The 115343-nt window shown below is 40.4% G+C and carries 105 protein-coding genes (2 of these 105 cut by a window edge); 20 read left to right on the plus strand and 85 right to left on the minus strand.

The annotated features are described in order from the left end of the window. Window positions 1-244: the 3' portion of a hypothetical protein gene (locus J2S05_RS07985; protein ID WP_306981625.1), read on the plus strand. It extends 377 nt beyond the left edge of the window; the window shows 244 of its 621 coding nt (coding positions 378-621); its start codon lies beyond the left edge, outside the window; its stop codon occupies window positions 242-244. A 73-nt stretch (window positions 245-317) separates the two neighbouring features. On the opposite strand, the gene J2S05_RS07990 is transcribed toward J2S05_RS07985, so the two are convergent. From J2S05_RS07990 to J2S05_RS08055, 14 genes are all read right to left on the minus strand, one after another. Continuing rightward, window positions 318-983, minus strand: a complete 666-nt coding sequence (locus tag J2S05_RS07990) for a sunset domain-containing protein (protein WP_306981626.1) — start codon at window positions 981-983, stop codon at window positions 318-320. A 217-nt stretch (window positions 984-1200) separates the two neighbouring features. Continuing rightward, a complete protein-coding gene (locus J2S05_RS07995) occupies window positions 1201-2328 on the minus strand; it encodes a M20 family metallopeptidase (protein WP_306981628.1) in 1128 nt (375 codons plus the stop codon). 453 nt (window positions 2329-2781) lie between these two features. Further along, window positions 2782-3483, minus strand: coding sequence for a DUF977 family protein (locus J2S05_RS08000; protein ID WP_306981630.1), 702 nt, complete (start codon window positions 3481-3483; stop codon window positions 2782-2784). Window positions 3484-3507: 24 nt separating this feature from the next. After that, on the minus strand, window positions 3508-5088 hold the full coding sequence (locus tag J2S05_RS08005; RefSeq protein ID WP_306981632.1) for an ATP-binding protein: 1581 nt from the start codon (window positions 5086-5088) through the stop codon (window positions 3508-3510). Between the two features lie 538 nt (window positions 5089-5626). Beyond that, window positions 5627-6517 (minus strand): NYN domain-containing protein, encoded by an 891-nt coding sequence (locus tag J2S05_RS08010; protein ID WP_306981634.1) that lies wholly within the window; start codon window positions 6515-6517, stop codon window positions 5627-5629. A 188-nt stretch (window positions 6518-6705) separates the two neighbouring features. Beyond that, window positions 6706-7521, minus strand: coding sequence for an aldo/keto reductase (locus tag J2S05_RS08015; protein WP_306981636.1), 816 nt, complete (start codon window positions 7519-7521; stop codon window positions 6706-6708). Between the two features lie 152 nt (window positions 7522-7673). Beyond that, window positions 7674-9104, minus strand: coding sequence for a YfcC family protein (locus J2S05_RS08020; RefSeq protein ID WP_306981638.1), 1431 nt, complete (start codon window positions 9102-9104; stop codon window positions 7674-7676). A 287-nt stretch (window positions 9105-9391) separates the two neighbouring features. Then, window positions 9392-11092, minus strand: a complete 1701-nt coding sequence (locus J2S05_RS08025) for an adenine deaminase C-terminal domain-containing protein (RefSeq protein WP_306981640.1) — start codon at window positions 11090-11092, stop codon at window positions 9392-9394. Between the two features lie 21 nt (window positions 11093-11113). After that, entirely contained in the window at window positions 11114-12175 is a 1062-nt protein-coding gene (locus J2S05_RS08030; RefSeq protein ID WP_306981642.1) for an ABC transporter ATP-binding protein, read from the minus strand. Between the two features lie 16 nt (window positions 12176-12191). After that, complete coding sequence (locus J2S05_RS08035) at window positions 12192-12977, minus strand: ABC transporter permease (RefSeq protein WP_306981644.1); 786 nt, start codon at window positions 12975-12977, stop codon at window positions 12192-12194. A gap of 6 nt (window positions 12978-12983) precedes the next feature. Beyond that, window positions 12984-13805, minus strand: a complete 822-nt coding sequence (locus tag J2S05_RS08040) for an ABC transporter permease (protein ID WP_306981646.1) — start codon at window positions 13803-13805, stop codon at window positions 12984-12986. After that, window positions 13802-14749 carry a nucleoside hydrolase gene (locus J2S05_RS08045; protein WP_306981648.1) on the minus strand — a complete coding sequence of 316 codons (948 nt, stop codon included), beginning with the start codon at window positions 14747-14749 and terminating at the stop codon, window positions 13802-13804. The genes J2S05_RS08040 and J2S05_RS08045 overlap by 4 nt, the downstream gene beginning before the upstream one ends. 67 nt (window positions 14750-14816) lie before the next feature. Further along, window positions 14817-15869: an ABC transporter substrate-binding protein gene (locus J2S05_RS08050; protein ID WP_306981650.1), complete on the minus strand. Its 1053-nt coding sequence runs from the start codon at window positions 15867-15869 to the stop codon at window positions 14817-14819. Window positions 15870-16068: 199 nt separating this feature from the next. After that, window positions 16069-16404, minus strand: a complete 336-nt coding sequence (locus J2S05_RS08055) for a DUF2294 domain-containing protein (protein WP_306981652.1) — start codon at window positions 16402-16404, stop codon at window positions 16069-16071. A 302-nt stretch (window positions 16405-16706) separates the two neighbouring features. Here J2S05_RS08055 and J2S05_RS08060 point away from each other — a divergent pair, with 302 nt between their 5' ends. From J2S05_RS08060 to J2S05_RS08070, 3 genes are read left to right on the plus strand one after another with little or no spacing between them, the layout of a single operon-like run. Beyond that, window positions 16707-16919, plus strand: a complete 213-nt coding sequence (locus tag J2S05_RS08060; protein WP_306981654.1) for a helix-turn-helix transcriptional regulator — start codon at window positions 16707-16709, stop codon at window positions 16917-16919. Beyond that, entirely contained in the window at window positions 16912-17337 is a 426-nt protein-coding gene (locus tag J2S05_RS08065) for a hypothetical protein (protein ID WP_306981656.1), read from the plus strand. Before J2S05_RS08060 ends, J2S05_RS08065 begins: the two co-directional genes overlap by 8 nt. A gap of 23 nt (window positions 17338-17360) precedes the next feature. Continuing rightward, a complete protein-coding gene (locus tag J2S05_RS08070) occupies window positions 17361-17858 on the plus strand; it encodes a small multi-drug export protein (protein WP_306981658.1) in 498 nt (165 codons plus the stop codon). 255 nt (window positions 17859-18113) lie between these two features. Here J2S05_RS08070 and J2S05_RS08075 read toward each other — a convergent pair whose 3' ends face one another. The 3 genes from J2S05_RS08075 to J2S05_RS08085 form a co-directional block, all read right to left on the minus strand. Beyond that, the gene (locus J2S05_RS08075; protein WP_306981660.1) at window positions 18114-18878 is read right to left on the minus strand and encodes a tyrosine-protein phosphatase; all 765 of its coding nucleotides are present in this window, start codon (window positions 18876-18878) and stop codon (window positions 18114-18116) included. 211 nt (window positions 18879-19089) lie between these two features. Continuing rightward, on the minus strand, window positions 19090-20088 hold the full coding sequence (locus J2S05_RS08080) for an ABC transporter substrate-binding protein (protein ID WP_306981662.1): 999 nt from the start codon (window positions 20086-20088) through the stop codon (window positions 19090-19092). A 101-nt stretch (window positions 20089-20189) separates the two neighbouring features. After that, window positions 20190-21323 (minus strand): AraC family transcriptional regulator, encoded by a 1134-nt coding sequence (locus J2S05_RS08085; RefSeq protein WP_306981664.1) that lies wholly within the window; start codon window positions 21321-21323, stop codon window positions 20190-20192. A 124-nt stretch (window positions 21324-21447) separates the two neighbouring features. Here J2S05_RS08085 and J2S05_RS08090 point away from each other — a divergent pair, with 124 nt between their 5' ends. Beyond that, window positions 21448-22098, plus strand: a complete 651-nt coding sequence (locus J2S05_RS08090; protein WP_306981665.1) for a hypothetical protein — start codon at window positions 21448-21450, stop codon at window positions 22096-22098. A 24-nt stretch (window positions 22099-22122) separates the two neighbouring features. Here the strand turns inward: J2S05_RS08090 and J2S05_RS08095 are convergent, their stop codons facing one another. Further along, entirely contained in the window at window positions 22123-23625 is a 1503-nt protein-coding gene (locus tag J2S05_RS08095; RefSeq protein WP_306981668.1) for an MDR family MFS transporter, read from the minus strand. Between the two features lie 158 nt (window positions 23626-23783). Between J2S05_RS08095 and J2S05_RS08100 the strand changes: the two genes are divergently transcribed. After that, on the plus strand, window positions 23784-24680 hold the full coding sequence (locus tag J2S05_RS08100; protein ID WP_306981670.1) for a TetR/AcrR family transcriptional regulator: 897 nt from the start codon (window positions 23784-23786) through the stop codon (window positions 24678-24680). A 3-nt stretch (window positions 24681-24683) separates the two neighbouring features. On the opposite strand, the gene J2S05_RS08105 is transcribed toward J2S05_RS08100, so the two are convergent. Further along, window positions 24684-24905 carry a helix-turn-helix transcriptional regulator gene (locus J2S05_RS08105; protein ID WP_306981672.1) on the minus strand — a complete coding sequence of 74 codons (222 nt, stop codon included), beginning with the start codon at window positions 24903-24905 and terminating at the stop codon, window positions 24684-24686. A 263-nt stretch (window positions 24906-25168) separates the two neighbouring features. Then, a complete protein-coding gene (gene rbsK, locus J2S05_RS08110; protein ID WP_306982650.1) occupies window positions 25169-26092 on the minus strand; it encodes a ribokinase in 924 nt (307 codons plus the stop codon). Window positions 26093-26267: 175 nt separating this feature from the next. On the opposite strand from rbsK, the gene J2S05_RS08115 reads away from it, so the two are divergent. Continuing rightward, window positions 26268-26891: a TVP38/TMEM64 family protein gene (locus J2S05_RS08115; RefSeq protein WP_306981674.1), complete on the plus strand. Its 624-nt coding sequence runs from the start codon at window positions 26268-26270 to the stop codon at window positions 26889-26891. 46 nt (window positions 26892-26937) lie between these two features. Here J2S05_RS08115 and J2S05_RS08120 read toward each other — a convergent pair whose 3' ends face one another. The 7 genes from J2S05_RS08120 to J2S05_RS08150 all read right to left on the minus strand — a co-directional run bounded on the left by J2S05_RS08120 (window position 26938) and on the right by J2S05_RS08150 (window position 34349). Continuing rightward, window positions 26938-28152 (minus strand): Zn-dependent hydrolase, encoded by a 1215-nt coding sequence (locus J2S05_RS08120; RefSeq protein WP_306981675.1) that lies wholly within the window; start codon window positions 28150-28152, stop codon window positions 26938-26940. Further along, the gene (locus J2S05_RS08125) at window positions 28145-28864 is read right to left on the minus strand and encodes an L-2-amino-thiazoline-4-carboxylic acid hydrolase (RefSeq protein ID WP_306981677.1); all 720 of its coding nucleotides are present in this window, start codon (window positions 28862-28864) and stop codon (window positions 28145-28147) included. Before J2S05_RS08125 ends, J2S05_RS08120 begins: the two co-directional genes overlap by 8 nt. A 161-nt stretch (window positions 28865-29025) precedes the next feature. Continuing rightward, a complete protein-coding gene (locus J2S05_RS08130; RefSeq protein WP_306981679.1) occupies window positions 29026-30363 on the minus strand; it encodes an LLM class flavin-dependent oxidoreductase in 1338 nt (445 codons plus the stop codon). 1 nt (window position 30364) lies between these two features. Then, the gene (locus tag J2S05_RS08135; RefSeq protein ID WP_306981681.1) at window positions 30365-31195 is read right to left on the minus strand and encodes a MetQ/NlpA family ABC transporter substrate-binding protein; all 831 of its coding nucleotides are present in this window, start codon (window positions 31193-31195) and stop codon (window positions 30365-30367) included. Between the two features lie 18 nt (window positions 31196-31213). Beyond that, window positions 31214-32026, minus strand: coding sequence for a MetQ/NlpA family ABC transporter substrate-binding protein (locus tag J2S05_RS08140; RefSeq protein WP_306981683.1), 813 nt, complete (start codon window positions 32024-32026; stop codon window positions 31214-31216). Between the two features lie 17 nt (window positions 32027-32043). After that, window positions 32044-33048 carry an MsnO8 family LLM class oxidoreductase gene (locus J2S05_RS08145; RefSeq protein WP_306981684.1) on the minus strand — a complete coding sequence of 335 codons (1005 nt, stop codon included), beginning with the start codon at window positions 33046-33048 and terminating at the stop codon, window positions 32044-32046. Between the two features lie 281 nt (window positions 33049-33329). Next, window positions 33330-34349, minus strand: a complete 1020-nt coding sequence (locus J2S05_RS08150; RefSeq protein WP_306981687.1) for a homoserine dehydrogenase — start codon at window positions 34347-34349, stop codon at window positions 33330-33332. Window positions 34350-34535: 186 nt separating this feature from the next. On the opposite strand from J2S05_RS08150, the gene J2S05_RS08155 reads away from it, so the two are divergent. Continuing rightward, window positions 34536-35597 carry a tetraprenyl-beta-curcumene synthase family protein gene (locus tag J2S05_RS08155; protein WP_306981688.1) on the plus strand — a complete coding sequence of 354 codons (1062 nt, stop codon included), beginning with the start codon at window positions 34536-34538 and terminating at the stop codon, window positions 35595-35597. A 501-nt stretch (window positions 35598-36098) separates the two neighbouring features. Here J2S05_RS08155 and J2S05_RS08160 read toward each other — a convergent pair. From J2S05_RS08160 to J2S05_RS08175, 4 genes are all read right to left on the minus strand, one after another. Continuing rightward, window positions 36099-36515, minus strand: coding sequence for a Rok-like winged helix domain-containing protein (locus tag J2S05_RS08160; protein ID WP_306981690.1), 417 nt, complete (start codon window positions 36513-36515; stop codon window positions 36099-36101). A gap of 139 nt (window positions 36516-36654) precedes the next feature. Beyond that, window positions 36655-36843 (minus strand): YjfB family protein, encoded by a 189-nt coding sequence (locus tag J2S05_RS08165; RefSeq protein ID WP_306981692.1) that lies wholly within the window; start codon window positions 36841-36843, stop codon window positions 36655-36657. 29 nt (window positions 36844-36872) lie between these two features. Further along, on the minus strand, window positions 36873-37358 hold the full coding sequence (locus tag J2S05_RS08170; RefSeq protein ID WP_306981694.1) for a hypothetical protein: 486 nt from the start codon (window positions 37356-37358) through the stop codon (window positions 36873-36875). 189 nt (window positions 37359-37547) lie between these two features. After that, complete coding sequence (locus tag J2S05_RS08175) at window positions 37548-38021, minus strand: NUDIX domain-containing protein (RefSeq protein WP_306981695.1); 474 nt, start codon at window positions 38019-38021, stop codon at window positions 37548-37550. A 64-nt stretch (window positions 38022-38085) separates the two neighbouring features. On the opposite strand from J2S05_RS08175, the gene J2S05_RS08180 reads away from it, so the two are divergent. Both J2S05_RS08180 and J2S05_RS08185 read left to right on the plus strand, forming a co-directional pair. Continuing rightward, a complete protein-coding gene (locus tag J2S05_RS08180) occupies window positions 38086-38859 on the plus strand; it encodes an SDR family oxidoreductase (protein ID WP_306981698.1) in 774 nt (257 codons plus the stop codon). 15 nt (window positions 38860-38874) lie between these two features. Then, window positions 38875-39150 carry a hypothetical protein gene (locus J2S05_RS08185; RefSeq protein WP_306981699.1) on the plus strand — a complete coding sequence of 92 codons (276 nt, stop codon included), beginning with the start codon at window positions 38875-38877 and terminating at the stop codon, window positions 39148-39150. 135 nt (window positions 39151-39285) lie between these two features. Here the strand turns inward: J2S05_RS08185 and J2S05_RS08190 are convergent, their stop codons facing one another. The 3 genes from J2S05_RS08190 to J2S05_RS08200 form a co-directional block, all read right to left on the minus strand. Next, a complete protein-coding gene (locus tag J2S05_RS08190) occupies window positions 39286-40380 on the minus strand; it encodes a response regulator aspartate phosphatase (RefSeq protein WP_306981701.1) in 1095 nt (364 codons plus the stop codon). A 158-nt stretch (window positions 40381-40538) separates the two neighbouring features. Beyond that, window positions 40539-41198, minus strand: a complete 660-nt coding sequence (locus J2S05_RS08195; RefSeq protein WP_306981703.1) for an HAD family hydrolase — start codon at window positions 41196-41198, stop codon at window positions 40539-40541. 228 nt (window positions 41199-41426) lie between these two features. Next, a complete protein-coding gene (locus J2S05_RS08200) occupies window positions 41427-42302 on the minus strand; it encodes a ComEC/Rec2 family competence protein (protein ID WP_306981704.1) in 876 nt (291 codons plus the stop codon). A 212-nt stretch (window positions 42303-42514) separates the two neighbouring features. On the opposite strand from J2S05_RS08200, the gene J2S05_RS08205 reads away from it, so the two are divergent. Both J2S05_RS08205 and J2S05_RS08210 read left to right on the plus strand, forming a co-directional pair. Further along, window positions 42515-42991, plus strand: coding sequence for a MarR family winged helix-turn-helix transcriptional regulator (locus J2S05_RS08205; protein WP_306981706.1), 477 nt, complete (start codon window positions 42515-42517; stop codon window positions 42989-42991). Continuing rightward, window positions 42988-45618, plus strand: a complete 2631-nt coding sequence (locus tag J2S05_RS08210; protein ID WP_306981708.1) for an MMPL family transporter — start codon at window positions 42988-42990, stop codon at window positions 45616-45618. Before J2S05_RS08205 ends, J2S05_RS08210 begins: the two co-directional genes overlap by 4 nt. A 205-nt stretch (window positions 45619-45823) precedes the next feature. On the opposite strand, the gene J2S05_RS08215 is transcribed toward J2S05_RS08210, so the two are convergent. The 15 genes from J2S05_RS08215 to J2S05_RS08285 form a co-directional block, all read right to left on the minus strand. After that, entirely contained in the window at window positions 45824-46153 is a 330-nt protein-coding gene (locus J2S05_RS08215) for a hypothetical protein (protein WP_306981710.1), read from the minus strand. Between the two features lie 156 nt (window positions 46154-46309). Then, window positions 46310-47404, minus strand: coding sequence for a GntR family transcriptional regulator (locus tag J2S05_RS08220; protein WP_306981711.1), 1095 nt, complete (start codon window positions 47402-47404; stop codon window positions 46310-46312). Between the two features lie 71 nt (window positions 47405-47475). Then, window positions 47476-48954 (minus strand): L-arabinose isomerase, encoded by a 1479-nt coding sequence (araA, locus tag J2S05_RS08225; protein WP_306981713.1) that lies wholly within the window; start codon window positions 48952-48954, stop codon window positions 47476-47478. A gap of 17 nt (window positions 48955-48971) precedes the next feature. Next, on the minus strand, window positions 48972-50654 hold the full coding sequence (locus J2S05_RS08230; RefSeq protein ID WP_306981715.1) for a ribulokinase: 1683 nt from the start codon (window positions 50652-50654) through the stop codon (window positions 48972-48974). Between the two features lie 13 nt (window positions 50655-50667). Further along, window positions 50668-51360 carry an L-ribulose-5-phosphate 4-epimerase gene (gene araD, locus J2S05_RS08235; protein ID WP_306981717.1) on the minus strand — a complete coding sequence of 231 codons (693 nt, stop codon included), beginning with the start codon at window positions 51358-51360 and terminating at the stop codon, window positions 50668-50670. 52 nt (window positions 51361-51412) lie between these two features. After that, on the minus strand, window positions 51413-52525 hold the full coding sequence (gene mmsB, locus J2S05_RS08240; protein ID WP_370873633.1) for a multiple monosaccharide ABC transporter permease: 1113 nt from the start codon (window positions 52523-52525) through the stop codon (window positions 51413-51415). Between the two features lie 16 nt (window positions 52526-52541). After that, window positions 52542-54104, minus strand: a complete 1563-nt coding sequence (gene mmsA / locus J2S05_RS08245; RefSeq protein ID WP_306981721.1) for a multiple monosaccharide ABC transporter ATP-binding protein — start codon at window positions 54102-54104, stop codon at window positions 52542-52544. 70 nt (window positions 54105-54174) lie between these two features. Beyond that, a complete protein-coding gene (gene chvE / locus J2S05_RS08250) occupies window positions 54175-55251 on the minus strand; it encodes a multiple monosaccharide ABC transporter substrate-binding protein (RefSeq protein WP_306981723.1) in 1077 nt (358 codons plus the stop codon). A 334-nt stretch (window positions 55252-55585) separates the two neighbouring features. Then, a complete protein-coding gene (locus J2S05_RS08255) occupies window positions 55586-57085 on the minus strand; it encodes a tripartite tricarboxylate transporter permease (RefSeq protein ID WP_306981725.1) in 1500 nt (499 codons plus the stop codon). Between the two features lie 12 nt (window positions 57086-57097). Continuing rightward, on the minus strand, window positions 57098-57556 hold the full coding sequence (locus J2S05_RS08260) for a tripartite tricarboxylate transporter TctB family protein (protein WP_306981727.1): 459 nt from the start codon (window positions 57554-57556) through the stop codon (window positions 57098-57100). A gap of 15 nt (window positions 57557-57571) precedes the next feature. Beyond that, window positions 57572-58558 (minus strand): tripartite tricarboxylate transporter substrate binding protein, encoded by a 987-nt coding sequence (locus J2S05_RS08265; protein WP_306981729.1) that lies wholly within the window; start codon window positions 58556-58558, stop codon window positions 57572-57574. Between the two features lie 12 nt (window positions 58559-58570). After that, window positions 58571-59740, minus strand: coding sequence for a mandelate racemase/muconate lactonizing enzyme family protein (locus J2S05_RS08270; RefSeq protein ID WP_306981731.1), 1170 nt, complete (start codon window positions 59738-59740; stop codon window positions 58571-58573). 18 nt (window positions 59741-59758) lie between these two features. Beyond that, window positions 59759-61216 carry an alpha-ketoglutaric semialdehyde dehydrogenase GucD gene (gene gucD, locus J2S05_RS08275; RefSeq protein WP_306981732.1) on the minus strand — a complete coding sequence of 486 codons (1458 nt, stop codon included), beginning with the start codon at window positions 61214-61216 and terminating at the stop codon, window positions 59759-59761. A gap of 16 nt (window positions 61217-61232) precedes the next feature. Next, complete coding sequence (locus J2S05_RS08280; RefSeq protein ID WP_306981734.1) at window positions 61233-62150, minus strand: dihydrodipicolinate synthase family protein; 918 nt, start codon at window positions 62148-62150, stop codon at window positions 61233-61235. A gap of 61 nt (window positions 62151-62211) precedes the next feature. Next, entirely contained in the window at window positions 62212-62898 is a 687-nt protein-coding gene (locus J2S05_RS08285) for a GntR family transcriptional regulator (RefSeq protein ID WP_306981735.1), read from the minus strand. A gap of 254 nt (window positions 62899-63152) precedes the next feature. On the opposite strand from J2S05_RS08285, the gene J2S05_RS08290 reads away from it, so the two are divergent. After that, entirely contained in the window at window positions 63153-63338 is a 186-nt protein-coding gene (locus J2S05_RS08290) for a BshB3 potential contributor to bacillithiol synthesis (protein ID WP_306981738.1), read from the plus strand. Window positions 63339-63393: 55 nt separating this feature from the next. Here the strand turns inward: J2S05_RS08290 and J2S05_RS08295 are convergent, their stop codons facing one another. Beyond that, a complete protein-coding gene (locus tag J2S05_RS08295) occupies window positions 63394-64230 on the minus strand; it encodes a class II fructose-bisphosphate aldolase (RefSeq protein WP_306981740.1) in 837 nt (278 codons plus the stop codon). Window positions 64231-64387: 157 nt separating this feature from the next. On the opposite strand from J2S05_RS08295, the gene J2S05_RS08300 reads away from it, so the two are divergent. The 4 genes from J2S05_RS08300 to J2S05_RS08315 are packed head-to-tail and all read left to right on the plus strand — an operon-like array spanning window position 64388 to window position 69036. Beyond that, the gene (locus J2S05_RS08300; RefSeq protein WP_306981741.1) at window positions 64388-65233 is read left to right on the plus strand and encodes a MurR/RpiR family transcriptional regulator; all 846 of its coding nucleotides are present in this window, start codon (window positions 64388-64390) and stop codon (window positions 65231-65233) included. 59 nt (window positions 65234-65292) lie between these two features. Next, window positions 65293-66657: a GntP family permease gene (locus tag J2S05_RS08305; protein ID WP_306981742.1), complete on the plus strand. Its 1365-nt coding sequence runs from the start codon at window positions 65293-65295 to the stop codon at window positions 66655-66657. 46 nt (window positions 66658-66703) lie between these two features. Continuing rightward, on the plus strand, window positions 66704-67606 hold the full coding sequence (garR, locus tag J2S05_RS08310) for a 2-hydroxy-3-oxopropionate reductase (protein WP_306981744.1): 903 nt from the start codon (window positions 66704-66706) through the stop codon (window positions 67604-67606). Then, window positions 67606-69036 carry a four-carbon acid sugar kinase family protein gene (locus J2S05_RS08315; RefSeq protein ID WP_370873619.1) on the plus strand — a complete coding sequence of 477 codons (1431 nt, stop codon included), beginning with the start codon at window positions 67606-67608 and terminating at the stop codon, window positions 69034-69036. The genes garR and J2S05_RS08315 overlap by 1 nt, the downstream gene beginning before the upstream one ends. A 252-nt stretch (window positions 69037-69288) precedes the next feature. Here the strand turns inward: J2S05_RS08315 and J2S05_RS08320 are convergent, their stop codons facing one another. From J2S05_RS08320 to J2S05_RS08360, 9 genes are all read right to left on the minus strand, one after another. Beyond that, on the minus strand, window positions 69289-70107 hold the full coding sequence (locus J2S05_RS08320; RefSeq protein ID WP_306981746.1) for an SGNH/GDSL hydrolase family protein: 819 nt from the start codon (window positions 70105-70107) through the stop codon (window positions 69289-69291). Window positions 70108-70269: 162 nt separating this feature from the next. Continuing rightward, window positions 70270-71616: a D-serine ammonia-lyase gene (locus J2S05_RS08325; protein ID WP_306981749.1), complete on the minus strand. Its 1347-nt coding sequence runs from the start codon at window positions 71614-71616 to the stop codon at window positions 70270-70272. Window positions 71617-71789: 173 nt separating this feature from the next. Further along, complete coding sequence (locus J2S05_RS08330) at window positions 71790-73019, minus strand: L-lactate MFS transporter (RefSeq protein ID WP_306981751.1); 1230 nt, start codon at window positions 73017-73019, stop codon at window positions 71790-71792. A 120-nt stretch (window positions 73020-73139) separates the two neighbouring features. After that, the gene (locus tag J2S05_RS08335) at window positions 73140-73880 is read right to left on the minus strand and encodes a LytR/AlgR family response regulator transcription factor (RefSeq protein ID WP_306981753.1); all 741 of its coding nucleotides are present in this window, start codon (window positions 73878-73880) and stop codon (window positions 73140-73142) included. Further along, on the minus strand, window positions 73877-75547 hold the full coding sequence (locus J2S05_RS08340; RefSeq protein WP_306981754.1) for a sensor histidine kinase: 1671 nt from the start codon (window positions 75545-75547) through the stop codon (window positions 73877-73879). The genes J2S05_RS08335 and J2S05_RS08340 overlap by 4 nt, the downstream gene beginning before the upstream one ends. 183 nt (window positions 75548-75730) lie before the next feature. Beyond that, window positions 75731-76702 (minus strand): 4-hydroxythreonine-4-phosphate dehydrogenase PdxA, encoded by a 972-nt coding sequence (pdxA, locus tag J2S05_RS08345; RefSeq protein WP_306982654.1) that lies wholly within the window; start codon window positions 76700-76702, stop codon window positions 75731-75733. A 23-nt stretch (window positions 76703-76725) separates the two neighbouring features. Then, a complete protein-coding gene (locus tag J2S05_RS08350) occupies window positions 76726-78021 on the minus strand; it encodes a four-carbon acid sugar kinase family protein (protein ID WP_306981756.1) in 1296 nt (431 codons plus the stop codon). A 5-nt stretch (window positions 78022-78026) separates the two neighbouring features. Next, window positions 78027-79013 (minus strand): 2-keto-3-deoxygluconate permease, encoded by a 987-nt coding sequence (locus tag J2S05_RS08355; protein ID WP_306982656.1) that lies wholly within the window; start codon window positions 79011-79013, stop codon window positions 78027-78029. 136 nt (window positions 79014-79149) lie between these two features. After that, window positions 79150-80784 carry a sigma-54-dependent Fis family transcriptional regulator gene (locus tag J2S05_RS08360; protein ID WP_306981758.1) on the minus strand — a complete coding sequence of 545 codons (1635 nt, stop codon included), beginning with the start codon at window positions 80782-80784 and terminating at the stop codon, window positions 79150-79152. 158 nt (window positions 80785-80942) lie between these two features. On the opposite strand from J2S05_RS08360, the gene J2S05_RS08365 reads away from it, so the two are divergent. Together J2S05_RS08365 and J2S05_RS08370 are read left to right on the plus strand one after the other, a co-directional pair. Continuing rightward, entirely contained in the window at window positions 80943-81794 is an 852-nt protein-coding gene (locus tag J2S05_RS08365) for a MurR/RpiR family transcriptional regulator (RefSeq protein WP_306981760.1), read from the plus strand. 150 nt (window positions 81795-81944) lie between these two features. Continuing rightward, window positions 81945-82820 (plus strand): prephenate dehydrogenase/arogenate dehydrogenase family protein, encoded by an 876-nt coding sequence (locus J2S05_RS08370; protein ID WP_306981762.1) that lies wholly within the window; start codon window positions 81945-81947, stop codon window positions 82818-82820. Window positions 82821-82903: 83 nt separating this feature from the next. On the opposite strand, the gene J2S05_RS08375 is transcribed toward J2S05_RS08370, so the two are convergent. The 10 genes from J2S05_RS08375 to J2S05_RS08420 form a co-directional block, all read right to left on the minus strand. Continuing rightward, window positions 82904-83545, minus strand: a complete 642-nt coding sequence (locus J2S05_RS08375; RefSeq protein WP_306981764.1) for an RraA family protein — start codon at window positions 83543-83545, stop codon at window positions 82904-82906. Beyond that, window positions 83542-83787, minus strand: a complete 246-nt coding sequence (locus J2S05_RS08380; RefSeq protein WP_306981765.1) for a hypothetical protein — start codon at window positions 83785-83787, stop codon at window positions 83542-83544. The genes J2S05_RS08375 and J2S05_RS08380 overlap by 4 nt, the downstream gene beginning before the upstream one ends. 9 nt (window positions 83788-83796) lie before the next feature. After that, window positions 83797-85146: a TRAP transporter large permease subunit gene (locus J2S05_RS08385; protein ID WP_306981767.1), complete on the minus strand. Its 1350-nt coding sequence runs from the start codon at window positions 85144-85146 to the stop codon at window positions 83797-83799. A gap of 317 nt (window positions 85147-85463) precedes the next feature. Further along, window positions 85464-85736 (minus strand): hypothetical protein, encoded by a 273-nt coding sequence (locus tag J2S05_RS08390; protein ID WP_306981769.1) that lies wholly within the window; start codon window positions 85734-85736, stop codon window positions 85464-85466. A gap of 100 nt (window positions 85737-85836) precedes the next feature. Beyond that, the gene (locus tag J2S05_RS08395; protein WP_306981772.1) at window positions 85837-86274 is read right to left on the minus strand and encodes a YkvA family protein; all 438 of its coding nucleotides are present in this window, start codon (window positions 86272-86274) and stop codon (window positions 85837-85839) included. 51 nt (window positions 86275-86325) lie between these two features. Then, window positions 86326-87300, minus strand: coding sequence for a nuclease-related domain-containing protein (locus tag J2S05_RS08400; RefSeq protein WP_306981774.1), 975 nt, complete (start codon window positions 87298-87300; stop codon window positions 86326-86328). A 585-nt stretch (window positions 87301-87885) separates the two neighbouring features. Further along, the gene (locus J2S05_RS08405) at window positions 87886-89451 is read right to left on the minus strand and encodes a UDP-glucose--hexose-1-phosphate uridylyltransferase (protein WP_306982658.1); all 1566 of its coding nucleotides are present in this window, start codon (window positions 89449-89451) and stop codon (window positions 87886-87888) included. Next, window positions 89420-90586: a galactokinase gene (locus tag J2S05_RS08410; protein ID WP_306981777.1), complete on the minus strand. Its 1167-nt coding sequence runs from the start codon at window positions 90584-90586 to the stop codon at window positions 89420-89422. The genes J2S05_RS08405 and J2S05_RS08410 overlap by 32 nt, the downstream gene beginning before the upstream one ends. Before the next feature lie 68 nt (window positions 90587-90654). After that, window positions 90655-92712, minus strand: a complete 2058-nt coding sequence (locus J2S05_RS08415; RefSeq protein WP_306981778.1) for a beta-galactosidase — start codon at window positions 92710-92712, stop codon at window positions 90655-90657. Between the two features lie 201 nt (window positions 92713-92913). Next, window positions 92914-93921, minus strand: a complete 1008-nt coding sequence (locus J2S05_RS08420; RefSeq protein ID WP_306981781.1) for a LacI family DNA-binding transcriptional regulator — start codon at window positions 93919-93921, stop codon at window positions 92914-92916. Between the two features lie 577 nt (window positions 93922-94498). On the opposite strand from J2S05_RS08420, the gene J2S05_RS08425 reads away from it, so the two are divergent. Next, the gene (locus tag J2S05_RS08425) at window positions 94499-95893 is read left to right on the plus strand and encodes a hypothetical protein (RefSeq protein WP_306981783.1); all 1395 of its coding nucleotides are present in this window, start codon (window positions 94499-94501) and stop codon (window positions 95891-95893) included. A 540-nt stretch (window positions 95894-96433) separates the two neighbouring features. Here J2S05_RS08425 and J2S05_RS08430 read toward each other — a convergent pair. The 16 genes from J2S05_RS08430 to J2S05_RS08505 all read right to left on the minus strand — a co-directional run. Continuing rightward, window positions 96434-97696, minus strand: a complete 1263-nt coding sequence (locus tag J2S05_RS08430; RefSeq protein ID WP_306981785.1) for a cellulase family glycosylhydrolase — start codon at window positions 97694-97696, stop codon at window positions 96434-96436. Further along, a complete protein-coding gene (locus tag J2S05_RS08435) occupies window positions 97674-98996 on the minus strand; it encodes an O-antigen ligase family protein (RefSeq protein WP_306981787.1) in 1323 nt (440 codons plus the stop codon). The genes J2S05_RS08430 and J2S05_RS08435 overlap by 23 nt, the downstream gene beginning before the upstream one ends. Before the next feature lie 76 nt (window positions 98997-99072). After that, window positions 99073-100233 carry an NAD(P)-dependent oxidoreductase gene (locus J2S05_RS08440; protein ID WP_306981788.1) on the minus strand — a complete coding sequence of 387 codons (1161 nt, stop codon included), beginning with the start codon at window positions 100231-100233 and terminating at the stop codon, window positions 99073-99075. Between the two features lie 22 nt (window positions 100234-100255). Further along, window positions 100256-101656, minus strand: coding sequence for a lipopolysaccharide biosynthesis protein (locus J2S05_RS08445; RefSeq protein WP_306981790.1), 1401 nt, complete (start codon window positions 101654-101656; stop codon window positions 100256-100258). Next, on the minus strand, window positions 101634-102608 hold the full coding sequence (locus J2S05_RS08450; protein ID WP_306981793.1) for a glycosyltransferase family 2 protein: 975 nt from the start codon (window positions 102606-102608) through the stop codon (window positions 101634-101636). Before J2S05_RS08450 ends, J2S05_RS08445 begins: the two co-directional genes overlap by 23 nt. Window positions 102609-102614: 6 nt before the next feature. After that, window positions 102615-103580 carry a dTDP-glucose 4,6-dehydratase gene (gene rfbB, locus J2S05_RS08455; RefSeq protein ID WP_306981794.1) on the minus strand — a complete coding sequence of 322 codons (966 nt, stop codon included), beginning with the start codon at window positions 103578-103580 and terminating at the stop codon, window positions 102615-102617. Next, window positions 103577-104143, minus strand: coding sequence for a dTDP-4-dehydrorhamnose 3,5-epimerase (rfbC, locus tag J2S05_RS08460; RefSeq protein WP_306981796.1), 567 nt, complete (start codon window positions 104141-104143; stop codon window positions 103577-103579). The genes rfbB and rfbC overlap by 4 nt, the downstream gene beginning before the upstream one ends. A gap of 12 nt (window positions 104144-104155) precedes the next feature. Continuing rightward, complete coding sequence (locus J2S05_RS08465) at window positions 104156-104929, minus strand: sugar phosphate nucleotidyltransferase (protein WP_306981798.1); 774 nt, start codon at window positions 104927-104929, stop codon at window positions 104156-104158. Between the two features lie 75 nt (window positions 104930-105004). After that, complete coding sequence (locus J2S05_RS08470) at window positions 105005-106381, minus strand: sugar phosphate nucleotidyltransferase (protein WP_306981800.1); 1377 nt, start codon at window positions 106379-106381, stop codon at window positions 105005-105007. Window positions 106382-106392: 11 nt separating this feature from the next. After that, window positions 106393-107514 (minus strand): glycosyltransferase family 4 protein, encoded by a 1122-nt coding sequence (locus tag J2S05_RS08475; protein ID WP_306981801.1) that lies wholly within the window; start codon window positions 107512-107514, stop codon window positions 106393-106395. Beyond that, window positions 107511-108593: a glycosyltransferase family 4 protein gene (locus tag J2S05_RS08480; RefSeq protein WP_306981803.1), complete on the minus strand. Its 1083-nt coding sequence runs from the start codon at window positions 108591-108593 to the stop codon at window positions 107511-107513. Before J2S05_RS08480 ends, J2S05_RS08475 begins: the two co-directional genes overlap by 4 nt. 17 nt (window positions 108594-108610) lie before the next feature. Then, the gene (locus tag J2S05_RS08485) at window positions 108611-109246 is read right to left on the minus strand and encodes a sugar transferase (RefSeq protein WP_306982660.1); all 636 of its coding nucleotides are present in this window, start codon (window positions 109244-109246) and stop codon (window positions 108611-108613) included. Between the two features lie 676 nt (window positions 109247-109922). Next, window positions 109923-112712, minus strand: coding sequence for an N-acetylglucosaminidase (locus J2S05_RS08490; RefSeq protein ID WP_306981806.1), 2790 nt, complete (start codon window positions 112710-112712; stop codon window positions 109923-109925). A gap of 229 nt (window positions 112713-112941) precedes the next feature. Further along, window positions 112942-113475 carry a VanZ family protein gene (locus tag J2S05_RS08495; protein ID WP_306981808.1) on the minus strand — a complete coding sequence of 178 codons (534 nt, stop codon included), beginning with the start codon at window positions 113473-113475 and terminating at the stop codon, window positions 112942-112944. A gap of 69 nt (window positions 113476-113544) precedes the next feature. Then, window positions 113545-114567 (minus strand): hypothetical protein, encoded by a 1023-nt coding sequence (locus J2S05_RS08500; protein ID WP_306981810.1) that lies wholly within the window; start codon window positions 114565-114567, stop codon window positions 113545-113547. 514 nt (window positions 114568-115081) lie between these two features. Next, window positions 115082-115343: the 3' portion of a universal stress protein gene (locus J2S05_RS08505; RefSeq protein ID WP_306981812.1), read on the minus strand. The gene runs 158 nt beyond the window's last position; only the last 262 of its 420 coding nucleotides appear in the window; its start codon lies off the right edge, out of view — the gene reads right to left on this strand; the stop codon is at window positions 115082-115084.

Here is a 115343-nt window from a genome sequence, read left to right on the forward strand (position 1 = left end):
CGCTGCAGATGACAAAGTATCCATTCAAACGATTGGTTTGATTAACGATGATGAATCTGAAGTAGGTCGTGTTCATATCGGCATCCTATCTGTATTAGATGTAACAGAACATGCTCAAGTTAAAGTAAAAGAGACAGAGCAAATTGCTGGTTACTGGATGAGCCTAGAGCAGCTGAGTAACAAAGATAATTATGATCGTATGGAGACATGGTCTCAATATGTAGTGGATCTATTAAATAACTAATTGAAACCATCCGTAACTAGAAAAAGATCAGCTCATTGTAGAATGAGCTGATCTTTTTTGTTTATGTGAGACATTATCTTTTTGGAGCACGGTATCCTGCATTTTCAGCCTCAGATTCTGAACAAAAATATTGAACCACATTTTTTGTGCGGTCATAATACGTACTTCCAGGAACATGATAGATTCCACTCTCGCTACCCTTTATCTCACAGCTTCCTTGATCTTCTGAGTTATCTTGACTTGTTTGATCTGACGTATTAGATTCCTGCGCACTTGATTGTCCTTCTTCACGTTCAGATTTAACTGCCTGAACCTCTTCTATTAACTCTTTCTTTTCATCTTCAAGTGAAGCAACTTTTTTTGTTAGCTCTTCTTTATCTTTTGTTAATTCTTCATTCTCCTCGTTTAACTCATCATTACTTGTAGAAAGGCTAGCCATTTCTTCTTCATTCTTAGTCACTTTTTCTTCTAATTCTTCAATGGATTCCTGACTTATTAATTCTTCTTCAAGATCATTGATCTTCTCTTCTGCTTCCATCACTTCTGCTGTCAACTGTTCGTTATCTTCCTGCAAATTCGCTATCTGTTGCTCTTGTTCCTGTGCTATAGCTTGGACTTCCTCTAGGCTTGGTCCACCAGAAACTTCCGATGAGTTGCCACACCCACTTAATATGAACATCACACTTAGCATCGCAACGAGTAACGATTTCCATGTTGGCTTTATTCTAGTTGTATACATTTTTTCTTTTCCCCTTCTCCTATGTATTAATACTTTTCTATCATAATGTGCCGGTTATTATATTCCTATAGTTTCGACAAAAGCTATCAATGATCGAGTAGATTTTCATAGAGGTGGTACTATGGCTCAAGGAACTTTCATATAAAAAGGACCGAACAATGATGCGTCAGACGACGTCATTGTTCGGTCCTTTTTGTGATAATAAGATTTTTTATAACTAAGCTAAGCGTTTGATTACGGCACCAAGTAATTCTGCTCTCTCAACTAACGTATCAATCTCAAGGTACTCGTCTTCGTTATGTTGATTGCCTCCCTTTGGACCTAATCCATCAACTGTTGCTATGCCCATTGCCGAGGTAAATGAAGCATCAGATCCTCCCCCAGTAGAGATATCTGTAATTGATAGTCCGATTTCTTTTCCTACCCCTTTGATTGTTTCAAGGAGCTCAATTGTTTGTGTGTTTTTCTCCATTGGGGGACGGGTAATACTCCCTTCAAGAGTAATAGACGTCCCATCCACGTCTGCTGTCGCACAAATCTCTTTGATTGCCTCTGCATGGGTTTCTGCTTGTTCCATTTTAGAAATTCGGATATCTACTTCTGCGTAAGCCGAGGGAGCAACGGTGTTAACGGAAGATCCTCCACTAATTAACCCCACATTCACACTCACTCCATTTTCATGGTCAGATAAAGCATGAAGTTTGATCGTCTTGTGCGACAGCTCTTCAATCGCACTACGACCTTTTTCAGGTTCAATACCAGAATGAGCAGCCTTTCCTTTTACTTCGAGTGTATATCTTCCTCCGCCTCTTCTTGAAGACACAAGAGAACCGTCTACTCTTGCTGGCTCCATAACTAAGGCATGCTTCATTCCTTGTGCCTGTGTTTCAATAAACTCACGGCCGACAGGTGCTCCTATTTCTTCGTCACTTGTGAAAACAATTTTTATTGACTTTAGTGCATCTGAATCTTCTGCCAACAGAGCTTTCACTGCATGCAGGGTAGTCACATGACTACCTTTCATATCAACGACTCCTGGACCATATGCTGTGCCATTTTTTATGGTAAAAGGTCTCTCAGAAGCCGTTCCTTCTGGAAAGACGGTATCCATATGAAGAAGGAGTAATATTGTTGGATCGGCACCTTTATGCATCACAACAAGCTGATCACCATATTCCTCTACCTTATGAATCGATGAAACTAATCCAATCTCTTCAAATTCTTTTTGTAGAATTTGAGCAACCTTGTCGACACCCGCTTTGTTATACGAACCACTGTCCGTATTGACGAGTCTTTCTAATAGATTAAGCATATTTTCCTTTTGACTTTCTAAATAGTGTTTCATTTCGTCTACACCTCACAAAATAGTATGTCCTTCAACAAGTGGGTAATGACAGGCCACTTGATATGATTCACTGCGGGCAAGTCACAAGCGATAAAAATAAATATTTATTGAAACTCCTTTTGTCATTTTACCATTAAGTTTTAAAGATGCGACTCCAGACTCATTAAATGTGGAGAGGATGAGGGCCTTAATACTATACTAACTTTACAAACAAAAAACACTGGAACCGAATTGGTCCCAGTGTCTACCCTATAATAAACTTAATGTAATCTTGATCCATCCAAAAATTGCTACCCACAGAGGCATACTTAGCAACGTGCCCCAGATGACTCCTTCAAATAGGTTACCTTCGTGCTCCATTTCTGCTCTCCCCCTTTTATAAGGAGTTTAGACAATTATATGCACTTCTATTCATAAAGTATTCGCTTTCATTTGGTAATTACCTTTATTTTTTTACGTAGGTTTATATATTTTTTCTGGCCGCCCTACCACGCCGTAGGATACGTCGCTTTGAGCATCTCCTCTATCAACTAAGGCTGCTAGATACCTCCTTGCTGTCGAACGGCTAACTCCGAGGGCTTCAACAACCAACTCGGTTGTCGCCTCCCCTCGATCTTGGATAAACTCCAAAATCTTTTGATACGTAATTTGATCAATCCCTTTGGCATATGGTTCAGACTGAGTGTCTACTTGAGCGGGTACGTTAAATAAACGATCAATCGCCTCTTGATTGAGTTCCTTCTTGTTCGTTGACCAGTTCGTAATATCAGATCGGAATTTCTTATACCGAGAAAGCATATCTTTAAATCGCTGAAAAATTAATGGCTTCGTTAAATAATCAAATACTCCGTATCTAAGAGCCTCCACAATCATACCAACATCTTTCTCAGCACTGATCATAATTACATCAATATGGGAATAGGTTGCTTTTAATTCTGGGAGGAATTCTACTCCATTCATATCAGGAAGATAAATATCCAAAATCACAAGCTGAGGTTCAAGCATCTCAAGTAACGTATCAGTCTCTTCTCTAGAAGTGGCTATGCCTATGACCCTAAACCCATCTACTTTCTCAACAAATCGTCTATTTATCTCTGCTACTCTGACGTCATCTTCAACGATTAAGACATCAATTAGTTTTGCATCGTTAGCCATATCCAAACTCCTTTTTTAAAAATGCTACCTTTTAGATGGAATGGTCACCTGTATGTTAGTAACCGCGTCTAGGTCTTTAACAAGTTGAATAGACCCTTGCACTTCATCCAGCATATTCTGAATAATGGTCATACCATAGCCGTGGTTTGTTTGATTCTTTGTAGAATACCCTGTTTCAAACAGACTTTCAAATGGAATGCTTCCAAATCCAATGCCCCAATCTTTAACCGTCACACTTATTGATTCTTTTGTTTGTGTAAATGAGATAGCGATCTTTTTACTTTCCGCTTCGGGTTTAAGAACTGACTCCATCGCGTTGTCCAGGAGATTCCCTGTGATGGTGATGACGGGGCGCCTCTGATCATCACGAAGAGTGACCTCGTGATCTGGGAGTTCTATCAAACAATCAATGCCTTTCTCTTCTGCCTGATGTTGTTTTCCTATCAATAAGGATTGTAACCATGCATCGATGTGGTTGTACTTCAGTGTTTGTGTCCTATTTGTCTGTACTTGAGATTCTTCTTCAATATAATCGATGGCTTCTTGATATGATTCCAATTGAAGGAGTCCTGATAAGACATATAGCTTATTTGAAAATTCATGTGTTTGAGCGCGCAAGGCATCCGCATAATCCTTTGTTTGTCCGAGTCGCTCTGTCAATTCAATAAAATCAGATGTATCTCTAAGACTAATTACCGTTCCTAACCATTCATTTTCCGAGTTCCAGATCGGGACCTTATGAACAACTAACCCTTTAGCCATCAAAATAGTTGCTTGCTTCTGTTCAGAGGGTTCTACCTGCTCTAATAATTGATGAAGTACTAATGTATTGTCCTCATTAGGGAGATCCCTTCCTAAAAAGTCTGTCTCAGCCGGAAGCTTCAATAAACTTTTTGCACGTCCGTTCAGTAATGTAATATCTCCATTTTGGTTGAAGGCAACTAACCCTTCTCCAATGGATTCAACAATCGCTTGTTTCTCTTGATAAAGTCGACCAATTTCTTTTGGTTCCATTCCCAGGGTCGCGCGCTTTAAACTCCTCGTAATAAAAACGGTTCCAATTAATCCGATTCCTAGAGTGATTAACCCGATTAGAAGCACTGTCCTTTCATACGTCTGAGCTGTCGCCTCAATTCCTTCAGCAAGAAATCCGACCGACACAAAACCAATAATTTCTTCATTATCTCTAATAGGAACTTTGCCTCTTACTGAAAGACCCAGTGAACCTTCAGCTTTTGAAATGATCGAGCGACCCTCTTGCAATACAGGATCGTTATCGCCTCCTACTGAGGGCAAACCGACACGAGATGCATTAGGGTGATAGTATCGTATGCCATCTTGATCAGCAATCGTAATAAATTCTGCACCACTCGTATTAAAAATCGCCGATGCAGTTTGATTCATTGCTTCGGCAGGGTTGTCAGAGTTAAACGCATCAATAATTGTTTGATTCAGCGCAATCGTCTCTGCCATATCTACAGCTCTATGGCCAACTTCTTTTTCTAAAGCATCTTCTATAATTCTTTGAAAAGAGACACCTAATATAGAAATAATAGCAACTATTAAAAGAACAATGAAAAGCACTAATTTATATTGAAATTTCATATCTACTACTCTCCATTCAGAGGATAACCTATTCTATAAGTTTAACATTACAACACGAAAAAAAGGAGAGTACCCACTTGGTATGGGACTCTCCTTTTTCTAAACCATCCTGACCATTACATGGTCAACCGTGCATGAGCAGGTGGTTCATTTTGCTGCAGTGAACTGCAGCCATGTTAAGCCTTATACAATCAACTTTCATTGAACCACCTCCTTTCGATTACGTTTATTATACTGAAAGCAAGTCCACTTTGTAAAGTCTTATTTTTCAGAATTATTATATTAATTAAGATAAATTTAATTTAATGGTTTAGAATCCTACCATCGCGGGAAGTCTTTATAATAAGATCAAAAAGTAAGAAATAATCTTCTTTCTGATTTAAGCAAAATAAAAAAGACAAGGTATCGTCCCTGTCTTTGTAACGTATGAGCTTAACGTACTAAATGTTTAGCGAATCGTTTGTAACGAATAATTTACCTGTACCCCTATAATATGAAACTATCGGGGCGAAGTCAACTATTTATTCGAGAAGTTCTATCATTTTCTGACAGAACCAGCCTCACTCAAGGGCGTAACCATGTTACGTCCTTTTTCTGTTAATGCCAAGCTAGGCTTGACTTCTCCAGTACTTAGATCCTTATTAATCGTACCAATTAACTTTCTAACCTTTAATAAATCAATTAATTCACTAGCGGAATTTGCCGGAATAGAGAACTTAAGAGAGTATTGGTTTCTAAGCCAAGGTGCACCAAGATACAAATCGCTATCTCCGTATTTCTTCTCCCACTCATCAATAAATTGTAAAGACTGATCTACATATGCATCTAATTCATATTCTTGTTCTTCTAATTTCAAAAAGTCACCTAGATCTTCACTGTGATGAGAATAATTTGTAATATCTGTATGTTTTGGTGCTGCATCCGATAAGTAAAATAATTCTACTCTTTTTCCTTTATACATAAGGCGACTCATTATTGGTACCATATCGCTATCCGCGGTCACAAATACATAACAAGATATACTTTCATCTTTGAAGGTGCTTTCAATTGCATCTATACATAGTTCGATATCTGAAGAATTTTTTCTTGAATCCCCATCTTTATCATTTGAGTACACATGTTTAATTTGAATACGTTGTTTTTGCAAATCCGTCAGACTAGACCGAATTCGTTGAAAATCTGCATACGCACGGAATGTACGGACTCGATCCTGACCATATCTCTCCCATAAGCATTGAAATAGGTTCTTGCTCTTTTCCTCATGATTTGGATTATGGTTATATCTGTTCATTAACGTCCAATACACATTATCATAATCAACAAAAATGGCCACATTATCATCAGATAATTGTGAGTCATGTGTTGAATGAAGGAGTGCATCTAATTTTTGTATGAATTGCTCATTAATCTCTTCTTTCCTATGATCCATTAAAGATGCTCCCTTCTCTCTCTTTATTGTACGATACTTTTTAATTGAAACCTATTCAAACCCATCAGTCATACATCATTCCGTATAACTCGACTATTTCCGAGGAAATGAGCTCGATCATTATACTTTTAATTCTTGCCAACAAAGATAAAGTAGATACCTACAAGGATGGCATGGTGTCCACTTTATCAGCCATGAACGCCTCTATCTTCATTCAATTGAGAAATTCCCTTCATTTCATCCTCTGTTAATTCAAAATCAAAAATATCGGCATTTGACTCAATTCTTTCTTCTTTACTAGACTTAGGAATCGGAATGATGCCTCGTTGAATATTCCAACGCAAAATGATTTGAGCTGTATCTTTATTATAATGATCTGCCAGTTCTTGAAGGTATGGATGTTCAGTTAATCTTCCTCGCATAAGAGGAGACCAAGATTCCAAGACAATGTGATGCTTTTGACAATATTGTTGAAGTTTCTCTTGAGAGAGAATGGGGTGTAATTCAACTTGGTTCAGCACTGGTTTAATTGTAGCGGTCTTAAAAAGACGTTCGAGACCGTCCTGAGAGAAGTTACTTACTCCTAACGACTTTATTTTACCCTCTTCAACCAATTCTTCAAGCGCGCGCCAACTATCTGCATTTTCCTCTTCTGTTCCTGGCCAATGGATAAGGACTAAATTAATGGTGTTCAAACCTAACTTTGCATGGCTAGCAAGTACAGCCTGTCTCGTTTTCTCATAGCCAAGTTCTGTTTTCCATACTTTTGTTGTAATATAAATCTCTTCTTCTGGAATTCCTTGAACAACCATCTCACGAATTGCCTCTCCAACTGCTTCCTCATTTTCATACATTGCAGCTGTATCAATCAAGCGATACCCCAAACGGAGCGCTTTATGGACAGAAAGCGATGTTTCTTTGTCCGTCATCTTATATACTCCAAGCCCAAAGACAGGGATCTCAGTTTCGTCATTTAGTTTGATCGTTGATTGAAGTGATGTCATTATTTATGCCTCCTGATCTATATCTGTTACCCTTTACATACCCGATATTTCAAAACAGTAACTCAATTACCTACTATTCAATAAATAAAAGAAAATCCCTGCACAAAAAAGACACTAAGCGCTTTTCGCCTAACGTCTCGGAAAGTTATATATTACCCTGTCCAACCTGTTACCTGTGCGTAAATTAAGAACACTGTACCTACTAACATATAGATGACAAATAAGGGGATGAAAAAGCGTACCCACTTACTCCAACTAACACCCGCTACGACAAGAGCTGCCATAAAGTACCCCGATGTTGGGAAGAGGATATGCGCAAAGCCATCACCGAACTGAAAGGCTAAAATAGCCGTTTGGCGTGTCACACCTACAATATCAGCAAGAGGTGCCATAATTGGCATCGTCACTAATGCTTGCCCGCTTCCTGATGGAATAAAAAAGTTAATGACAAGCTGCACAACCATCATTCCTAATGCAGTCAGTGTACTTGGCAGTTGGCCTACGATTGAACCTAATCCAAATACAATTGAATCCATTATTTGTCCGTCCTCAAGAACGATCGCAACGGATCGGGCAATTCCGATAATGATTGCACCCATTAATACCTCTCGGAACCCTTCTGTAAATGCTTCGCAAATTTTCGTGATCGATAACCCTGCGATCATGCCAACGATCGTACCCATGAAGATAAACAATCCCGACATCTCCAACATAAACCATCCTAGCTGTGTGACACCATAAACCACAATTACAAAAAAGATAGGCAATGTGGAGATCGCAGCCATTTGCCTCTTATTCATTTGTTTAGCTGGTAGCTGCAATGCATCCTTAAAAGTAAGTCGTTTTTCTTCATCTTCTGTATACGTGAAGCTTTTCTCTGGATTTGCTTTTATGCGTCTTGCGTAACGCATAACATACAAACTTCCTATTAAAACAATGGTGATAAGAACAACAACTCTTAGTCCAAATCCTGAATACGTATCTAGTCCTGCAATTTGTTGTGAGATTCCAACTGTACCAGGATTCATGACTCCTGCTGTAAAACCTAATGCAGTAGAAATTAAAGCAATCGCTGTTGCTGTCATGGAATCATAGCCTAAGGAAACGCATAAAGGGATAAGAACAGGTATGTATACCAAAGCAAGCTCCGGAGTCCCAATGGTTGTCGCAACAGTCGCAAAAACAGTAATGAGAACAGGTATTATAAGAATACTCTGTTTTTTGAATTTGCGTGCAAGCCTATCGACTCCAATCTCGATAATCTCTGTGCGTCGCAACACCATAAACATGCCGCCAATAATAAAGGTAAAAAAGATAATTTCACTTGCATCTGACATCCCACGAGGAATAGCCAACATAAAATCCATGAAAGATAATGGAGTTGCTTCTATTTCGGTGAATGAGTCAGGATTGATTGACTCCCTTCCATTTGGACCTTCTACTCTTTCAAATGTACCTGCTGGAATGATATAAGTTAAAATCGCGGAAACACCACTTATTAGAAATAAGAGTACATAAATATGTGGCATGTTCCAGCCATTCTTCTTTTTTACTGTTGTTGAAACCTGCTTTTCTGGTTCCATCCTCACACCCCTTTACGCATAATAGGGTTCATTTTAGCGCAGGTCTTACGAATGTGCATTGTGCACTTTAACCAAAGGAAGAGGGTCAGATTAGCATTTAAATAAAATCACTACGTATAGCCCTAATAGGACCCTTAATACTTGCCAGATCACTCGTAAGGTAATATTACAAAGGAATATTCTAAAAGTAAGGTAAGGAATGATAGCCTACATCTCTTCGGTCTTAAAAAGAAAATGAATCGTACAAAAAAAGGAGCGGAATCATCCGCTCCTTTCTTATCCTTCTATTACTCCACTATTAATGGAACTACCTTACCTGCATTCACATCAATTAAACCGTGATCTGTAATTTTCAAAGCTGGACTTACCGGTAATGATAGTGTACTCAACGACATAATTGGATTATAGTGCTTATATCCAAGCTCTCGTAATGCTGCACATAACTTATTCACACGCTTAGCTAGTTCTTCAAGCGGCTCTTCGGTTAAGATACCACCTACTGGCAAAGGCACTTTCGCTTGTACCTTTCCTTCCCATACAACACAAATTCCACCCTGCATTGCAATTACTTCATTTGCAGCCTGTTTCATATCCTCTGTGTTTTCGCCTACAACAAGTAAGTTATGATTATCATGAGAGTAAGTGGTTGCCACTGCACCATGCTTAATGATGTCACCTGTGATCAAACCATGGGCACGTGTGCCACCTTTACCATATCGCTCAAATGTAGCAATCAATAAATGCTCCGTTTCCTGCCATTGCAAAGCACCCGAACGAACATTTATTGTTTCATGAACTTCAGCTGTGAACGTAGACCCATCCTGCACTTTCATGATTCGGGTCTTATAGCTACCATCTACTTTATCCACATTTACTTTAAAATCATTGTCAGTCAGTAAATCTAGCTTCACGCTTTGATAAAAGGACGCTGGAAATTGCTTGTTTTCAGCTACTGCTCCTGCGTCAGGTTTCATTAAGATACCTGTTTTATAAACAGCAGTTAGGTCAAACTGCTCTATATTAGAAAGCAAACAAAAGTCCGCTATTTTCCCTGGAGCAATGACACCTCTGTCATGCATACGCATCCGTTTTGCTGGTGTAAACGTACTTGCATAGATGACATCCTCTGGTTTCATCCCCATTCTCATCGCTTTTTTTACAATTTGGTTTAAGTGACCACGTTCTGCGAGTGTATCTGCCATTACATCGTCTGTGATAAAGCAGAAGTGCTCACTCACATCCTGCTCACTTAAATAGTTCATGATCTCAGGAGTCATGGATTTCTCTTGAATTTCAATAAACATTCCAGCTTCAATCCGAGCCTTAAGTCCTTCAATCGTCTGATGAGTGTGATCAGAATCAACACCCGCAAAGATCATTTGATGCAGGTCTGTATCAAGCAGCTTAGGGACATGTCCTTCAATAATGGTCTCAGGATAATGAGTTCTCATATGCTGAAGGATTTTTTTTGTTTTATTCTCTTCATCTGAGATGACATCAACATAATTCATAATTTCACCTAAGCAGATGATGTTCTCAGTAGCCATTAATTTGTCGATATCCTCAATCTCAATCGATCCACCCGTTGTTTCCATGGATGTAGCTGGTACAGAGCTAGGAATGGAATAGAACATGTCCACTTCACAGCTTTCACTTGCCCGAATCATTTCCGTTACTCCATCTACACCAAACACATTTGCCATCTCATGGGGTTCTGGAACAATGGTTGTCACGCCATTTTGAATTAATGCCTTTGAAAACGTTGCTGGTGTAACCATCGTACTTTCGATGTGTAGATGAATATCAATTAATCCTGGAACCATGTATAGTCCCTGACCATCCAATCGTTCCTGAGCGTCAAAGAAACGTGCATCCTGCTCACCAATATAGAGAAAGCGACCGTCTTTTATTGCGACATTTGCTTGCTTAAAGCTTTTCTCATAACTATTAAATACCTTTACTTGTTCAATCAGTGTATCTATCTGCATGATCGATAAGTCCCTCCAATATTAATCAACAAGCACAAGCTTTTCTTTAGGGAATTGAACCGTAACCTGTTCACCCGATGTAAAGACCTGTTCTGCACTCTGGTTAATCGTGAAATCACCAAGCGCTGTGTTGACAACATATTGATGGCTTCTTCCCAAGAATGTACTAACAGTGATACGACCGTTCACTTGGTTAGGGCTTAACAAGTCTCCTTTATGAGGTAGAATCGTTAGGTAATCAGGGCGAATCGCACCTGTCATACTTGTTTCGCTCGCAGCCTGCTTAGCATCAGCAACATGAAATTCCATTCCATCTACTGTCATCACATAGCCGCCTTCAGCTACTTTTTTATCTGTGAATGTAATGAAATTCTTAAATCCAATAAAGTCAGCAATAAAGCGTGTTTTTGGATACGAGTAAATGGTTGATGGCTGATCAAGCTGCTCGATCACACCCTTGTTCATAATTGCTACTTGATCAGAAATGGAGAAGCACTCCTCTTGATCATGTGATACATAAACGGTTGTAATACCCAACTCTTGCTGAATGCGGCGGATTTCAACACGCATACTTTCTCGTAAGTTTGCATCCAGGTTACTTAATGGCTCATCAAACAATAACAAATCTGGCTTAATGACAAGGGCTCTCGCAATCGCTACACGTTGCTTCTGTCCACCCGACAATTCTTGTGGAAAACGTTTCTCATACCCTGAAAGGTTCACAATTTCTAGCATTTCTTGAACGAGTTTTTTTGTTTCAGCCGATGTTTTTTTACGAAGTCTTAAGCCAAAAGCCACATTATCAAAAACAGACATGTGAGGAAATAAAGCATAGTTCTGAAACACAAACCCAAAGTTACGTTTGCTAACAGGAACACGGGTATAATCTTTGTCTTTGAATGTAAAGCGTCCTTCCTTTGCTTCAAGAAAACCTGCAATTAAACGTAACGTTGTTGTTTTTCCACAACCACTTGGTCCAAGCAAAGAAACTAACTTTCCTTCTTCTATATCAAGGTGGAAATCCTTCAGAATATCTTGCTTCTGATAGGCCACTGCAATTTGATCTAATGTAAGTAATGCCATTGTTAATAGCCTCCAATTATCGTTTAGTGAAGTACGCAATTCCCATCAATCGTTCAATTAAGAACATCATACCTGCCGTTAGGATCATAAGTAATACGGATACTGCGGCGATCGTAGGATCAAAATAGTTCTCAACGTAAGTTAGCATTTGAATAGGCAACGTACTGAAACCTGGTCCCGTCATAAAGACTGAGATATCTACATTGTTAAATGATTCAAGAAAGGCAATCAGCACAGCTGCAATAATTCCTGAACGAATATTTGGCAGTACTATTTTAAAGAACGTTTCAACATGCCCTGCTCCTAAACTTAACGCTGCCTCTTCAATAGAAAAATCAAAGTTAGAGAGACTAGATGCGATAACCCGAATGATAAATGGCAACATGATAATGGTATGCCCAATAAACAAACCGACGTAAACAGGGATGCCATACGCTACGATGATATAGCGCAAAAACGTAAAACCAAGAACAATTCCAGGAATCAGCACGGGCGAGATAAAAATCGCATTTAACAGCTGCTTCCCTTTAAAGTCATAGCGACTTAATGCATAAGCTGCCGGAATACCAAGCAACAATGCCATTAAGTTCCCAGCAAGCGAAACTAATATAGAGATCTTAAATGTTTCTAAAAACATTGCGACCTTAAAAATGTTTTCATACCAATTTAATGAGAAGCCCTCTGGTGGAAATTTCAGCACACTGCCTGGTTCAAAGGAAGTGATCGAGATAATCACCAGTGGTCCGATCAAAAATGTAAAAACTAGAAATGTAACAAGGGATAAGACCCAGTTTTTTTTCATCGCTCACTACCCCCTTGGATTTAATTTCAGTGCGACTTTATTAATCACCATGACAAAAATAACGGTAACAGCAATCATAATAACACTCACAATTGATGCCACATGCCAATCATTTAACGTCACTGCATTCTGATACAGGAACGTTGATATGACTCGCTGATTTCCTCCGAGTAAGGCAGGAGTCGTATAGGCTGTGAAGCTACCTACAAAAACGAGTGTACAGCCGATCATTAATCCAGGTACACATAATGGGAGAAGAATCTTGCGGAAGATCGTCACTTTAGGCGCACCTAAGCTCTCAGCCGCCTCTAAAAGATTTCGATCCACATTCTCGAGCACACCTACAAGCGTGACAATCATTAATGGAAGAAACAGGTGTACAAGTCCGATATTCACAGCGAGTGGCGTATACATAATTTCAAGGGGTTCAGACCTAAGCCCTACTCCCATTAACACTTGATTCAACAGTCCATTTCGCCCAAGAATAATCATCCAACTAAATGACCGAACAACCGGGCTCACTAATAGTGGAAACACAGCAAGCAAAAGCATAATAGCCTTTGTTCGAGCGCGTAACCCCGAGATAAAATAAGCCGCAGGAAAACCTAAGATAATACAAACCAGCGTAGTGATCAGGCTCACACGTATGGTGGTGAATAAAATTTCCATAAAGTATTCATTTTGAAAAAAGTTCAAATAACCTTGAAAAGAAAAGCTTCCTGAATCTGTGAAAGTCGCCGCAAATGTTAAGGCAAGCGGAACGATAATAAACAAAGTTAAAAATAAAACACCTGGTAATAACAGGATATAGATGTATTTCTTCTTCACAATGATCCCTCCTGCGGTACGCTAATCGTGTGAACAAAAAGCTTTAGAAATGCCTCTGCATCAACTTCTAGACTTACATGTATGTTTGGTGTCTTTTGTAGTCTGTTCTGAAAATCACAGACCGTTTGTCCATCACATAAACGACTACTTGTTTCAATATCTACAGAAAGCAATGTTGTTTGAACAAGATCAGGATTAATGGCCACTGCTACAGCGAGTGGATCATGCATTGCGCATGCTTTAACCCCATTCCGTTCGATATATCGCGTCATATAATCTGACGTACTTTGTCTAATATAGGCTCCATACTTCGTATCATCTAACTGTTGCAAATGGTCTTCTGTTAATAGTGCTTTTCTTGTTACATCCAATCCCACCTGGGTCAACTTCTTAAAGCCAGCTTCAAATACAACTCTAGCCGCTTCCGGGTCAACATACATGTTATACTCTGCAACGGGTGTCACATTACCTGGGTCAGCTACAACCCCGCCCATAAATACGACTTCATCAATATATGAAGGCAACTCCGGACATTTTTTAATAGCTTCTGCCAAATTGGTTAATGGACCTGTCATGATAAAGCTTAAAGGTTGCGATGACGATTTAGCTAACTCAATCATATAATCAGGCGCATAGACGTTCTCCGGTTTCTTTGTAGGGTGAACATCCGCCAGAGCACCGCCAATCCCATCTGCCCCATGAATACGATGTTCAAAGTAAGAGCTTCGCTCGAGTGGCTGATTAGCCCCTGGTATGATCGGAATGGATGATGCACCGGTCATCTCAACAATCTTACACGTATTTAAAGTTGCCGTTTCAAGTGATACATTCCCGTTAACCGTTGTTATGGCTACGACATCCAATTCTTTTGAATGGATGGCAAGTATAATGCCCAGTGCATCATCCACACCTGTATCTACATCCAACAATACCTTTCGACTCATCACTTTCACTCCTAACAAAATACAGGCGCCCGAGTCTAACTCATCCGGCGCCTCTATACCATTTTTATTATTGTGCGATTTCCTGGTTCCAACGCTCAATCCAAGTTGATGATTGCTCGTTCACGTATTCCATATCCAATTGATGAAGACTCTCTACCACATCTTGGCCGTACGTGATACCCTCTGCTTCTTCGTCTGTTAATTCAACAGTTGTATTGACAGGAGAATCAATTTTCGCCTTAGCGGTTGTTGCTTGAATGTCTTGGCTCAGTTGAAAATTAATAAATTCTTCAGCTAGTTCTTTGTTTTCGCTACCTTCAACAATGTTGACTGTATTCATAACCGCATATCCGCCCTCTTCAGGTGTTACAAATTCAGCAGAAGGGATCGCTTCTTTTAGATCGTTGAAGTACATCTCCATAAATGGTCCACCTACAACTTCACCCTGAGAAAACATATTAACGAAATCTGACGTTTTGTCATATTCCTTCACTACATTTGGAACAAGCTCAGCCATCTGTGCAAAAGCAGCATCCTCATTAAAAGTATCTTGACCAGATACTTTTGAAGCTGCATCTAAGAACATTGGTCCCGTAGTAGATGTGATACCTGGAATCGTTAGGTTTTTAGCAAGACTCTCATCCCAAAGATCTGCCCAAGATGTAATATCCTGATCGACTGCATCAGCATTATAAGCAATACCAAATTGACCAATTGTATAAGCAGGACCATATTCTTCACCAAGCGGGGCTTGGGCTACTTCATATATTTCTTCTATATTAGGAATGTTACTACGATCAATCTCTGCAAATAATCCATCATTAATTGCTTGTTGTGCATAGTAATCAGACAAATACACGAGATCTACGTTAGCGGTACCTTGACGAATTTTATTTAATCGTTCAGCATTGTTCCCTACATCTAATACAATCTCAACATTATGCTCTTCTTCAAAAGGTGCATACACTTCTGCTCTAAAGAAATCTTCTGAAAATCCCCAAGTTGAAATAACTAATTTAGTTGGTGAACCGTTTGAACCTTGTGAATCATCGGACCCTCCACAAGCCGTTAATGCGGCAGCTGATAAAGCAACAAGCGTTGTTCCTAGTAATTTTTTCATTTGATTCCCTCCAAAATGGTTTGTTATTTCTATAGGGTTCCCAGCAAAGGCTAAAAGTTCCCATAAAAAAAGAAAAAGACACTCTCGCAGAATAATTGTGCATTCTACAAGAGTCCCTTTTCCTTGTATACAAAGAATTGGTTACACCTGTTTATAAATATTACGGTTCAACATTCAGATAGATCCGAACAGAGAATCCTTATTTTAATATGATGTTCGTAAATGCCCATTGTGTTCTTGCATCAAAATCACGGAGCACAACATCAATCGAAAGTTCTGTTTGTTCCTGTAGCTTCTGAAGTAGTTTCTTCTTATATAGAAGAGATAATTGAAAATCAACTTCCTGTTTCAAACCGGGTACTTCGCCTTCAAGCGCCGTAGAACGAGGCGAGCGACGATGTTTAGCCTGAAACGTTATAATTTCATTCTCAATCGTTACCTTTAGAAGCGTTGTCCCTACTCCAAACATTTCTTTTGAGACCTCGTTATAAAGATGAGCTAGCAATTTCTTTGTTTCATTAGATTGTAAAATCACAACATCACCTATTAACAGGATAGTAAAAATCACTTGCAGGTTTATTATACATAAGATTATTAGAATGAGCAACATAATGTTCGGATTTATTCGGTAAAGATGACGTCCTACTAATAAAATGTAAGATTTTTTAACCAAAAGACGTAAATTGAATAGTGTATTCAATTCGATGTATCTACATCCCTTGTACGCAATTATCCTTTACATAATGACAAGTTTCATAAACATAATGACAATAATACTTTACATTTTGAACAGGATCTTTTACACTATAGCTATCATATAGAGAAAGGAACAACTTTATGCTACGAAATCGAGTGCGGGAATTACGCGCAAGAGATAACCTTACTCAAGCTGACTTAGCAAGCAAAATTGGGGCAACGCGACAAACTGTTGGCATGATTGAAAAGACAGATTATGCTCCCTCGGTGGCTTTAGCTCTCAGAATCTCAACAGTGTTCAATGTAGCTTTGGAAGAAGTTTTTTGGCTAGAAAGTGAGGAAAACAATGATTGAAAAAATAATACGCTCACCATTCACTCAACTAGTAGGAATCGGAATATTGATGAGTTGGTTTTATGTACTTAGCAAACCGTTGCCTTCGTATGAACTCCCTGTACTTTTGTGTCTTGTCTTATACTTTGTTCTATTTATCTCATTAATGCTTTTTCATAACAAACGTAACCCAGGTCGAAAAGTGCGTATCTTCTCAATCATTCCTTATGAACTACTTGAAGACGATGAGGGGCAACAGTGGGTAACAAATCGTGCCACACGCAAAGTGTACGTCATGTTTTGCTTTGCCATTCCAATACTCGGTGCATTAATGGTTTCTTTTCCGTATTTCCCTGAAGTTCCACTCATTCTCTTGTTCGTCTTGTCTGTTATTCAATATACGATTATGTGGTTAGAAACGAAACGCTATCTAGACTAAATCAACTAATTGGAGGAGTATTTATGGGGTATTTTATCGCCTACACACTTGTATTCTTATTCGGTGCTACACCATTTTTTGAAGGAGTTGCCATCATACCGATTGGTACTGTCGCTGGACTAGATCCATTTCTTACTGCGATCATTGCTCTGATAGGAAATGTGATCACCGTATTACTAATCATTGTGTTTATTGAACATATTAATGCGTGGTTAGATAGAAGACGCAAAAAAAAGGGAAAGCCAGAAAAAACGAAGAAAAACGAAAGAGCTCAACGTGTTTTCACCAAATACGGCCTGCCCGGTCTTTGTCTTATTGGTCCTACATTTGGTAGTCATCTAACTGCTTTAATAGGCATGTCACTCAGTGGTAGCAAATCACGTACCGCCTTCTGGATGATCCTCTCACTTACGCTTTGGTGTACCGCGATAGCCTTTTTATCTCTTTATGGAATAGGTTATTTAATAGAAGATAATGAAACGTCTAATATGATTAGAAATTTTATTGAAAGCTACAACTAATAAAAGATGCTGGGATACAACTGCTTTAGCTATCTAAAAAACCCGAATCATTATGCGAGTTAAACCGCATAGTAATTCGGGTTTTTTTCATTTATGAGAGTTGGGCTACCCGCTCCGGACATACACTCCGCACCCGCGCGCATCTGGTGAGCCTTTACTCCCAACGGAGTCTACGTGTATGTCCTACGCTGGTTTTTAAGCTCACTTTAATAGATAGGAGTTACTGACGAATGAGCGAATGCTCAAAAAAACTACTTAAAACAATCCCATATATCTTTTCTTCTTTACTCTAATAGGTGGGTCCACATATATATTGTAATCTTTAATTAATCGATCGGCATTCTGTTCAAAGAATTGAGCGTTTGAACCATCATTTTGTCTTTCTAATGTATGAAAGGCTTTTAAAAAGTCGCTACTACGTGATTTAGAGTTGAGCGAGGAGGACATTAAAAAGTGAACGAGCCGATTTTCGATAAGTTGTTCCGAGAACTTACGTGTATAGCCACTTACTCTTCCTGTAAAGCTTGATGCATTTAACTGCGCTAGTGCTCCTGCCTTTACTAACTTGTAAAGCATTTCAGGCTGCTCGATGATTTCTTTATGTCTTTCGGGATGGGCTAAAATAGGTCTCACTCCAACTAACTGGAGATTGTATAGGATATCTGAAATACGAGGATGGAGGGTTTCTCCGCCTAAAGCGATCAACATATACTGGGAGTCATTCAACGTTAGAATGTCACCTCTTTCATAGGCCTTGGCAAGATCATCATCTAAGTGAACCCTTTGTCCAGAAACAACTTGAATGGTTAGACTATGCTCTTTCGCAACAGCATTAAGTTCCTCAACACGGTCTTTAATCTCAGTTGGCAACACAGTGTCTTGAGATAATCGATAATCAGGTGCAGCGATAAGAGTTCGAACACCGCTCTCTTCTGACTTCTGTAATAATTTAACCGCTTCTGTAGTACTTGGAGATTGTTCATTAAAATCCGGTAAGATATTCACTAAATAATCAATCATGAACGTATACAATCCTCCTTCTTCACTCGTTTTAAAAAAATAGGATAAACGTCTATTCGAATACTTTGTATTTCATATTATAACGAACACTTAGTTCTCTATCAAGAACATTCGGACAAACCATACTAAATACCTAGTAGAATAATCATCAGAACTTGTTTTATCATAAAAAAAGCCTTAGAAAATGTGTCTCTAAGGCTTTCTCATTATTCTATTCAGTTAGAGCTTCAACCACATCATCTATTTTTAACTGATCAGCAATTGGTCCACTGCTTATCCAATGCTTAGGGTTAACTGAAAAAACTTGATCTTTCTGAACAGCTGGTAAGTCCTTCCACAAAGACGATTGCTCGATTTCTCCAAAGCTCTCTTGATCACGCGATACATCCTCCGATGTTCCGCCAGCACTTCCAGAGGCAACAAAGATAAAATCTGAGGAGAGTTCAGGAAGGATTTCCTGAGAGACCTCCGCTACTTGCCTCTCTGGTTCGGTTTGCTCCTGCAAATCAAGAACAATTGGGGCAGGGCTCAAACTAAGATCTTTATATAACATTCCCGCGTACCCTGCATATGTCTCTCCATTTTGTTCGAAGCCTGGAAAATTAATACGCAAATCAGTCGCTGTAGTTCTTAGAAAGATAACCTCATTGTCCGTTCCTACAGCTTTTTCAATTTTATTTTGCGCCTCTTCCAACTGATTATCTACTGTTTCAATCACAGCATTAGCTTTATCCTCGTAGCCTAGCTCTGAGCCCATTTGAATAATGGAGTCACGCCATTTTTCTCGGTCATATAATATAGTTGGCGCGATTTTTGTTAATTCATCATACGTATTTTCGTCAATCACATTAGAAGCAACAATTAAGTCTGGATTACTTTCAAGAATCGCTTCATAATTAAGCTCTTCCCCCCAAACAGATATTGGTGTATCGCCTAATTGGTCCTCCAGATAATAATCAGAACCAATTGCTGTTGCTAAAACAAGTGGTACCTCAAGCGAAACAAGCATATCCTCTAAATTAATGGAAGCAATCCGAGAGACATCTGCCGGTATAACCGTCTCTCCATAAGCATGCGTGTTGGTTACTTGCTGTTCCTCTTCGTTTGGTGAATTCACATCTTCTTGAGTCTCGCCCGATCCATTACAAGCACTTAAAACGACTACGAGTAACATAATTGCAAACATACTCCATCTATTTAATTGGTTCAATCTAACCCCTCCACACAATTGATATTAATTCTCAATTGTTATTGTATCTGTTTTAATCCTTTTAAAACATGGATTATTGTGTGGTATTCATTAAAAACTGATTACTTGCAAAGGGTCTCAACAGCCAGATCTACTACCTGCTCATGAGCATATGGGGAATAATCTAACCAAGGCATTTCCTTAAGGACTTGTACCTTTCCCATCTCGACAGCACGTAGCTTTTGCCAATCGGAACTTTGTTTAACCAATTGCCATGCCTGATAAGAGCTAACATCCCTGTCTACAACAACAAGAATCTGATCACCTAAAAACTCACTAAGTTCATGCTGTTCAATCACCTTGTATAAATCAATTTCTTCATAGTTATAAGCAGAGGTTAGTCCAAGGTCCTCATATAGAACAGCTCCTACATTTCGTTTCCCATAGATAACTAATTGTCCACCCATTACATGTAATAAAGAGACACTTCTGTTACCTAATTTTTCTTTTAACTGTTGGCGAGTCTTAGTTGTTTTAGCCTGATATCGTTTTAACCAAGCCACTGCTTCGCGCTTTTTCCCTGATAGTTCAGCTACCTCTTGTAAGTGCTCCCGCCAAGTTAACTCGAGCCAAGGCACAATGATAGTTGGTGCTATTTTCTCAATTTCACGTTTAATCTGGGCAGAAAATAGATCAGGGCATAAAATCAGCCCAGGCTCTGCTTCCCGAAGATGAGCCAGGTTCTCGTGCCATAGCTCTTTGGACATCTGTTTTGATCGTTTTAAATGAACTGGAATATGCAGAAGTTCTTCCTTCAAATGAAGATCTCTGGTTGAATCAACTGTTGCAACATGCGGAATCACACCTAACGAAAGCAGATGACCAGTGAATGGAAGTGCAAGGGCAGCCATCGCACTTCTTTTCTCTACTCGATATTGTCTCGGAGAAAGGTGCTCTGACTGTTTAAATTTCCGACTAAAATAAAACTCATCAGGATATCCAGCTCCTTCAGCGATCACTTGAATAGCAGAAGAAGAAAATAATAACTGTTTTTTGGCTGAGGCCATTCGAACATTTGTGACATATTCATTTGGGGTCACTCCGGTATACTCTTTAAATACCTTTGAAAAATACCAGATGCTAAGACCTGCAGATTGTGCCATTTCTTCTCGAGATATCGGACGGTGAAACTCACCATGTATAAATGTAAGGACTCGGTCCATTGCTAAGCTTAACTCGTGATGTATGTGTACCATAAACTTTACCCTCTCAGTTGATAACTTTTATCAACTGTATCATAAGAAGATACCGATTTGTGATACTTCTTACGAAGAATCATGGTAAAATTATCATATTAAGCAAAGAAAAAGGGGAAATAGAATGAAAAAGGTCAATTTCACGGCTCGACTCGTTTTTTGGACGGGCATCTGTTGTTTTGGTATTGGGTTAATTATTGCTATCATATCTGCATCTTATATTTCATCATTTGGGTATTTAATTGATTCTATCTCTTCAGGGTTTCTTCAGTTTATGTTTGTTGTCTCTCCCTTTGCACTGATTGGCATTATACTGCTTGGGCTTAGTGAGATGATTGAGCAGCAGTCCTTAACCAATCAGCTGTTGGCCAAATCATCGGGTATTGATGTTCGTGCTTATCACGAAGAGCTTTATCTTACATATGTAAAAGAAAAAGAAGCGTTAATCGAAAAACATAGACATAAACCTGCTGTCGAAACACCTGCACCAGCTATCGGATATCAAGTCACGACAAATCGGTTTGATGATGTGAACTGGTACATAAAAGACACGGATGTAAATTGGGTTTGTGACTCCATTGGACAATTAGGTGAGAAAGTACAAACGATTACAGCAATCCCTTGGCATTATTATTTTGTTGCTGAAACAAAAAACAATAAACACCTTGTAAAGATTGACCGTGATTTGACTAATACAGCTGAGGTTCTTGATTGGAACGACAATCCAAAGATTTTAACGTGGTGGGAGACATACGAAACCAAAAAAAATCAGTGAGAGTTTTATCTCACTGATTTTTTTCTAGGATTGTGTAGCTGGTTCGGTTAGTGAATCATCTTGTTCTTTCTTTACTTTAGCAGGCTCGTCACGAAAGTCTTCTCCAGGTTTTGAACGTTTCATGAAGAAGGAAAGAACAAGTGCAATAAGAGCTATAAATACAGTAAGAAGGAACGCATCATTAATCCCCTCAACTGTTGCTTGGTTAATTAAATCCTGCCCCATTAAACCAGATCCAGCAAGCTCCTCCACATGTGTGGTGGTTCGAGTCGACATAATGGTTACAAGAAGAGCTGACCCAATCGCTCCTGATACTTGCTGTAGCGTGTTATTCATAGCCGTACCATGAGGATTATAACGTGCGGGTAGCTGATTTAAACCATTTGTCATAACGGGCATCATTACCATAGACATCCCGAACATTCTTGCAGTATAAAGAAGCATTAATGTTGTGTATGTGGTTTCCATCGTTAAACGACTGAACATAAACGATGTTAGTATCGTAATCGATAAACCAGTTATCGCAAGAACTCTCGCCCCGTATTTATCAAATAACTTCCCTGTAATAGGTGACATTACACCCATTAGTAAAGCTCCCGGTAGCATCAATAATCCTGAGTCTAATGGAGAAATGCCTCGAATCGATTGAACATACATTGGTAGAAGAAGCATAGCTCCAAACATCGCCATCATTAACGTCACAGAGATCATAGACGATAGAGCGAACATTGGATAACGATAGATCCGGAATTCGAGCATTGGTACTTTTAATTTTAACTGACGAAGGATAAAGAGAACTAGCGAAATACCACCGACAATTAACGTAAGATAAACCTCCGGTGCGCTCCAGCCTTTGTCTCCCGCTGAACCAAATCCGTATAATAACCCTCCGAACCCAATACTTGATAAAACAACTGATAAGCCATCCAGTTTAATCGCAATAGATTCTTTCTTGTCGTGCAGTAAGAAGAATGCAGCGATTAGAATGACAACTGCTACTGGAAGTGTGACATAAAACAGCATTTTCCATGAGTAGTGCTCAATTAAAAAGCCTGAAAGAGTTGGACCAATCGCTGGTGCAAAAATCATAACTAGGCCAAATACGCCCATTGCCGCTCCACGTTTTTCTATCGGAAATCCAGTTAAGAGCACATTCATTAATAACGGCATCATAATCGCTGAACCAGACGCTTGAACGACACGAGCAGTTAACAATACAGGGAAATCCCAAGAAACGGCTGCCAAAATTGTCCCCAGTGTAAAGAGACTAATCGCCGTTAGAAATAACCCTCGTACCGAGAATTTTTGAATAAGGAATGCCGTAACTGGTATTAACACCCCGTTCACCAGCATATACCCTGTTGCTAACCACTGAACAGTCGAAGCTGTGATCTCGAACTCTCTCATAATAGATGGTAACGCTACATTTAATAGCGTTTCATTTAATATCGAAATAAAGGCTCCCGCAAGCAATATGGCAATGATGCCATAGGGAGGACGTTTGTTTTCTTCTATTGTAGTTGACATATTTACCCCTCCATAACACCTGTTCATTTTTTTATACCGGTGTTATACTGAACTTATATTACTCCTGTCATTTCGTATTTGCAACAGTATAATCTTGCTTTTCTAATGAAAAACTGTGAAAATTTTTGGTGTAGGAAATAAGCTTGGAGAGGTGTCAGATGAACAACCGAAGGCAAGACGTTATTGAAAGCGCTCATCAAGTTTTTTCAGAGAAAGGTTACCGAGCTGCTTCCATCCAAAATATACTTGACCGTAGTTCAATTTCTAAAGGTACCTTGTATAAATACTTCACATCGAAAAGTGATATCATTCTTGCCGTTTTCAAATGGCTTGCTGATGAGATAGAACAAGCAAGAGATGAAGTCTTACTTAATCGCGACCCAAAAGACTTGAATACACTCACAGAACAGATTAGTATCCAGATCGAAAAATTAGAGGAATTTAAGATGATTCCATTGTTCCAAGAGATTTTTTTCTCAGATGATGTCGAGCTTAAGCAGTATATTAAACAATATCAATTGTATGAATTAAAATGGTTGCACCGAAGACTTAAGGATATCTTTGAAGAAGAGACAATACCTCACTTATTAGATTGTGCTGTCATGTTGACCGGAATTCTCAATATGCATTTACGTTATTATGCCACCACCCCACCTAGACCAGGGATGGATAGTAAGGTTGTGGTTCAATACTGTATGAATAGGTTAGTAGAGCTTGTTCATCAAGTTACTAGTCGAAATGAGCAGCTTTTAGACCCTAATTTATTGGATGAATGGGCACCGGATGAAATGAAGAAAGATGACATGCGCAAAGAAAAACTAGAAGAGACGTTGTTTAATTTAAAACAACACATTTCAAAGCATACAACGGAGGACGAACGAAAAAAGCACAAGGAACGGCTGGATTTTCTCAATGATGAGCTTGTCCAACAAACCGAACCTCGTACCTTTTTAATTGATAGTATTATAGAATCTCTTTCGACTGATTCTAAACCTGCTTGGGAGCAGCAGCTTAATGAGTTTAAATTGACCGTCTCAGCTTTCCTTAAGGGTTGAGATTTACAAATCCCAGAAAGTATCAAAATCAACCTTATAATCCATATCCTGAAGTGTGATAATAATTCGTCTTGCACTACGGACACTCGGTTCTCTGTCTTCCTTGCAGAGTCTACGTACGGTTTCTCGACTAACTCCGCACATATTGGCCATTCGTTGCTGTGTAATCTCATGCTGAGACAAAAATTGTGCAAAAGGAGTCTCAAGTTCTGTTAACTGATACATCAATGCACCTCCGAGTAGTTTTCTGTCAGTGAATCTTTATACATTTATTATAACGTGCTTTAAAGCGCAGTTGTCAGGCTATCTGTTACTTTATAGTTGGGAAAAACCCGCTCCTCCCAACACACTTTTCTTACACTCTTATTAGAAATCGCTCGTTTCACATGACAAAAAAGGAAACTGGACTACCTTCGCTCCAGTTTCCTTAAACGTTTCTTCATTTTTATGAAATGAAAAATCATTTTCTCAATTGGGATAATATTTTTCTACTTTTGATTAGCCATAGTCTCTTTAACTTCTGTTAGTGTAGGCATACCCGATTGCGCACCAAACTTTGTCACTGAGAGGCCTGCTGCCGCATTTGCAAACTCTATAGATTGTGCTAGTTCAATTCCTTGAGCCAGACAATAAGAAAGTGCTCCGTTAAATGTATCCCCTGCACCTGTTGTATCTAGAACCTCTACATGTTGGCCCTTTACATACCTAGTCAGTAGATCCTCTTTTTGTTTAAAGCCTACCCCTTCACTACCAAGTGTCACAATGACGGTTGGAACAGACTCATTGAGAAGCAACTCATTCATCCCTAGCTCCACATTTGTTTGACCTGTCATTTCAGCGAGCTCCGTTTCATTTGGCGTAACATAGCTGATGTTCTGAAGTAACTTTTTACTTAGCGGTGCTGATGGTGCTGGTGCCGGATTCAGGATAACCTTTCCGCCAACAGCCGATGCTAGCTCTGCAGCATATTCAACAATATCTAGTGGGATCTCAAGCTGTAAGACAACAATGTCTGCTGACTGGATGACTTCTTTTGCGGCATCAATATGCTCTCTAGTTAGAGCATGGTTAGCACCTGGCACGATTATGATTTGATTATCCTGTTCAGAGACTGTAATTTGTGCCATACCTGTTGTGTTCTTCTTAAGTATCTGAACATACGATGTATCGATTTGCTCTTCATTCAGCTTCTTAATCATCGCTTGTCCTGTTGAATCATCGCCAACTGCTCCAACCATCGTCACCTTTGCGCCAAGTCTCGCTACAGCCACTGCCTGATTGGCTCCCTTTCCTCCTGGTAACTGGTGAAAGCTCTGCCCTGTGATCGTTTCACCTTTCTTTGGAAAACGATTTGACTTTGTTACCATATCCATATTTATACTACCAATAACAACGACATTGGGTTGGTTGATTGACATGTCTTTCCACCTGCTTTTTTAGAGTTTCCTGTGAATAGTCTTGTAAAGAATATCACATTCCTGAAATCCTGCCTATCCGCACTTGATTCATCGACCTGTCACATCTCACTACAGGCTTCTTGAAAATATCTGATACACTAGTCTAGATGCTTTTGTTATGAGGTGACGTATGAAACGAAAATTAGGGGTTCTTATTTTTTTCCTAGCGATAGGTATACTTGTTTATATAAATCGACTTGACTTAATGACATGGATTCAAAATTATGGACAACAATCTATTGTATTAACAACCATTGCTGCCACACTATTTGCGCTCTTTCCTGTCATTCCTTTTCCAGTTATTGGGGCTATCTTAGGAGTGATGTATGGACCAGCACTAGGTAGTTTGGTTACGTGGATAGGTTCTTCGGTTGCTTCCATCATTATGTTCATTGCCATTCGATTTGGATTTCAAGACTGGGGTCGCCGTGTGATCACACGTTATAAATCCTTGGATAAAATAACTACTTTGTTCGAAAGAAATGCATTTATGACCATCTTTATCAGTCGAATGGTTCCTGTCATTCCTTCCATTGTAGCCAATTCATACTTCGCTTTAAGTCGTGTGTCTCTAGGAGTTTATTCTTTGGCCTCTACAATCGGGAAAATCCCATCGATGATTTTGTTTGCAACAGTTGGTAGCACACTCATGAGTAATCCAGGAGATCTTTTATTTGTTGGTCTATATTATATTGGTTTTCTTATGGTGGTTTATAGCTGTTACCGCGTGTGGGCAAGAAGACCCGGTAAATGAATAAGTACGCACAAAACCCATCTGCAACTGCAGATGGGTTTTTGGTTTAGGTCTGATCCAATGTTAGAATCGTTTTGTAAAGAACCCTTGTGGAGACTTCGACATCTTCTTGTGTTGTCCACTCCTTTGGATTATGACTGATTCCATTAAGCGATCTAGCAAAAATCATACCCATCGGCCACTTCCCGATAAATTGCATGCCATCATGTCCAGCTCCACTTGGCAAGGTAACAGGCTTCACACCTTCTTCTTCAATACTTGTTTGGATGGCTTGTTGAATAGACTCTGAACATGGGGCAGGAGAGATCCGTTGCATTTCTCCAATCTCTAGATCAAGCTGACGTTCGGAAGCTACTTTCTTTGCAATAGCACGTATAGCTTTCTCCGCTTCATCTCGAACAGATTCTTGTACATGTCTGAGGTCAAGAGTCCATTCACTATACCCTGGGATGACATTTGTGCCGCCTGGTTTCACTGAAATTTGACCAACCGTTGCAACCAACTCAGGATATTGCTTGGCAATCCGTTCAATCTCAGCAATAATTAAGCTTGCTCCAACCAATGTGTCACGCCTCTGATTCATCGGCGTTGCACCAGCATGACCTGCTTCGCCCGTTAGTTTCATACGTAACCATACTGGTCCAGCTATACCACTGACAATTCCGGCAGCAGCCCCAGCTGTTTCAAGGACTTTTCCTTGTTCAATGTGAAGTTCAACATAGGCTTTTATATTCTCAAGCTTTGCTTCCGTCATTTTTTCAGGATCATATCCTTGGCTTTTCATAGCCTCATATATACTTATACCTTCCGCATCTTGCTTTTGTAGTTGTTCCGGAGTTAGGATTCCAGCAACCGCACGACTTCCAATCATGCCTAGACCGAATCGTGAACCTTCCTCATCTTTAAAAGCCATGACTTTTACAGGATGATTTAGTTCCTGTCCCTGTTCTTGAAGGGTTTGTAGAACTTCAATTCCAGCGATGACTCCTAGTGGACCATCGAAGTTTCCCCCATTCGGTACACTATCGACATGAGAGCCAACCAATATCGTTTCTTCTGTTTTCCCTTTGCTGATTCCATATAAATTCCCTATAGCATCATACCCTGTTGCAAGTCCTGCTTCTTCCATGTACGTTTTGACTTGTTCATTCGCTGCAGCTTCGAGATCCGTATACGAATATCTCGTCACCCCGCCATCTTCTGTCCGTCCAATAGCCGATAGCTCTTGAAGTCTTTTCCATATTCGTTCTACGTTAATCATCACTGAGCCCCTTCTTTCCATGTAACGAAAAATTAAAATGACATACGCCATCCTTAATGACGTATTGATCGTGCTCTACTTCAAAATCAGTGTTATACCCCTTCGCTACTGCTGGATCGATCATTTCACAATATAGGATTCCGTATTCGCCCATCCCGTCATCTACCCATTGCTGACCGAAGGGACATTTCGTAAAGGTTTGTTCAATGTTTTTTTCTGTAAACACATTTTCAAATTCAAACAATTCACTTCTACCCATATCATAATTCGAAAGGTAGTTTTCTAATGTGTTTGGCTGTCCCATATGATTAGCGCGGCTAGCAATACCCCTGCCCCGCTCTTGACCGAATGTTCGGACACCTTCACGTACAGCATCCTGGCCTGCCTCACCATATTTGTCGACGACTGCTTTTGTGATCTCCGCAAACAACTTGGCCATCCAGACATAAATCGATTGATGCTCTTGCTTCGCCTCTTTTGTCTCAATATCATCTGATAGATACGCTGAGAGGCAATGTACTTCACCTTCATCCGTTGCCTGGTCTGATACTAACCTAACTCGTGCCAAGCCAAATTGCATCATGCCTTGTCTTATACAGGTCCTTGCTTCTTCTCCTAATGCTACGATTATGGCATTCTCTAAATGTGTCACAAGTTTTGCTGTAATCGTGTACATCGATAGTGTTGGCAATGGCTCTCGTTTAGTTGACATCTATACTTCGCCTCCTTGCTGTATCGAACTCTTCCTTGTTTACAGTGTATCATGTCACCGGAGCAACATTAAAAAGAACCGCCTTCAGGTTAAGGCGGTTCTCCATTGATATGGACCACTATGTATGGACACTCAAAATAACAAGGTGCCCCATTTAGACATTACTTTAGTACACGGGTAAAACGATTCTCTGGTTTTACCAACCCAAGATGGTCTCTCAATGTTGTTCCATTATACTCCGTTCGAACCAGCCCTTTTTTCTGAAGAATAGGAACAACCTTCTCCACAAAGTCTTCTAACCCACTTGGCAACAGAGGCACTTGCAGCATAAATCCATCCGCTGCTTCTTCTTCCAACCAACGTTCCATTGCATCTGCTACCTGCTGTGCGGTGCCTACAAATTCATCGATACGTGCAGAGTTTGTTAGTCTTGCATATAATTCTCCAACCGTAAGCCCTTCAGTATCAATAATCTTTTTCATTTCATCAAACTGACTCTGTATTCCATTCACTTTTGGAAAGTCTATCTCACTAGCTGGTGTATCGTATGAATAAGCCTGAAAATCGATATTTCCCATATAGCCAGAGAGAAAACGAAGCCCGACATCAGTAGGGACAAGATCTTGTAATTCCTGATGTTTAGCTATGGCTTCTTCTTCTGTATCTCCAATAATCGGAGCTATGGCATGCAGAATCTGCAGATCATCCTGTTTTCGTCCAAACGCGGGTAACTGATCCTTTAACTCTTTGTAAAACTCTTTAGCTTTTTGTAGATTGTCTTTATGAGCAAACACAACCTCTGCTGTTCTCGCAGCTAGTCTTTGACCATCTTCAGACGAACCCGCTTGAATAATCACAGGCTGTCCTTGCTTCGAACGGGCAATGTTAAGAGGTCCTTTCACCTTAAAAAAGTCGCCTTGATAGTGAAGTTTATGAACCTTTTCCGGATCGTAAAATAGTCCTTTTTCTTTATCATAAGTGAAGGCATCATCTTCCCAAGAGTCCCAAAGTCCTTGAACGACATCAATAAATTCCTCAGCACGTTGGTATCGTTCACTATGAGTAAAATGCACGTCTCTACTGAAATTTTGACCCGTTTCACCCGTTGCATCTCCCGTAGTTACCACATTCCAACCGATTCGTCCTTTTGAGATCATATCCACTGAGGCTACTTGCCTTGCTAATTGATAAGGCTCACTGTACGAAGTAGATGCTGTTGCTCCTAACCCAATATGTGAGGTAGCCCCTGCCATCGCAGTAATGAGAATGAGTGGATCAAATCGATTTAGTATATTTGGATGCGAATCGTGATTTATAGCTAGGCTATCTGCGATAAAAGCTAGATCAAACCGTCCCTTTTCTGCAAGTTGTGCTAGCCTTTGGTAGTAGGTAACATCAATGCTTGCGTTCGGCTGTGCTGAGTGGTGTCTCCATGAAGCCACGTGCATACCAGTTCCGATTAAATAAGCTGCTAATTTCATTTGCTTTTGCTCACCCATTTTAATACGTCTCCTTATAGGTGCTTAATTCATCAAGCGTGATAAAGGTCGGTAGAAAATTCCCAGCATAGGTTTCATCAATAAATTGTGCCGTTTCCTCACTCTGATAAATATCAATAATGGTTTGAAAAGCCGGATGATCTTTATTTTCCTCAAGAGCTGCAATCACATTAATGTAGGGTTTCGCCGTCTCATCCTCATGAATAACCGCATCATCAAGCATAAGTCCAGCCTCAAGGGCCACCCCATTATTAATAATCGCTGCATCTAAATCTTGCATGACTCTTGGCGCACTAGCAGAATCAACTGGAACAAATTCCAAATTCATTGGATTTGATTTCACACGATCCTCTCCCCCATTGCCATCAAAATCATCAACTAGCTCAATTAATCCAGCGTCCTTAAGCAAAACTAATGCGCGTCCCCAATTTGAGCTATCATTCGGTAAAGCCACCTTATCTCCATCAGAGAGTTGTTCTATATCTGTAATTGTATCTGAGTATAAGCCGAGTGGTGCAATGATGGTTGTAGCAATTGGAACAATATCCGTCTCATTTGATTCATTAAATAAATCTAAGTACGCAATATGCTGAAACGCATTAAGATCAATGTCCCCCTCAGACAAAATTTGATTAGGATCAACCGTAGCATCTAGCTCTACTAATTCTATATCTACCCCTTGATCCTCTGCTTGATCTTTAATATACGTCCAGGTTCTTTCTTCCGAGTTTCGGATGCCCACTTTCACCGACTCGCTCTCAGCGTTACCTGAAGTTGAGCAACCACTTAGTACGATAACTAGTAGAATGATCGCTTTAAATGTACCTTTCAAAGTTATCCCTCCCCACCATTAGAAAACAGGTACAACTGCACCCTCATATTGATCCTCTATATAGGTTCTTACTTTATCCGATTGAAGCGCTTCGGCTAATTTTTGAATCGACTGACTTTCGGCTTTTTCCGGTGTCGCAACGACTATATTGACATAAGGTGAATCACTTCCCTCGATAATCAAAGCATCCTTCAAAGGCTCTAGCCCTGTTTCTAAAGCATAATTTGTATTAATCGCAACAAAATCCAAATCATCGAGAGCCCGAGGTAATAGTGGACCATCAAGTGGTTTAAATTGAAGGTTTAATTCGTTTGTCAAAATGTCTTCAACTGTAAAATCACTTGTTTTTTCCGTTGTATCTAACTCAATCATGTTGTTTGCTGCAAGTAGCTCTAACGCTCGAGACAAGTTAACGGGATCATTAGGAATCGCAACTTCAGTTCCCTCCTCCAGCTCGTCAATCGAATCGTACGTTTTCGAATAATAACCAAATGGTTCAATATGAATGCCTGCGACTTCGACTAAATCAAGACCAATATCATCATTTACTTGGTTAAGGTAAGGCGTATGTTGAAAGAAGTTCGCATCATACTCCCCATCTGCTGTTTGCCGATTGGTTTGGATTCCATCCGTACTAAGGTCTACTTCCAGTTGTATCCCCTCTTCTTCCAAGTCCTCTGCAATGAACTCAAGTAGCTCACCATGAGGCGTGGATGCAGCAGAAATCCGTAACACTTCCGGTTCCTCTCCATCAGCTGATTCGGCATTACTCCCGCAAGCTGATAACGTCAGGAGTCCTGTTACTATCATAAATGAACCTATCTTTTTCAAATCAATTCCTCCCTCAATTACACATTACTTACTTGCTGAAACAACGATAACTGCTTCAACTGATAGAGCGTCTGACGTTTCTCTTCAAATTGTGGTATAGGTACATGAACAATCAATTCATCAATATCTAAGCCATTTGTTAATTCCTCAAGTCTTGCTTCTACTGTTTGAATGGAGCCTGTTATCACACCAGATTCCTTTTTTTCTACCCAGTAGCTTTTCCCTGTAGACTCCCCGAAAGCAGCTGCGCGCTCATACGTTGTCACATTTAGAGTACGCCCATCATCCACATGTACTTTAAAGCTGTAGGGATATTTATTCAGAGCCCGAGCCTCTTCATCGGTATCAGCTACAATGATGCCAACAGCGACTATAAACTGTGGCTTTTGATTTTGACTACCTTGAAATGATTGGTTATACACTTCAAAAGCTGTACGAAGATCATTAAGATTTGAGTTGATAAAGCTTGCAAACACATACGTAATCCCGTGTATTGCCGCTAGTTCTGCACTCTTACTACTGCCTCCTAATAGAAACACGTCTGCGGGTTGCTCCGTAAAGGGTCTAGCTACTAGCTCAGCTTCTTCTTCTGTATGTCTTAGAAAATGAAGGAGGTCTGCTAACTTACTCTCAAACGCCTCCCCATCAGATCCCGTTCCTTGTAAGGCTTCTGTCGATTTATTTGTTCCACCTGGAGCTTTCCCAATTCCTAAATCAACTCGATTTGGTTCAAGTGACGCAAGGACATTAAATACCTCTGCCACTTTAAATGCTGGATAGTGTTGCAGCATAACACCACCCGAACCAATACGAATGCGATTTGTTTTAGCAAGTAAATATGGAATGATTGCTTCTGGGGCAGAGCCTGCAAGCTCTTTAAAATTATGGTGCTCAGATACCCAAAAGCGATGGAAATTTTCTTCATCTGCAAATTGAGCAAGTTGAACCGTTTTTTGAAACGCATGTATCGCAGTTTCCTGTTCAGCAATCGGACTTTGATCGAGTATACTTATTCGCATCATGTTCTCCCTCTCCTCAAAACATTAAATACTTATAAACTTAATCGGAATTAATAGTTTACTAAATATAGCATTGAGTTAGACTTTAATCAATCGTCTTACTGATAGGATTTTTTTATCGGTTTAAAACAATTCAAATAAAAGTTCGGACAGAATTCTTTTTAGCATTAAAAGGGCCGAACAATGACATCATTGTTCGGTCCTTTTACTTAGTTAATATTCCTGAAACATAATTCAGAACAAGGAGGGTTCAGAGGTTATCCCAGTCTTCAATGTTCGTATAATCAATCTTTCAATTTTGTGAGGTTAATTATGTCTTTAATTGCGGCACTGGCAGCTCCTACTGGACTAGAGGCACCGCCAGATACGAATAATTCACCTATCTCCTCTGTTGAAAAAAGAATTCCCTTGTTGGTTCCATGTACAGTTGATAAAGGGTGTGTGGTCGATAAATACTCTGGTTTAACTGATAGAGTCACTTGATCGTTTTCGACTTTTGCTCTAGCCACCAGCCTGACCTTTTGCCCTTTTCTCAAAGCCTCTGTTAAGTCGACACTTGTAAGATCTTCTATTCCTTTTAATGAAACATCTTGAAAAGAACTCGAAGTTTCAAGCAAACTATTCGCCAGAAGGGCCAACTTGTTAGCACTATCTATCCCTTCCACATCCAAAGAAGGATTCGTCTCTGCAATCCCTTTTTCTTGCGCTTGAAGAAGTATATCTGCAAAGCTTTTTCCCGTATCCATCATTTCAGAGAGAATATAATTACTTGTCCCATTCAGGATAGCTTCAAAACCGGATATCGTTGTGCCTGCCAAACAATACCTACCAACATCTAATGTTGGCAAGGCGGCTGCGACCGCACCACTATATTGAATGATTTGCCCATACTCATTAGCCATAGACATGAGTTCATTATAATGATGAACAAGAGCTCCTTTAGAGAGGGCCACGACATCTAATCCTTGTGTCAGAGCCTGTTTCATATAGCCATAACCTGGCTCCCCGTGCTCTTGATGTGTCGGTGCGGCTTCCACGAGAACATCCCCATGAAAGATATAATCCGTCTGAATCGATAAGCCTTCATTCATGGCATAAGCATGAATTCCTGCCGAGCCAGAATCATAGCGTAATAACGTTTCCAGATTTAAGCCGTTCTGATCTTCTAATAAACCGTGTCGACCAATCAGCCCAACAACCTTTAATTCCAATTGATACCTTCGTATGTAGTCTGTCTGTTTCTTGATGATTAACTCAATCATGGCACGACTGACCGAACCAAAACCACTAATATATATCTTCATAAACCCCTCCACGTATCGCTTTTTATCACTTTACCATACATGAAATTAATTTTTCTCTCCACACAAGTGTTCATTCCGATTAAACTAGATAGATAAAGGAAAAAGTAGTCGTATACATATTACTTGTGATTTGTTGACTCATCATAGATGATAGAAACGAGACCTATATAAAAGGAGTACTACACTATGAATACAACCGTGCCCTCTAATTCATTACAAATCCTTCTACGAGCATCAAAGGAAACCATCCCTAAAGCGAGGCAACACTTAAAAGACTGGAAACAAATTGGAGAACAAATTCCGGATGAAGAAATCCGTCAGCAAGCAACTTGGACAATCAGTGACAAAACGTTTCACTGCGAGGGCGGCAGTATACTCGGTCTATTGGCTGGAGATAATCAAGATGCGTATATTAAATTTATGGTGGCGTACCAAAGTATTTGTGATTACTTAGACACACTCTGCGATAAAAATGATGCGCACAACCAAGATGACTTCAGATCCATTCACCATGCTTTGCTGGACAGCTTAACCCCAGGTGAACCGTTTTATGACTATTATGAGCACCGCAAACCATTTGATGATGGCGGCTACCTCCAAAACTTAGTTACGACATGTAGACAAACCATCGAAACCTTCCCAGGATTTGCAAACATGCAAGAAGACATGAAGGAAGTTGCCCAATTCTACATTGATTTCCAAGTGTATAAACACGTTGAAAAAAGCCTAAGAGAACCCTTATTAATGCATTACTATGAAACCAACAAACACCTTGCACCAAGCATGCGTTGGTATGAATTTGCTTGCGGAACCGCATCAACACTCGGTCTCTATTGCCTTGCCGCCTATGCAGCAAAAAGCATCCGCACCAAAGAAGAATCAAAACAAATCAAAGAAGCCTACTTCCCTTGGTTACAAGGACTGCACATCATGCTCGATTACTTTATCGACCAAGAAGAAGACAGAGCCGAAGACGAAATGAACTTTACAAGCTATTACGAAAACAGAGAAGACCTCATCCAACGAGTGAACATTCTCGACAAAGAGGCCACAACAAAACTTAAAAAACTACCAGATGCATCCTTCCACCTCTTAATCAAACGTGGACTCTATGCCATCTATCTCGCAGACTCCAAAGTCAAAGCACACCCACAAATGCAAAAAGACGCCAAAGCACTTCTAAAACTCGGCGGAATGCCAGCCAAATTCTTTTACTATAACCGCTGGATGTTTAAACGTAAGACCTGATACACAGACGAGCAGCCCGATGAGGGTTGCTTTTTTTTGTGGGAGGGGAACGCTCAAAAGAGGTGTATGTGCTCAAATTAGGTGGAGTGTTGCGCGGAAATCTTGGGAATGCGCGGGTTTGATGCTGGTGTGCGCGGAAATTTTGTCTTTTTGCTCATAAAATTTGAAAATGCTCAAAAATGAGGCTTTCATGCTCAAAAAGGTGGAAAGTTGCGCGGAAATCCCAGGAATGCGCGGGTTTGATGCTATTGTGCTCGGAAATTTCATCTTCTTGCTCAAAAATTTATAAAATGCTCAAAAATGAGGCCTTCATGCTCAAAAAGGTGGAGTGTTGCGCGGAAATCCCCGGAATGCGCAATTATGATGCTGTTGTGCGCGGTTTTTTTATCTCTTGCTCAAAAATCTATAAAACGCTCAAAAAAGAAGCCTTCGTGCTCAAAAAGATCGAGCGCCCGCACAGAAATCAAAAAACCCGCCTAATTAGGCAGGGTTTACATACATTTATTCGTTTTCTTCTTGTTCTTCATACGCATAGCGCCCGCGATACGGCTTCGTAATATATTCGTTTTCTTCGACGATTTTATTTAACATGACATACAATGAGCTTTCATTATAGACAATGTTATTTCGCTCAAGCTCAGCACCAATTTCTTTTGCATTTAAAGAAAGGTCAGAGTTCTTTAACGTTTTTACAATAAATGGTTCAATGATATCTCGCTTAGCGCGGACGGGTCTTTGTTGTTCTTTAGCTTGGAAGTCCTGTTTCAATTCAGAATAGGAAGAGGACTCTGAGGTCCCATCACGTACATCTAATTCTCTTAAGCGAGAATAGATCACGTTAAATTCCTCAGCGCTTGCTTTTCGTTCTTCAAAGATTTGGTCCATACGTTGTTTGAGTGCGTCTCGTTCTGTATACAAAATTAGTTGGTCTCCTTTCTCAATACAACTATATTTATTTTACATAAGAAGCATAGCTTTCGTAAATATAAAAAAGTAGAATTAAAATAGAAATTTCATCCAATAAAAAGAAAAACAGAAGCATATGCCTCTGTTTCGTTTAATACTTTACATCCATTGTCTGGCCCGCATGTGGATGCTTTGCCAACGGTTGTGCTGAATCCATTAGCTTTAAGATGTCTTCACCTTGCTGCTCTGACGTTTCTTTTGCTTGTTTCATGACTGAAAGTGAAACCTGTTGCCCTACATTTGCTTGACTCATAGCCATTGAGAGAAGTGCGATATTCATACTACGTCCTCCTTTTATCAACTAGTCGTTTAGCTTGGCTCTTTCAACTCATCTTGTTTTAAATGATGAACATCAAGAGTTTTCCCTTTTTTTGAAACAGCCCACTCTACTGGTAATCCTGGTATAAAGGACTCCGTATACTGCTTCACGATCTGTACTTGTTCATTTTGAGAGAGATTTTCTGATTGCTCCACAACCTGTAAAATTTTTCGCAAAGCGACAAGGATAACATTTGCGTCAACTAGCAAAAGAACTTTATCTTCATCCATTAGCAGACTTTCTCTAATGTTAGAACGATATTGCTCGATACTTACACAAACATTTGAAAGATACTCTCGATACTCGCTAACTACGGATTGAATAAAAACAACGGGACTGTCAAATGCACGATCTGCTCTATAATAACGCCTCATCAAACTAGCAATCGTTTTGAGAAAATGAGTATGTCCTTTAGCCTCAGCTAGTGACTTTGTAATAGAGGAAGCAAAAGATAAAGCTTCTTCTTTCGTAATCATGATGAAAACCCCTTCTTGGTTATCTAACGTACACAAAAAGACCCCGATAGATTTCGTGGTCTCTATACAAGAACCTACATTGGCTCGAGAATGAAAAGATCAATCTCTTAAAGTGAGTAATCACTGTCTTTTATATCGTCCAAGAACCATTATCTATGAAGGGTATTCCCAATCTTTCTGATCACTTAACTAACTATATTGATCTAAATCTTGTTCTTTGATAAGAGGAATAGATGAACCACTTTTTGCATATTCCAATAGTTCCTTACTCAGATTCGGGTAAAATGTAACCCGATGCAATTGGTTTAAAGGGATCCATGAAACGCCTGACTGGTGTGGATCTGGCTCCATTGGCTGTTTTGGTGTTTGATTTTCAGCTAATCTACAATCAAACATCAATTGTAAGGATGCTACAACTCCATACCGATTATTGTTAAACTGAGGTAGATACTCATATACAAAAGCCAATTCACCAACACGTATATCCACACAAGCTTCTTCTCTCAATTCTCGCTTTACCGCTTGCTCCGCCGCTTCCCCCGGCTCAATTCCACCACCTGGTAAATTGTAATGCATACCATGTTGGTCACTATATTTAATTAATAATATACGTTCTCGTTCTATAATAATGGCTCCTGCTCGAACACGAATAACTTCGTTCATTTATATCACCTTTATCATTCAATTTATTTATTTTAAAATAGGTAGAAAGAAACGAGGGATTCCTATGGAGAAACCATTAGCGATTGTGACAGGTGTAAGTAGATCTCAAGGAATTGGTGCCGCTATTTGTCGTGAGCTAGCTGCTAGTGGAGTGGACGTACTTTTTACGTACTGGTCTCCATATGAACAGCTATCAGGTTTGGCTGAGGTAGAGGATTCAACCCTCCCGCTCAAACAGGAGCTCCAAAATCAGGGTATACTTTGTGAGAGAATAGAATTAGATCTATCTGTGCCATCCTCCAGTCATAGGCTGTTTGATTTAGCTAGTAAACGGTTTAACCGACATGCCAATGTGCTTGTGAATAATGCGGCAGTATCTATGAACGACAACATCCAATCCATTACAGCGGAGCGGCTTGATTTACATTACAAGATAAATATTCGAGCCACAACACTGTTGACTGCTGAATTCGTTAAACGCTTCACAGGAGTGAATGGACGAATTATCAATATCACAACCGGTTGGTCTCGTGGGCAAATGCCCGAGGAACTCTCATATGTACTAACCAAATCATCAATAGACACGTTAACGTACACCCTTGCATCTTCACTAGCAAAAAAACAAATTACGATTAATTCAGTAAATCCTGGTCCCACCGATTCTGGCTGGATGAATCAACAAGTAAAAGACACGTTATTACCTCGTTTTCCAGCTGGACGAATTGGCCAACCACGGGATGCTGCTAAACTTATCACATTCCTTGCAAGCCCAGATGCAGAATGGATAACAGGACAAATTATTCATTCAGAAGGTGGATTTCTTAATGCAGATGAATAGAAAGGACATCATAATATGAACAAAATCATCGGTACGAGCAGCACAGGTAAAAAAGCAGAGCTTATTCAAGAAGAAAGTAGAGACGATCTTCTTTTACTGAACGGTGCCCTATTCTGGCCCCAGAACTTCACTTGGGAAAAGGTTAACACACAGATGGTAGACGACATGGACCTAGAGTGCGCACAAGATAAAGATAAAAAAGACGCAGAAGAATTAATTCTGCGCAAAGTTTGGCGACTAGAGGATGGTTCACTTTTATTTGCTGAGGTGGCGGATCGTGGTGGGTATTAAATAAATTAACCGTTCCCTTTTAACCTACAATTACACCTTTATCGCTTTGGTGGAAATTTTCTGTATTATCGATTTGTCCAGCAATCGAAAAACTAGCTAGGCCAATAAAAAGGATAAACATCAATGTAGTTTTTTTCATAATAAATCCTCCAATAATTTTAGGTTATTAGGTGCTTGACGAGCTAATCTCAAATATTTTAAAGCTTCTTCAAATTGATTATTATCCTCTAAAAAATCTGCTACTTCTTCAGACATCTCAGAAAATTCGAAATATAATTCATTCTGTTTCAAAATTTCTAACCCATCATCAATCATATCCTGATTATAGCTTTCATATAAACCTCTTGTAATCACTGATTTAGCAATTTGTTCAATTAAATCATATTCCAATGACTTTTCTTCGGCTTCATCGAGTGTCTTTTTTGCTTCTTTATTTTCTCCTAATCTGTATAAGGTATTAGCTAGATTATATTTATTTTGTATTTCAGTTAATGTGTTTTTTGATGCGTCTATATCTAAACTACGGATTAAGAATTTTTTTGCATCTAAGAACTTCTTTTGTCTAATTCTGTTTAATGCGAGTCCTCTATATATGATACTTTGAGATAAGGGATAAGCCTCTGAAATTCCTAGAATCTCCTCATATATTAATTCTGCTTTATCATAATGGTTTAATTCAGTAGCGATATAAGCTTGGATAAGCTTACAGTTCATAGCTCTCTCTTCGTGTTTATCACTTAGATTCAAAATCTCTAAAGATTTTTTTGTATATTTAATAGCACTTGTATAGTCATCTAACCTATAATAACAAAAGCCTAATCTTTGATAGAATTCTCCTCTTTCATATATATCATTAACATTATCAAGGTATTTTTGAGCAATTTGAAACGTTCTAATGGCTGATTTGAATCTATGCTTATACATTTCGTACTGAGCAGTCATAAAATAGTATAAGTATTTTAGTCGATTATCTGAAGCATCTGCTTTTATCTTCATTTTCTCTAGCTCTTCAGGCGTTATTTCCATCTTAAGTTCCAAAAGCATAAATTGATGTCTAAGCTGAACTAATTTATAGTGAGTGTCGACTTTATCATGCTTTCTCATGTTTGAAATGAGTTCTTCTACAGTTTTTTTTGATTCCTCAGCTTGATCTACATCCCTCGCAACAATACAACTGTACCATTCAACTAACTTTGCTCCAACTATCTCAGGAGGATTTAACGTTTGCATATAGTCACCTTCCTTCCATCTTCTCCGACATTATAGCGAGTTAAGGTTGACAATAATATACTTTGCAGACGTTTCCCAATCTATGAGAAGGAAAAATTTATCATTTTCATGTGAATAGGATTCACTAATGAAATGACTCTGTTTTTCGTAATTATTGTCTATTTACTGATCCTTTCAATGGCTAATGGGACTTCTGATAAATGTAAGCAATTCGTATCAATATCAGGGTGTACTTGAGGTGGACCCATAAATATCGTCCGCATCCCTATGCTTTTGGCAGGTACGATATCCTTAGTTAGACTGTCTCCGACAAAAATTGACTGTTTCGGTGTGGCATGTAATTTTCCCAACCCGTATTTAAATATAGAAAGATCCGGCTTTTTCTTACCGAAACCTCCTGATGTCACGATATTATCCAGGTAAGGGAGAATTCCTAATTCTTTTATTTTCTCTCGTTGGAAGAAGTCTCGTCCATTTGTAATCAATCCAATTTTATAGTTTTGACTTTTTATGATTTTGAGCATTTCATGTAGGTGAGGAAATCCAACACTCGCAGCGGGAAAGTGTGCATCTAAGTCTTGGAGCATTTCATTTTGCAAGGAAGCGTTGATTGAAAACCTAATAGTTAGTTCTCTGTACACATCATTTTTTGGCATGACAATGTGATGTAGCCTAACAAATTCATTAATAAATCTTTTTCTGTCTGAAATAAACTCATCTAATGCAAATGTTTTGTACTGTTGATTAGCAAAGTTGATTAGGGACTGATGTTTGTCCAACAGTGTTTGGTCGAGGTCAAAAAAGATGGTATCTCGCATGTTCACGCCTCCCTACTTTTAATTAAGAAAACGGAATAGACAACCGTACACGTCTATTCCGTTTTTTGTATGATCGTATGTAGTTGGTTATGCTTGGTCTTGCTAAAACTTGCTCTTGCTCCATCTCTATCCTTCTTGTTCCAGTAATCATTCTTCTTATTAATTCTAACAAAATCTAATAATACTATTTTATCCTTCCAGCTCTTTCCATAGCTCTCACATCAATCATTAACGTTCTGTTTCTACTTCAAAACTTGTTCCATCGGTACGGATGGTGACTGTGCCGTCTTCTATCGTTCCAAATACTTCTGCTCCTACAGCTTCTACTCGGGAGAGTGCGTCAGCTCCAGGATGTCCGTAACTATTATTCTCACTTGCTGAATAGATGGCGACCTTTGGTTGAACAGCTTCCATAAAAAAGTCGTGGCTTGAGGTATTAGATCCGTGATGACCCATTTGATAGATATCTGCTGATAATGGCAGTCCTGTGTTTACCATGGCTTGTTCTGATGGTCTTTCTGCGTCTCCTGTAAATAAGAAGCTTGTGTCTCCGTAGTGCATTATGAAGCTAATTGAATCATTATTTAAATCACCTGTCAGTTCCTCGTTTGGGTTAAGAATATCAAATTGAAGCGTGCCTACTTGATAGCTTTCTCCGGCAATAGGTTCGGTTACGTCTGCATCAGACGCGAGCAAGGCATCTAGTAGACGTTCAAATACTTGGGAAGTCGTTTCGTTACCATCTATCCACACTTCATCTGGTTGGTACTGCTCTATGATTTCATCTCCATTACCAATATGATCTGCATGAGGATGAGTGAAGATTAACAAATCTAGTGAATCAACCTCAAGCTCTTCTAAATGATCAAATATAACTTGTTGGTCATGTCGTCCTGTATCAATGAGTACGGTCGCCTCTTCTGTTTGGACCAGTGTACTATCGCCTTGCCCAACGTCTAGATAGGAGACAACGGCTTCTCCCTCGACTTGTTTTTGTGCACCGTTAGCTGCTTCTACGTGTAACATTTCCTCTAATTCACTGCAGCCGCTCATGATGATGAGAATACTCGTCATGAACAGCAAACGTCCTACAATCTGTTTCATTATGTACCCTCCAGTTGATCTATGTTGTATAGAATTAAGCATACCAGAGCACAGCTCTGAAAGAAGAAGAAATCTTAAATTAAGGTCTTTTCCCAATGGTTGATCCTTACATACGTAATTTCATAATAAGAAATTTTAGTTTGTCCTTGCTTTTTATTTAGTATAGGGGGTAAACTACTTGCATAGATATTAGTTTAGGGGGTGAACTAGTTTTGAAAAAACACTTTTTAGATGCTATTTCTTTGTTCTGTGACGTTATGTTTTACGGTCAGCAGACTTTCTTTAAAGAGATGACATCTGAGAAATTGAAGGTTCTTTCATTTGAACAAATTGATTTACTTAATCTTTTATCTTCTCAGGGTCCACTTAGTTCAACTCAGATTGCCTCTTTTCAGGGGCTCCATAAGAGTGCTATCTCATCTCGGTTAAAGAAGTTGGAGCAGATTGGTTTAATTATCTTTCGTAAATCACCGGATGATTCCCGTGTAAAATATGCTGAATTAACGGAAGAAGGTATGGAAGAAATCAACAAGTGTCAAGAAATGATGCTTGAGTACTTCGGTAAGTTGTTCGGTGATTTTAAGGAAGAGGATTTAACTTACTTTATAACTATGCTAGGCAAGGTTCGAGAACGATTACTGACACAAACCCCATTACAAAATGACGATCGAAGCGAGGAAAACAAATGAAGACCATTCTACGGTTTAAATGGGGCGTTGCCTCTGCATTAATCTTATTAGCTGTATTGTTATTTGTTACAGCACCACCTTTAGCTGATTTAGTTGAAGAGAAAGGCTCTGTCCAACTTGCGGATACCTTTAGTTCAAGTAAGGCTGCATCGATTCTAGAGGATGCTGGTGAGAACGAACAAACCATTAGTGTTGTTGTAGAATTTGCTGACACATTAAGTGAAAATGAAGCTGCTGTTCAGTCTTTAATTGAAGAAATTGAGGCTGGCACATATCAGGCAGATATTGAAGTACTTTCTTTATTTGAATCAGATGAAATTCGCGAACAGGTTGTCTCTGACGATGAAAGTGTTGCATTAATCCCTATCACAGTGGACGGAACAGATGAGGATGCTGTGGCGATTGGTGAAGAATTGAAAGATCTCTCCATCGAAAATGCAGATGTCTATATTACAGGTGAAGCATTGCTTAACCATGATGTAGATGTCACTTCACAAGAGGGCCTAGCAAAAACAGAAATTATTACTGTGATCTTAATTTTTGTCTTACTACTCGTTGTATTTAGAGCCATTGTGACACCACTCGTTCCGCTGCTTTCAGTTGGACTGACGTATCTCATCAGCCAATCGATTGTTTCCTTTTTAGCTGATTGGTTTGATTTTCCTATTTCAAATTATACGCAAATCTTTTTAGTAGCTGTATTATTTGGGATTGGAACGGATTATTGTATTCTTCTACTTAGTCGTTATAAAGAAGAATTAGCCGCTGGCCATGATACACAGACAGCGATTTTAAACACCTACCGCACTGCAGGAAAAACACTTTTTTATAGTGGTTTAGCTGTATTTATTGGATTCGCCGCGATTGGGTTTGCAGATTTTAAAATCTATCAATCTGCAGTAGGTGTAGCCGTCGGTATTGCTGTTTTGCTACTTGTTTTATATACGTTCGTCCCATTTTTAATGGCGGTCTTGAAGCAAAAGCTTTTCTGGCCATCTAAAAAGGTCGGATCCCATGCTGACAACAAGCTTTGGGGCTTTCTCGGAAAAGTATCTATCTTTAGACCTGTTGTCTCTTTAATTATCGTAGCTATCATTACGGTACCGTTTCTATTTATCTATAATAATGATATTTCATTTAATAATGTTGATGAAATTAGTACAGACGCCGACTCAGTAAAAGGGCTACGGGTCATTGAAACAGGATTCGGCATTGGAAACGCACTTCCATTACAAGTTGTCATGGATAGTGATGAGGACGTTGTTACTCCAGAAATCCTTGCACATATCGAAGCATTATCGCGCTACATTGCCGGTATGGATCAAGTCGATAAAGTGATTGGAATTACTCGTCCAGCTGGAGAAGAACTTGACGATCTCTATGTCGATAATCAATTATCACAGCTTGGTGAAGGTTTGGATGAAGCGGTTGATGGAACCATTGAATTAGAAGATGGCCTAACCCAAATCTCTGATCAACTCCGTCAAATTAGTGATCAAGTATCGGGAAGTACATCTGGTGATTCTACAGGTTCTCTTGGAGAAGTAGCCGATGGCATCGATCAAATCAATGAACAATTAGGTGGAGTGTCTCAACAGCTTCAACAGACTCAGGATGTTCAAACAGCCGCTCAGCAGCTAGCCGGCATTCAACAGGGACTTACAGAAATTAGTGCTGGTCTATCAGAAGGCGCCGCTGAACTTGAAGGTGCTGAAGCACAGGTTGGGGAATTATCTGGTGGCCTTGGGCAGTTAGCTGATGGTGTAGATGAAGTCACAGCTGGCATTGGAGAGCTTCGAGATGGCATAACAGATGCGGCTGACTTCGCGAATGAAATAGCTGCTGCTGACTACGTGCGTGGCACAGGAGTCTATATCCCAGATGATCTACTAGATAACGATGACTTTCAAGATGTAATCGATCTGTACACCTTCACGGATCAGACTGGATTATCTCTAGATGTGAACTTAGTGGCTGATCCTTATTCTATAGAAGGCATTGATGCCACACGTGAAATCAAAACAGCTGTCACTCAGTTTGTTCAAGGAACACCTCTGCAAGATATGACGATTGAGTTTGCTGGAGTATCCAGTTTAAACAGTGATTTAGAAGAGATTTCTTCAGCTGATTTCACACGAACCGTCATGATTATATTAGCAGGACTCTTCATTACTTTAATGATTCTACTTCGGTCATGGACTCAACCAATTGTTATTATTGGTGGTCTGCTTCTTTCCTATTACACATCGTTAGGAATTGCTGAATTAGTCTTTGTTCATATCATGGGTTACCCTGGCTTAAGCTGGGCTGTTCCATTCTTTGGATTTGTGATGCTCATTGCACTTGGTGTCGATTATTCCATATTCCTTTTTGACCGATACCAGGAAGAAAAGAAATTGGGCGTACGTGAGGGCTTAATGAAATCCATGGTAAAAATGGGCTCTGTTATTATCACAGCCGCCATTATCCTTTCTGGAACATTTGGAGCCATGATGCCATCCGGTGTCTTATCGCTAATGCAAATTGGTACAGTTGTAGTTAGTGGTCTCATGCTATTTGGCCTTGTTATTCTTCCATTGTTTATCCCTGCTGTAATCAGTTTAGGGGAAGCAAAAGACAAAGATTAAAACTGCTAAGCAGAAAGAGGAGTGACCCGTTGTGGCACTCCTCTTTTTAACATTTAAAATAAGTTGATTCCTACAAACCACATATAAATAACCCCGTAAAGCAGATGTTACCCAAAGGGTTCAACATCTGCTTTACGGGGTTTTGTGTGAATTATTTCTTTCTCTTGAACTATAAAGATTAATAATAGCAAAAGACATTATTGTATTAATTTTGTGATTGAATATAAAAGTAAGCGACAACCACAAGCGCTGCTATAATAGCTAGGACTATGACTGTGCATCCGCAGCCTAGGCCTCCGCCTCGTCGGTTACCTCCGTAGTAAGTATCTCGGTTCCCTCTATAACCGCGGTTCCCACCAAAAAAACCACCGCCCGAACTCTTTTTGCTACCTCCAGAACTAATCCGCTGGCTTGTGCTTGAAGTCGGACGTTTGGAAGAAGGACGTCTACTTGCGCTTGAACTGCTAGATGAACGTCTGCTTGAACTACTACTGGATCCTCTACTTGGTCGATTTCCTGATGATCTTCTAGACATACTTCTCACCTCAACTAATCATATTTTTACATTTTCCTCACTTTTCTCTTATAGACTATTTTTTACTGTTTGAAACCTCTTTATCTACTATTCTGGTTTTTTCTACTTATTTCTACCAAAAAAAAGTCCGCAACTGGAGCCTGCGGACTTTTATACCTAAATTGATTTAGTCGACGTTCGTTCGATTAGTTTTGGCTCATAAATAATCGATTGGAATTCTTCTGGTTGTGGACCTTTTCTATTTTCAATGAGTCCAATAATCATTTCTGCCGCCTGCTCTCCCATCCGTTGTTTAGGATGATCTACTGTTGTCAGCTTCACTTCAGTTACTGTTGCAAGGGAGGAATTATCAAACCCTACAAGAGAGAGGTCTTCAGGCACATTGATCTTATACGTACGCAACACATCCAACAAATTAATAACCAATTGGTCGTTGTACGCTACGATCGCCGTTGGGTTGCGATCTGGATCTTGAAGGATGCTTTCTAGTTCTTGATTAGGCTTATGCTGTTTATCTTCGGAAACATAGTCAATGATGTTTTCCGGTTGAATAGGTAGCTGATAAGCTCGGTGTGCTTTAATGTAGCCTTTTTTTCGTTTGGCACCTTGTCTATCGTCTGTTTTGAAGAAGCCTAAGATGTTTGTGTGCCCTTGTTTAATTAAATGTTCAGTCTGCATGTAGCCGCCTTTTTCATCGTCCATGATTAGACAAAGTGGATCGAGTTCATCATAAAACGCATTAATCATGATATAAGGAATATTAGCGCGCTCCAAGCTAAAGTAGTAATTGATGTTTGGATTGTTGAGTGCACTTTTGGTTGGTTCAATGATAGCCGCATCTACTTCAAGTGACAAAATGCTTTCAAGAACCTTTTTTTCAGTCTCGACATTATTATTTGTACTATACAGACTAACCTGATATCCTTTTTCAGCCAAATACGGCTCGGCTCCACGGATGATTAAGGGAAAGATATAATCTGAAATATACGTTGTAATAATGGCGATGTTTTTGCGACGTTTTGTTTGTCCATTTACGGTTGAACGATCTGCACAATAGGTACCTGATCCTTGGGAACGATATAGCCAGCCGTCCTTGACCAAGTCTCCTATAGCAATGCGAACGGTATGACGGCTGACTCCAAATTCCTTCATAAACATGCTCTCAGAACCTATTTTTTTGTGAGGAATATAGGTTCCATCTAAAATACGTGATTTCACCACTTCAATAATTTTGCTGTATTTTGTCTGCATCTGGATAACCTCAATTCTCTGAACACTTATACGAATAGGCTACCACACTTTCATGAGCGGAACAATTCAGCTTAACGGCTTAGCTTATAGGCTAAGTCATTCCATTTCAGTTCTTTCTCAACATTCGCAATGGTAGTCTCATTATTTATAAGCACGGCTTCTATGCCAACCAGCTTAGCCCAATCTAACATTTGCTCTGGCTTTATCTTGTAAGAGAGAACCGTATGATGTGCGCCTCCAGCATGTATCCATGCTTCTGCAGAGGTCTCAAGAGATGGCTTTGGCTTCCATAAAACCTTTGCAACAGGTAAATGAGGAGTATGATGCTCAGCTTTAACAGCTGTAATCTCATTCATGACAAGGCGGAATCGATCTCCTAAATGAATAATAGAAGCCACTATAGCCTCCCCTTCGATACTATCAAATACCATTCGTGCCGGATCTGACTTGCCACCAATGGATAGTGGGTGCACTTCAATCTTTGGTTTGTCGGCTGAAATAGTTGGACAAACCTCCAGCATATGTGAGCCTAATATTAACTCATTTCCTTTTTCAAAGTGGTACGTATAATCCTCCATAAAGGATGTCTGTTCTCCATTTGCCATCATTTTCATTAGGCGCAACAGAGCAGCGGTTTTCCAGTCACCTTCCCCACCAAATCCGTATCCTTGCTGCATTAAACGCTGTACGGCTAATCCAGGAAGTTGATCTAGCCCATGTAACGTATCAAAGTTCGTTGTGAATGCACCAAACTTACCTTCTTCAAGGAAACGTTTTAGACCCAACTCAATTCGTGTTTGCTCAAGAATGGACTGCTTGTTGGCTTTAGAATCGATAGTATATTGATGCTCGTATTCCTCATATAGCTGTCGAACGTCTTGTTCGGATACGCCTTGAACAACTTCCACCAAGTCACCAATTCCATATCCTTGAGTAGACCAACCAAATTTAATTTGCGCCTCGACCTTATCCCCTTCAGTGACAGCCACTTCATTCATATTGTCACCAAAACGGGCAATACGAATCGATTGACCTTGGATTGTAGCAGCAGTTGTTTCCATCCACGTTCCAATACGCTCTTGAACATGTTCATCAGCCCAATACCCTGCCACTACTTTTCTTGGTATTTTCATTCTTGCACCAATGAAGCCAAACTCTCTGTCACCATGTGCAGATTGATTTAAATTCATAAAGTCCATATCAATTGAATCCCATGGAATCTCTCTATTAAATTGTGTGTGAAGGTGCAAGAGTGGTTTGTTTAAAAGACTTAATCCACCTATCCACATTTTAGCTGGCGAAAAGGTGTGCATCCAAGCGATTAATCCAGCACACTGTTCATCAGCATTTGCATCGGCACAAAGCCTTGTAATTCCATCTGGTGTGGTGGCTACTTCCTTTAACTGAATCGTGTACGAAATCGTTTCACTTTTATTTAAAGCTGCGACAATTTGACGTGAATGATCTTGAACCTGACGAATCGCTTCCTCTCCATATAATGGTTGCCCACCTGTCACAAACCAATATTCCACTGTTTTCTGCTGTTTCATTGTTGACCCCTCCATAATTAAGTTGTTTGTATGCTGGCTTTGCCTGCTTTTAAACGGCGCAGGCGCTTCATCACATCATTTTCACCGCGTCCAAAATAGTCGTGGAGCGTTGAATACTCTTCGTACAATTCTTTGTAGATTGCCACATTTTCCTGGATTGGTTTAAATGTCTCTTCCTGAATACGACTCATTGCTTGGGCTGCATCCGTTATCGAATCATACCCGCCATAACTTGATCCAGCTGCAACAGCTGCGAACATTGCTGCACCTAACGCAGGTGTTTGGGAAGCAGCACTCACCTTGATCTCAATATTGGTTACATCCGCATATATTTGCATAAGTAATCTATTTTTCTGTGGTAGACCGCCACAAGCATAGACTTCATCAATATGGATGCCATGATCGTTAAACGCATCAATGATCTTTTTTGTACCAAAGGCAGTAGCTTCTAGTAGAGCTCGGTATATTTCCTCTGGCTTTGAGTGGAGGGTTAGACCAAGAATGACCCCACTTAACTCAGTATCTACAAGCACTGAACGATTGCCGTTCCACCAATCAAGAGCAAGAAGTCCAGTTTCACCAGGATTATAGACTGCCGCTTTCTCCTCTAGATAGCTGTGGATGTTTAATTGAGCTTTTGCCGCCTCACTCTCCACCTGACTTGAAACGCCATGCTTCACAAACCAAGCAAATATATCTCCTACAGCTGACTGTCCGGCTTCGTACCCAAAGTAACCAGGGATGATGCCATCTTCAACCACACCACACATTCCCTCAACTTCGGTTTCTTTTTCACCAAGAACTACATGACAGATGGACGTGCCCATAGCCATCACTAGCTTGCCAGGTGTGACAACTCCTACTCCAGGTGCGGCTGCATGAGCATCCACGTTGCCTACCGCAACAGCCGTTCCAGGCATAAGTCCCATCTGCTTTGCCATTTCTTCGGTTAACCCACCGGCCTTTGTTCCAAGCGGTACGATGTCACCTCTGAGTTTCGTTGATGTCAGTTTCTCTAACCTTGGATCTAATGCTTTGAAAAATGCCTCACTTGGATAACCATCTTGTTTATGCCAAATGGATTTATATCCTGCTGTACAGCTATTCCGCAGGATTGTTCCAGTCATCTGTGCAATGACCCAGTCTGTTGCTTCCAAAAAAAGATCCGTACGTTCATACATGGCCGGATCTTCATTCAAAATCTGCCAGATCTTTGCAATCATCCACTCAGATGAAATCTTTCCACCATATCGTTTCAAAAATGCTTCGCCACGTTCTTCTGCAATTCGGTTAATTTCATTGGCTTCATCCTGTGCAGCGTGGTGTTTCCAGAGCTTTAACCAGCTATGTGGTTGGTCCTTCAGCTCTTCATTGAAGCAAAGCGGTGTACCTCGTTCATCTACCGGCAACATCGTGCATGCGGTAAAATCAATCGCTACCCCGATAACATCCTCCGCCTTCACACCAGACTGCTTTAACACCGCTGGAACAGATGTTGTTAACACCTCGATGTAATCCTGAGGATGCTGCAGTGCCCATTCCGCCTCAAGCTTTTGACCTGAATGCGGAAGGGTTTGATCTATGACACCATGCCTATAAGGTGTTACATGCTCACTAACCTCTGTACCATCTTTTATGTCAACTAGTACAGCTCGTCCCGACTCTGTTCCATAATCCAATCCAATCGTATACGTACTCATTTAATACCCTCCTTTATTTTTGCTGACCATAATAAGCATGCTTCCCGTGCTTCCGTAGAAAGTGCTTATCCAACAATTCCTGTTGCATACTGCCCGCTTGTGGATTAATGGCAATCGTAGACGTAGCCATTTTTGCCGTTTCTTCAAGCACGACTGCATTATGCAAAGCCTCCATTGCATCTTTGCCCCAAGCGAACGGTGCGTGAGCATAAACTAAGACACCTGGTACATGGTCATAACGATTTTCTTCAAACGTTTCTACTATGACGTGACCAGTCTCTGCCTCATAAGCTCCTTGAATCTCCTTTGCCGTCATTGGCCGTGTACACGGGATTTCCCCATAAAAATAATCAGCATGAGTGGTTCCGAAAGCCGGAATTCCTTTTCCTGCTTGAGCCCAGCTTGTTGCATGCGGAGAATGGGTATGCACAATGCCACCGATCTCAGGAAACGCTCGATAAAGGACTACATGAGTTGGCGTATCAGATGAAGGATTTAAATCACCCTCCACCACATTGCCTGATAAATCCACAACCACTAGATCCTCTTTCGTTAACACGTCATATTCAACACCACTCGGCTTAATGACAACCAGACCACTTTCACGGTCAATGCCACTGACATTGCCCCATGTGAAGGTCACCATACCGTGTTTAGGCAGTGCTAAGTTTGCTTCTAATACTTGTTCCTTTAATTCATTCAGCATATTTATCCTCCTTCACTTTGTTATACGTATAAGTTAGTGCAATAAGAAGCGATTAAGATCGCTTCTTATTCATAATGTCGAAAGCTACTGCGGCAAGCAGAACAAGTCCTTTGATCGCTTGCTGCCAATCAATACCTAAACCAAGAATAGACATTCCATTGTTCATTACTCCCATGACCAATCCACCTATAACAGCTCCAATAATGGAACCCACACCTCCATAAGCCGAAGCTCCACCTATGAAACTCGCTGCAATGGCATCGAGTTCAAATAGATTCCCTGCACGAGGAGTGGCAGCATTCAAACGAGCTGCAAAGATTAGGCCAGATAAAGCCGCTAGAACACCCATATTGACAAACACCATAAAGGTTACTCGTTTTGTTTTAATACCAGATAGGGAAGCTGCTTTTTCATTTCCCCCCACCGCATAAATGTGGCGTCCAATCACGGTCTTCTTCATCACAAATGAATAGAAAGCAATGAGGATAATAAGTAAGATCAGGATATTAGGAATACCACGGTAATCCGCTAGAATATACGTAAAAGCCCCGATTACAGCTACCATCCCTGCAATCTTTAAGAAGAATAGTGTCTTAGGAAGTGGGTCAAAACCATTTTTGATTTGTTTTCTTCTAGCTCGTAGTTCTAACAATACTAAACTGACAATAAGCACAATCCCAATGACTAGAGAAAACAAATGAATGGCGTCACCATTAAACACGTCTGGCAAAAATCCTGCGCTAAGTTGCTGAAAAGCTGGTGGAAATGGAGCAATAGACTGCCCTTGAAGCATAATCAGCGTAATACCCCGGAAGATCAGCATGCCAGCAAGTGTGACAATAAAGGCTGGGATCTTCACATACGCTACCCAAAAGCCTTGCCATGCCCCAACGATTGCTCCCATTAACAAACAAAGAACAACAGTGAAAAATGGATCCATATTCATCTGAATCATAAGAATGGCGGACAAGGCTCCAATAAAAGCCGCGATGGACCCTACCGATAAATCTATGTGCCCCGTAATAATCACTAGAACCATTCCAATAGCAAGGATCAGGATGTAACTATTCTGTAAAATGAGATTAGTAATATTAAGAGGCTGTAATAATACGCCATCTGTTAAGACTTGAAACAAGAGCATGATTAAAAGCAAAGCAAAGGTCATACTATACTGCCTAATATTATTTTGGACGATTGTAAGAAATGTCTTCACGAGTTGCCACCTCCTTCGTCATCAATCTCATTAAATCTTCTTGATTCAACGAGTCACCCTGTACCTCTCCTGTTATATGGCCTTTATTCATCGCGTACACACGGCTGCACATACCGATTAATTCGGGCAGCTCTGAAGAAATCATGATGATCCCTTTGCCTTTTTCCGCTAACTCTTGAATAATTGTGTAGATTTCATATTTTGCCCCTACATCAATTCCTCTGGTCGGTTCATCAAGAATTAAGACATCTGGATCTGAGAAAATCCACTTGCTCAAGACTACTTTTTGTTGATTTCCTCCACTTAAATTTCCCGTTTCCTGCTGAATTGTCGGCGTTTTTATTCTCATTTTCTTTCGAAATTCTTCTGCTACTTTTACTTCATCTACTTCACGGATAATTGATTGACTCGACAATTTATTTAAACTTGCTAAGGAGATATTTTCTTTCACATCGTTCATTAAAATTAGTCCATACGATTTTCGATCTTCCGTTGCATAAGCCAAACCTGATTTAATCGCATCACTGACGGATGAGAATGAGGTATCGTTACCATTCAAAGTGAGACTTCCACTTATCTTTGACCCATACGCACCACCAAACATACTCATTGCAAGCTCCGTACGCCCCGCTCCCATGAGTCCGGCAATCCCAACAATTTCACCTTTTTTCACGTGCAGTGCGGCATCATAAATAATCTGTCGGTCTCTTTGAATAGGATGATAGACATTCCAATTCTTGATTTGAAGAATCGTTTCGCCAGGCTTGGTCTCATAATCCGGGAATCGATTCGAAAGGCTGCGGCCAACCATTCCTTTAATAATTCTGTCTTCCGTGACCTCTTCTGCTTTAACATCTAATGTTTCAATGGTCTGTCCATCACGAATGATCGTGACTTCGTCCGCTACTTGTTTAATCTCATTTAGTTTATGAGAGATGATAATAGAGGTAATGCCTTCTTGCTTTAACTCAATTAGCAGGTTTAATAGGTTCTGACTGTCCGTTTCGTTTAAGGAAGCGGTCGGCTCATCAAGAATCAGAAGCTTTACATTTTTTGCAAGAGCTTTAGCAATTTCAACAAGTTGCTGTTTGCCGACACCAATATGCTTGATTTTTGACTGAACGGACTCGGACAGATTCACTTTTTTTAGGAGTCTCTCAGCTACCTTTGTTGTCTCATCCCAATCTACAATGCCAAAACGACCACGTTCATGACCGAGGAATATGTTTTCTGAGATCGTTAATTCCGGGATTAGCGCAAGCTCTTGATGGATTATAGCAATTCCTTTTTCCTCACTTTGCTTAACATCTTTAAACATACAGAGTTCCTGATGAAAATAGATTTCACCCTCATAGCTCCCGTACTCATATACTCCACTTAATACCTTCATAAGCGTTGATTTACCTGCTCCATTTTCACCACAAAGCGCATGAATTTCGCCTTGTTTCACTTGTAAATTGACACGATCGAGAGCTTTCACACCAGGAAACTGCTTTGTTATGTTCTTCATATCTAGAAGAATGTCTGCCATGGCCTTTCTCTCCCTTTTTAGAAGCACGGTCCATTTAGTCAGATGAAATGGACCGCTCTACGAGTTGATGTTAGTTAAGCTGATCTTCTGTGTAGTAACCACTATCAATAAGCAATTCTTCATAGTTATCAACATCAACAACAACAGGTGTTTCTAAAAAGGAAGGAACAACTTTGACATTATTATCGTATGTCTCGGTATCATTGACTTCCGGTTCTTCATCATTAAGCACAGATTCCGTCATTTCAACGGCCTTTTCAGCAAGAACTCTTGTATCCTTAAAGACTGTCATGGCTTGCTCTCCCGCAACGATGGCATTTACAGACGGAACATCTGCATCTTGACCTGTAATAATTGGCATATCCTCAGCCGTATAGCCTACGCTTTTTAAGGAAGCAAGCACACCAATACTCAATAGATCAGCTGGTGCAAGGACTGCATCTAACTCCTCGCCACCTCCATAATTCGAGCTTAATAGATTATCCATTCGGCTTTGTGCAGTGGCACCATCCCAACGAAGAATTGAAATTTGGTTAAAGTCTGTCTGTCCACTACCTACAACAAGCTTGCCTTCATCTAAATAAGGCTGCAGCACAGACATCGCACCATTAAAAAAGAAATGAGCATTGTTGTCGTCTGGCGAGCCGGCAAATAGCTCAATATTGAATGGGCCCTCTTCATTTTCTAGATCTAGTTGATCTATAATGTATTGTCCTTGCAAAACCCCTACTTCAAAATTATCGAACGTTGCGTAGTAATCGACATGTTCAGAATTCATGATTAAGCGATCATAAGAGATGACAGGAATCCCCTCTGCATTCGCACTTTCCAGCACACTGGTTAACGCTTCACCATCAACGGCTGCAATAACAAGTGCATCAACGCCCACTGTAATCATATTTTCAATTTGTGAGATCTGATTTTCTACAACATCCTCAGCATATTGAAGCTCCGCCTTATATCCCAGATCTTCAAAATAGGAGACCATATTATCCCCATCTGCAATCCATCGCTCTGATGATTGAGTAGGCATTGAGATACCAACTGTTGTCTCCTCTCCTCCTTCACCACCTGAACTTCCCTCTGAACATGCCACCAATACGACACCAGTAATCATAGCCATCCCTAACAATCCTAGCTTTTTCACAAACTCATCCCCCTCAAATGGCTGCCTAACAAATGATAGCGCTATCATTTATGCGGACATATTTACTTCCATCATTGAATGAATCGATTCATTACCAAACTAGTACGTACAACTAATATAAATCCATCAAACAAAAATTACAATAACGAAACATAAATAAATTTCGACAAAGCGATCCGGAAACAAGCTCTATCATCAGATATTATGTTTGTTTTAATGAACTTATACCGGCTTGTAAGCTCTATTTTTTCTGTTTGAATGTATCACTGGTTGGAAGGATCATCGCACTTCACTTTCCTACAACACTAAAAAAACAACCTCTGGCTAGAGGTTGTCATAGGTTCAGTGAGTGATCATCATTTCTAGTTTTCTTCTCTTTGATCTCACTTCTTAATGTAAATGCTACACAAGCCACCCCAGCTAGAATAAAGAGCGCTGAAATAGGATTTGTAAAGAAATCAACAGCGTTACCTGAGGTCATTAAGGCTCTACGCATATAGGTTTCAAGTAAGGGTCCAAGGATAAACCCTAATATCATTGGAGCAATAGGAAATCCATTCCGTACTAAAAAGAATCCAACGACCCCAAACAGAATCATAACCCAAATATCAAAAATTGAACTGTTTGTCGTATAGGCACCCACAACCGTCAACACAAAAATAACTGGAAATAGGTACTGCTTAGGAACAGTTAATACGCGTGTAAATAATTTCATACCAAATAATTGAAAAAGAAATACAAAGATCATAGCCACAAAGAAAGCGATAAATACGACATTCACAATATGAGGATTACTAGTAAAAAACAACGGACCTGGCTGAAGACCATGAACCATAAATCCACCTAAAAGGATAGCCGTAACCGTATCTCCTGGAATCCCTAATGATAACATTGGAATAAGTGACCCACCGACACTTGCTGTATTGGCAGACTCGGAAGCATAGATGCCTTCTGGAGCCCCTTTTCCAAACCGTTCTGATGATTTCGATGCCTGCTTCGCTTGAGCATAAGCTACTAAATTAGAGGTTCCACTGCCCAAGCCAGGCAAGATCCCGAAGGCAATTCCTATGAGGGAGGAGCGTAATAAGTTCCACCCATTCTTAATGATTTCCACTAGCGAGAAAGCAAATCCTTTTGCCTTCAGATCAATTTTTTGGCTCTTAGAATCCCCAAGAATTTCAATTAAGATCTGAGAGATAGCAAACAGCCCCATAATAAGCGGTAATAATTCAAATCCACCTTTTAACTCAAGAATACCTACTGTATAACGTTGCAATCCATCAATAGGTGCGAACCCTACTAAACCAGCAGCTAGTCCTAAAAAACCGGCCGTAATCCCTTTTAACATACTCCCCTTTGCTAAGACAGCAACAAGAGATAATGCAAAGAAAATCAGCGCAAAAAATTCAAATGGCCCCATTTGTACGGCAAGACGAGAGATTACAGGTGAAATGGTGACAAGCGCGATAAAGCTTAAAGCACCACCAACTAATGAGGCGATAACACCTATACCAAGTGCACGCAGCGGCTCCCCATTCTTTGACATAGGATAGGCATCAAATGTAGTGGCGATAGACGATGGTGTTCCGGGAATTCCAAGCAATGTCGACGCAACCAGACCACCTGAAACCCCTCCTAAATGCAAACAAATGAGAAAGGCAATTCCGGGTACAGGGTCCATACCAAAGGTAAAAGGAACAAATAAAGCCATCCCCATCGTTGCGGTTAATCCTGGTACAGTTCCAAATATCAATCCAACCAAAACGCCAAGCGCCATAAGTAGGATGACAAAAGGAGTTAATGCTTCATTTAAACTTTGTACTAAAACATCCATTTTGCCCCTCCTTTATAGAAGCCCAGCTGGTAAGATCACATTCAGTAGTTGTGAGAACACCACATAAATGATAGCGGTTACAACTATTCCATTGGTTACACTTTTCCAAATTGTAGCTTTGCTTTTCTGATCTGTAAGATACCATGTTAAAAAGCTTAGAAACAAAAAGGTACTAATCAAATACCCTAGAACGTTAAACAGCAGGGCATAAAGAACCAATGCAATGAAACTTACAACCATACGCTTGCTATTTTTGTTCAACGAGAATGTAACTGGTTTTGCGCCCTTACCTTTGTAGAAAACTAAGCCTAGTCCGCATGCCATTAAAGCAATGGAAACAACCCTTGGAAGCAAGGTAGGACCTGGATCATCGGCAAGCATCATAAAAGACATGGTTAACGTATTCAAAAACATCAGCAGACCGAGTATCGCAATCACGATTCCCATCACTCGTTCTTGTGTTACATTCATACCTATCCCGCCTTATCACTGGATATCAGAAAACAGTTCATCTGCAATAAGCTGAGCTTTCTCCATTTCTTCTTGTGAGAAAACAGTGGTTTCTTCAGCGTCCATTAACGTATGCTGTTGAAACGTTTTCTGTAATTCTTCATTATAAGCTTCATCCTCGGCAAGCTTTTCCGTTGCTTCATTCCACATTTGGACAATCTCTTCTGGCATGTCTGGAGGTCCATATAGAGAGTGAACAATAGGGAATTGAACATCATAACCTTGCTCAACTGTTGTCTCAAGCTCTGGAGCAAGCTCATCTCGTTCTTCGGATAGTACACCAAGCGCTTTAAAGTCACCAGATTCGATATAACTTAAAACATTTCCAACCCCAGTAACCGCCAAATCAATCTGACCACCTAATAGACCCGTCATACGATCTGACTCACTTCCTACATCCAAAATCTTGATATCTGTATCTGTTTCAATTCCTAATAGCTCACCCATAAAGTGAGTCGTCCCTCCAATTTGAGAGCCGTAAATCACTTCATTAGGATTCTCCTTAGCAAACTCCACTAAATCATCAAGTGTATCAAAGGGGGAATTTGCGCTTACTACAAAGACTTGATTTACAGAGGAGTAGGTGCCAATCGCGGTTAATTCATTTGTATTGTGCTCAAGCTGACGAACAGCGTGACCCGTATGAAGAGCTTGGTGATGAAAGAGTAAGTTATAGCCCGTTTTATCTGAAGAGCGAACATTTTCAAATGCTAATGCACCGCCGGCTGTAGCTTGATTTACGATGACAATATTGGCTCCGAGGTACTTAGGTAAGTGTTTGGCCATCACTCTTGCTGCTGTATCGGTCTGACCACCTGGGCTCGCTGGAACATAGATCTCTATCGTTTGATTTGGATAGGCTTCTATATCTGTGACAGTTGCCTGTTTCCCTTCTGAAGAGGAACAGGCAGCGAGAAATAGAAGAACCATCCCAACCGCTGCCATCTTCCCTTTCTTCCGCATGAGCTTCCCTCCCTATCCTCTCGTTTGGGACGTTCGATCCTGAAGCTGATGTACAGAAACATCTCCCCAGCTTAAGTCAGGTACACGGTATTTTTCGATCTTATTCCAATCAAGATCAACACCAATTCCAGCAATGTTGCGATCAGGTAATCTGAGGTAACCGTTTTCATAACTGATTTTTTGAGTCACGATATCATCAATGTACAGTTCTGGTCCAGTTGGATCGGATGTGTAATTTAAATGAGGCAAGGCGCTTCCAAAATGAGCCATGGCCGATGTCCCAATTGATAGTTCCTGAGTCGTTCCGATGAGCACACTTTTTCCAGCCACTTCTGCTGCATACGCGGCTTTTCTTGCTGCAGTAAGACCGCCGATGAAAACAGGAGCGATATTAAATATATCAACAGAGTCCTTTTTGATCATTTCATACTGCTGCCTTGGGCTCCAAACATGCTCACTAATCGGAAACTCACACTGCAAACGGAAATGGTTTAACCCTTCAAAGTCATTCCAATATGCTGGACTCTCAACCAATTCAAAACGATATTTAGCTAAACGTCTTGTTGCTCTAAGCGCATCCTTCCAATCTAGCAAGTGACTGAAATCCAACGATTTAATCGTCACCTTGTCACCAAATTCAGAATAAACTCGGTCTAAAAAGGCTTCATCTGCATCGACATTCTTTCCTACATACAAGCGGAACGTATCAAAGCCCTGTTCAAGTCTGCCTCTCACAACTTCGATATTTTCTTCTACTTCATCTATGAAACGATGGCGGAAGATCGGATAGCAGACTTTAAATTTCTCTCGTTGACGTCCGCCTAACAAATCAGACATAGAGACACCAAGGAATTTTGAGCACACATCATACAAAGCTGTGTCTACTCCATTCCGGATGAAGCTGCCTTTTTCATAATAATAAAGAGCTTGTGGAAAATTCAGATCCAATTCGCGATTGATATCGGCTGTATCAAACGGGTTCTTTCCAATAAGAATAGAATCAAGAGTCGCCTCTAGGTCCTTCATGTCTACTGAATAGCGTGGAAGATGTGAGAAATCGGACATTTCGCCGATTCCCACCGCTCCTTCATCCGTTTCAAGCTGGACAATAACATGCTTATTCACAAAACCAGTGTGTCGTGGAACACCTACTGCCGTTAACTTTACTTTTGAAATCTTCATCTCTTTTCCCCCTTATGATTATCCTTTGATAAAGACTGTTTTTACTTCTGTAAAGAACTCAATAGCAGCTGTTCCTTGTTCACGGGAATGCGAGCTAGACTGCTTCATTCCACCAAACGGTGCCTGTAATTCAACACCTGCGCTCTCAGCATTCACTCGAACTAATCCTGCATCCACTTCTTCTATAAAGGTCATCATACGCGCGATATTCTTAGTGAAAATGGACGCACTTAAACCAAATTTCGTATCATTTGCGACTTCAATCGCTTCCTCTAAACCATCTACCTTGATTAAAGCCAAGACTGGACCAAAGATTTCTTCCTGTGCAATGCTCATCTTGGTGTCAACCTCATCAAAGATTGCAGGCTCTACATAATAACCATCAGCCAATCCATCTTCTTCTAAGCGGCGGCCTCCAAAAATGAGTTTGGCTCCTTCTTCTTTTCCTTTGTTAATGTAAGAAAGAACGGTATCTAACTGACTTGCACTTACACTTGGTCCCATCCAGCTATCTGCATCAAGACCATCTCCTACCTTCAGCTCACTCACTTTAGACACAAGCTTTTCTTTAAACTCTTCATAGATAGCCTGATCAACAATGACGCGGCTTGTTGCTGTACATTTTTGCCCCGTCGATTTTAGTCCACCGCTAATTGTTGCTTCAACGGCCAAGTCTAAATCCGCATCGTCAGCCACAATGACCGGGTTTTTCCCACCCATCTCAAGTTGATATTTTCCACCTCGAGCGAGTACGGCTTGACCAACCTGTTGACCCACACCATCAGATCCTGTAAAGGTAATTCCATCAACATGTGTATGATCCGCCAACCCTTGACCTATAACCGAACCAGATCCAGTTATGAAGTTAACAACACCCTTTGGAAATCCAGCTTCAGCAAAACATTCGATTACTTTGGCAGCTGTTATAGACGCTTCGGACGCTGGCTTTAATACCACTGCATTTCCGTATATAAGTGCCGGTGCCATCTTCCAAATAGGAATAGCAACTGGAAAGTTCCAAGGTGTAATGACGCCAACCACACCAAGAGGTTTTCTTGTTGTATACATAAACGCACCTGGATCTGTTGAAGGAATAACATCTCCTGTTTTTCTTAAGCCTTCTCCCGCATAATACCTAAGAATAGCGACACCTCTAGCCGTTTCTCCTTTTGCTTCTGGAAGGGTTTTACCCATTTCCTTCGTCATCGTTGCCGCTACATCATCAATTCTTGATTCTAAGATATCAGCCACTTTATATAAGAAGCTCCCACGAGTAGCACCTGTTTCTTTGCGCCATAGCTTTTGTGCCTCTGTTGCGGCTTGGATAGCTGAATCTACATCTTGTGCTGTTGATTTCTGAAACGTCCCAACTACTTCTTTTGAATGTGCTGGATTCAGACTTTCTCCCACATCTCCTGAAGAACCATCTACCCACTCACCATTAATATAATTTCCGAATTTCACTGCATCTGCCATTCTCTACACCGTCCTTCTACAAGTTTTGTGTTGTTTTAAGTCCCCATGTTTCAAGTAAGGCTTCTACTTCTGCATGATCAGCTTCATTTAAAGCAGCTACAGGTTCACGTGTTTTACCTGCTGTTAAGCCAACAGCTTCCATCGCTTCCTTAATCACCACTACATTATTGCCATTGTTGTACTTGGCACGTAACTCTTCGAATGGTAGAACGTATTCCCACACATCCCACGAGGTCTTGTGATCGTTTGCTCGTAGGGCTTCAAGTAGCTCAAATGATTTACTCGGTAAGATATTCACTAGCCCGGATGTAAAACCTACTGCCCCTGCATTCCAATAATAAGGAGCCCATTTTTCTGCTGTTCCACAAATCCACGCAATGTTATGAGAAGTAGGAACTTCTCGTACAAGTTTGGTAAAACGCGGCAGATCATTAATGGCGTATTTAACACCTACCAATTTTTCTAAAGGAGCTAGTTCTTTCAAGACATCATCTGATACATTAGGATCTTTAAAATAAACAAGAGCTGGGAGGTCTACTTGCTCAATAATTGATTTGAAATACTGAGTAGCTCCGTTAGATGTAATATAAGGGTGAACCGGCATATGGATCATGACAGCATCTGCCCCTGCTTCTTTTGCATAGTTCCCAAGCTCTACAGCGGTTGGCACAGCATATCCAATCCCTGCGACAACAAGTGCTCTGCCATTTACATACTCTACAACTCTTCTAATCTCTTCTTTTGCTTCTTCAATAGATAAAGCATAGAATTCACTTGTGTTTCCACAAGGTACAACGACCTCTAGCTCATGCTCAATTAAGTAATTAATATTCTCTTTAACACCTTCCCAATTCACACTTAGGTCATCATGAAAAGCAGTAATAGGAATGGCCGATATTGTTTCTAACTTTTTTGCAAAAAGTTGATAATCCATCATTTTCCTCCTTTAATGAATGCGCTGTCATTTTCTTGTTGAGTAGAGGCGTGCACCTCTATCAATCCTTCTGTGTCGATAAAATAAATTCTGTCGTTCGCAAGATATGCTGTTTCATTAATTGTTCTGCTTGATCTGGATCTCTATTTTTTATTGCTTCAAAAATGGCTTCATGCTCTACGTAACCTTCAATGACTTCTTTATTAAATGAAAGAGCTCTTTTTCTGAAAGCATGGTCGAATGCCTTCACATTATCTAAAATATTCTTAATCATTGCATTCTCGGCATGTTGAACAATCATTTCGTGAAAGGCTGAATTTTGCTCTACCAATGCCTCTGTATTATTTTCTTCTTTTAGTAGTTGCATCTTTTCTACTTGTTTTTCTAATAATTCTAAATCCGACTCTGACATTTTCATTGCAGCTAATCGACAGCAAAGTCCTTCTATTGATGCTCGAAGTAATAGAATTTCTTCAATCGATGTATTGGCATATTCAGATACGTACGTCCCCTTACGTGCAACGGTTTTGACAAACCCTTCGTTGCCAAGAATACGGAATGCCTCTTTAATAGGTGTAGTACTAATACCCATAAGCTGTGAAAGCTCTCTTTCTTTTAAATGATCTCCAGGTAAGAAATATCCACTCACTATGGCTTCTTTGATCTTTTCTACGGCGATCTCACGTAAGGATTTTACACTTTCTATTCCAGAACTAAAAAAATCCTGTGCATGCGGTTGCTTTTTCATAGGTGCTCCTCCATAGATATCTGATATATCAAATACTATAGACGTAGCCTATCCCTGTCAACTTCGCACTTGCTGCATGTACTAAGAAAGCGAACCCCCTCTCAATCGATCTAATGAATCTGATATATCAGATATTATATTTATAATAATCGTAGTGAAGCGAATGTGTCAATACTTAAACAAAATAATTAAGCGCTTACAGAAAAGCTTTATTTCTATTATAGTTAACATAGTATGGTCACCAAGGAGGCATCATGGTTTTTCTACTCGTTTTTACTGGCTTCATTTGCTTAGCAGGCTTAGTGATTACCTTAATTTATATAAATGTTACGGATCACTCGTATAGTAGTGAAAAAAGCTTCACTAACCTTTCGTGGATGTATCTAGTTCTTGTGCCAATCGCCATTTTAATTGTGATTGTTTTAGCTTTTTTATTGTAGATCTATATAAAAAACGAAGCGGCTATCAAGCCACTTCGTTTTTTTTGTAACTCGTTCAATTGTTTTGATAGGTTCGAATGACCTTCTCCATATGTGAGACCATTTGCTTTTGGGCTTCTGTCATTACAGTACTTAAGTGTGCATTTGCATCTTTCTTGACTACATCCGCAATTGCTTGAACGGCTGTAAGTGAGATTTCTGTATTCACATTAATCTTTCTAATCCCACGATTAATTGCTTGAAGGACTTGGTCCTCTGGAGTTCCAGATCCGCCATGTAAAACGAGTGGAATTTCAATCTTCCTTGAAATCTCCTCTAGAAGCTCTAACTGAAGCTTCGGCTCCCCTTTGTACATACCATGAACCGTTCCGATTGAAGCGGCAAGAAAATCTACACCGGTTTCTTTTACAAACTGAACAGCTTCATCCGGATCAGTTAATCGACCATCCCCTTCTTCTTCATCAGAGAAGTCCCCTTTTTCCATTGAACCAATTTCGGCCTCAACATACACGCCCTTAGCATGAGCCAGCTCAACTACTTCTCTCGTAAGCCTAATGTTCTCTTCTAATGAATGGGGTGATCCATCAAACATAACAGACGAAAATCCAGCATCAATTGCTCGTTTAATTGTGTCAATTTCATAGCTGTGATCTAAGTGAAGAGCTACTGGAACACTTGCTAACTCAGCATATTTGATTGTAAATGCCGCAAACGCTTCCAAGTTCATGTAGTCTTTATACCGTTCTCCGTAAGCAATTAATACCCCTTGATTGACTCGTTCTGCTGCTTGTATAGCTGCTTGAACCGTTTCCGCATTGTAACAATTAAATGCTGCAATGGCTACGTTATCTTTTTCCGCTTGAGTTAATAAGTCCTTTGTTGAAACAAACATAAAACCCCTCCGTAAATGTAGTTTTATTACATTAATCACTATAATAACGCTATATTCGACAATTTTCAACCTGATTTATGTAGTAAAACAAATAAAAACTCTTGTGTAAGCGTTTGTCATGTAGTAATATTACTACGAACATGGAGGTGGTTAATCGTTGTCCAGTTTTCAGCAACGTATAGAACAGAAAAAAAATTCCATTACAGCATCTGAACAAAAGATTATTAATCAACTGAATCAACACGATAAACCTTTCTTACTGTCGATGAATGAGTTATCACTCTTAAGTCAGGTAAGCGAGCCGAGTGTTGTCAGGTTATATCGTAAGCTTGGGTACGCAAGCTATCAAGAATTAAAGGTTGCCCTAGCCCAAGAGCTAGCTGAGTCCAAATCAACCTCAACAGACAGCCATGACATTCAGATTGGAGACCAAGCCGATGTGGTTTTCGAAAAAATATCAGATCAGATTTCATCTGCGCTCTCAATGACAAAAGATACATTAAATGTAACGACCATAGAACAAGCAGTATTCGCGTTGCAAAAGGCTAAACGACTTTACTTCTTTGGTCAGGGACTTTCAGGAACGATTGCAGAGGATGGCGCGCATAAATTTATGCGTTTAGGTGAAACGATTCTTTCTGTTAAGGATCCACATTATCAAGCCATTTACGCAAGCCATATGAATGAACAAGATGTCGTCATTGCTATTTCTCACTCCGGTGAAACCGTTGACATTATTGATGTAATAGATATTGCCAAAAGCAATGGAGCACAGGTAATCGTCATTACATCTAATCGCAACACAACTCTAGCAAGCATGGCAAATTACTTGCTATTAACTCAAGCTGCCGAAACGAATCAACGCTCGGATGCGATGGTTTCACGTATTGTTCAGCTCGCTTTAATTGATACGTTATATACAAGGATCGTTTCCTTGGGAGGAGATCAGCTGATTAGCAAAGTGAATCAATCCAGATTAGCTGTTACTCGAATGAAGAAATAATGCTAGATATGAAAACGCTCTTACCACATAAATATGAACGTAACTTGAGGTGATGCATTATGCTAACAGGAACAGGATTGATCATAGGTTTTGTTGCCGCTTTAATTGTATTGTTTATCTTAATCATTAAATTCAAATGGGATGCTTTTATCTCTTTATTAGTTGTTGCGATTGGGATCGGGTTGATGTCTAACATTACGGTTAGAGATCTTCCTGGTGTGATTGCCGATGGGTTCGGAGGGACTCTAGCAGGTGTCGGAATCTTGATAGGTCTCGGCATAATCTTTGGACAATTTCTTGCTTCTTCTGGAGCAATTGAAAAAATTGCTTCATCTATGATTAAAGCTTTTGGTGTTAAACGTTCACCTCTTGCTCTATCAGCAACAGCAACAACAGTAGCCATTCCCGTATTTTTTGATGCTGCTTTTATCATCTTGAATAAATTGGTTCAAAGCTTATCAATTAAAACGAAAATTTCATTAGCTACATTTGTAGCCATTCTAGCGATCGGATTGATTGTGTCTCACAGCTTAATCATTCCAACACCAGGTCCACTCATTGTGGCCGATAATACAAATTCAGATATCGGTATCTTTTTCCTTTACGGATTACTTGTAGCCATTCCAGCTACATTAGTTGGTGGTGTACTTTACGGACGATTTATCGGGAAACGAATTCCTGATGGCGATCGTTTAAGTGATGTCACTGAGGATCTTGAAGAAGTGCAGCAAGACTCAACAAAAAAAGAAATTCCAACATGGATTGCCTATGCCATGTTAGCTTTACCCATTGTTTTAATTTTATCGAATACGTTGATGAACGTTGTGTTTATAAATAACCCAGAACATATCATCCCAACTTTCTTTGCCTTTATCGGGGATAAAAACACAGCCTTATTGATTAGTGTCATTGTTGCGCTATTTGTTTTCAAACCTTATATGAAAGAAGATTCAAAGACGATTATGACTCAAGCCTTTGAATCCTCCGGTATGATCCTTCTGATTACCGGTGCAGGTGGTGCGTTCGGGAAAGTCGTTCAAGAAACAGGAATTGGTGACTTGCTCATCAATATGATGCAAGGTGTGAATATGCCTGTTCTCCTACTAGCTTTCTTATTTGCACAGCTTCTTCGCGCAGCCTTAGGAAGTGCAACTGTAGCCCTTATTACCACATCAACAATTTTAGGACCAATGGCCGCTGAACTTGGCGCATCTCCTGTGTTACTTGGACTTGCGATTTGTGCAGGTGGTATAGGGTTATCCCTTCCAAACGATTCCGGATTCTGGGTTGTGAGTAAATTTGGTCGCTTATCCATGATGGAAACTTTACGCGTTTGGAGTTTAGGTGGATTAATTGCCGGACTTACAGCACTTGGTTTTATTTACTTCCTGACCATGTTCCAAAATTATTTACCAGGATTATAGAACACATTAGAGAGAAACTACATTTTCAAAAAGGATGGAGATCTATATGAACAAACGAGTTGGATTTATCGGATTAGGTATTATGGGAACACCAATGGCAAGAAACTTAATTCAAAAAGGGTTTTCTGTGACCGTATTTGACTTAAACACAGCAGCTGTTGATCAATTAGCCTCAGAGGGAGCACTATCCGCTTCATCAGGAAAAGAAGTTGCCCAGCAAAGTGATTGCGTCATTACAATGCTTCCTAAAGGAGAGCATGTACGAATGGCTGTGTTTGGAGAAAATGGGGTAATGGCAGGGTCCTCAGAAGGATTAGTCATTGTCGATATGAGCTCGGTCTCCCCTGTTGATTCGAGAGAAATGGCCATTTTAGCTGAAGCGAAAGGTGTTCATTTCCTTGATGCACCAGTAAGTGGTGGCGAGCCAAAAGCGATTGATGGCACACTTGCAATTATGGTCGGAGGTCCAGAAGCTCAATTTGAAAAAGTGAAACCCGTACTTGAGGCCATGGGTACAGATATTGTACTTGTTGGTGATAGTGGGTGCGGAACGACGGCAAAGCTCGCTAATCAAATCATCGTGAACCTGAATATTGCAGCTGTTTCAGAAGCGTTAGCACTCGCATCTAAAGCTGGCATTGATATTGAAAAGATGTACCAAGCCATTCGTGGAGGCTTAGCTGGTAGTACGGTTATGGATGCAAAAATTCCAATGATCCTTGACCGCAACTTTAAAGCAGGCGGACGAGTTGATATTAATATGAAAGACCTAACAAATGTGATGAACACGGCTCATGAATTATCTGTTCCGCTTCCGCTATCAAGTCAGCTTCTTGAAATTTTCCATTCATTAAAAGCCGATGGAAAAGAAGCTCTTGATCATGCAAGCATTGTGCAGCATTACGAAAAAATGGCTAACGTAGTTGTTGAGAGAAAGGAGCAAAACTAATGCAAACGCAAAACGCATCTGAGTTACTAGCCAACATCCCTTCTATAGATAGAGATATGGTTCAAACAAAACTTACGGATGAACTAACAAATTCACCTTACAAAATCGTTGTCCTTGATGATGATCCAACCGGTATCCAAACTGTTCATGGTGTCTCTGTGTATACGGACTGGACAACCAATTCAATCCAAGCGGGTTTTCGTGAAGAGAATAAGATTTTCTTTCTCCTAACAAACTCTCGTGGATTTACTTCCGCTGAGACCATCACAGCTCATACAGAAATTGCAGAACGCGTACAAGCTATTTCTGAAGAAGAAGGCGTTCCTTATGTGTTAATCAGCCGAGGTGATTCAACCCTTCGTGGCCATTACCCTTTAGAAACAGTTACATTAAAGAATGCGATTGAAGCAGCCTCTACTACAACTTTTGATGGAGAAGTGATCATGCCCTTCTTCAAAGAAGGTGGACGCTTAACGATTGAAAATGTTCATTATGTCCAATATGGAGAGAACCTTGTTCCAGCTGGAGAAACAGAATTCGCCAAAGACCGTACGTTTGGATTTCAAGCTTCTCACCTAGGTGAATGGGTAGAAGAAAAGACCAAAGGTGAGTTCAAGAAAGACGATTCTATTTACATCACGCTTGAAACGTTACGTGCAGGAGATGTTGAAGCGATTAAGAATCAACTCCTTTCTGCTAAAGGATTCCAAAAAATTATTGTAAATGCTGTAGACTACGTGGACGTTGAAGTTTTTGTTACGGCCTTCCTACAGACGTTAAAAGAAGGCAAACACTTCCTATGCAGAAGCGCTTCTGCATTAACGAAAGTCATTGGTGGTGTATCCGACAAAGCCCTTTTAACACGTGATGAATTAATTACAGAAGATACAGGACACGGTGGCCTCATCGTCGTCGGCTCACACGTACAAAAAACAACAGAGCAGTTGAATCATTTAATTGAGAGTCATTTAGTTGAAGCCATCGAATTTGACGTGCACCTTGTATTAAATGAAGAGAAATTTGTTCATGAAATCGAACGGGTCCGCACATCTATAGAAGAACTGATCTCTGCTGGAAAGTCCGTTGTTTATTATACAAGACGTGAGCGCCTCGACCTTGGTGAGAACCGCCAAGAAGAAGAGCTCCAGCTTGCTATTAAAATCTCGGATGCGGTAACAAGCATCGTCAGTGACTTAACCGTTCGCCCTAACTACATCATTGCAAAAGGTGGCATTACCTCAAGCAGCGTTGGTACAACTGGACTTTCAGTCAAACGTGCTGATGTCGCAGGACAAATCAAACCCGGTATACCTGTCTGGAAAACGGGAGCAGAGAGCAAGTTCCCAGGCTGCGCCTACATCGTATTCCCAGGAAACGTAGGACAAGCCGAAACGTTAAAAGAAGCGGTAGAAGTATTAGAAGGTAAGTAAATGTGAATTCGAAAAGCCGCAGGGGTAAACTCCTGCGGCTTTTTATTATAACTGAGAGCATTTTTGTAATACTCGTTTCAAAAAATCTTTTCGTTCAACCAATGAAGCGATTTCAAGGAACTCTCCTTCTTGATGAGCCTTGCCGCCAATGGGCCACCCAAAATTCTTGCCCGACTTCCTTTATACTTTCAATGGTACCAATGAAAAATAAATCAAAACCCACCGTTTCACAATTGAAACGGTGGGTTCATCTTATAAAGATCGATCCTTATTTAAATAAATCATAAGCTTATCTGCCCAGATCTGATAGCCCAAATCATTTGGGTGCAACCCGTCATCCAACGTCATGTCTAACGTAAGATCTTGCTCTTCGATCTCATCCATCATCGCCGTATAGATATCAACATAATTCCAGCCATGACTCAGGATATAATTCTCGGTGCTCTCCAAATATTCTTGGTAAACTAACCCGATCTCATTATAGTCCGTATCCAGCTTTATCGTTGCTGGATTAGGAGAAGATAACAAAATCTTACTCGTCGGCAAGGCTTCTTGAACAAGTTCTACTGCTGTTTTGATCGCTTGATTTGACTCATCTAACGTTTCATTTTTACGATGACTATTTAGAATAGAGCTCTCTATGATCACAAAGTCAGGCATATCCTTAATTAGTTGGTCAAACCTCCCATTTTGAAGTAAGTTATCAATCGTTGCCCCATTGACACCATAGTTTAAAACATGGCTGCTCAACAAATCTTCATCTGTTTGTTGAATGGAAGCAAGCATGAGACTCGGCCAATTTTTTGCTTCTACGGATGCGCCCTTTCCATTCGTTACACTACTGCCAATTACAGCAATGGTTACTTGATCATGGGTCAGAGCCCAGTGATGTAAGTAATCAACATAGCTTACATCTCCATTTTCAGGATTTAACCTATCTAATTTTGTAGCCAATTCTTCGTCATCGGCCGCTATAGCTTGTGTATCTTTTGCTCCAATATTTTGAAATACATTAAGTATCAAAAGGGATATGCCAAGAATAGCAAGCATCGTCAATACAATTCGTTTCAAACTGACGCCTCCATCACACATATTTTCACACAATCATACCACATTCATCCCATTTTGATTCGTCTAATTTACTGAAATTGTGTCAGTTTTTGTTCCAAACGATAGGACCCCCATGTAAATAAACGTTTGTTTAACAAAAAAAGGCGCCCGTAGACACCTTCTCTAAGCTTGATGATCTTCCCATATTCTTTTTCCGATTTCATAATCCTTATTCATCTGTTCTACGGGAACCATACTGCCCCCTGTTGCCCACACTATGTGAACAGCGTTCTCCATTTGATGCTTTGGGAGATACGTCTGTCCCACTGAATCTGACGTTACCTGCAAGACCCCCGCCAAACTGGCAGCAGCGGAAGGTTCCAGATGAATATTCTCTGAATCAATAAGTAGAGCCTGAAGTTTATACAGCTCTTCATCATGGACCGTTGCAATGCCTGAGAGGAGCGGGTCCATTACTCTACCTACAAACCCTGAGGCTCGCCCCACTGCCAATCCATCAGCAATGGTTCGATTATCTAATCCAAAATCCTGTACGGAAACACCATCATGCTCACCCGTCATCATACCGAGCAGCATACAAGGGGAATGGATCGGTTCCACAAAGAAGCAATGTGCATGTTCACCAAAAACTAGCTTTAAGCCAAATGCTATCCCACCAGGACCTCCGCCAACCCCACAAGGCAAATAAACAAACAAAGGATGATCCGCATCTACTTGAATTTCCTGCTCATCCAGTTGCTTTTTCAATCGTAAAGCAGCTACGGCGTAACCAAGAAAAAGCGTTTCTGAGTTCTCATCATCAACAAAATGTATCTTAGGATCAGATTCTGCCTGCTTACGCCCAGCTTCAACGGCCTTACTGTAATCTGAATCATATTCTATGACTTCTACTCCCCTACTTCTAAGCAAGTCTTTTTTCCACAGTTTTGCATCAGAAGACATATGAACAGTTACTTGAAAGCCTAGCTTCGCTCCCATCACACCAATGCTTAGACCAAGGTTTCCAGTCGAACCAACTGCTATTTTATAAGAAGAGAAAAACTGCTGAAACGATTCATTTGCAAGGATAGAGTAGTCGTCATCTTGAATGAGCAAACCGTGCTCCATGGCCAAACTCTCCGCATGCGTTAACACTTCATAAATGCCACCACGCGCCTTAATCGAGCCTGAGATTGGTAGCTCATGATCTGCTTTTAACCAAAGGTCACCTACGATTGAGCAGATATAACGACGCTCTATCTCGGCTTGACCCGCTTTTATTCTTATTAAAGGAGATTCTACAATCCCTTTAGTCTTTTGTGTATCAGGAAACACCTTTGCTAGATACGGGGCAAAACGAGTTAGTCGCTGTTCTGCATCTTTGACATCTCTCTCAGTAAGAGATGAATGGACCGGACTCCGTTTATACTTAGGATTTAGCCACAACACTGGGTTACGTTTCGTTATTTGTTCAAGTAACGGAAAAGAACGCTCCCAATCGAGAATCTTCATCTTTTTATGTTCACGCATAGGCAAAAGAACACTCCTTGTGATCCTTAAATTGAAACAAACATGAACATCTAGTGTGCTCACGTTGATGTCTTTATCACTCGTATTATAAACCTCTTTTTACCTTCATGCATGATTCAAAATCAAAAAAGCAGAAAGAGCTTAATCGCTCTTTCTGCTTCTTCACTTCCGTATTAGTTATCCATTGCTACATGGCCCGCATGCTTTTCTTCTTTTTCTTTAACTTCTAATGCTTTCAAGCGTGGATTGCGTATCAGCACTGCTAGGATAAACGAGATGATACACATTGCTGCGATGACCATAAATGTTGGGACAAAACCACCCATGATAGTAAAGATAATCGAACCAGCAAGTGCACCAAAACCAAACCCTTGATAGATTACGCCATAGTTACGGCTTTGATTTTTCATTCCAAAGTAGTCAGATACGATAGCCGGGAAGATAGTAATATTCCCTCCAAAGCTGAAGGCAATGATGGCTACACAAGCAAAGAATAAGCCAAAGTTTAGTTCAGCAAAGCTTAGTACAGCTACAGCAAGGGCTGTTGCGAACAATGTTGCGGCGATAATATGCATACGTTCCATTTTGTCTGAGAGTGCACCAAGCACGACTCGTCCTGTTGTATTAAAAATCGCCACTAATGCTACAGCATTCGCTGCCGTTTGAGCATCGAGTCCAGCAAGAGTTTCACCAGCATCTTTGACAATCCCAATTAGGTACAAGCCGCTCATACACGCTGTAAAGAAAATGACGAACAGCATATATGCTTGCTTCGTACGCAGCATTTCTTTGACGTTGTAATCCTTTAATTGTTGATTCGTTTCAACGGTTGCACTGACTTTCGCTTCACGTACAAGCAGAGCACCACCTGCGATTAAGACAAGTGCACTAATGCCCCAAAGTAAGAAGGTTTGAGTCACTCCAAACGACGAAAGAAAGTATCCATTGATATAACGGAATAACAAGCTACCCGTACCAAATGCCCCTACAGAAATCCCTGATATTAAACCTTTGCGTTCAGGAAACCATTTAATAAGGTTAGATAAGGACGACATGTATGCTGTACCGTTTGCAAAACCAACAACGGCTCCAGCAAGAAGATATAGCATCCAAAGTGACGTAACAAATGAACTCAGCATGAGCCCTATACCAAGAGCTATACCTGAAAATACGAGCAACTTACGTATACCGATCCATTCTTGAATCTTCCCTGAAAATAATGTAGCGAATGCTAACGCAAAGCTTGTGATTGAAAAAGTAACAGTTACTGCATTTAGATTCCAGCCATTTAATTCGGCTAATGGTTGATTAAATAAACTCCATGTGTAAATCGTTCCCAAACCCATTTGAACGAGAACGGTTCCAAAAACGATCCATAGTCGGTTAGTCTTTGTTGTATTCATTCTTATTCCCCTCTTCCCATCCGGCGATGGTGGTCTATTTCTATAAGTAAAGTCTAGCACCGGATGATCGAGGTGTACGCAGCTTGGAATGAACTGCATGACATTCGGAATGAATCGTTTCTATAGGCGCATCATCTGTCTGAATTCTTTAGCTTTCCCACGACTGACAGGGATTTCGGCATCCAGATTCTGCAAACGAAGCAGGTAGGTATTATGAAACCAAGGCACGATTTCATGGATCTTTGTAACGTTGACGATATAGGAACGATGACATCGATAAAACACATCTTCAGGAACCTGCGATTGAAAAATAGAGATGGTCGACAGGATCGTATAGACTTCATCTTTGGTATAGACTGTTGTCTGTTTTTCATTTGCTTCCGCATAATAAATATCATCTTCATCTATGACATAGATCTTCTCATCCTTCCAGACATTAATACGTCCAGTCAGACTAGGGTTTGCCTTCCCATTTAATATAGCGTCTTCTTGTTGGTTTCTAGAGAAATGCGCCTCTAGCTTAGTAAGCATCGCAGCCACTCTTTTTTCACTATACGGTTTTAAAATATAGTCAAAAGCCTCTAGTTCAAAGGCTTTGGCCGCATGTTCTTTATACGCTGTTGTGAAGATGATAGCTGGTTTTGTCTCGAATTTACGGATATGACTGGCAAGCATCATTCCATCTAGAGAAGGAACATTAATATCTAAAAAGATCGCATCGGGTTCATGGTCTTGAAGGTATTTTAGTACATCCAGTCCGTCATCAAAGCAGCCCACGACTTCAATGTGACTGTGCGTATCAATTAAATACTGAAGCTCTTTTTGAGCGGGCATCTCATCTTCTACAATAATGGCCTTCATCGTTCATCCGTCCTTTTTGCTACATCAAAATAAATTTCTGTACCTGGATCTAACCTGCGAATGACTAACCCTTCGCCATAGATCAACTTAACTCGCTGATGCACGTTGGTTAAGCCAATAGACTTTGAGGAAACTTGATCAGAGTAAAGTTGATCAATAATACTTTGGCTGATGCCTACCCCTGTATCTTTAACCGTAATGCGGACCGTTTCGTCCCGATCTTCTACACGAATGGTCACTGCTCCATTCTGCTTGCCTTTTTGCACACCATGATTGATCGCATTCTCCACTAAAGGTTGGATTAAAAGACTCGGAATCCGCACATCCACTGGGTCAATCTCATAGTAGACCTTTAATTTATCACCAAAGCGCGCCTTTTCAATTTCAACATAATCCTGTACCTGCTCTATTGCTTGCGAGATTTCAATTCTTTCGTTTGTCACCTCAAGATTATAGCGAAGATAACCGGATAGATTGATAATTAATTCACGCGCATGAACCGGATCTGTGCGTGTGGTTGAAGCGATCGCATTTAGCGCATTAAACAGAAAATGAGGATTAATTGTCGCTTGAAGCGCCTTTAATTCTGCCTTCTCAGCACCGGCTCTAATTTGTTCAATGCGAGAAATCTCCATAAGTGTGGAGATGATCTGCGCTAGTCCTATAGCCATCGTCTGCAAAGAATCCGTAATCTTGTCTGCTTTCTGATAATAGATCTTTAACGATCCTGTGATCTCATTATGCTCCTTAAAAGGAATGATTAACAGACATTGGATCTGTGGTGTATGGTGATCAGCTACTTGATTACGAATCGTAATTTCTCCACTTCGAATAGATTGCTTCGTCAACTCACTGTTAATCTTACTTCCCGCTGAATATCGTTCCTCACCAAACCCAACGTAAGCAAGGACGTTATGTGTGTCAGTGATGGCTACTGCATCAGCTTCAATATCAACCTTAATTATTTCGCAGATTGTATGGAGGGAATCCTGATTAATAGACCGAAAGTACGGCAAGGTTTTATTCGCTATTTCTAAAGCCATCTTGGACTGTGTTGCAGCTACTCTTTCCTTTTCTCCTTCAATTTTAAGCACCATAAGAATGATAAGCCCAATACTTACTTCTCCAAGAATCATCGGAACAGCGATAATGGAAACGATCTCCATTCCAAGTTCTACTGGTTCTGCTAAGAGGAGGATGAGGCCCATTGTGACTATTTCACAAAACATACCTACCGCAATTCCTACCGTCCACCAGTTTTCCTTTTTCACTTTAAAATGAACAATACCCGCCATCACACCTGCTGTGATACTCGTAATTAAACACGGAATCGCTGTTACACCACCAATGTCGATGACGTACCGGTGAATCCCTGAGATCACACCCGTAATCACTCCAACCCATGGCCCAAATAAAATACCTCCAGCTACAATAGCAATTGTCCGCACATTCACAAGCGAACCTTCAACCTCAATCCCAGAATATGTACCAAACAAAGCAAAAGCACAAAAGACCACCGTCACAACGGACAGCTCACGTTTAGATGTAAGCTTGTCCTTTTGAAGAATCTCTCTAAAGCCAGGTATTTTCGTTAAAAAATATAAACAGATTAATAATAGCGCTGCACGTTCAAGTAAATGAATGAACATTTCAAGGTATGTGTTCATGATCGTCTCCTCTAAACTAATTTATTCAGTTTATCAGACTTTACTCATGTAAACCTAATCATGAAAAAGGAGGACTGGACCTTCGCTTTATTTCACGGTTCCAATTCATTCACTCCTGACATAAATCTCTTATGAACACAAAAACGGCATAATATGAATGAATCATACTATGCCGCCTTTTATTTAGATGGTAGGAGCTAATTCTACAGCATCTTTATAAGCTGCAATTAGGCTGCGTTCATCAGCAATGTTTTTTCCTGCAATATCAAACGCTGTTCCGTGATCAACAGAGGTACGAATAATTCCGCCTTTTAATCCAACTGTGATGTTCACTCCAGCTTCAAGGCCCATAACCTTAATAGGAACATGCCCCTGATCGTGGTAGCAAGCAACAACCATATCAAAATCACCGCGAGCCGCTCTAAAGAATAGTGTATCGGCCGGATATGGCCCCTCTACGTTTATTCCTTCCTCACGTGCTTTTTGAATAGCTGGAATTAGCTTCTCTTCTTCTTCACCTTCACCAAAAAGTCCATTTTCACCAGCATGTGGATTAATACCACAAACGGCAATACGCGGGTTTTCAAATCCGGCATTTTTTAATGTCTCGTCAGCTAGCGTGATCACTTTATGTGTACGTTCAGGATTGATTGAATCAATCGCTTTACGTAAGCCAACATGTGTTGTTAGGTGAATAACCTTAAGATTAGGAGCTGAAAGCATCATTGAAAAGTCCTTCGTCTCGGTTAATTCAGCCAAAATTTCCGTATGGCCTGGATACATATGTCCTGCTTTTTGCATCGCTTCTTTATTAAGAGGCGCTGTGCAGATTGCATGAATTTTTGACTCTTTAGCTAACTCGATAGCCTTTTCGACATAACGGAAAGCTGCATCTCCTGCTAATTCACTTACCTGTCCAAACGGAAGATCCTCAGGAAGTAAGTTCATATCAAGTACTTCAATCGTACCTGGCTCAAATACACATTCCTCTACTTTTGTTACAGGAACCACATTTAGTTCCGTTTTCGTAATGTTTACTGCTCTTTCCATCATTGCATAATCACCAATAACAAGAGGACGTCCTAATTGAAATAGCTCAACAGATGCAAATGCTTTAGAGATAATTTCAGGTCCAACTCCTGCTGCGTCTCCCATGGTAATACCGATAATTGGGTTCTTCACTTTGTACCCTCCAGAAAAAATTCATATATTTTGCTAAATGTTTGCTCGTTACCGAATGCTCCAGCCTTCGTGATGGCATAGGTGCCAGAAAGCGGACCTGTAAATGTTGAAATTGGAATACCCGTTTCAAATTCATCTATTAGATCAAGCTGACTCACAGAAACTCTTCTGCAGAGCGCTTTAGCTGTATCTCCACCTGTCATTACAATGGCTTGAAACGAGTGACTTAAAATGAGGTTTTCTCCAACTGCTGCTAATAATGATACGATACGTTTGCTAACGACCGATAAAGAAATATTCTGTTCTTCAGCATAGGCATAAACCACATCAATCTCATGTCTCTCTGTTCCGGAATAAATGACAGGAATTTTTTGATCTTCGAGAAGAGAGTGGCACGCTTTACTCACACGTTCAAACTCACTTGCTCTCACAAATCCATCCTCATTTACAGCTTTTAGTGCGTCAATTTTGATACCAACAGCTCTCTCCTGTTTCAGCAATTGCTGAACTTGTTTACGGCTGATATCACTCATACTTCCAACTAAATATAAAACGGGCAGTGTAGGATTTAGTCTCTCTACTTGTGCCTTCACACCGCTACTTTTAATGTCCAACGCAGACGAAAGTCCTGCCGACCCTGCAAGTAGTATTTGATCTTGCGAAGTCTGTGCAAAGTGAGCAATGGCTTTGAGTGTCTGTGAACTTGTCGCATCACAGATGAATACACAACCATTCTCTGTTTGTTTTTGTTGCTTTAGCCAAGTGGTAATTTTCTCGTGATCCTTAATCCATAGCTCTTCAGGAACTTCTACTAGCTGTCCTTTAAACTGTCTTCCAATATGATCTGCGACACGTGAGTCTTTAACTGGATCTGCCTCATTAAGTGCAAATTCTGTATCACCAATTGGCGTACCATCTACATAAAGAATGCCTTTGTCTACTGTACGTTTATTTTCAGGAAAACTAGGAGTTAACAGCACGTAGTCAGGCTGGTCTGCTTGGATGATTGAATCAAGTTCAGCACCAACGTTGCCTCTTAAAGTAGAGTCGATCTTTTTAAACAAAATGTCTGGTTGATAGGAAGCCAATACGTCCATAGAAGCTTTTATCGCTTTTTTGGCATCTTCTTGATTCATGGCTCTACTATCTGTATCGATCACCACAGCCTCAAGAGGTTCATTTGTCGCTTGTTCATTGTTAAGCCAGACAGCGGTTTTCAGTCCGCTTTTTGCAAGCTGAACACCACTGTCATTAGCTCCTGTTATATCGTCCGCTATGATAGCGACCTTCATCAATCTCACTCCTCTGAAGTTACCAGATCTTGCTTACCATTCTTTTTCTCTAATCGTTTAGCCAAATAGCCAACAAACATAGGAAGAAGGATAGCAGTTGTTACAACACTTGCTGCCACTTGTACTGTTGCAAGCTCAACGTTATAAGCAAAAGCTGTACTTGCTGTAGCAATTGCAGCTGGTGTTGCCACTGCATTTCCTGCTGTCGAGCCTTCCGCTGCACCAATAAGTGGATTCCACTTAAAGAGTTTAAACGCCCAGTATCCGGTAATTCCTGTTACTAATACAACCAATACTCCTAGCATGATTCCAGGTAGTCCACCTTCAATGATAGAAGAGAAGCTTATGTTCATCCCTAAAGCAAAAGCAAAGAATGGAATCAGCACATCTGAACCTTTTCCAAGGAAGGTTCTCATGTCATCATCTACATTACCAAGAATAAAACCAATTAAGATCGGAAGAAGAACACCAATAAATGCAGTAATTTCAAAGAATCCACCTTGAAGCCCTACAGCTCCAAGAACAGATAGCGTTAACATTGTAAATAATGGTCCGTCGTTCATTGCTAGCACTGAATAAGCAGCTTTATCTTCACTTTTTCCATATTGTCCAGCTAAAGCGACATATAATCCGCCGTTAGAGTTGGTCATTGCAGCAATAACTGCAATTGGAGCTAGTCCTAGGAATAAGCCTTCTGCCCCACCGGCAAGTAGAAATACAAGAGCACCAACCGCTCCCCCAAAAATCCATTTAACCGTTAATAACGTGAATCCCTTACCAAAAGAAACACCAAAGCTTTTAATGTTAATTTGCGAGCCCGCACATAAAAGAAATAGGGCGATTAACGTGGAGGCACCGTTTACAAAAAGTGCTTCCGTAAAATTTCCAATCCTTAAAGCTTGAGGCATTACTGTATTAATAAGAGCTCCTAGCAATAAGGGAACAACCATCATTCCGCCTGGAATCTTTTCAATTGATTGCTTTAGTCTCATCATCTTACCAACTTCCTGTTTTATTTTGCAATACATTTGTTTTTAAAAACGTTTGTGCACACGTTTACACTACTAAATATACTGTTATTTTTAAAAAATACAATAAAAAAACTAAAATAAGTTGCTAAATGCAACGTTATTTTAGTTTCCTCCAAACGGTAGTCCGATTAATATTTAAGCGTTTAGCTGTTTTTGATTGATTAAACCCCTCATCCTCCAACACTTTTTGAATAATTTCAGTTTCCATCTCATCGAGTGTTTTTGTAAGGTCCAAATGAATATACCCTTCTTTTTCTTGCGCATTGTCTGAAACATGCAAAGAAATGTGCGAAGAGTCCGAGCACTCAATTTCACGAAAGATCAAGTCTCTAAATGAAACAAGAGAGTAATGATGAAAATGTTCCTTTAATTCAGATGTGCTATTTTTGATTCCGATCACTTGTTTCCCATAGAGACTATTAGATTTTGAGATAAAAGTACGAATAAAACTCATGTCCTTTTCCATCCGTCTTGAAAGAGATGGTAACTCCAACACTTTTCCTTCAAAATAATGCAGGACCGCTCTCGTTTTACAGAAAAAGACGACTGAGCTCACATAGCTTTTGGCTCGCGTCACTATCTCTCGTTGTTTCGCTTGCGATAAGTGATCCAGATTCAAAAGAAATAATGGCATTTGTGTGCTAAATAGTAAATCTAGATCGTTTTGTTTACTTACGTCACATTCAACGGTCCAACGATTAGCTAAGATGGACTCGGCAATACAGCGCTCTCCAGACCCCTCTTCTGAAACAATCAACATTGGACCTTCCTGTTCCACTATCTCATTAAACTGATTCTCCATTACTGAATCTACTCCTAAAACGAGCGGCAATGATAACCCATCTGTTAGGAACCAGTTGCAAAAACCAGGAATAATACTTTCTATTGAACGAATATAGACAATAGTATGATTGGACGTCCCTTTCAAAGGCTGTATATGAAATTGATAGGGTTTTCCATTACTATGTAGAATGTGTTTGACTTCCTGATTGTATTCATTACCCTTTTGCTCATACGACCTAAGCATTTCTTCTAGCTGCTCTTCTCTCTCAAGCTTTTTTAAAGCATCATTTTTAAAGAGAATCCGTTTATCTTTGACAAGTAAAAATGGATCAGCAATTTCTTGAGCAAGAACTTTATATAAATGAATATCTTCTACATGAAAATCATGCACATGACGAATGGTTTCAGCTTGCTCAAATGCTTGCTTTACGGATTCTTCACCTGAGGTAATAAGAATTCCTTCTACACCATGTCTTTGAGCAATTTGATTCGTTACAGTATCACCAATAATCACGCGACGCCCTAATTCTTTAGCTCGAATGACCGCTGGCTCTGCTTCATTTTCAGAGTTTATGATCGTTATAGGAACCTCAATTCCAAGGAGTTGAGAAATTTCATTAAAGTCACTTGAGATGTTCGCAAATGCAATAATCTCTGCTCCATCCTTTTCATCCTGGATGAGCAATAGTGTTCTAAGGATGTCATAACCTGATATTGGAATTTCCACTACCTGTTTGCTTGTATGAGCTCTTATGACATTAGCCGTACCTCCACGACTAATATATAAGTCCGTTTTCCCATCTACTTTATCAATGATTGGAATAGCTTCTTTTAAATCAGCTAGATATAACTCATACTTCAACTGTTTTCTCTGTTGTATGACTCGTTTGACTGTTTTTTGAAGTCCCTCATAAGGGGCAATAACCGTAATATGCATAGATTTCATCATTCATCAGCTCCCACTGTTCATAGTATAACGAATCTCTAAATAAAGGGTAAGATCCTACTCTTTTGTTAATCGCTCTCATTACTTTTAATATGCAATTGTATATGATTGACTTCTCTTGTATTGTTAATAGGATACCACTTTAAAGGGCGTGTATTTTTATGGATAAGGAACCACTGACCTTACTAAAAGATTCCGTTTTGGCATTACCTGATTCACAAAGGAAAGTAGCAAACTATATCATTAATCATCCGACTGACGTAGCGTTTATGACAGTTGATCAACTATCATCTAATGTAGGGACAAGTACAACGACTGTGATGAGATTAATGGCAAACATCGGTTATTCCGGATATTCTGAATTCCAGAAGAACCACCAGCAAATGTTACGAGAGCAAGCTTCTCCTCAAACAAGACTTGAAGCTAATCTCAAATCACATAATCAAAGTCAAAGCTGGACTCATTATATGGAACGTCAACTAGAGTCCATTCAACAAACAGCAACGCTCAACACTGAAGCGATGTTAAATCAAGCGATTGAATTTATTGTTTCTTCAAACCACATTTATACAACTAGCGTTCGAAGTGGTTTGCCTGTTGCTCAATATTTAGTACATAATTTAAATCGTTTAGTAGGCAATGCCAAGTTCAATTTAGCCGATTCAAGTGACTGGGTAGATGATGCTGTAGGGATGACTAAGGATGACCTATTAATTGTGGTCAGCTATTCGAGATATGGAAAGCGCATTATTGATTATGCAAGAGTGGCTAAGGAACAAGAAGCTAAAGTAATTGCTATCACAGACAGCTATTCTTCTCCAGTCGTACCTTACGCAGACCTTGTCCTACCGTGTCATTCATTAGGTATTGCTTCACATAATACGATTGTCCCAACTATGTTTATGGTTGACTATCTAATAAGCGCGATCGCTCTAAATTACCCTAACCTTACCAAGGATCGACTTAAAGATGTTAACTCTATTTTACTAAGTATGAATTATCATAAAGAATGAGCCGCACTGTAGCGGCTTCTTTCTTTGATCTTTATTTCCACAATCAAAAGAAAGCGTTTACTTCTTCTACCCACAAATGTAAAATGATCATATAGTAATAAATATTACTTTTTATAAAATAGAGGTAATTTATAATACGGAGGGATTTTCATGAGAATTGGATTTATTGGATATGGAGAAGCTGCCTATGAGTTATCTTCTGGTTTAGTAGAAGAAGGAGCTCAACATCTAACTGCCTTCGATGTGATGCAAACACATGAGAAATACGGTCAACAAATTAAAGAACGAGCAAAAAAAGCCGGGGTCAACCTACAGGAAAGTATGAAAGATGTTGTTAGTGGTGCTGATGTAGTCTTTGTGGCGGTCCCTGCAAACGTGAACTTAAAAGCAAGCAAAGAACTCGCTCCTCTTTTCTCTAAAAATACTTTATATGTGGATGTCTCTGCTTCATCACCAACAATTAAAGAAGAGATCCAACAAACGCTTGATCAAGCAGGGATCTTATATGTGGATGTAGCTTTGCTTGGACCTCTTCCTGTATTTAAGCATAAGGTTTCCATATCTGCTAGTGGAAGTGGCGTTCACCAATTAATCGAAAAAATGAAACCCTATCACATGAACATTACCGCAGTCAGTGATCGAGCCGGTGAAGCTTCAGCCGTAAAGCTCATTCGCAGTATTTTCATGAAAGGAATCGTTGGTCTTCATCTCGAAACCTTACAAGCTGCGAATAACTGGAACGTCTCAGAAGAAGTTTTACACTCAATAAGTGAAACAATGGACAGTCATTCGTTTCTCGACACCATGAATCGATTAGTGACCGGTAGCTCCATTCATGCACAACGTCGTGCATTTGAATTAGGTAGTTCAATCGAGATGCTACAGGATGCTAAATTAAATGCAGAAATGTCGATAGCTGCTAAACACAAACTAGAAGAGCTCGCAGACTTGAACATAAAGGAATTGTTTCATGGTTCGAAACCAGAATCCTGGGAAGAAGTCATCCGTGCCTACTCAAATAAATAATCATATCACTCAAAAAACGGAATGAACCAAAAGGTTCATTCCGTTTTTTAGATGTCTATCGAATCACTGTTTAAAGACTTTGATTATTTTAACCACTTAGGTCGTGTGCGGCCTTTTTTTATCTCATCTATTCGATCTTGTTCATATAATTCCTTCTTTTCCGCACGAGTTAATGCATCTTCAACCTGATCTCTTGGTATCACAATCACGCCATCTGCGTCTCCCATAATAAAATCACCAGGCCTCACCTTTTGACCACCACATGAAATCTCGCTATTTATAGTCCCCGGTCCGTCCTTCGTTGGCCCTGCTGGAATATAACCTCTACTGAAAATCGGAAAAGATGATCGGCTTAATGCACTAGCATCTCGAACTAGTCCATCAATAACAAACCCTTCAAAACCTATCACAATGGAGGCCTCCATCATGAGTTCGCCAATGATTGCTCGCTGTTCGTAGCCATGGGCATTTACTACAAGTACATACCCTTTCTTAGCTTGGTGCATGGCATAATGAACAGCTAAGTTGTCTCCTTGCGCTGTTTCTACAGTCAGCGCAGATCCTATCATTCGATGTGTTAGAACAGCAGGTTTAATCTTATAATCCATTTCAGGGGCATGCTCCAAGATATCACTTAACAACGTAGTACTTAATGCCTCTGCACGCTTCACCCACTCCTGGGGCAATAGCTCCGGTAAGGGGTGGCTCTTTATATTTTCATTCATTTTGAATCTTCCTTTCCACTATCAGTTGTTGGTGGTTTCTTAAAGTAATATAGTAAGTACCCGCTTAACCCTGCAATAGCGGTTAGTCCATAAACAAATTCTGCTAGATTCTCATTTAAGGCAATCATCCAAGAGCCTTGTAGGGCTAGTAATGAAACAAGCTGTCCTAGTACTAAAACGGATCCAAACACAGTGAATAAAATGACCGATATGATAAATATTGCAAAGATTAACTTTCTCATAGTAGCCTCCTAAATTGGTATTGGCAAAATCCCCATGCCTATCAACCAGCTTATAATCATCAATGGAATGGTGTAATACAGCAATAATGGAACGTACGTTTTTTCTGGACCAACCTTTGCCATACCCGTTGCCACATAAATTGGACCCGATGTAGGCGTGCTTCCTTCTGTTGCTCCAAACATCATAATGGTTACAACAGCTAATAACGGATCTACACCGACTGCCGTTAACGCACCAAATGTAGCCAAACCAATTGTAGCGACTGTTGCCGTTGTAGCTAACGGAGTGGCAACAAGCGTAATAATAATACCTACGAGGGCAATCATCAGCCATTTCGGAAGATCAAATGCAGTCATCAAGGCTTGTAATTCCTCTGTTAAACCAAGTTCATTTAAAACGGCACTAGTTGCAAATGTAAAGATTAAGACAGGACCAATAACAAAATAACTTGGCGCTGTTTTTTCAAAAAAGTCCTTCCAGCCAATTTTGGATTTTGGAAGATGGTTTCTTCCAACAAGTAATGTGAACAGAATCATAAAGACCGGTACCCAGACGATGAAGGAAATAGAGTCCATTGCTTCGGCCCCAACACTCTCAATAGAATTAAACCATGTAGCAAGCGGACCAAAATTTATAAGAATAGGAATCACAATACCTAAGAAGATAATTAACGAATGCCATCCTTCTTTGAAGGTTTTTGAAAAAGGTAAGATAAATTCCGCTGGTACAGGTTGAATCTTATATCGCTTAGTCATTAAGAACACAACAATAATGCGATGTAATAGGGCATATGCCCCTGCTACATATAAAGCAAGAAACAAATTATTAAAATCAACAGTTGCTGCTACGGGTGCAAACCCAAGCATGATGAACATGGTGGAGTTAGGTGGGATAATACTTCCAAAGCCAGAGTTCCCAGCAACAATTGAGGAAGCATGTTCCTTCTTCCAACCCGATTTCTCCATCCACGGGATTGTGATGGCACCAGTTGTAGCTGCGATCCCAGAGCCAGACCCTGCAACTAAAGCAAATAATCCAGAACCAATCGTATTAACATAAGCTGCTCCACCAGGAAGCCTACCAATTAATGAATTTAGAATTTGAATGATTCTACCTATTAATCCTGTGTAATTAATAAGCTGCGCCATAAAAATAAATGCCAAAGATGCGAAAACAACCGAATGAGTAAGCCCTTTCATTAAACTAGGTAAAAATAATTCCACCGCCCGCGTCCCTGAAAAAGCAAGTGTAATTAAGAAACCAATAATCATCGCTTCCGAGATATTACGCTTTGTGAATATGGCCCAAATAAGAATAACAATGATAAATACAATTAAAGCCCATACCGAAATGCCCATGCTGCTCCCCCTCTTGATCGTCTGACTTTCTTCAGGTATTTTTATTACACATATAAAACTAAATGTAATAAAAATTACTTAATATGCAGTCTATCATTCTTTTTGACATATGTAAACGCATTCATTATTATATTTTTGTTCAGTTTTTTCAATGCATCGTCAAAAGGTAAGGTGCGCTGACTTTTCAGAGTTAGCTAGTGAAGAGCTAATGAAAACATCGACGTAAGTAAGAACGACCGGTTTAACCTAAAATTGGCCGGTTTAAGTCCAGTATAATACCGAACTCAAACCAGCCAATTAGCGGGTATTCTTCTTCTCTACATCTCACGCTCTAGCTTTTCGACGTAGTTTTTCGCTTCAACTAAAGGTAGCGGGTGCACCGTTCGTAATTCCTTAATGGCCTTAATCTTGCTCCCCTCGCGTAAAAGCTGCCTTAATCGCGTATTAAGATCCGCATCCTCTGATAATTTCTCAGTTATGATCACAGCATCCGCAGCCGTTTTTCCAGCTAAGCGGGACTTCAACCCTGCGATAACCAGAAGTAAAATCACAACAAGAACACATAAAAAGATAATAATGAACATTTCCATCTATTCATCCAACCCTTCTCATCTAACAAGATCCACTTTATTTTATATCAGTGCGAGTGAGTTAGATACGAACCAATGTCCTATTTAGGTACAAGGTTTTTTATAATGATTCTTGCTTTTTTGCCAGTTTCGTATCAATAGGCTTAAGATCCTCTAACATGGACTCACCAAATAATTGTTCCACTTTCGCACGAGCCATCTCTTTCGACTGATCATCAATATACGCCGCGACCATCATTAGCGCCCCCATGAGTGCCACCATGTCATCGGTATAACCAATAAATGGAGTCAAGTCAGGAATAATATCGATTGGCATGACAAAATACCCTAGCGCACCAAGGATTGTCGTCCGAACCTTTAACGGAAGATCAGGTTTTCTAAATGTATAATAAAGCAAAAAGACAACGTATATACCCGTCCCTCCAACCTTTTTGCTATACTTTTTTATTTTATGCCAAAAAGACTTCTCATCATATTCTTCTTGATAAGCAGCTAAATGTGAAGGATCCTGTAAATCCACTTGTTCTTTTTTAGTCATAGGTAAACACCTCCACTTGTAATATACCCGGTTAAAAAGGAGTTAACCTATCTAGGCTTTACTTGTAGAGAGTGGACAAGACAGGGTGTAATAGGTGTATTTGTTGGAATTTGTTCTGGGGAGTGTAAGTTGATTTAATAAGTAATGAGATAATGAAGATGAGTGTATTTGGAGAAAATCACGTAGTTCCCTATTCGTAATCGTGGGTTTAATTAGGAGGAAATAGTCTTCTAAAGCTTGAATATGCGCATCTTTTGAGTAATGGTTGCAGTTGGCACAAAACCAGCTGCCTGTTCTTAGTACTCGTTCCATACCAATTCTCGAACACGCCGGACAAAGAACACCTTTTCTGATGTCTTTTGTTGTGATCTGATAGGGAAGTACTTCAGTCATGATTTCAGGGATGTGCGATTCAGCAAGCTGTTGCGCAATCAGTGGAACCTCCGATCTTTTTAGGGCAATCGTTTGATAAGAACGCTGCAGCTGAATCAACTTAGCTGGTATTTCTTCAGAGGGTACTAGTCGTTTGGAGCTGCTATCAATAAATGTTGATGGATTAGATAGTGCAACGAACTCTACAATAGGTAAGAGCGGCCAACCCTTTTTCAAGAACCAATCTGTTAACTGAATTCGTTGTCTCCTAACTTGAGAGAACGGGTTAGGTAATACCTGTTCGATATCATTTACCTTTCGAAACATCTGATTCGTAGACTCATTAAAAGAAATCCTTCCCGAGATATTCTTGGTTTCGATGATCGCTATATACTTATCACATACAACCACAGTATCCATTTGGAAATAGTCACCCTCAGTAGATCGCAGACGAAGATCCTTGACCAAATAAAACTGATCCTGCTCTAAAAACTTCATGTAATAATCCGTACTCACCTCTCCCCTATAGCCAACCTCCCGAAGAGCCAGGTCTTCCTTAATTTTAGGAAAACTGATATGGCTGGGGCTAACCCTTCTCTCCAATGCTTTAAATTGAAGTAGTTTTAACGGCTTGCTGCGCCTTCGAACAATCACCAAACCTATCTCCTCCTTCCAGTCTATAGAAGTACATTATTCTCATGATATAAGGAAATCCCTTCTATAAATTTCGTTTAAGGTTAACTTTTTTGAGTTTGATTGCGCTCTTTCCATGTTAGATCACCTTCTGCCCATGTTAGGCTCGTCCTTTCCACGTTAGATCTCCTTTTTCCCATGTTAAGCCCGCTCTTTCCACGTTAGATCCTCTTCTTCCCATGTTAAGCCCGCTCTTTCCATGTTAGATCCCCTTCTTCCCATGTTAGACCCGCTCTTTCCACGTTAGATCCTCTTCTTTCCATGTTAGACTTGGTCTTTCCACGTTAGTTCCCATTCTTCCCATGTTAAGCCCGTTCTTTCCATGTTAGTTCTCCTTCTTCCCATGTTAGGCGCGCTCTTTCAATGTTAAATCCCTTTCTTCCCACGTTACGCTCGTTCTTTCCACGTTAAATCCCCTTCTTCCCACGTTACAACCGCTCTCTCCACGTAAGATCCCGCTCTTCTCACGCAAATCCCTCCCATCCCATCCAATACAAAAAACCAATCCACACTCACCTCAAACAGGTGTATGAATTGGTTTCATCCTTATTCGTTCAGACTTGCAATAAATCGGTTAAATGCTTTGATTCCTGCGTTTGTTTGTTTGAAGACACCGCAGTGGCTTAATGCTGTGGAGAAAATATTGCCGACCTCTTCTTTTAATTGCACCAACGCCTCATCGCTTGTTACGGATGAATTGGTAGCTGTGAGAGCCTGCACCCATTCTGCATGTTTTTGAATGGCTTGGTTTTCTGCTATGGTTTGTGCTGATTGATTTTCTGACACGGCATCTGCCAGTTGTAAAAGCTCGCTTTTCAGGCGTCCGGGTAGAATGGCGAGACCCATGACTTCAATTAAGCCAATGTTCTCTTTCTTAATCGGATGAACTTCCTCGTGCGGGTGAAACAATCCAAACGGATGCTCATCGGTTGTGCGGTTATTCCGCAGGACGAGATCAAGTTCGAATTGCTTACCTCTTCGTCTAGCAATTGGCGTGATCGTGTTGTGTGGCTGATCTTCGGTTGAACTATAAATGTCTGCTTCTAAATCGGTGTAACGTCGCCACTGATCTAATATAAACGTTGCTGCCTCTTCAAGGCGATTGCGATCATCTGCGCGTAATCGGATAACAGACAACGGCCATTTTAGCAGGCTCGCTTCAATTTCAGAGTAATATGGCAATGCAAAGGTTGAAAGCTGCTCTGCACGCGCCATTGGAAACTCGTATTCTCCTGCCTGATAATGATCATGAGATAATATAGAACCCCCGACAATTGGCAAATCTGCGTTCGAGCCGATAAAATAGTGAGGGAATTTCTCAACAAATTCAAGTAAGCGACCAAACGTCTGACGCGTAATACGCATCGGTTGCTTCTCTCCTGATAAAACAATTGCATGCTGATGATAATAGACATATGGCGAGAACTGCATCAACCATTTTGCTCCACCAAGTTCCAATGGTATTTGGCGAAGGTTTTGTCTAGCCGGATGATTTAAACGTCCAGCATACCCTACATTTTCTTTATGAAGCAGCCCATTCGGATAAGAACTTGCCGTTACATTCCGCCCTTTGGCTATGTCCTTAGGGTCTAGCTCCGGCTTAGACAGGTTTATGGTTACCTCAAGCTCTCCGTACGCTTGTGTTGATATCCATGATTCATTCAGAGCCACTCGGTCCATGCGAATATAGTTTGTATTCTGTGCCAGTTCATAAAAACTTGCCGTTGCTGCTTCTGGGCCGTTTACCTTCGCCTGCTCGTAAAAGTGATGAGTCACCGTACTTGGCCACGGGGTAAGGCAGCCCATCAGCTTCGTATCCCATAAATCACGGTAGAGGATCGTATCTTCTGGAATGAGGCCTTTCTCTACTGACCAGTCCACAATGGGTTTAAGTAATGCAACAACTGTCCATTCTTCAGAGAATGTAGCTTCGCTGGGCATTCCTTCATCTAACTCCAATAGTTCTAATAAACGATTTCGTGCGTATTCAATATCTCCTTCACCAAGCAATTGCTTAGCCTTCCCAAATGCCAATAGCTGTTCAATCCGTTCATAAATCTTCAAAACAAACCCTCCCTTCTTAGTACAGTTCGTGCACGCCTGCTCCCGCATCACTAATATAGAAAGTTGGTTCATAGCCAATTACTTCTGCATATTCAGCCGTCACTTTGTCAAAAAATGCAGGCAAATCCGCTTCTTTCACTAGACTAACCGTGCATCCTCCAAAACCAGCCCCCGTCATTCTTGAACCAATACATCCAGGGCTTTGTCTCTGAACTTCTACTAAATGATCCAATTCTTTCCCAGTTACTTCATAGTCATGGGCAAGAGAATGATGGGACGCATCCATCAACAGCCCAAAGGCCTCTAGATCACCTTTCTTCAATACCTTTACCGCCTGCTCGACACGTTGGTTCTCAAGAATCACGTGTTGAACACGGTTATGAATGGTCGTGTCTTGAATCTGTTCTTTATGTGCTTGCCATTGCTCAGGTGTACATTCGCTCAGTGATTCAAGCTGCAGACCAAGATCTCTCAGCTGCTTTAATCCTTCTTCACATTCAGAACGGCGCTCATTGTATTTTGAATCAGCGAGTTCTCTTCTTTTGTTTGTGTTTGTGACAACTAGCTTATATTCACCTAAGTCTAAAGGAACTTTTTCATATGTGAGATTAGCCGTATCAATAAATAGCGCATGGTCTTTCTCACCTAAACCTACAGCAAACTGATCCATAATTCCGCTGTTCACACCCATAAATTGATTCTCAACCACTTGGCATAATTGAGCTAGTTCTACACGTGGAAGCTCAGCGTTCGTTAATTCAGAAAGCATAAAGGCTGTGACCATTTCAAGGGAAGCGGATGACGATAATCCCGCACCATTTGGAATCGTTCCCCAAACATATAGATCTGCCCCGTTAAGCTTTAACCCTTTTTGTGAGAAAGCTTGAAGAACCCCTTTGATATAATTCCCCCACGTATCTGATTCCTTATAATTAAGATCTTGCTGATTAAACTGCACACGACTTTCCATGTTTCCGCTGGCGAGGTTATATACCCCGTCTTCCCGCTGACGAATAGCCATATACGTTCCTAGTGTTAAGGCTGCCGGAAAAACAAAGCCGCCATTATAATCTGTATGCTCCCCGATTAAATTAACGCGTCCTGGCGCAAAAAAAACTCGGTCTGGCACCTGGCCGTCATACACCTCTTCAAACGCACGTATTACTTTTTCCTTTTCGCTCATTGTCCCTTGTCCCTTCTACTTTAAAATGAAGAAAGCAGGAGCGACCATCACTCCCGCAGACTCCTGTTCTATCTGGATAGAATTAGATATTTGTAAGGATCTAATGTTACAGCCCCGGTTTGTGTTTCATCCGTTAGTACATTTGTATAACTTGAGCCATCACTTAGATCAAGCTGCTTCGTCTCTTCACTGAAGTTCATCACAAAGACATAATCAGTCTCTCCGTCCGTTCGCATCTGAACGCTAACCCCTTCAGGAATTGTTGTCTGCAAGACTCTCGTTAGACCCAGCTCCTCTACTTGTCCTTGATAAAAATCATCATAAAAGGACTGCTCATTAGAAGAAGCGATATAATAGGCTTTTCCGGCACCTGCTTTATTGACTGTTACAGCCGGACGTTCTTTATAGCCTCCCGTCTCAAAACGAGCCAAAACCTCTGCGCCTTCTACATGTACACGCTCACAATATTCTGTAACCTTATACGTTTTACCAGCTGACGACAAGACTACATCATGGTCAGGATACAAACTATCAATCTCTTCTGCCCATACACCTAGTAGATTCTTCAACGGACCAGGAAATCCTCCTAAGAAACAAAGATCGTTCTCATCTACGACTCCGCTCCAATAAGTCGCGACAAACGTTCCGCCTGCTTCTACAAACGCTTCAATGCGTTCGGCTACGCCTGGCTTCACCATATAGAGCATCGGTCCAACTAGGATTTTATACTTAGAAAAGTCCTTCTCCATGCCAATGACGTCTACTGGTACGCCTTGCTTCCAGAAACTATGGTAATGAGCCTGACACTGTTCTGAATATTTTTTGTTCACATTGCTTAAGGCTTGAGCATCGTCAATAGCCCAGTGATTCTCCCAATCAAAAATAATGGCGACTTCAGGTGCAACGGATGTTCCCGCAATGGGTTCAATCTTATTCAGTTGATCTCCAAGCTCAGCTACTTCTTGAAATACTCGAGCTTTCTCAGAACCTGAATGATCGACAACAGCACCGTGGAATTTCTCAGATGCTCCACGTCCTTTTCTCCATTGGAAATAAAGAATGGAGTCAGCTCCGTGAGCAACAGCTTGTATGGCAGATAAAGCATGCACGCCTTCTTCCTTGGCTTTATTCGTATCATGCCAGTTAACCAAACTTGGCGTATTTTCCATAATTAAAAATGGCTGACCATCCTTTAATGAACGGAATACGTCGTGTACAAAACCAACGTCGGATGCAAGATGTGTAGTGCTTTGTTTATCATAATGCCATGCTGGATAGCTATCCCATGTCACAACATCCAATTCTTTCGCGAACTTCTCATAATCTAACCCTAGAAATGGTCTCATATGAGGGTAATTCCCCATAAAGTTTGTCGTCACTGGAATACTTGGGTCTACTTCACGTAACGGGACAATTTCCTGCTTATAGAAGTCTATCGTTTGATCATTCACAAACCTTCTCCAATCCAGGTTCATGCCGTGGACCATATTCTCTCCATGTGGTGCAGGTGATTCAATTTGCGACCAATCCGAATATGTATGGCTCCAAAAACCTGTCCACCATGCTTGATTAAGCATCTCTAGATCATTTTTGTACTTTTTCTTTAACCATGTGCGGAAAGCATCCTGGCAAAGATCGCAATGACATTCTCCACCATATTCATTAGAAAGATGCCACATTATTAATGCCGGGTGACTGGCATAACGCTCCGCCAACTTCTCATTCATGATTCGAACCTTTTCTCTATAAACAGGAGAAGTGAAGCAGTGATTATGTCTAAGTCCATGCAAATTACGTACTCGGTTCGCTTCTACTCTTAGTACTTCAGGATATGTTTGCGAAAGCCATGCTGGACGAGCTCCACTTGGAGTAGCGAGGATGACGTGGCAATTTTCTTCAGCCAAGCGATCCATGATGTCATCTAACCATCCAAACGTAAACTCTCCTTCTGTACGTTCAATCGCACTCCATCCGAATATATTTAGAGAAAACGTATTCGTATTTGCTAGTTTCATTAAACGATAGTCTTCTTCAATCACTTCTGGCATATGTAGCCATTGATCCGGATTATAGTCCCCACCATGCATAAAGCCTTTAACATTCTTATGTACTAATGGATAACGCATATAAACACTTCCTTTATATAAAGTAATGGTATTTGCCTATTTAGGATATATAAAACTACACAATAAAAGAAACCGCTTACTTATCATTAGAATATCAAGTTTCATTCCTTTAGTAAACATCTTTTATTAAATATTTTAAGTAAAATTTTTTACTTGTAGAACTTTAAAAAAAGCCACCCTATAGGAAGGTGGCTTCAATCCTTATTTAACGATCTCTTTTGTGCTTTTGCGATAGATTGGAGTAGAGGAAACATAAACCGTTTTCGATATCTTTCGTTTATCAACTAACCTCTCCATCATTAAATCTACTGCTGTTTCGCAAAGCAAGTTTGTATGAATCCGATAGGTCGTTAAAGGTGGAGACACATATTTTGAGACATGACTATCATTTATACTAAACACATTCACCCGACTCGGCAGATCAAAGCCTCGTTCATTCAAAGCCTGAAGACAGCCCAATGCCAATGTGTCACTTGCAACACAAAAGGCAGTAGGTAAGTTCTCCCCGTGCTCCTCAATAGCCCGCTGCATCATCTTATAACCTTCTTCAACGGAAAAACGCTCCGCAATATAAATGGCATTCTCCTTTAGAACATCTAACCTATTGGCATGTTGACGGAAAGCTGTTTCTCGAATATCAGTGAGTGTTTTACGATGATCTAAATCTAGATCCACTCCGCCAATAAACCCAATCGAGACATGCTGATTCCTCACATAAAACTCCACCATCTTCTCAATGATATGTTTTAAATTGGGCTTTACTGAATCAAATCGCTCTTCGTCTGGCGAAGAATCAATAAACACCACATTTTCTGTTATCGTATATAAGCGATCGAGTTCTTCCGTAGTAAAGCGTCCAATCGCAATAATTCCGTCCGCTTGAGGATCTACCGCGTCTAAACCATCTTCAATGGTATATACGCTTACATTTAGGCTGCGTGTCTCGGCTTGTTCGCTAATGCCCTCTCTAATATCTTGATAATACACATCCTCAAGTTCCTCTCGCTCAGTAAACCAGTACAAAAAAGCCACTTTTTTCAATGAGTGTTTAAAAGACTTCTTCTTATAACCTAATTGTTCTGCAGCTTCATAGATCTTTTCTCTTGTCTTATCAGTCACGGATAGATTTGGATCTCTATTTAGCACCCTTGAAACTGTCGCTATCGACATCCCTACTCGGTTCGCAATATCTTGTATCGTCACTGCCATCTAAACACCCCACTATCCGCTCATTTTTCTCCTCTCATTATAAACAAAATTGTCGTTTAGTAAAATATTTTATTTTTTATCACAGCTTACGCCTCTTTTTAATGTAGAAAAAACACCAAAAAAGAGTGGCAGATCATGTCTGCCACTCTGATTTTGCGGGCACAATTTCATAACTGCTGTGAAAAAGGCCCTGACCCATCGACTTGCTGTTTTTTATTCATTTATCAGATCCAAATACATCTTGTAAACATTAAACAAACGTTTATTTAAGCCTTCTCAGGTTATGAAACAACCCAATCAACGGTACCAATAATTAAAGCCCAAAGCGGGATGTTGATAAGGATGCCCCAAAAAAGCCCTCGAGCAAAACCTTTTTCGCGATTCATCATTAACGCCTCCTTGGTACTTATGAATATACCCCAAGAGAGACTGATCTGAGCCATTCTATTTGGATTTACATAGTTTTCGAGATCTCTTATGATGAATCCCATTATTTCGGTTGTTTACCCACACCACTTGTCCTACTAAGTCATACGATAAAAATATAAGCACTTCTTATCTTGAAAGGTGGGGTCCTATGTCAGATCAAAAAAAGCAGACCGTTGAACGTATTCAACAATTACTCGAGCAGGAGTTGCAACGCTTCTCTCATACCGTACAAAGTCGTCTAGAGGAAGACACCGCTCACTATCTAAGCCATATCAATCAAGTGATTGAAGCAATTGGAGAAGATGATGATGACGCGCATATAGTACTAGATGGTTCAGTAAATGCTAGTCAATACGGTGAAATCGGAATAGGTGGAGATGACACGGCTGCCCTTCAAAGCATGATTAATGACACTGTTAATAATGGCCATCTTCACTGCTTTTTACCTGCCAAAGTTTTAAAAATTACGGACACCCTTGTATTTCCACAATCCTTTCATAAACCAATGATTACCGGAAGAGGATTCAAATCAACGATCATTGATTTTAGTGACTTGCCTGAAGGAAAAGCTGTTTTTAAAGTAAAAGGTGGAAGTGGTCAGTTTTCTGGAGGCGTAATCGAACATATTGGATTTAGAGGAAATAACCTCGCTGTAGCCATAGAAGCAGCTGATGTCTGCGGCTTCCATATTAAGCACTGTCGATTCGAGCAGTGTCGAACGGGCGTTGTGTTTCATAACGAAACAGGGTTCACAGAATTTGTAATCGTAGAAAAATGTGATTTTGCTGAGAGCTGTGATGTAGCTATTGAATTTAAACAGACGAATGGGGTACGCAGTTTTCATGGATCAGGCATTAGCGATAGTACGATCAACAAACGACCAAGTGCAACCGATCCGGCAATTAAAATTGGTCCAGGGTGCTTTCCCTATAATTCACCATTATCCTGCCAGATTTGGACTAGAAGTGCTGCACCAATCATCGAAAATAGCGGAGAAGTAATCTCGAACTTTTCTGGAACAATCATGATTGAAGTAATGAACCCAAGTGATTACGATTCATTTGAGCTAGTTTCCTCTTCTGGCAATAGCCTTTATTTGCTAGGCAACTTCATGGTACACGATCATAACCGTCACGCCAAACTCGGAAAAGCTATCTATTGTGACAGGCTCCAGCTAAACCAAGATGGAAGCGCCACCAAGCAACGCAGTCCATATGTAATTGAGAAAACCCTCACTACAGGAAGTACTCAACTATTACGCGTAGACCATAATGTTGTAGGCATTATTAATCTAATCGTATTTGCCAATAACTATGAATATAGCTATACACTGAATCTCTATACAGACCCTCACTCTAATTCAGGATCTGTCAGCATTCTCGCGACAAATAAAGCCTTTAACAACGCAGGATTCGGTGCACCAACATTCACTGTATCAGGAGGACATTTGACAATACAAAACACAAAATTCCCAGCAACAGGCGTCACCTGCTACGCCACCGTGCAAGAACTAGGCGCACGCTTTCAATATCGATTAACTTAATCAAGCAAAGAACCTGAGAGTGATGTAACTCTTGGGTTCTTTTATTATTAGAAGGACCCGAGATATATCATTTTCACATTTTGGATAGGGGGTTTGGAGACTTAATAAGAGGATTATGCTACTTACCAAGATGTGTGGGGATTTAGCAAGGCGCAGACTGTCGCACCAAGACGAATGCCCTATGCATCAAGACCGCTCTATTTTTAGCAAGACACGATGCCCTTCTTCAAGAACTATCTTATATCTACCCAGATAGGTGCTATTAATATCAAGAAGAAGGCCCTGGGATCAAGACGCATGTGCATGTCATCCAGCTCCCCGCATGATTTACCGATAGAGGGCATGACTTTAGGCATAAAAATGTCCATTTCCATGCTCCAAATTGATGTTTTAGGTCTTATCAAGAGGCGCACGCTTCTTTTCAAGATCAGCAGAAATTCGTTAAGAACGCTCTATTTTTACCAAGAACCACAAATTCTCTCCACGAACAAACCTACATTCATCCAGACCCCTACTCACTTAACCAAGACGCACTCATCACTATTCCTCCACCATCAGGTATACTGGACTTCCGCTCACATCTAGATTGAATCCTTCTTCTGTCCATTCCACAGCCTCTTCCTGTCCGCTGATTGTCATGATTGTTCCAATTCCGGCTTCGAGTGGGAGGGTTAGTGATTGAGTTTGGTCGGAGGTTGTCCAGAGGGCATAGAGGCTTCCAGCGTTTGGATTTTTGAATTCCAGGGCGTACACCTCATCGTGGGTTTCCCACCTTTTTTGATATTGATAGTCAGTGAAAAGGTCTATAAATGTATTAAATGAGGTATAGGCGGGTTTTTGTTGGGATTGTGCGTCCATTAATCCGAAGTGGTGGAGTTCGTTTGTCCAGTCTGTGCCGTTGTCTCGAAGACCGTACCAGATACTGATTGGGATGTCATTCATTTCGTTCACGAGCATCATACGGACAAGGTAATTTGCTTGATGTTCGTTTACATCATCGGGTAATGAGGTGAGTGAGTAGCCCCATTCTCCAGAGAAAATCTCCACATCCTCACGTTCTGTATATTGATCAATAAGTTCTCGTAACATCTCATAGTCTCCTGAAACTGTTTCTGGAGGAGTGTGCCGATACGGGTGGACGGAAATGGCATCAAGATATTCTAAGACATCTCGTTTAAAGAGTTCTTCCATCCAAACAAGGGAGTCCCCATTTAGATTCAGCATAGCTGGACCGGCTACTGTAGCCGTAGGGTCTATGTCTTTTATAATAGGAGCTGCTTTATGTACAAGATCTGCGTAAGGTTCATAGGTCGGTTCGGTTAACCAATGTTCGTCATAATTTGGTTCGTTCCATATTTCCCATACGCCTCCCATTCCTTTGTATCGCTGGACTGTTTCTCTGACAAACGAAGCAAAATGGTCTTGTCCGGCACTTGTTTCTATGGATTGATCTCCACTATAGAGTGGGTTTCCGTAGCTTAAGATAAAGTAGGGTTGCATCCCGTTTGCTTCAATAGCTTCAGCTAGTTCGTCGTAGTTAGTTTCACTATATTCGTAGTCACCTGGCTCGGTTTCAATTCGTTCCCAGGTTAAATCAATTCGCACCCAGGTTACACCAAGCTCGGCAAGCAACTCAATTTCGTTTGCCGATACTTCATGAATATTAATACCTAATCCATCTGTCATTGAGATCCTTTCATACACCGTGCCTCTCTGCACCAAAATATAGATAACAATACCAATCAGAAGTGATAGCACAATAAGTGTAATTAATAGAAATTTAAGCGGTCTTTTTTGTTGCATCACCTGCTCCACCTCCACCTTTTGCTACGGCATAAATGGCACATAAACAAGCAATATGAAACCACAGATACGGGCGCAAGATATTTTGATTCAACTGTAGGATGAGAAGAAGACACATCAGAGCATACGTCATAGAACGTAACATGTCTTTTTGGGCAAGGTTTTGTATAAAAGCCGCTCTTCTAAATGGACGGTAGATGATCGTAAATATATACAGGGCAAACGGGATAAAGCCGATCACTCCGCTTGCAGCAAGCACTTCAACAAAAACAGCAAGGCCCTCGTATTCCTTGGCCATCTCTTGATCCGTTATATTAAGTCCGTATGTTGCTCCAATTGCAGGTGCCACTCCTCCTAAGCTCACACCATAGATTGGATTTTGTTTAATCACATTAATTGTATCCTCTAGATCTGTGCTTCTAATGTCAACTGAGTGTGCTGGAGTGCCACCAAGACCTGTACCAGCAAGTAATGTTGTATCTCCTGATAAGACAAGTCCCCCAACCAAACCAATGCCAAGAAAGGAGGCTACAGCAACAATAAGAAAGTGTTTAACATGGACTTTGTTTGTAATGATTCCCTTTATAAATAAGAGACCATATCGTCCAAACCATACTCCCATCACTAAAATACCCATTCTCGATGAACTTAGTAAAAGAGCCAGGGTCATAATGCTTAAAAAAACAAAAATGGTACGCTTCGAGAACACCCTTGACCTGGCATCAAACATAAGATAAAACACCATAACCCATCCGGTAATGAGGTACGTAGCGTAATATGAAGGTTCATAAGAAAAGCCGTTCACACGGGGAATACCATCCGTCCACCATTGCGTAATATAAGGCGCTGGTAACCCTACAATCGGCAACATAAATTGAATAATGCCAAATAACGAAACAGCCACAAAGGAGTACAGATACCACCTATAAAGGGTACGCGCCTTGTTTTCTGTATTCACAAAATAGACTACAGCAAAGATCAGCAAAATATTTAATATGAGCCAAAATGCATAACCCAAGCTTCTAGTTAGAAAGGTTGTATTCGGAATCGTAGCAAGTATAACGAGTGACCATAGAATTAGATACAAACCTCCAAGCGGAATCTTGATAACGCCTACCTGTAAGGTAGAACAGATCCACCATGCTGCTAGTATGATCGTGATTAGCTGTGGAAACCGAAGCGCAAAACCTCCCACATTAAAAACTAAGAATAAGTCAGAGGAAACCGTTAGTGCGATCATAATAATGAATAATAAGGAGGGAATGACGGTGTGTCTTCGATCTAAGGCTAATGTATTCATAACTGACCCCCTAGCTCTCTAAGTAATTATTCGTGTTGGATTGGCCATTCCCCTTTTTAAAAATTCATTTTCGCCTTTATACGGTTGCTTCGTTAGGATTACCTCCTACTGAAGCAAACCAGGCTCTTGTTGCAGCCGATTCCTCTAACTCTACATCATCCATCGTTAGAATTTTGCCTTCTTCTACTTGCCGTTTCAACACAGCATTCCGTAATAAACCAATTGGAATATGATCAGGTTCCTGATCTAAACATACAACCTCGCCTCTAACTTGAAAGCTACCAATACCTTTTGGAATGACCTCTTCTGGGTTTAAGTTACGTTTGCTTACAGCTGCCACTCCCACCCGAGGGGTCGCTCCATTATTCAATAAAACCGATTCTCCGCGATGAACCCGACGGATAGTTTTGAGAATCTCTAAATGACAAAGATGAAAAGGCTGCGTGAGGGTATAATATGGCCCTTGTCCCATTTTAAAATATTCTAGAGCAGCCGCTTGTTCAGACTGATGTGTACCTGTTAAAAAGACACCTGGAGGACCACTTGGACACAGAAGATAATCACTAATTGGCTGCCCATATTCAGTTGCCGCCTCTGCGAGTTGATTCGCACCAATTTCCAAAGAATCTGCCGCTATTCCTTTTAAGCCTCTCGTAACAATATCCGCACCCAATCCATTTGCCACTAATGCTTGTTCGATTTGAACTTTAGTTCCATCAGTAAAGGAAGTTACCATCTGTAGTGAAAGTCCGTTTCGTTTGGACCAATAACGCATCTCTTCAATTGATGGATTTAGATTTAGAAACCCTTTAATGTTTCCGTAAACAAGCGGGGAAAATCCCATCGCAACTGCATTTTCTGCCAAAGCCGCTAGACTTCCAGGTTGGTCTCCTTCCGCCTCCGTCAAGTAGCCGCACTGAGATAAATACGAGCCGGTTGTGACTTGGAGCTCCGCGTTCATGGTTACTACAGGAAGTGCTTTCGAGAAAGCTTCCAAAATAACCTCCGTTCCGTGATGAACATCTCCGCTACATTCGACCACCAAATCAGCACCTTGCAGAAACTCTGAGATCGAGTGCGTTAGATACTCAGCAGGAATCATTGATATATTTTCTAATTTTCGTCTTGTTAAAACCTTATGCACCATTAGATCAGGTGCTGCATTTATTGCTGCTACTAGACCACTTGCAATAAAACCAGTTCCTGTTATAGCAACCTTCACTTGTTTAGTTTCCACAATTCCTGCCTCCTTTTAGTATTTAGTTGGCTTTTTGTTGACTAGCCTTCAGATTAGGGTTACGTGATTTGATGAGATCATAAATAGCTTTAAAACTAGCATCCGTTCTTAGATTCATAGTAGAACCCACAACCTTCCACATCCATACCTGGCATATAACATTGGCTAACAGCGATCCTACCGCTACACCCACACCACCAAAAAATAAACCAAATACAATCGTGAAAATTAAAGCTAATATACCTGTGACAACAGAGATTTTCATTAGTTTCTTATGTTGATCAGCCATCATCATGATAATTCCACAGGCGCCATTCCACACAATGGCCAATTGCTTTAAGCTTAAAAGAACGAGAAATAGAGAAGCACCACCGTAGATTGAACCAAACGCAATCGACATAATCTGTTCAGCAAAGAAAAAGAACAATACCACAAGCATTAATGATGGCAGTGTGACTATGCCACCTACAAGCCTAAGTACGGGCTCAAGTTCGCGTAGTTTCCCTTGGCCATTTTTAGCAGCAACAATCGGCGCAATCACTGCATTTAACACTATGATTGGCATCATCACCACAGCCGTTAACTTTAAGGCTGCTCCGTATAACGCTACTGTATGAGCATTTTCTACGATCCCAACAATCCATAAGTCTGACTGCTGCAAGATAAAGCTACTAAGCGTGACACCAAGAATTGGCCAACCAGTTGAATATAGAACACGATTAGAAACAATCGTTGTATTCTGAACCGGTTGTTTTTTAACAGCTCTCAATTTCAGTAGAAGAATAATCCAGCCAAGCACAATGGAAAAAGCCAGTGAACTAATAGTTACTGACAGGACGTTCGTAATAAGGATAGGGCCTTGAGAAAACACTTGGAGTAACAACAAACCGAAAATTAATGTTAGATTAAAAAGAAATCCTCCAAATATGGAAGCAAGGCGAATGTCATGAAGCCCTCTAAAATACTCTGCTAGGAGTAAGTGAAAGACATTCCCTGCAATCCATAAAGCAATAAAAGCCGAAAGTCCTGTTATCTCTGAGTTTGGATACATTGGACCAAACAAAAAAACGGCTGCCAAATAATAGCAACCCCCTACAACAAGTGTGCCACACGCGACAAAAAAACTTGTCCTTCGAATGACAGATAGAACCTGTTTATACTTTTGATTCTCTAGCCCTTCTGCGATAAATTTCACAGAGGTTTGTTCCAATCCTAATAACCCAAAATATCCACCAAATAGAGCAATATTAAATCCAAGGAAATACAGTCCCGCATCAGCTGGTTCAAGTATTCTAGTAATTAAACCGTTCACAACTAATACCATGACTGCAGTAGATGCCTTACCAAGGAAAGCCCATATGCCACCAGATAGTAGTTTTTGTTTTAATACATTCATCCCATTAACTGGATTTTCTTGTGCCATAGGTTGTCCTCATTTTTGTTTTTTGTTGTACAAATTGACCAGTTTTCCCCTTCAAAGCATCACCAGCCGCAGCAAAAATTAACGCACTACGTCTTCGTTTATGATCCTGTTTACGTATAATGATCTTGAGATGATACCAGATAATATTACGACCCAGTCTTAAGCATGCCCTTACTTGAAAAGGTTTTTCATGAAATTTCACGGCCATAACATAGGCATTCCGAATGATATAATAGGTTGATAGAGCAGACAGTTCTGAGCTTTTGATTGATTGAGACACTTTGTGCCAAATGATGGAGGTCGGTATATATTGAATCCTCCATCCTTTTTCAAGTGCACGCAGATTCCAATCAACATCCTCATAATAGAGAAAATAGTCTTCCTCCAAAACACCAATTTCCTGAACAATTTCTGAGCGAATGAGCAAGCTACAGCCAACGATGTAGTTTACATCCTTTTTCTGATCGAATTGACCTTGATCTTTTTTTCTCATTCCGATATGTGCATGCGCTCCGTTACGTGCATTAATTTTGCCTCCAGCGAACCATATAACATCACTATTTGCAAAATAGATTTTAGATCCGGTAATACCTATCGTATGATCTACTAGCATGGGCTCAACTAGTGTTGAGAGAGATTGAGCTTCTACCTCCGTATCATTATTTAGTAACCATATAAAATCAAACCCTTCAATACTTGCTTGCTTAATCGCAATATTGTTCCCACCAGCAAACCCTAGATTTCTTGGGGAGGCAAGAAAGGTCCATTCAAAAGAATAAAGAGCCTCTTGATCGTCCTTTTTTAACCTTTCAGCTGATCCATCAGTTGAAGCATTATCAACCACATAGACGTGATAGGTAGCATAATCAAGGAGCTCTAGTGATTCCATACACTCCTTAGTGTCCTTATAGCTGTTCCAATTAAGCAGAATAATAGCAACTGACTGAGTCATTGGACTCTACCTTCCTAAAGGTTGATTCTGTATTTGATTAGCAAACCAGTCAATGGTTTCTTTTAACCCATCCTCAAATGAATAGGTTGGCGACCAACCTAAATTTTTCTTGATACTAGTGGCATCGATTGCATATCTCCTGTCGTGTCCTAATCGATCACGCACAGGGACAATTTGACTTGTAGGCATGTCGAGAATCGTAAAGATTTTTTTCAAAAGGTCCTCATTATTCCATTCATTATTTGCTCCAATATTATAGACAGAGCCTGGCTTGGCATGGTGAAGCACGGCATCAATTGCTGTGCAATGGTCATAGACGTGTAACCAATCGCGAACATTTTGTCCATCTCCATAAAGAGGTACCGGCAATCCTCGAAGCGCACGTTCAATACTTAAAGGAATGAGTTTTTCTGGATATTGATTGGGTCCATAATTATTCGAGCATCGTGTAATTCGCGTATCCATGCCATATGTTTCAAAATAGGATCTGACAAACAAATCAGAGCTCGCCTTGCTTGCTGCATATGGGCTATTAGGAGCAAGCGGTGTGTCCTCAGTAAAATAGCCCGTTGCACCAAGTGAACCATAGACCTCATCTGTTGAGATATGAATAAACGTTCCTACACCATGAAGTCTCGCACTCTCAAGCAAATTCTGCGTACCAAGAACATTCGTTTCAACAAATTTCCCCGGTGATGCAATACTACGGTCCACATGAGATTCTGCCGCAAAATGTACTACAGCATCCACACCAGTTTCGAAGAGCACCTGATCTAATTTGGTGCGGTCACAAATATCAGCGTGAACAAATGTGTACCGATCCGAATCAGCTACAGAGTTAAGGTTTGCTAAATTACCTGCATACGTTAGAGCGTCCACATTTACAACGTGGTAAGTAGGATATTCTTTTAGGATATAACGGACAAAGTGACTCCCAATAAAACCCGCTCCTCCAGTTATTAATAGTTTCATAAGATCCCTTCCTTTTCATATATCTCTAGTAAAACCGATTCTAAATTAGGCAGTTGCTCATCTTTTGTTGAGAGGATGGGCGTATTAACAGGCCATTTTATCCCTATTGCAGGATCAGACCAGTATATACCTCTCTCTTTTTCTCGATTATACAATTGATCGACCTTATAGAAAACCTGCGTATATGGCTCTAATGTACAAAATCCATGAGCAAAACCTTTTGGCACAAGTAGTTGTTTATGATCCTCCGAACGAATCGTTACAGCTACCCATTCAGTGAATGTTGGCGAGTCTGGCCTAATATCAACTACGACATCGTAAATAGACCCTGCAAGTACACGAACAAGCTTTGACTGCGCTGCATCACCAATTTGAAAGTGTAGGCCACGAATAACTCCCGTTTCCATTGAAAGTGAATGATTATCTTGGATGAATTCTTCCTCAATCCCTGCTTTCTTCCAAGCCGACCGCTGATAGCTCTCAGTAAAAAATCCACGAGAGTCCTGATAAACAACGGGCTCAATCAATTTTACTCCTTCGAGTGCAAGCTCTGTAATGTTCATGACTCGCCTCCTCTAACCATTTGTCAGCACTTTATGTGAGAGCAAACATTGCTTGTTACTAAAGATTTCATCTAGCTGAATATGCTTTGTTATCTCCTGTGCTCTTGCCAATGAATGGTGAGTACCCGCATCCACCCAATCTCCTTCTATATATTCATAGTCCAGCTGCGACATAGATAAGTAATTATTATTTACATCGGTAATTTCTAATTCTCCACGTCCGGATGGCTTAATCGTATCAATAATGGAGAAGACAGATGGACTATACATATATATACCGGTCACCGCATAATTTGACTGCGGCTTAACTGGCTTTTCCTCAATTGAGTGAATCCGTCCATCTTCAAATGAAGGAACGCCAAATCGAGATGGATCTTGCACTTCCTTCAAAAATACCTTTGCTCCAAGTTGTTGTTCTTCAAATCGACTAACGGCTTGTTTTAATGAATAGGTAAAAATGTTGTCTCCGAGTAAAACTGTTACGTTGTCTCCACCAGCAAACCCTTTGGCTAAACGCAGGGCATCTGCTATTCCACCGGATGTCTCTTGCACACGATAGGTTACTTGTAATCCGAGTTGCTCCCCACTTCCAAGCAATTCAAGCATAACTCCCGCATGTTGCTTACCAACTACAACTAAAACCTCCTTGATTCTCGCTTCTTTAAGTCGTGCCAATCCGTGCATGATCATTGGATATCGCCCAACTGGAAGTAAATGTTTGTTCATACACGCAGTCAATGGATAAAGCCGTGTCCCTGTTCCTCCTGCTAAGATAACACCTTTCATATACACCAGCCCCCTATTTCTACTTTATTGGTATGTGATCTTATCTTATGCAGTGATTACATGGGTGTTTATCACTTAAGAATGTGCTTTTGCAATCAACAGCTGCTCCACTTCTTCCCAGGTCATTCGAATCCTAACAATATCTTCTTCAATGAGCTCGGACCCTGTCTGCACCTCGATAAACTCTAAGTCCGAATTCGCTCTTATCGCGTGTTTAGCACCTAATGGAATCTGTAGAACATCGCCTGCTTTCACTGGAAATAACAGATCATTTAAGACGCATTCGCCCTCACCTTGGATGATGGTCCACACCTCGCTTCGTCGATGGTGAACCTGATAGCTGATGCTTTTCCCTGATGCGATCCCAATTCGTTTGGTCAGCACCTCATTACCGTCAGCTAGCTTGCTATAATCGATGACGCGATACCAACCCCAGCGCCGTTCCTCATACATCGGCCTACCTTCAAATGCGGCTGTTAACTCTTTAACTCCTGGACTCGCCTGTTTACTAGATACCAAGATACCGTCCGGACTCGCAGCAACTAACGTATCTTTCATTCCCATAACAGCTACAGGAATGTCGAGTTCATTAATAAGGTGAGTGTTGGCGCAATCGTCGCCAATAATGCCTTTTCCAACCAGAGATGAGCTCATCTCTTCTGTTAACGTATTCCATGTACCAAGATCCTTCCATGTGCCTTGGTAGGACAAGGTAATGACATTTTTTTCTTGTTCCAACACTGCATAGTCAAAACTAATTTTCTCAAGTTTAGTATAATTTAATGAGAGAGAGTCATAGGAAATTGGCAAGCCCGCTTCAGTCAACCATGTGATCATATAATCAAGCTTAAAAGCCACTACCCCACAATTCCACAGAGCATGCTCCTTTATAAGCTGACTTGCTTCTTTCTGTTTTGGTTTTTCCTTGAAATGGCTAACAACTGAATAGGAGTCACCAGTCAGCTTCTCCGGAACGATGTAGCCATATTTTTCAGAAGGGTACGTAGGTTTAACACCAAGCAAAGCAATATTAGCCTCACTATCGTTCAAGGCTGACTCCATTTCTTTAACCTTCTTAAAGAACCCATCCTCCACATACGAATCAACTGGTAACACGGCTACCACTTCATCTAATGAAACGCCACGAACTGAATACAAATAGACTGCAGCAAGTGCGATAGCAGGAAATGTATCTCTTCGCTCTGGTTCAACCACCACGTCAATTTCTCTTCCAAGTTGATTATCAATCATATCCACCTGTGACTTACCCGTTGCAATAACGGAGTGTTGATCTAATTTCACGTTTTTCAACTGTTTCCATACCCTCTGAACCATTGAGATCTGATGACCTTCTTCATCCTTTAAAACTTTGAGGAATTGCTTTGATCGTGTGTCATTGGATAAGGGCCAGAGTCGTTTTCCAGAACCGCCAGATAAAAGAACAATATTCAACCCGCTCACTCCTATCCAAATTTTTTGTATTCATCGACAACATACTGCTCAAATTGGCTTTTAAAGTTCTCAGGTGAAAATTGTAAGGCATGTTCTCTTGTTTGCTCTGGTTCAAATATTGAGCAGAGTTCCTCGAATGTGCGTACCGCTTTTTGAATGGAATCGGTGTCTTGCCTATCAAAAAAGATCCCTGTAGCTTTCTCTTGATCTAGACCTCTTACGGTTTCAAGTGCTCCACCTTTTCCGTACGCAATGACTGGTGTTCCACACGCTTGAGCCTCTACTGGCGTAATACCAAAGTCTTCTTCTGCCGCAAATACAAACGCTTTTGCCCTTTGCATATAATCAATTAATTTCTCAAACGATTGATACCCAAGCAACGTCACATTGGGAGTAACACTCTTTTTTATTTTCTCCATATCAGGACCATCACCTATTACAAACAGCTGCTTGTCTGGCATTCCAGCAAACGCCTGTACAATTAAGTCCATCTTCTTATAAGGGACCATTCGTGAAGCCGTAAGATAGAAGTTTTCTTTTTGTTTCTTTAATGCAAATGCAGACACATCTACAGGCGGATAGATCACTTTGGAGCTTCGCTGATACACTTTTTTGATTCGATTGCCAATAAATGAGGAGTTCGCAAGAAAATGATCGACGCTGTTAGACGTCCGATAATCCCACATCCTCATATAGTGAAGAATGGATTTTGCAACCATTCCTTTTAGCCCTTTGTTCAAATTTGATTCCTTAAGATACTGGTGCTGAAGATCCCATGCGTAACGAATAGGTGAATGGATATAGGAGATATGCAGCTGATCAGGACCTGTAATGACTCCCTTAGCTACAGCATGTGAGCTCGAAATCACCACATCATATTCGGATACGTCGAGCTGCTCAATAGCAAGTGGCATCAAAGGCAAATACTGACGATACTTCTTTTTAGAGAAAGGAAGCTTTTGAATAAAGGTTGTCTGCACCGGCTTATCTAGGATAAAGTCCCGCTTTCCTTTCTCCAAAAAATCTACCGTGCTAAACAAATCCGCATCCGGGTAGATACATAATAATGCCTCCAGTACTTTCTCTGAACCTGCATAACTCACCAACCAATCGTGAACAATCGCGACCTTCATGTTGCTATCAGCTCCTCAATGATTCTCAGATGTTCCTTTGCACTGCGACTCCATGTAAACTGTTGCACTTGTTCTTTCCCTCTTTTGACCATCTCTCGTTTCATCGATTCATCCTGTAATAACATCACTAACCGCTCACTTAACTCGCGGTCATCATGCGGGTTAAAGTAAACCGCTCCCTCTTCGCATACCTCTGGAATAGAAGCAGCCGTTGATACCAGTACGGGTGTCCCGCATGCCATTGCCTCTAAGGGCGGCAAGCCAAATCCCTCATATAAAGACGGGAAAACCAATACCTCCGCATGGTGAATATAACTCTTTAGAACTTCATCAGAGACATAACCGGTAAAAGAAATCCGTTCACCTAAAGCTTCCGACTGTTCCAAGAACTGATTATCACCTGACACAAACCCTTCCTTCTTTCCGACAATGACAAGGTTGTGTGGAATTTGATCTACGACTCTAGAGAATGCATTTAATAGAACGCGCAAGTTTTTATGCGGTTTTACATTGCCTACATACACAATGTATGGTTTCTTCTCATTAACCTCGGCAAACTCACTGGCAAACCAATCCTTAGCCACACCGTTATATATTGTTGAGACGTTCATATCTTCACCTAAATGCTGATGCAGCTCCTGTTTAGAAAAGTTTGATACGGTAATGACCCGGTCTGCTTTTTTCCCCACACGTTTAAACAAAAACCGAGAATACATTTTCTTTAAATGACCCTCTAATAGCTGTGGCATAGCCAAATGGAAGGCATCATGCACCGTAACAAGCAACCTTCCTTTGTAGGCAATGGGAATATTAAAATGTGGTACCCATAACAGATCAGATGAACTAGATATCCTGCCCGGAATGCGCAATTGCTCTCCAATGGAATAGATAGGCTCTGTTGTTGGCAACACGCTGACACCAGGGAACGAGTCCCACCCTAATCGCTTTATTTCTTCAGGATCTCCAAGTAACCTGACCACAAATGGAGATTCAAGAACATACGGAACAATATTTCGTATATATGTACCGATTCCTGAATGATGAATCATGCGTACATCAATCGTGATGGTTTTGCCCATAGCTCTCCCCCGCCTCATCAATAAGCTCCATTACGAAGCAAGACTTTCCAAACTGTTCTGAAAATGATCAAGGTATCAAGACTTATACTTCGATTCTTCACATAATAAAGTTCTACATTTACACGTTCAGGATAAACCACTTCACTTCGTCCACTTACTTGCCAGAAACCCGTTACTCCAGGTTTAACTGACAAAAATTCCTGTACTTTCTCTTGGTATTCTTTTAATTCATCCTGCACAACCGGCCTTGGACCAACCAAACTCATTTCACCCTTCAATACATTTATCAGTTGAGGTAACTCATCTAAGCTTGTCTTACGCAAAAACGATCCCATCCTTGTAACACGTGGATCCTCATGCGGTTCCAGCTTATAGTTATTTTCCACATATCTCTTATATAGCAATGGGTCTGCTAACAACTTCTCTTCTGCATCTAACACCATCGAACGAAATTTATAGATATAGAACAGCTTACCGTTCTTACCGACACGCATCTGTTTAAAAAAGATAGACCCCTTCTTTTCCTCAAAGAAATACGAAAGAGCTATGATTAAACAAAATGGCGATGTTAATATAATTCCCAGAAAGGCCCCCACAACGTCTATCATTCGCTTCAGTACTAAATACCCCCGGTGATCCATTTGTTGATCCATACTTACATTAGAAGTACCTACAGTTGTCCCTTTAGATACGCTCATATCTCTCCTCCAATGAATCAGTTTAGAAAGGTTCGTTCTTTAATAAGAACGATAAAACAAAAAAATAGACCGATCCCACACTTGGGCTTGCCCTTTAACTAAGCTGACACGTCTAAGATCACCTCATCTCTTTAATCACTTGCAAATGGATAAGCAGACTCTCACCTTCGAAAGCCCCTGCTTACCCATTCGAATCCATATTCATGAGGTTTCCCTCTGAGGCATTTAACCTCCCCTCACAATGCTCCACTGGCGACTTGCGCCTAAGGCCAAAACCCACAGAACAATCGAGTTCTTCCGACGATAACGGGTCAGGAAGAGATGACCGAAACTAAAATAAAGAAATTAAGGTTTTTTCGTTCTTTACTAAGAACTTACTTCCGTTCATTATAAAGCACGATTTTTGAATGTACAACTAAAATCAGAAAATAAATTCATTATAACGAACAAAAATGTGACTTTTTTATCATTATTTTTTATTTAGACGTTTTATAACGCAACCAAAGTACGGATATGAGGGCGGGACTTATCAACAACGCACTGTTTGTCAAAGGGGTACCCTTCAAAAAATGCTAGTTTGTTAATTCAATAAAAAAACTCCGACTAGTTAGTCGGAGTTTGAAAGTATTATCTATCTGTAAACCGGAATATCCAGGCTCAACGTGTACGAGCCAATTCCTTGATAGAGATTGTACATGCTATGCACTTGTTTAGATGCCCAGCCAATATCGGTTGCATATTGGTGAGTGGCACGTCCATTTCGAACCATTCCATCTGGATTCCAGCGCATTTTGTAAAGTGAATTTTGTCCTGATTTGACGTAGCTATTCCCAATAAACGCCGCTCCACCAACAATGGATTTGTATGGTGTTGTCCAGCCTTGTTCATATGCATACTGTGAACCACATTCAATTGGACAATGATCTCTTGCACCAATTCCGTACATGTTATAGACAGTGACTCCTTTGTAATTAACACCTCTAGCAAGAGTAGAGCCACCATTTCCTGTCTCTAGCAACGCATGAGAGAGAAGGTAAATTTCATTAATACCGTGAATACGTCCTGCATCAATAAATGCTTTACCTTGTCCTGATAACGTTCCTTTACCTCGTAAGTAGTTGTTCAGAGCTGTCTCAGTCACACCACTTGTTTTGGCTAGATCAAGGAATTGGAACTGTTGAACCTTATCATTGATAAAGTTATTAGGATCCAAATAGTAGATAATATCTTTCTTTGTTGCATTTACCCAGAACAATTGATACCAGTCACCAGTCAAACGGCGAATAGATAGTCTTTGTCCATTATTTAATGTGTCCACAACTGCATAGTTTGTTCCTGGACCACTACGTACATTTAATGTACTCGCATTAACAACGTAGTTATTTCCACTTCTACGGACAAAATCTTTATGAACGTATTGAGTGTAACGATCTGTTTGAGCATTTGCTCCATACTGCATGTTTGCTGCTTGGTCTAGTGTTAAGTTGTAGTTTGTTTTTGTGTCTATATTACTAGATAGATCACTTTCAATAATCCAAACCGTACGATTATTTAAAGTCCCACGGTACCAAGTGTCGTTTCCAACCTTCTCAGTTAAATGCGTTTTAAATGCTTGGTTTCGATAGTTAGATAAATTATACACGAGGTCTCTAGAGCCACCCCATGCTTTTGTTAAAGCTCTGCCAGTCCCATTCACATAAAACGTTTGTTGTTTCTTATCCGTTGTAGTGTGAGCATAAGAGCGTATATCTGAGCTTTTTACCCATCCAACTGTTCCATTTGTAGCACTTGGTTGCGTACTAATTAAGTAATACGTACTTCCAATATACGATGCTTCTCGTTTGATATAGTATACTGTATCAAGCAAAGGAGCTAAGTTTAAGGTACTACCACCTAAATCTTTGTATACCGTTGCCCCTCTATAAAGATGTCCTAATTGACTTGTAGACTTCTCAGTGATAACTGGTTTACTATCTACGTCAGTACTTTTGATAAATACAGTACGATTATTTAATGTTCCACGGTACCATACATCATTTCCTACATTTTCAGTAAGGTGAACGTTAAATTGATGACCCTTTTGGCTTGAAAGATTACTATGCACTTCATCCTTCGAGCCACCCCACGCTTTAGTATAGGCCTTACCTGACCCTTTTACATAAAACGTTTTGCTTTTCTTGTCCGCAGTAGTATGAGCATAAGAGCGTATATCTGAGCTCTTCACCCATCCAACTGTTCCATTTGTAGCACTTGGTTGCGTACTAATTAAGTAATACGTACTTCCAATATACGATGCTTCTCGTTTGATATAGTATACTGTATCAAGCAAAGGAGCTAAGTTTAAGGTACTACCACCTAAATCTTTGTATACCGTTGCCCCTCTATAAAGATGTCCTAATTGACTTGTAGACTTCTCAGTGATAACTGGTTTACTATCTACGTCAGTACTTTTGATAAATACAGTACGATTATTTAATGTTCCACGGTACCATACATCATTTCCTACATTTTCAGTAAGGTGAACGTTAAATTGCTGACCCTTTTGGCTTGAAAGATTACTATGCACTTCATCCTTCGAGCCACCCCACGCTTTAGTGTAGGCCTTACCTGACTCTTTTACATAAAACGTTTTGCTTTTTTTGTCCGCAGTAGTATGAGCATAAGAGCGTATATCCGAGCTCTTCACCCATCCAACTGTTCCATTTGTAGCACTTGGTTGCGTACTAATTAAGTAGTACGTGCTTCCATCATAAGCAGCTTCTTGTTTAATGTAATACACAGTATCAAGTAAAGAAGATAAATTTAAGGTTGTAGAATCTCCTAAATTTTTATATACTGTTGCACTTCTATATAAGTGTCCAAGTCTACTCGTTGATTTCATTACTGGCGTATTAGTTGCTTTCATAGAAAACAGACTAAACATTTGAACGTCTTCTGCTTCTTCTTCAGTCACAGCTTCTTCCACTGCTTCTTCTTCAGTCACAGCTTCTTCCACTGCTTCCTCTTCAGTCACAGCTTCTTCCACTGCTTCTTCTTCAGTCACAGCTTCTTCCACTGCTTCCTCTTCAGTCACAGCTTCTTCCACTGCTTCCTCTTCAGTCACCATTTCTTCGTTTGCTGATTCCTCATCTAATAAAAGTAAGGAAATACAATCTTTAAAGGTGCCTTCTTCTTCTTCAGTTAAGCCAAGAAGATCAAAGTCAAAATCTTCTAGATCCGCTTCATCCAGCTCTTCTCGATCCAGAAGATCTACTAAACAAGAATTTACATGTTCAAGCTCATATGTATCATCTTCAATAGTTAATGGCTCTTCAAATTCTACAGGGGCATTTGACCCTGCAGATTCCGCAAGCGCAGCATATGGTGACAAAAGGTTGAACAATAGAAAAAAGACAACAAATATACTGACAATCTTTTTCATACAAAACTCCTCTTTTTATTATAGTCAAAAAGTTTTATTTCTTTAAACCCAGTTCTATTATACTATATAAAACTAAACTGTTCAGTTTAAATATGAAAAAATAACAAATTTAATTATAGTTTTTTCACATTTTTGTAAAATGTACTGTCTCACATTACATCGGTGTACTTTTTATAGTTATTTAGATTTTCAGGGAACCTTTTCAAAAAAAAAAAAAACAGCACCTTTTTCAGGCACTGTGTTTCCTTTTCTTACGCTTCTTCCTCTTTAACCACAAAACCATGGCTATGATACCGATTGTTCCTCCAACAGTGTCGATGATAACATCTCCGATCAACCCCTGGCGTCCTGCACTGAAATATTGACGCGTTTCATCAATACACGCATAAATGAGAACGGTAAAAAAAGTAATAAGAGCCGCTGTCCGGACGCGAACATAAAAGGCAAGTAATCGGGTAGCTAGGAAACCGACGACAGCAAAAATACTGAGGTGCGAGGCTTTCCGGATAAAGAATTCAAGAAACCCAGCCACTCCGTTCGCCTCAATGCTACGAACTTGATACCCATACGTAAAGGAAATATCATTAACGAATGTGTTCTCAAGCCAATAAATAGGCATCTTGTTTAACACCGGACGAATGTCCTGATTCGAATAAGGTTGTGACGTCGAGTAAAAAATAAGACCAATGATCCCTACAAGTAGGGCAGCAGTAATATAGAGCTTGGTTTTCTCTTGCAAGGAACCACCGTTCTTTCTATTCATTTTGTTCACTATGTTACATAGCTTCGGATATTCATAGAATTGTAGCATTATTATCCATTTTGGGCAATGTCAGATTCCCTCTGACTCTAGAGCAATAGACTCTTTGGTGGTGTCTATGAGTTGTTCCATTTCTTGTTGCTTATCCCCGATTGATCCCCAAATATCAGCAAGCTTATTCAGCGCTTCTTGAACAAGCAACTCATTTCTCACTTCCACAGCATTAACCATTAATACATTCACATCTCGAAACTCTGCCACTTCATTATCAAAAAAGGAATGAAGATCTTCCGCGCTTTCAGGATAAGGCTCATTCAAGAAGGCTTCCACAAGAACCCTTTGATTTTGTAGACTCTCTGATAACTCTTGGATCTCTGACTCTGTAAGATCTTCCAATCCTACTTCCTCCATATGAGATAAAGAATCTGTAAAGCGAACCTGTTCCTCTTTAAACTGGTGCACATAGCCTTGGAAAACATTCATGTATTCATCAATCTGCAAACCGAGCATTCGCCCTGTCACATCACTTATTGTATAGTCCTTCTCATCGAACCGTTGCTCATATGTTTGTAGGCCCGTTGTCAGATCTCCTTCTAACGCCTTATCTTCATACTGCGCCAATTGATGATCATACACTTGAACCCTCTGATCAAATTCCTTAACAAAAGTCACAAACTCCTCTTCAGCAATAGGGATTTCATTAAAGGACGTAACCTGTTCATGATTTCTTTTTAAATTGAGTAAATTTATATGTAACTCAAGATACGGTTCAGGCACCCCTTCTGAAGTGGTTTGATCTAAATACTGAACCATCTGCCTATCAAGCTGTTCCTGCTTTTCTTTTATATGTATCAAGGCATTCACATAATGCCCATTTTCCATCAGCCCATCAAGAAACTGAAACACGGCCTCCTGCACTTGTTTCAGATCCCTTTCCACAAGAACGAGAGACTCTACATAACGCTGCTCGCTATCTTCCTCCTGATCATTTTCCTCTTGAGGGTCAATCGGCTCCTCCACCGCATTATTACAGCCCGCTATTAAAAACAAAGTCGTAAACACCGAAACAGCCACCCACAATCCTAATTGCTTCAAATGAACCACACCTTTCTATGCACACACCTTCACACTAAGTCCTGTTTATTGTATCAAGAATTGCATAGTTTTGGTTGGCCATTCCTTAAATAATTGGAGGAGAGTGTGATGGTGGAGGTACTTCTATCTCATGGTAGAGCTGTTTTTGTATGGTAGATGCACTGTTTTTTCTTGTTAGCACTGTTCTTCGCACGTTAGATGCTCTTTTTCCCATGTTAGCGTTGCTCTTCATACGTTAGATGCTCTTTTTCCCATATTAGAGCTGTTCTTCACACGTTAAATCTTCTTTTTCTCATGTTAGCGCTGTTCTTCACACGTTAGATCTCCTTTTTCCCATGTTAGCGCTGCTCTTCACACGTTAGACCTTCTTTTTCCCATGTTAGCGCTGTTCTTCACACGTTAGGTCTCCTTTTTCCCATGTTAACGTCGCTCTTCGCTCGCAAGAAGATTCCTCGCACTCATAATATTCATCCCATCAAAAAAGAACCTCGCCACTAAGGTGAGGTCCTCCTCTCTACCGTACAATCAGCACCGGTACTTTTGCATGCTTAGCAAGTTTATGGCTGACGCTACCAAGTACAAGCGTTTGCAACTCATTTCGCCCACGGCTACCAACCACTAAGCAGTCATACTCATGTTCTTTTAAATGAAGTAAAACCATTCGAGAGGGTTCACCGCGCAAATAAAAGCTGCCAACTGAGATTCCTTCCGATTTAAGGTATTCCGTATTTTCAGAGAGCATTCTTTTAGCTAAAGCATCCGCCTCTGTGTTATCG

The sequence above is a fragment of the Alkalicoccobacillus murimartini genome (assembly GCF_030813245.1).
Taxonomy (GTDB): Bacteria; Bacillota; Bacilli; order Bacillales; family Bacillaceae_D; genus Alkalicoccobacillus; species Alkalicoccobacillus murimartini.

Coding starts and splice junctions, on each gene's coding strand:
- J2S05_RS07990 (WP_306981626.1), bottom strand. CDS start 983: ATGTATACAACTAGAATAAAGCCAACATGGAAATCGTTACTCGTTGCG.
- J2S05_RS07995 (WP_306981628.1), bottom strand. CDS start 2,328: ATGAAACACTATTTAGAAAGTCAAAAGGAAAATATGCTTAATCTATTA.
- J2S05_RS08000 (WP_306981630.1), bottom strand. CDS start 3,483: ATGGCTAACGATGCAAAACTAATTGATGTCTTAATCGTTGAAGATGAC.
- J2S05_RS08005 (WP_306981632.1), bottom strand. CDS start 5,088: ATGAAATTTCAATATAAATTAGTGCTTTTCATTGTTCTTTTAATAGTT.
- J2S05_RS08010 (WP_306981634.1), bottom strand. CDS start 6,517: ATGGATCATAGGAAAGAAGAGATTAATGAGCAATTCATACAAAAATTA.
- J2S05_RS08015 (WP_306981636.1), bottom strand. CDS start 7,521: ATGACATCACTTCAATCAACGATCAAACTAAATGACGAAACTGAGATC.
- J2S05_RS08020 (WP_306981638.1), bottom strand. CDS start 9,104: ATGGAACCAGAAAAGCAGGTTTCAACAACAGTAAAAAAGAAGAATGGC.
- J2S05_RS08025 (WP_306981640.1), bottom strand. CDS start 11,092: ATGCAGATAGATACACTGATTGAACAAGTAAAGGTATTTAATAGTTAT.
- J2S05_RS08030 (WP_306981642.1), bottom strand. CDS start 12,175: ATGGCATTACTTACATTAGATCAAATTGCAGTGGCCTATCAGAAGCAA.
- J2S05_RS08035 (WP_306981644.1), bottom strand. CDS start 12,977: ATGAAAAAAAACTGGGTCTTATCCCTTGTTACATTTCTAGTTTTTACA.
- J2S05_RS08045 (WP_306981648.1), bottom strand. CDS start 14,749: ATGAGTCGAAAGGTATTGTTGGATGTAGATACAGGTGTGGATGATGCA.
- J2S05_RS08050 (WP_306981650.1), bottom strand. CDS start 15,869: ATGAAAAAATTACTAGGAACAACGCTTGTTGCTTTATCAGCTGCCGCA.
- J2S05_RS08060 (WP_306981654.1), top strand. CDS start 16,707: ATGCTACGAAATCGAGTGCGGGAATTACGCGCAAGAGATAACCTTACT.
- J2S05_RS08065 (WP_306981656.1), top strand. CDS start 16,912: ATGATTGAAAAAATAATACGCTCACCATTCACTCAACTAGTAGGAATC.
- J2S05_RS08070 (WP_306981658.1), top strand. CDS start 17,361: ATGGGGTATTTTATCGCCTACACACTTGTATTCTTATTCGGTGCTACA.
- J2S05_RS08075 (WP_306981660.1), bottom strand. CDS start 18,878: ATGATTGATTATTTAGTGAATATCTTACCGGATTTTAATGAACAATCT.
- J2S05_RS08085 (WP_306981664.1), bottom strand. CDS start 21,323: ATGGTACACATACATCACGAGTTAAGCTTAGCAATGGACCGAGTCCTT.
- J2S05_RS08090 (WP_306981665.1), top strand. CDS start 21,448: ATGAAAAAGGTCAATTTCACGGCTCGACTCGTTTTTTGGACGGGCATC.
- J2S05_RS08095 (WP_306981668.1), bottom strand. CDS start 23,625: ATGTCAACTACAATAGAAGAAAACAAACGTCCTCCCTATGGCATCATT.
- J2S05_RS08100 (WP_306981670.1), top strand. CDS start 23,784: ATGAACAACCGAAGGCAAGACGTTATTGAAAGCGCTCATCAAGTTTTT.
- J2S05_RS08105 (WP_306981672.1), bottom strand. CDS start 24,905: ATGTATCAGTTAACAGAACTTGAGACTCCTTTTGCACAATTTTTGTCT.
- J2S05_RS08115 (WP_306981674.1), top strand. CDS start 26,268: ATGAAACGAAAATTAGGGGTTCTTATTTTTTTCCTAGCGATAGGTATA.
- J2S05_RS08120 (WP_306981675.1), bottom strand. CDS start 28,152: ATGATTAACGTAGAACGAATATGGAAAAGACTTCAAGAGCTATCGGCT.
- J2S05_RS08125 (WP_306981677.1), bottom strand. CDS start 28,864: ATGTCAACTAAACGAGAGCCATTGCCAACACTATCGATGTACACGATT.
- J2S05_RS08130 (WP_306981679.1), bottom strand. CDS start 30,363: ATGGGTGAGCAAAAGCAAATGAAATTAGCAGCTTATTTAATCGGAACT.
- J2S05_RS08145 (WP_306981684.1), bottom strand. CDS start 33,048: ATGATGCGAATAAGTATACTCGATCAAAGTCCGATTGCTGAACAGGAA.
- J2S05_RS08150 (WP_306981687.1), bottom strand. CDS start 34,349: ATGAAGATATATATTAGTGGTTTTGGTTCGGTCAGTCGTGCCATGATT.
- J2S05_RS08155 (WP_306981688.1), top strand. CDS start 34,536: ATGAATACAACCGTGCCCTCTAATTCATTACAAATCCTTCTACGAGCA.
- J2S05_RS08165 (WP_306981692.1), bottom strand. CDS start 36,843: ATGAATATCGCACTTCTCTCAATGGCTATGAGTCAAGCAAATGTAGGG.
- J2S05_RS08170 (WP_306981694.1), bottom strand. CDS start 37,358: ATGATTACGAAAGAAGAAGCTTTATCTTTTGCTTCCTCTATTACAAAG.
- J2S05_RS08175 (WP_306981695.1), bottom strand. CDS start 38,021: ATGAACGAAGTTATTCGTGTTCGAGCAGGAGCCATTATTATAGAACGA.
- J2S05_RS08180 (WP_306981698.1), top strand. CDS start 38,086: ATGGAGAAACCATTAGCGATTGTGACAGGTGTAAGTAGATCTCAAGGA.
- J2S05_RS08185 (WP_306981699.1), top strand. CDS start 38,875: ATGAACAAAATCATCGGTACGAGCAGCACAGGTAAAAAAGCAGAGCTT.
- J2S05_RS08190 (WP_306981701.1), bottom strand. CDS start 40,380: ATGCAAACGTTAAATCCTCCTGAGATAGTTGGAGCAAAGTTAGTTGAA.
- J2S05_RS08195 (WP_306981703.1), bottom strand. CDS start 41,198: ATGCGAGATACCATCTTTTTTGACCTCGACCAAACACTGTTGGACAAA.
- J2S05_RS08200 (WP_306981704.1), bottom strand. CDS start 42,302: ATGAAACAGATTGTAGGACGTTTGCTGTTCATGACGAGTATTCTCATC.
- J2S05_RS08210 (WP_306981708.1), top strand. CDS start 42,988: ATGAAGACCATTCTACGGTTTAAATGGGGCGTTGCCTCTGCATTAATC.
- J2S05_RS08215 (WP_306981710.1), bottom strand. CDS start 46,153: ATGTCTAGAAGATCATCAGGAAATCGACCAAGTAGAGGATCCAGTAGT.
- J2S05_RS08220 (WP_306981711.1), bottom strand. CDS start 47,404: ATGCAGACAAAATACAGCAAAATTATTGAAGTGGTGAAATCACGTATT.
- araA (WP_306981713.1), bottom strand. CDS start 48,954: ATGAAACAGCAGAAAACAGTGGAATATTGGTTTGTGACAGGTGGGCAA.
- J2S05_RS08230 (WP_306981715.1), bottom strand. CDS start 50,654: ATGAGTACGTATACGATTGGATTGGATTATGGAACAGAGTCGGGACGA.
- araD (WP_306981717.1), bottom strand. CDS start 51,360: ATGCTGAATGAATTAAAGGAACAAGTATTAGAAGCAAACTTAGCACTG.
- mmsB (WP_370873633.1), bottom strand. CDS start 52,525: ATGACCTTTGCTTTGCTTTTAATCATGCTCTTGTTTCAAGTCTTAACA.
- mmsA (WP_306981721.1), bottom strand. CDS start 54,104: ATGGCAGACATTCTTCTAGATATGAAGAACATAACAAAGCAGTTTCCT.
- J2S05_RS08255 (WP_306981725.1), bottom strand. CDS start 57,085: ATGGATGTTTTAGTACAAAGTTTAAATGAAGCATTAACTCCTTTTGTC.
- J2S05_RS08260 (WP_306981727.1), bottom strand. CDS start 57,556: ATGAATGTAACACAAGAACGAGTGATGGGAATCGTGATTGCGATACTC.
- J2S05_RS08265 (WP_306981729.1), bottom strand. CDS start 58,558: ATGCGGAAGAAAGGGAAGATGGCAGCGGTTGGGATGGTTCTTCTATTT.
- J2S05_RS08270 (WP_306981731.1), bottom strand. CDS start 59,740: ATGAAGATTTCAAAAGTAAAGTTAACGGCAGTAGGTGTTCCACGACAC.
- gucD (WP_306981732.1), bottom strand. CDS start 61,216: ATGGCAGATGCAGTGAAATTCGGAAATTATATTAATGGTGAGTGGGTA.
- J2S05_RS08280 (WP_306981734.1), bottom strand. CDS start 62,150: ATGGATTATCAACTTTTTGCAAAAAAGTTAGAAACAATATCGGCCATT.
- J2S05_RS08285 (WP_306981735.1), bottom strand. CDS start 62,898: ATGAAAAAGCAACCGCATGCACAGGATTTTTTTAGTTCTGGAATAGAA.
- J2S05_RS08290 (WP_306981738.1), top strand. CDS start 63,153: ATGGTTTTTCTACTCGTTTTTACTGGCTTCATTTGCTTAGCAGGCTTA.
- J2S05_RS08295 (WP_306981740.1), bottom strand. CDS start 64,230: ATGTTTGTTTCAACAAAGGACTTATTAACTCAAGCGGAAAAAGATAAC.
- J2S05_RS08305 (WP_306981742.1), top strand. CDS start 65,293: ATGCTAACAGGAACAGGATTGATCATAGGTTTTGTTGCCGCTTTAATT.
- garR (WP_306981744.1), top strand. CDS start 66,704: ATGAACAAACGAGTTGGATTTATCGGATTAGGTATTATGGGAACACCA.
- J2S05_RS08315 (WP_370873619.1), top strand. CDS start 67,606: ATGCAAACGCAAAACGCATCTGAGTTACTAGCCAACATCCCTTCTATA.
- J2S05_RS08325 (WP_306981749.1), bottom strand. CDS start 71,616: ATGCGTGAACATAAAAAGATGAAGATTCTCGATTGGGAGCGTTCTTTT.
- J2S05_RS08330 (WP_306981751.1), bottom strand. CDS start 73,019: ATGAATACAACAAAGACTAACCGACTATGGATCGTTTTTGGAACCGTT.
- J2S05_RS08335 (WP_306981753.1), bottom strand. CDS start 73,880: ATGAAGGCCATTATTGTAGAAGATGAGATGCCCGCTCAAAAAGAGCTT.
- J2S05_RS08340 (WP_306981754.1), bottom strand. CDS start 75,547: ATGAACACATACCTTGAAATGTTCATTCATTTACTTGAACGTGCAGCG.
- pdxA (WP_306982654.1), bottom strand. CDS start 76,702: ATGGGAGACGCAGCAGGAGTTGGACCTGAAATTATCTCTAAAGCATTT.
- J2S05_RS08350 (WP_306981756.1), bottom strand. CDS start 78,021: ATGAAGGTCGCTATCATAGCGGACGATATAACAGGAGCTAATGACAGT.
- J2S05_RS08355 (WP_306982656.1), bottom strand. CDS start 79,013: ATGAGACTAAAGCAATCAATTGAAAAGATTCCAGGCGGAATGATGGTT.
- J2S05_RS08360 (WP_306981758.1), bottom strand. CDS start 80,784: ATGATGAAATCTATGCATATTACGGTTATTGCCCCTTATGAGGGACTT.
- J2S05_RS08365 (WP_306981760.1), top strand. CDS start 80,943: ATGGATAAGGAACCACTGACCTTACTAAAAGATTCCGTTTTGGCATTA.
- J2S05_RS08370 (WP_306981762.1), top strand. CDS start 81,945: ATGAGAATTGGATTTATTGGATATGGAGAAGCTGCCTATGAGTTATCT.
- J2S05_RS08375 (WP_306981764.1), bottom strand. CDS start 83,545: ATGAATGAAAATATAAAGAGCCACCCCTTACCGGAGCTATTGCCCCAG.
- J2S05_RS08380 (WP_306981765.1), bottom strand. CDS start 83,787: ATGAGAAAGTTAATCTTTGCAATATTTATCATATCGGTCATTTTATTC.
- J2S05_RS08385 (WP_306981767.1), bottom strand. CDS start 85,146: ATGGGCATTTCGGTATGGGCTTTAATTGTATTTATCATTGTTATTCTT.
- J2S05_RS08390 (WP_306981769.1), bottom strand. CDS start 85,736: ATGGAAATGTTCATTATTATCTTTTTATGTGTTCTTGTTGTGATTTTA.
- J2S05_RS08395 (WP_306981772.1), bottom strand. CDS start 86,274: ATGACTAAAAAAGAACAAGTGGATTTACAGGATCCTTCACATTTAGCT.
- J2S05_RS08405 (WP_306982658.1), bottom strand. CDS start 89,451: ATGCGGGAGCAGGCGTGCACGAACTGTACTAAGAAGGGAGGGTTTGTT.
- J2S05_RS08410 (WP_306981777.1), bottom strand. CDS start 90,586: ATGAGCGAAAAGGAAAAAGTAATACGTGCGTTTGAAGAGGTGTATGAC.
- J2S05_RS08415 (WP_306981778.1), bottom strand. CDS start 92,712: ATGCGTTATCCATTAGTACATAAGAATGTTAAAGGCTTTATGCATGGT.
- J2S05_RS08420 (WP_306981781.1), bottom strand. CDS start 93,921: ATGGCAGTGACGATACAAGATATTGCGAACCGAGTAGGGATGTCGATA.
- J2S05_RS08425 (WP_306981783.1), top strand. CDS start 94,499: ATGTCAGATCAAAAAAAGCAGACCGTTGAACGTATTCAACAATTACTC.
- J2S05_RS08430 (WP_306981785.1), bottom strand. CDS start 97,696: ATGCAACAAAAAAGACCGCTTAAATTTCTATTAATTACACTTATTGTG.
- J2S05_RS08435 (WP_306981787.1), bottom strand. CDS start 98,996: ATGAATACATTAGCCTTAGATCGAAGACACACCGTCATTCCCTCCTTA.
- J2S05_RS08445 (WP_306981790.1), bottom strand. CDS start 101,656: ATGGCACAAGAAAATCCAGTTAATGGGATGAATGTATTAAAACAAAAA.
- J2S05_RS08450 (WP_306981793.1), bottom strand. CDS start 102,608: ATGACTCAGTCAGTTGCTATTATTCTGCTTAATTGGAACAGCTATAAG.
- rfbB (WP_306981794.1), bottom strand. CDS start 103,580: ATGAAACTATTAATAACTGGAGGAGCGGGTTTTATTGGGAGTCACTTT.
- rfbC (WP_306981796.1), bottom strand. CDS start 104,143: ATGAACATTACAGAGCTTGCACTCGAAGGAGTAAAATTGATTGAGCCC.
- J2S05_RS08465 (WP_306981798.1), bottom strand. CDS start 104,929: ATGAAAGGTGTTATCTTAGCAGGAGGAACAGGGACACGGCTTTATCCA.
- J2S05_RS08475 (WP_306981801.1), bottom strand. CDS start 107,514: ATGAAGGTCGCGATTGTTCACGATTGGTTGGTGAGTTATGCAGGTTCA.
- J2S05_RS08480 (WP_306981803.1), bottom strand. CDS start 108,593: ATGGGCAAAACCATCACGATTGATGTACGCATGATTCATCATTCAGGA.
- J2S05_RS08485 (WP_306982660.1), bottom strand. CDS start 109,246: ATGGATCAACAAATGGATCACCGGGGGTATTTAGTACTGAAGCGAATG.
- J2S05_RS08490 (WP_306981806.1), bottom strand. CDS start 112,712: ATGAAAAAGATTGTCAGTATATTTGTTGTCTTTTTTCTATTGTTCAAC.
- J2S05_RS08495 (WP_306981808.1), bottom strand. CDS start 113,475: ATGAATAGAAAGAACGGTGGTTCCTTGCAAGAGAAAACCAAGCTCTAT.